The sequence below is a fragment of the Streptomyces sp. NPDC048603 genome (genome assembly GCF_043199475.1).
In the GTDB taxonomy this organism is placed as follows: Bacteria; Actinomycetota; Actinomycetes; order Streptomycetales; family Streptomycetaceae; genus Streptomyces.
Window position 1 is genome coordinate 169445 of record NZ_JBICVY010000010.1, and the last position, 113756, is coordinate 283200.

General features: G+C 72.4%; 104 protein-coding genes, 1 pseudogene and 2 riboswitches (2 of these 107 running past the window's edge). Of the genes and pseudogenes, 62 read left to right on the forward strand and 43 right to left on the reverse strand.

What is annotated here, in order from left to right:
* From ACGFQ9_RS25370 to ACGFQ9_RS25395, 6 genes are all read right to left on the reverse strand, one after another.
* Positions 1–919, reverse strand: partial view of a sensor histidine kinase gene (locus ACGFQ9_RS25370; protein WP_393577092.1) — the 5' portion only. Its footprint begins 335 nt before the window's first position; only the first 919 of its 1254 coding nucleotides appear in the window; it begins with the start codon at positions 917–919; the stop codon falls past the left edge of the window.
* A 26-nt stretch (positions 920–945) separates the two neighbouring features.
* The gene (locus tag ACGFQ9_RS25375) at positions 946–1461 is read right to left on the reverse strand and encodes a MarR family winged helix-turn-helix transcriptional regulator (RefSeq protein WP_393576769.1); all 516 of its coding nucleotides are present in this window, start codon (positions 1459–1461) and stop codon (positions 946–948) included.
* 83 nt (positions 1462–1544) lie between these two features.
* Positions 1545–2240 carry a hypothetical protein gene (locus ACGFQ9_RS25380; protein WP_393576770.1) on the reverse strand — a complete coding sequence of 232 codons (696 nt, stop codon included), beginning with the start codon at positions 2238–2240 and terminating at the stop codon, positions 1545–1547.
* Positions 2237–4180, reverse strand: coding sequence for a phosphatidylglycerol lysyltransferase domain-containing protein (locus ACGFQ9_RS25385; RefSeq protein WP_393576771.1), 1944 nt, complete (start codon positions 4178–4180; stop codon positions 2237–2239). The genes ACGFQ9_RS25380 and ACGFQ9_RS25385 overlap by 4 nt, the downstream gene beginning before the upstream one ends.
* A gap of 80 nt (positions 4181–4260) precedes the next feature.
* On the reverse strand, positions 4261–5367 hold the full coding sequence (gene cobT / locus ACGFQ9_RS25390; RefSeq protein WP_393576773.1) for a nicotinate-nucleotide--dimethylbenzimidazole phosphoribosyltransferase: 1107 nt from the start codon (positions 5365–5367) through the stop codon (positions 4261–4263).
* A 95-nt stretch (positions 5368–5462) separates the two neighbouring features.
* On the reverse strand, positions 5463–6665 hold the full coding sequence (locus ACGFQ9_RS25395; RefSeq protein ID WP_393576774.1) for a bifunctional adenosylcobinamide kinase/adenosylcobinamide-phosphate guanylyltransferase: 1203 nt from the start codon (positions 6663–6665) through the stop codon (positions 5463–5465).
* Positions 6666–6768: 103 nt separating this feature from the next.
* Here ACGFQ9_RS25395 and ACGFQ9_RS25400 point away from each other — a divergent pair, with 103 nt between their 5' ends.
* Positions 6769–6981, forward strand: coding sequence for a hypothetical protein (locus ACGFQ9_RS25400; protein ID WP_393576776.1), 213 nt, complete (start codon positions 6769–6771; stop codon positions 6979–6981).
* Between the two features lie 66 nt (positions 6982–7047).
* On the opposite strand, the gene ACGFQ9_RS25405 is transcribed toward ACGFQ9_RS25400, so the two are convergent.
* Entirely contained in the window at positions 7048–7791 is a 744-nt protein-coding gene (locus ACGFQ9_RS25405; protein WP_393577093.1) for a class I SAM-dependent methyltransferase, read from the reverse strand.
* Positions 7792–7865: 74 nt separating this feature from the next.
* Positions 7866–8468, reverse strand: coding sequence for a DUF3043 domain-containing protein (locus ACGFQ9_RS25410; protein WP_393576777.1), 603 nt, complete (start codon positions 8466–8468; stop codon positions 7866–7868).
* A 291-nt stretch (positions 8469–8759) separates the two neighbouring features.
* Between ACGFQ9_RS25410 and ACGFQ9_RS25415 the strand changes: the two genes are divergently transcribed.
* Together ACGFQ9_RS25415 and ACGFQ9_RS25420 are read left to right on the forward strand one after the other, a co-directional pair.
* Positions 8760–9554, forward strand: coding sequence for a PspA/IM30 family protein (locus tag ACGFQ9_RS25415; RefSeq protein WP_393576779.1), 795 nt, complete (start codon positions 8760–8762; stop codon positions 9552–9554).
* Between the two features lie 13 nt (positions 9555–9567).
* Complete coding sequence (locus tag ACGFQ9_RS25420) at positions 9568–9846, forward strand: hypothetical protein (protein ID WP_393576781.1); 279 nt, start codon at positions 9568–9570, stop codon at positions 9844–9846.
* On the opposite strand, the gene ACGFQ9_RS25425 is transcribed toward ACGFQ9_RS25420, so the two are convergent.
* Positions 9818–10600, reverse strand: a complete 783-nt coding sequence (locus ACGFQ9_RS25425; RefSeq protein WP_393576783.1) for a hypothetical protein — start codon at positions 10598–10600, stop codon at positions 9818–9820. The genes ACGFQ9_RS25420 and ACGFQ9_RS25425 overlap by 29 nt on opposite strands.
* 70 nt (positions 10601–10670) lie before the next feature.
* Between ACGFQ9_RS25425 and ACGFQ9_RS25430 the strand changes: the two genes are divergently transcribed.
* Both ACGFQ9_RS25430 and ACGFQ9_RS25435 read left to right on the forward strand, forming a co-directional pair.
* Positions 10671–11486: an adenosylcobinamide-GDP ribazoletransferase gene (locus ACGFQ9_RS25430; protein ID WP_393576784.1), complete on the forward strand. Its 816-nt coding sequence runs from the start codon at positions 10671–10673 to the stop codon at positions 11484–11486.
* A gap of 122 nt (positions 11487–11608) precedes the next feature.
* The gene (locus ACGFQ9_RS25435) at positions 11609–12289 is read left to right on the forward strand and encodes a response regulator (protein WP_393577094.1); all 681 of its coding nucleotides are present in this window, start codon (positions 11609–11611) and stop codon (positions 12287–12289) included.
* A gap of 96 nt (positions 12290–12385) precedes the next feature.
* Here ACGFQ9_RS25435 and nadA read toward each other — a convergent pair whose 3' ends face one another.
* Positions 12386–13573, reverse strand: a complete 1188-nt coding sequence (gene nadA / locus ACGFQ9_RS25440) for a quinolinate synthase NadA (RefSeq protein ID WP_393576786.1) — start codon at positions 13571–13573, stop codon at positions 12386–12388.
* 224 nt (positions 13574–13797) lie between these two features.
* Between nadA and ACGFQ9_RS25445 the strand changes: the two genes are divergently transcribed.
* Positions 13798–14154, forward strand: a complete 357-nt coding sequence (locus ACGFQ9_RS25445; protein ID WP_393576787.1) for a HesB/IscA family protein — start codon at positions 13798–13800, stop codon at positions 14152–14154.
* A 72-nt stretch (positions 14155–14226) separates the two neighbouring features.
* On the opposite strand, the gene ACGFQ9_RS25450 is transcribed toward ACGFQ9_RS25445, so the two are convergent.
* The 3 genes from ACGFQ9_RS25450 to ACGFQ9_RS25460 form a co-directional block, all read right to left on the reverse strand.
* Positions 14227–15786, reverse strand: a complete 1560-nt coding sequence (locus ACGFQ9_RS25450; RefSeq protein ID WP_393576788.1) for a hypothetical protein — start codon at positions 15784–15786, stop codon at positions 14227–14229.
* Between the two features lie 137 nt (positions 15787–15923).
* Positions 15924–17381, reverse strand: coding sequence for an IS607 family element RNA-guided endonuclease TnpB (gene tnpB / locus ACGFQ9_RS25455; protein WP_393576790.1), 1458 nt, complete (start codon positions 17379–17381; stop codon positions 15924–15926).
* Between the two features lie 157 nt (positions 17382–17538).
* A complete protein-coding gene (locus ACGFQ9_RS25460) occupies positions 17539–17760 on the reverse strand; it encodes a hypothetical protein (protein WP_393576792.1) in 222 nt (73 codons plus the stop codon).
* 133 nt (positions 17761–17893) lie between these two features.
* On the opposite strand from ACGFQ9_RS25460, the gene ACGFQ9_RS25465 reads away from it, so the two are divergent.
* The gene (locus tag ACGFQ9_RS25465; protein WP_393576794.1) at positions 17894–18871 is read left to right on the forward strand and encodes a carbohydrate kinase family protein; all 978 of its coding nucleotides are present in this window, start codon (positions 17894–17896) and stop codon (positions 18869–18871) included.
* 380 nt (positions 18872–19251) lie between these two features.
* On the opposite strand, the gene ACGFQ9_RS25470 is transcribed toward ACGFQ9_RS25465, so the two are convergent.
* Positions 19252–20646 (reverse strand): cysteine desulfurase/sulfurtransferase TusA family protein, encoded by a 1395-nt coding sequence (locus ACGFQ9_RS25470; protein ID WP_393576796.1) that lies wholly within the window; start codon positions 20644–20646, stop codon positions 19252–19254.
* 284 nt (positions 20647–20930) lie between these two features.
* On the opposite strand from ACGFQ9_RS25470, the gene coxB reads away from it, so the two are divergent.
* From coxB to ACGFQ9_RS25490, 4 genes are all read left to right on the forward strand, one after another.
* On the forward strand, positions 20931–21905 hold the full coding sequence (gene coxB, locus ACGFQ9_RS25475; protein ID WP_393576798.1) for a cytochrome c oxidase subunit II: 975 nt from the start codon (positions 20931–20933) through the stop codon (positions 21903–21905).
* A complete protein-coding gene (gene ctaD / locus ACGFQ9_RS25480) occupies positions 21902–23635 on the forward strand; it encodes a cytochrome c oxidase subunit I (RefSeq protein ID WP_393576799.1) in 1734 nt (577 codons plus the stop codon). Before coxB ends, ctaD begins: the two co-directional genes overlap by 4 nt.
* Positions 23632–24030 carry a cytochrome c oxidase subunit 4 gene (locus ACGFQ9_RS25485; protein ID WP_393576800.1) on the forward strand — a complete coding sequence of 133 codons (399 nt, stop codon included), beginning with the start codon at positions 23632–23634 and terminating at the stop codon, positions 24028–24030. The genes ctaD and ACGFQ9_RS25485 overlap by 4 nt, the downstream gene beginning before the upstream one ends.
* A gap of 113 nt (positions 24031–24143) precedes the next feature.
* Complete coding sequence (locus ACGFQ9_RS25490; protein WP_393576801.1) at positions 24144–25391, forward strand: Ig-like domain-containing protein; 1248 nt, start codon at positions 24144–24146, stop codon at positions 25389–25391.
* Between the two features lie 104 nt (positions 25392–25495).
* Here the strand turns inward: ACGFQ9_RS25490 and ACGFQ9_RS25495 are convergent, their stop codons facing one another.
* Entirely contained in the window at positions 25496–25897 is a 402-nt protein-coding gene (locus tag ACGFQ9_RS25495; protein WP_393576803.1) for a hypothetical protein, read from the reverse strand.
* A gap of 188 nt (positions 25898–26085) precedes the next feature.
* On the opposite strand from ACGFQ9_RS25495, the gene ACGFQ9_RS25500 reads away from it, so the two are divergent.
* The 6 genes from ACGFQ9_RS25500 (at position 26086) to ACGFQ9_RS25525 (ending at position 33358) form a co-directional block, all read left to right on the forward strand.
* Positions 26086–26706 (forward strand): heme-copper oxidase subunit III, encoded by a 621-nt coding sequence (locus tag ACGFQ9_RS25500; protein ID WP_008738823.1) that lies wholly within the window; start codon positions 26086–26088, stop codon positions 26704–26706.
* Positions 26707–26783: 77 nt separating this feature from the next.
* Positions 26784–27593 (forward strand): c-type cytochrome, encoded by an 810-nt coding sequence (locus ACGFQ9_RS25505; protein ID WP_393576804.1) that lies wholly within the window; start codon positions 26784–26786, stop codon positions 27591–27593.
* The gene (locus ACGFQ9_RS25510; protein ID WP_393576805.1) at positions 27590–28648 is read left to right on the forward strand and encodes a Rieske 2Fe-2S domain-containing protein; all 1059 of its coding nucleotides are present in this window, start codon (positions 27590–27592) and stop codon (positions 28646–28648) included. Before ACGFQ9_RS25505 ends, ACGFQ9_RS25510 begins: the two co-directional genes overlap by 4 nt.
* Complete coding sequence (locus ACGFQ9_RS25515) at positions 28645–30270, forward strand: cytochrome bc complex cytochrome b subunit (protein ID WP_393576806.1); 1626 nt, start codon at positions 28645–28647, stop codon at positions 30268–30270. Before ACGFQ9_RS25510 ends, ACGFQ9_RS25515 begins: the two co-directional genes overlap by 4 nt.
* Before the next feature lie 182 nt (positions 30271–30452).
* The gene (gene trpD, locus ACGFQ9_RS25520; RefSeq protein WP_393576808.1) at positions 30453–31517 is read left to right on the forward strand and encodes an anthranilate phosphoribosyltransferase; all 1065 of its coding nucleotides are present in this window, start codon (positions 30453–30455) and stop codon (positions 31515–31517) included.
* Between the two features lie 96 nt (positions 31518–31613).
* A riboswitch (SAM riboswitch) is annotated at positions 31614–31730 on the forward strand.
* A 227-nt stretch (positions 31731–31957) separates the two neighbouring features.
* Positions 31958–33358, forward strand: a complete 1401-nt coding sequence (locus ACGFQ9_RS25525) for an aminotransferase class V-fold PLP-dependent enzyme (RefSeq protein WP_393576809.1) — start codon at positions 31958–31960, stop codon at positions 33356–33358.
* A 111-nt stretch (positions 33359–33469) separates the two neighbouring features.
* On the opposite strand, the gene ACGFQ9_RS25530 is transcribed toward ACGFQ9_RS25525, so the two are convergent.
* Entirely contained in the window at positions 33470–33751 is a 282-nt protein-coding gene (locus ACGFQ9_RS25530; RefSeq protein WP_365110544.1) for an Lrp/AsnC ligand binding domain-containing protein, read from the reverse strand.
* Positions 33714–34469, reverse strand: a complete 756-nt coding sequence (locus ACGFQ9_RS25535) for a rhomboid family intramembrane serine protease (protein WP_393576811.1) — start codon at positions 34467–34469, stop codon at positions 33714–33716. Before ACGFQ9_RS25535 ends, ACGFQ9_RS25530 begins: the two co-directional genes overlap by 38 nt.
* Before the next feature lie 129 nt (positions 34470–34598).
* On the opposite strand from ACGFQ9_RS25535, the gene ACGFQ9_RS25540 reads away from it, so the two are divergent.
* From ACGFQ9_RS25540 to ACGFQ9_RS25560, 5 genes are all read left to right on the forward strand, one after another.
* On the forward strand, positions 34599–34838 hold the full coding sequence (locus ACGFQ9_RS25540) for a hypothetical protein (protein WP_356409713.1): 240 nt from the start codon (positions 34599–34601) through the stop codon (positions 34836–34838).
* A gap of 44 nt (positions 34839–34882) precedes the next feature.
* Positions 34883–36247, forward strand: coding sequence for an NYN domain-containing protein (locus ACGFQ9_RS25545; RefSeq protein WP_393577096.1), 1365 nt, complete (start codon positions 34883–34885; stop codon positions 36245–36247).
* Positions 36248–36514: 267 nt separating this feature from the next.
* A complete protein-coding gene (locus tag ACGFQ9_RS25550) occupies positions 36515–37540 on the forward strand; it encodes an NlpC/P60 family protein (protein ID WP_393576813.1) in 1026 nt (341 codons plus the stop codon).
* 299 nt (positions 37541–37839) lie between these two features.
* Positions 37840–38883 carry an NlpC/P60 family protein gene (locus ACGFQ9_RS25555; protein WP_393576814.1) on the forward strand — a complete coding sequence of 348 codons (1044 nt, stop codon included), beginning with the start codon at positions 37840–37842 and terminating at the stop codon, positions 38881–38883.
* Positions 38884–38933: 50 nt separating this feature from the next.
* A complete protein-coding gene (locus ACGFQ9_RS25560; protein WP_393576816.1) occupies positions 38934–40148 on the forward strand; it encodes a hypothetical protein in 1215 nt (404 codons plus the stop codon).
* A gap of 204 nt (positions 40149–40352) precedes the next feature.
* On the opposite strand, the gene ACGFQ9_RS25565 is transcribed toward ACGFQ9_RS25560, so the two are convergent.
* The gene (locus ACGFQ9_RS25565; protein WP_393576817.1) at positions 40353–41546 is read right to left on the reverse strand and encodes a glycosyltransferase 87 family protein; all 1194 of its coding nucleotides are present in this window, start codon (positions 41544–41546) and stop codon (positions 40353–40355) included.
* A 79-nt stretch (positions 41547–41625) separates the two neighbouring features.
* Here ACGFQ9_RS25565 and ACGFQ9_RS25570 point away from each other — a divergent pair, with 79 nt between their 5' ends.
* The 3 genes from ACGFQ9_RS25570 to ACGFQ9_RS25580 all read left to right on the forward strand — a co-directional run bounded on the left by ACGFQ9_RS25570 (position 41626) and on the right by ACGFQ9_RS25580 (position 45436).
* Positions 41626–42768 carry a glycosyltransferase family 4 protein gene (locus tag ACGFQ9_RS25570; protein ID WP_393576819.1) on the forward strand — a complete coding sequence of 381 codons (1143 nt, stop codon included), beginning with the start codon at positions 41626–41628 and terminating at the stop codon, positions 42766–42768.
* Between the two features lie 173 nt (positions 42769–42941).
* Positions 42942–43706 carry an SDR family NAD(P)-dependent oxidoreductase gene (locus ACGFQ9_RS25575; RefSeq protein ID WP_393576820.1) on the forward strand — a complete coding sequence of 255 codons (765 nt, stop codon included), beginning with the start codon at positions 42942–42944 and terminating at the stop codon, positions 43704–43706.
* Positions 43707–43816: 110 nt separating this feature from the next.
* Entirely contained in the window at positions 43817–45436 is a 1620-nt protein-coding gene (locus ACGFQ9_RS25580) for a GMC oxidoreductase (RefSeq protein WP_393576822.1), read from the forward strand.
* A gap of 75 nt (positions 45437–45511) precedes the next feature.
* Here ACGFQ9_RS25580 and ACGFQ9_RS25585 read toward each other — a convergent pair whose 3' ends face one another.
* Positions 45512–47314, reverse strand: coding sequence for an AMP-dependent synthetase/ligase (locus ACGFQ9_RS25585; RefSeq protein ID WP_393576824.1), 1803 nt, complete (start codon positions 47312–47314; stop codon positions 45512–45514).
* Positions 47315–47543: 229 nt separating this feature from the next.
* Between ACGFQ9_RS25585 and ACGFQ9_RS25590 the strand changes: the two genes are divergently transcribed.
* The 6 genes from ACGFQ9_RS25590 (at position 47544) to ACGFQ9_RS25615 (ending at position 53535) form a co-directional block, all read left to right on the forward strand.
* Positions 47544–48338, forward strand: coding sequence for a metallophosphoesterase (locus tag ACGFQ9_RS25590; RefSeq protein WP_393576825.1), 795 nt, complete (start codon positions 47544–47546; stop codon positions 48336–48338).
* A 287-nt stretch (positions 48339–48625) separates the two neighbouring features.
* Positions 48626–49069: an SRPBCC family protein gene (locus tag ACGFQ9_RS25595; protein WP_393576826.1), complete on the forward strand. Its 444-nt coding sequence runs from the start codon at positions 48626–48628 to the stop codon at positions 49067–49069.
* Between the two features lie 649 nt (positions 49070–49718).
* Positions 49719–50951, forward strand: coding sequence for an ArsA-related P-loop ATPase (locus ACGFQ9_RS25600; protein WP_393576827.1), 1233 nt, complete (start codon positions 49719–49721; stop codon positions 50949–50951).
* A gap of 120 nt (positions 50952–51071) precedes the next feature.
* On the forward strand, positions 51072–51629 hold the full coding sequence (locus ACGFQ9_RS25605) for a DUF5304 domain-containing protein (protein ID WP_393576829.1): 558 nt from the start codon (positions 51072–51074) through the stop codon (positions 51627–51629).
* A 61-nt stretch (positions 51630–51690) separates the two neighbouring features.
* Positions 51691–52632 (forward strand): ROK family glucokinase, encoded by a 942-nt coding sequence (locus tag ACGFQ9_RS25610; protein WP_393576831.1) that lies wholly within the window; start codon positions 51691–51693, stop codon positions 52630–52632.
* Positions 52633–52779: 147 nt separating this feature from the next.
* Positions 52780–53535 (forward strand): endonuclease/exonuclease/phosphatase family protein, encoded by a 756-nt coding sequence (locus ACGFQ9_RS25615; RefSeq protein ID WP_393576833.1) that lies wholly within the window; start codon positions 52780–52782, stop codon positions 53533–53535.
* A 1323-nt stretch (positions 53536–54858) separates the two neighbouring features.
* Here the strand turns inward: ACGFQ9_RS25615 and ACGFQ9_RS25620 are convergent.
* Together ACGFQ9_RS25620 and ACGFQ9_RS25625 are read right to left on the reverse strand one after the other, a co-directional pair.
* Positions 54859–55506 carry a hypothetical protein gene (locus ACGFQ9_RS25620; protein ID WP_393576834.1) on the reverse strand — a complete coding sequence of 216 codons (648 nt, stop codon included), beginning with the start codon at positions 55504–55506 and terminating at the stop codon, positions 54859–54861.
* Complete coding sequence (locus tag ACGFQ9_RS25625) at positions 55499–56278, reverse strand: alpha/beta hydrolase (protein ID WP_393576836.1); 780 nt, start codon at positions 56276–56278, stop codon at positions 55499–55501. Before ACGFQ9_RS25625 ends, ACGFQ9_RS25620 begins: the two co-directional genes overlap by 8 nt.
* 251 nt (positions 56279–56529) lie before the next feature.
* Between ACGFQ9_RS25625 and ACGFQ9_RS25630 the strand changes: the two genes are divergently transcribed.
* Genes ACGFQ9_RS25630 through ACGFQ9_RS25640 form a run of 3 tightly spaced genes read left to right on the forward strand, consistent with a single transcriptional unit; the run spans position 56530 to position 59245 of the window.
* On the forward strand, positions 56530–57288 hold the full coding sequence (locus tag ACGFQ9_RS25630; protein ID WP_393577097.1) for a lysophospholipid acyltransferase family protein: 759 nt from the start codon (positions 56530–56532) through the stop codon (positions 57286–57288).
* Positions 57289–57332: 44 nt separating this feature from the next.
* Entirely contained in the window at positions 57333–58556 is a 1224-nt protein-coding gene (macS, locus tag ACGFQ9_RS25635; protein WP_393577098.1) for a MacS family sensor histidine kinase, read from the forward strand.
* Positions 58553–59245: a response regulator gene (locus ACGFQ9_RS25640; RefSeq protein ID WP_393576837.1), complete on the forward strand. Its 693-nt coding sequence runs from the start codon at positions 58553–58555 to the stop codon at positions 59243–59245. Before macS ends, ACGFQ9_RS25640 begins: the two co-directional genes overlap by 4 nt.
* Here the strand turns inward: ACGFQ9_RS25640 and ACGFQ9_RS25645 are convergent.
* Positions 59212–60744, reverse strand: a complete 1533-nt coding sequence (locus ACGFQ9_RS25645) for an MFS transporter (RefSeq protein WP_393576839.1) — start codon at positions 60742–60744, stop codon at positions 59212–59214. The genes ACGFQ9_RS25640 and ACGFQ9_RS25645 overlap by 34 nt on opposite strands.
* Positions 60745–60979: 235 nt before the next feature.
* Here ACGFQ9_RS25645 and ACGFQ9_RS25650 point away from each other — a divergent pair, with 235 nt between their 5' ends.
* Positions 60980–62008: a 6-phosphofructokinase gene (locus ACGFQ9_RS25650; protein ID WP_393576841.1), complete on the forward strand. Its 1029-nt coding sequence runs from the start codon at positions 60980–60982 to the stop codon at positions 62006–62008.
* A gap of 274 nt (positions 62009–62282) precedes the next feature.
* Here the strand turns inward: ACGFQ9_RS25650 and ACGFQ9_RS25655 are convergent, their stop codons facing one another.
* The 3 genes from ACGFQ9_RS25655 to ACGFQ9_RS25665 all read right to left on the reverse strand — a co-directional run bounded on the left by ACGFQ9_RS25655 (position 62283) and on the right by ACGFQ9_RS25665 (position 65503).
* Positions 62283–63224: a sigma-70 family RNA polymerase sigma factor gene (locus ACGFQ9_RS25655; RefSeq protein ID WP_393576842.1), complete on the reverse strand. Its 942-nt coding sequence runs from the start codon at positions 63222–63224 to the stop codon at positions 62283–62285.
* Between the two features lie 93 nt (positions 63225–63317).
* The gene (locus ACGFQ9_RS25660; RefSeq protein WP_393576844.1) at positions 63318–65339 is read right to left on the reverse strand and encodes an anthranilate synthase family protein; all 2022 of its coding nucleotides are present in this window, start codon (positions 65337–65339) and stop codon (positions 63318–63320) included.
* 107 nt (positions 65340–65446) lie between these two features.
* The gene (locus tag ACGFQ9_RS25665; RefSeq protein ID WP_101392327.1) at positions 65447–65503 is read right to left on the reverse strand and encodes a trp operon leader peptide; all 57 of its coding nucleotides are present in this window, start codon (positions 65501–65503) and stop codon (positions 65447–65449) included.
* Between the two features lie 101 nt (positions 65504–65604).
* On the opposite strand from ACGFQ9_RS25665, the gene ACGFQ9_RS25670 reads away from it, so the two are divergent.
* Positions 65605–66960, forward strand: coding sequence for a class II 3-deoxy-7-phosphoheptulonate synthase (locus ACGFQ9_RS25670; protein WP_393576845.1), 1356 nt, complete (start codon positions 65605–65607; stop codon positions 66958–66960).
* Positions 66961–67129: 169 nt separating this feature from the next.
* The gene (locus tag ACGFQ9_RS25675; protein ID WP_393576846.1) at positions 67130–67372 is read left to right on the forward strand and encodes a bacterioferritin-associated ferredoxin; all 243 of its coding nucleotides are present in this window, start codon (positions 67130–67132) and stop codon (positions 67370–67372) included.
* A gap of 13 nt (positions 67373–67385) precedes the next feature.
* On the opposite strand, the gene bfr is transcribed toward ACGFQ9_RS25675, so the two are convergent.
* The gene (gene bfr, locus ACGFQ9_RS25680; protein WP_393576847.1) at positions 67386–67865 is read right to left on the reverse strand and encodes a bacterioferritin; all 480 of its coding nucleotides are present in this window, start codon (positions 67863–67865) and stop codon (positions 67386–67388) included.
* A 154-nt stretch (positions 67866–68019) separates the two neighbouring features.
* Between bfr and ACGFQ9_RS25685 the strand changes: the two genes are divergently transcribed.
* Positions 68020–68652, forward strand: a complete 633-nt coding sequence (locus ACGFQ9_RS25685) for a sulfite oxidase-like oxidoreductase (RefSeq protein WP_393576848.1) — start codon at positions 68020–68022, stop codon at positions 68650–68652.
* Positions 68653–68706: 54 nt separating this feature from the next.
* Here the strand turns inward: ACGFQ9_RS25685 and ACGFQ9_RS25690 are convergent, their stop codons facing one another.
* The 6 genes from ACGFQ9_RS25690 to thiO all read right to left on the reverse strand — a co-directional run bounded on the left by ACGFQ9_RS25690 (position 68707) and on the right by thiO (position 74744).
* Positions 68707–69288, reverse strand: a complete 582-nt coding sequence (locus ACGFQ9_RS25690) for a DUF4396 domain-containing protein (protein WP_393576850.1) — start codon at positions 69286–69288, stop codon at positions 68707–68709.
* Between the two features lie 106 nt (positions 69289–69394).
* Positions 69395–70243: a deoxyribonuclease IV gene (locus ACGFQ9_RS25695; protein ID WP_393577099.1), complete on the reverse strand. Its 849-nt coding sequence runs from the start codon at positions 70241–70243 to the stop codon at positions 69395–69397.
* An 18-nt stretch (positions 70244–70261) separates the two neighbouring features.
* A complete protein-coding gene (gene pknB, locus ACGFQ9_RS25700; protein WP_393576851.1) occupies positions 70262–72187 on the reverse strand; it encodes a Stk1 family PASTA domain-containing Ser/Thr kinase in 1926 nt (641 codons plus the stop codon).
* A 343-nt stretch (positions 72188–72530) separates the two neighbouring features.
* Positions 72531–73325: a thiazole synthase gene (locus ACGFQ9_RS25705; protein WP_393576853.1), complete on the reverse strand. Its 795-nt coding sequence runs from the start codon at positions 73323–73325 to the stop codon at positions 72531–72533.
* A gap of 7 nt (positions 73326–73332) precedes the next feature.
* Positions 73333–73533, reverse strand: a complete 201-nt coding sequence (gene thiS, locus ACGFQ9_RS25710) for a sulfur carrier protein ThiS (RefSeq protein WP_393576855.1) — start codon at positions 73531–73533, stop codon at positions 73333–73335.
* Entirely contained in the window at positions 73530–74744 is a 1215-nt protein-coding gene (thiO, locus tag ACGFQ9_RS25715) for a glycine oxidase ThiO (RefSeq protein ID WP_393576857.1), read from the reverse strand. Before thiO ends, thiS begins: the two co-directional genes overlap by 4 nt.
* A riboswitch (TPP riboswitch) is annotated at positions 74742–74854 on the reverse strand. It overlaps the preceding gene by 3 nt.
* Before the next feature lie 176 nt (positions 74855–75030).
* On the opposite strand from thiO, the gene ACGFQ9_RS25720 reads away from it, so the two are divergent.
* From ACGFQ9_RS25720 to ACGFQ9_RS25740, 5 genes are all read left to right on the forward strand, one after another.
* A complete protein-coding gene (locus ACGFQ9_RS25720; RefSeq protein WP_393577100.1) occupies positions 75031–76191 on the forward strand; it encodes an NAD(P)/FAD-dependent oxidoreductase in 1161 nt (386 codons plus the stop codon).
* Between the two features lie 123 nt (positions 76192–76314).
* Complete coding sequence (locus tag ACGFQ9_RS25725; protein WP_393576858.1) at positions 76315–76680, forward strand: Rv2175c family DNA-binding protein; 366 nt, start codon at positions 76315–76317, stop codon at positions 76678–76680.
* An 82-nt stretch (positions 76681–76762) separates the two neighbouring features.
* Positions 76763–77398: a thiamine phosphate synthase gene (gene thiE, locus ACGFQ9_RS25730; RefSeq protein WP_393576860.1), complete on the forward strand. Its 636-nt coding sequence runs from the start codon at positions 76763–76765 to the stop codon at positions 77396–77398.
* Positions 77399–77547: 149 nt separating this feature from the next.
* Positions 77548–78465, forward strand: coding sequence for a methylenetetrahydrofolate reductase [NAD(P)H] (gene metF, locus ACGFQ9_RS25735; protein ID WP_393576862.1), 918 nt, complete (start codon positions 77548–77550; stop codon positions 78463–78465).
* Between the two features lie 43 nt (positions 78466–78508).
* The gene (locus ACGFQ9_RS25740) at positions 78509–79561 is read left to right on the forward strand and encodes a hypothetical protein (protein WP_393576864.1); all 1053 of its coding nucleotides are present in this window, start codon (positions 78509–78511) and stop codon (positions 79559–79561) included.
* 65 nt (positions 79562–79626) lie between these two features.
* Here the strand turns inward: ACGFQ9_RS25740 and ACGFQ9_RS25745 are convergent, their stop codons facing one another.
* The 6 genes from ACGFQ9_RS25745 to ACGFQ9_RS25770 all read right to left on the reverse strand — a co-directional run bounded on the left by ACGFQ9_RS25745 (position 79627) and on the right by ACGFQ9_RS25770 (position 84053).
* Positions 79627–81144, reverse strand: coding sequence for a phytoene desaturase family protein (locus ACGFQ9_RS25745; RefSeq protein WP_393576866.1), 1518 nt, complete (start codon positions 81142–81144; stop codon positions 79627–79629).
* Between the two features lie 49 nt (positions 81145–81193).
* Positions 81194–81889 carry a DUF4126 domain-containing protein gene (locus ACGFQ9_RS25750; RefSeq protein ID WP_393576868.1) on the reverse strand — a complete coding sequence of 232 codons (696 nt, stop codon included), beginning with the start codon at positions 81887–81889 and terminating at the stop codon, positions 81194–81196.
* Entirely contained in the window at positions 81889–82011 is a 123-nt protein-coding gene (locus ACGFQ9_RS25755) for a hypothetical protein (protein WP_393576869.1), read from the reverse strand. The genes ACGFQ9_RS25750 and ACGFQ9_RS25755 overlap by 1 nt, the downstream gene beginning before the upstream one ends.
* Positions 81992–82399: a DUF3040 domain-containing protein gene (locus ACGFQ9_RS25760; protein WP_393576870.1), complete on the reverse strand. Its 408-nt coding sequence runs from the start codon at positions 82397–82399 to the stop codon at positions 81992–81994. The genes ACGFQ9_RS25755 and ACGFQ9_RS25760 overlap by 20 nt, the downstream gene beginning before the upstream one ends.
* 354 nt (positions 82400–82753) lie before the next feature.
* A complete protein-coding gene (locus ACGFQ9_RS25765; protein WP_393576871.1) occupies positions 82754–83512 on the reverse strand; it encodes a methyltransferase domain-containing protein in 759 nt (252 codons plus the stop codon).
* A gap of 76 nt (positions 83513–83588) precedes the next feature.
* Positions 83589–84053 (reverse strand): SAV_6107 family HEPN domain-containing protein, encoded by a 465-nt coding sequence (locus tag ACGFQ9_RS25770; protein WP_393576873.1) that lies wholly within the window; start codon positions 84051–84053, stop codon positions 83589–83591.
* 191 nt (positions 84054–84244) lie between these two features.
* Between ACGFQ9_RS25770 and ACGFQ9_RS25775 the strand changes: the two are divergent.
* The 3 genes and pseudogenes from ACGFQ9_RS25775 to ACGFQ9_RS25785 form a co-directional block, all read left to right on the forward strand.
* A pseudogene (locus ACGFQ9_RS25775) lies at positions 84245–84959 on the forward strand (ATP-binding cassette domain-containing protein); the annotation flags it as partial.
* 477 nt (positions 84960–85436) lie between these two features.
* A complete protein-coding gene (locus tag ACGFQ9_RS25780; protein WP_393576875.1) occupies positions 85437–87521 on the forward strand; it encodes a YhgE/Pip family protein in 2085 nt (694 codons plus the stop codon).
* Between the two features lie 30 nt (positions 87522–87551).
* Complete coding sequence (locus tag ACGFQ9_RS25785) at positions 87552–88166, forward strand: TetR/AcrR family transcriptional regulator (RefSeq protein ID WP_393576876.1); 615 nt, start codon at positions 87552–87554, stop codon at positions 88164–88166.
* 356 nt (positions 88167–88522) lie between these two features.
* On the opposite strand, the gene ACGFQ9_RS25790 is transcribed toward ACGFQ9_RS25785, so the two are convergent.
* The 4 genes from ACGFQ9_RS25790 to ACGFQ9_RS25805 all read right to left on the reverse strand — a co-directional run bounded on the left by ACGFQ9_RS25790 (position 88523) and on the right by ACGFQ9_RS25805 (position 94040).
* Positions 88523–90937 (reverse strand): transglutaminaseTgpA domain-containing protein, encoded by a 2415-nt coding sequence (locus ACGFQ9_RS25790; protein ID WP_393576878.1) that lies wholly within the window; start codon positions 90935–90937, stop codon positions 88523–88525.
* Positions 90934–92304 carry a DUF58 domain-containing protein gene (locus ACGFQ9_RS25795; RefSeq protein ID WP_393576879.1) on the reverse strand — a complete coding sequence of 457 codons (1371 nt, stop codon included), beginning with the start codon at positions 92302–92304 and terminating at the stop codon, positions 90934–90936. The genes ACGFQ9_RS25790 and ACGFQ9_RS25795 overlap by 4 nt, the downstream gene beginning before the upstream one ends.
* Complete coding sequence (locus tag ACGFQ9_RS25800; protein ID WP_393576880.1) at positions 92304–93335, reverse strand: AAA family ATPase; 1032 nt, start codon at positions 93333–93335, stop codon at positions 92304–92306. The genes ACGFQ9_RS25795 and ACGFQ9_RS25800 overlap by 1 nt, the downstream gene beginning before the upstream one ends.
* A 144-nt stretch (positions 93336–93479) precedes the next feature.
* Positions 93480–94040: a beta-class carbonic anhydrase gene (locus ACGFQ9_RS25805; protein WP_393576882.1), complete on the reverse strand. Its 561-nt coding sequence runs from the start codon at positions 94038–94040 to the stop codon at positions 93480–93482.
* A gap of 358 nt (positions 94041–94398) precedes the next feature.
* On the opposite strand from ACGFQ9_RS25805, the gene rsmH reads away from it, so the two are divergent.
* The 16 genes from rsmH to ACGFQ9_RS25885 all read left to right on the forward strand — a co-directional run bounded on the left by rsmH (position 94399) and on the right by ACGFQ9_RS25885 (position 112571).
* Positions 94399–95328 carry a 16S rRNA (cytosine(1402)-N(4))-methyltransferase RsmH gene (gene rsmH / locus ACGFQ9_RS25810; RefSeq protein WP_393577101.1) on the forward strand — a complete coding sequence of 310 codons (930 nt, stop codon included), beginning with the start codon at positions 94399–94401 and terminating at the stop codon, positions 95326–95328.
* On the forward strand, positions 95325–95951 hold the full coding sequence (locus ACGFQ9_RS25815) for a hypothetical protein (RefSeq protein WP_393576884.1): 627 nt from the start codon (positions 95325–95327) through the stop codon (positions 95949–95951). The genes rsmH and ACGFQ9_RS25815 overlap by 4 nt, the downstream gene beginning before the upstream one ends.
* A 132-nt stretch (positions 95952–96083) precedes the next feature.
* The gene (locus ACGFQ9_RS25820; protein ID WP_393576886.1) at positions 96084–98051 is read left to right on the forward strand and encodes a penicillin-binding transpeptidase domain-containing protein; all 1968 of its coding nucleotides are present in this window, start codon (positions 96084–96086) and stop codon (positions 98049–98051) included.
* A gap of 45 nt (positions 98052–98096) precedes the next feature.
* Positions 98097–99821 carry a UDP-N-acetylmuramoyl-L-alanyl-D-glutamate--2,6-diaminopimelate ligase gene (locus ACGFQ9_RS25825; protein WP_393576887.1) on the forward strand — a complete coding sequence of 575 codons (1725 nt, stop codon included), beginning with the start codon at positions 98097–98099 and terminating at the stop codon, positions 99819–99821.
* Positions 99822–101240: a UDP-N-acetylmuramoyl-tripeptide--D-alanyl-D-alanine ligase gene (gene murF, locus ACGFQ9_RS25830; protein WP_393576889.1), complete on the forward strand. Its 1419-nt coding sequence runs from the start codon at positions 99822–99824 to the stop codon at positions 101238–101240.
* On the forward strand, positions 101237–102307 hold the full coding sequence (mraY, locus tag ACGFQ9_RS25835) for a phospho-N-acetylmuramoyl-pentapeptide-transferase (protein WP_365109932.1): 1071 nt from the start codon (positions 101237–101239) through the stop codon (positions 102305–102307). Before murF ends, mraY begins: the two co-directional genes overlap by 4 nt.
* Positions 102289–103833 (forward strand): UDP-N-acetylmuramoyl-L-alanine--D-glutamate ligase, encoded by a 1545-nt coding sequence (gene murD / locus ACGFQ9_RS25840; protein WP_393576890.1) that lies wholly within the window; start codon positions 102289–102291, stop codon positions 103831–103833. Before mraY ends, murD begins: the two co-directional genes overlap by 19 nt.
* Before the next feature lie 53 nt (positions 103834–103886).
* On the forward strand, positions 103887–105248 hold the full coding sequence (ftsW, locus tag ACGFQ9_RS25845) for a putative lipid II flippase FtsW (RefSeq protein ID WP_393576891.1): 1362 nt from the start codon (positions 103887–103889) through the stop codon (positions 105246–105248).
* Positions 105249–105254: 6 nt separating this feature from the next.
* On the forward strand, positions 105255–106349 hold the full coding sequence (murG, locus tag ACGFQ9_RS25850; RefSeq protein ID WP_393576893.1) for an undecaprenyldiphospho-muramoylpentapeptide beta-N-acetylglucosaminyltransferase: 1095 nt from the start codon (positions 105255–105257) through the stop codon (positions 106347–106349).
* A 33-nt stretch (positions 106350–106382) separates the two neighbouring features.
* Positions 106383–107192, forward strand: coding sequence for a cell division protein FtsQ/DivIB (locus ACGFQ9_RS25855; protein ID WP_393576895.1), 810 nt, complete (start codon positions 106383–106385; stop codon positions 107190–107192).
* A gap of 281 nt (positions 107193–107473) precedes the next feature.
* On the forward strand, positions 107474–108682 hold the full coding sequence (ftsZ, locus tag ACGFQ9_RS25860; protein ID WP_393576896.1) for a cell division protein FtsZ: 1209 nt from the start codon (positions 107474–107476) through the stop codon (positions 108680–108682).
* Positions 108679–109410, forward strand: coding sequence for a peptidoglycan editing factor PgeF (gene pgeF, locus ACGFQ9_RS25865; protein WP_393576898.1), 732 nt, complete (start codon positions 108679–108681; stop codon positions 109408–109410). The genes ftsZ and pgeF overlap by 4 nt, the downstream gene beginning before the upstream one ends.
* Before the next feature lie 3 nt (positions 109411–109413).
* Complete coding sequence (locus tag ACGFQ9_RS25870; protein ID WP_393576899.1) at positions 109414–110133, forward strand: YggS family pyridoxal phosphate-dependent enzyme; 720 nt, start codon at positions 109414–109416, stop codon at positions 110131–110133.
* Between the two features lie 149 nt (positions 110134–110282).
* Positions 110283–110897, forward strand: coding sequence for a cell division protein SepF (locus ACGFQ9_RS25875; protein ID WP_393576901.1), 615 nt, complete (start codon positions 110283–110285; stop codon positions 110895–110897).
* Between the two features lie 38 nt (positions 110898–110935).
* Positions 110936–111226 carry a YggT family protein gene (locus ACGFQ9_RS25880; protein WP_393576902.1) on the forward strand — a complete coding sequence of 97 codons (291 nt, stop codon included), beginning with the start codon at positions 110936–110938 and terminating at the stop codon, positions 111224–111226.
* Positions 111227–111287: 61 nt separating this feature from the next.
* Positions 111288–112571 carry a DivIVA domain-containing protein gene (locus ACGFQ9_RS25885; RefSeq protein ID WP_393576904.1) on the forward strand — a complete coding sequence of 428 codons (1284 nt, stop codon included), beginning with the start codon at positions 111288–111290 and terminating at the stop codon, positions 112569–112571.
* A gap of 562 nt (positions 112572–113133) precedes the next feature.
* On the opposite strand, the gene ileS is transcribed toward ACGFQ9_RS25885, so the two are convergent.
* Positions 113134–113756, reverse strand: partial view of an isoleucine--tRNA ligase gene (ileS, locus tag ACGFQ9_RS25890; RefSeq protein WP_393576906.1) — the 3' portion only. It continues 2536 nt past the right edge of the window; 623 of the gene's 3159 nt are visible here — the last part of the coding sequence; the start codon falls outside the window, past its right edge; its stop codon occupies positions 113134–113136.

A 113756-nucleotide genomic window follows, 5' to 3' on the forward strand; every position in this document is an offset into this window, starting at 1 on the left:
GCTGGACGGCCAGCTGCACCGGCAGCCCGGCGTTCCGGAAGGTGTCCACGAGGTCGTCGAGCACGCCCAGCCCCGGCGCCGGCTCGGTCGGCGCCTCCGGGTCGCCGGACTGCCGCAGCAGACCGACCGTGGCGCGCAGTTCGTTCAGCGCCGACCGGCTGGCCTCGCGTACGTGCGCGAGGGCCTCCTTCGCCTGGTCCGGCCGCTTGTCCATGACGTGGGCGGCGACGCCCGCCTGCACGTTGACCAGCGCGATGTGGTGGGCGACCACGTCGTGCAGGTCCCGGGCGATCCGCAGCCGCTCCTCGGCGACCCGCCGCCGGGCCTCCTCCTCACGGGACCGCTCGGCCCGGTCGGCCCGCTCCTGGATGGCGTCGACGAAGGCCCGGCGACTGCGCACCGCGTCCCCGGCCGCCGCGGCCATTCCGGTCCAGGCGAAGATGGCCACGTTCTCCTGCGCGTACCAGGGCAGCGGTCCGGCGAGCATGGCCACCCCGGTGAGCCCGGTCATGGTGAGCAGCCCGAGCCTCCAGGTGGTGGGCCGGTCGGTCTGCGAGGCCACCGTGTAGAGGGCGACCACCGCGCAGAACGCGACCGGGGCCCGGGGCTCCCCGGTGACGAGCTCCAGCAGGGTCAGCTTGACCGTCGCGGCGAGCACACTCCGCGGCCGGCTCCGCCGCAGGACCAGCGCGGCCGCCCCGAGCACCATCAGCACCAGGGAGAAGGGGTGCGGCGTCCGGGTCCCGAAGGTGGCTCCGTGCGGCCCGTGCGGGTCGGCGAAGGATCCGGCGAACATGGCGACGAGCACCCCGAGCGCGAGCAGCGCGTCGGTCGCGAGCGGATGTGCCGTCATCCACTCGCGGGTGGAACAGACCGCACCGCCGCCGGGCCGGGAAAACGGCGCGAGGTGTTTCGTCATCATCCCGATACGGTACGGCCTCCCACTCAGAGGGGGTAACGCTCCAGCGCGGTCGGCCCGCCCACGTTCCGCATCATGCGGCGCAGCACCCTCACGGCGCTTGCGTAGTCGGCGTCGTCGATGCCGTCGTGGATGTGGGCCCGGAGCCCGGGGAGGATCTCCTTGACCCGCGCGTGGGCCTGCCGGCCCGGTTCCGCCAGCCACAGCCGTCCCGCGGCGTCGCGGGTGAGGAGCCCGCGTCCGACCAGGTCCTCGGCGTCCTCCGCCGGCCGGTCCTGGGGGAGCAGGTACGGCGCGAGCAGCTCGGCCAGCTCGGCGGGGGTCCGGCCCGAGCCGTCCGCCGACAGGTCCTCCGGGTGGAGGAAGCGGATGACCCAGTACTGCGGCTGCGTGAGACCGAGTTCACCGAGCCTGCCCCGGATGTACGCGATGACCTCCCGGTGGGCGGCGTCGGTGACGCTGCCCACCGGCTGGCGCGCCAGGACGGCGGGATCGTTCTCCTTGTCGGTCACATCGGTCACATCGGTCGCGTCGGTGGTCATGGGTTCCTCCCCCGTGGCGGTGCGTCAGGTCCCAGGCTGCACCCTCAAGTCCGCTTGAGGTCAACTCGGGTACGCGTGTGACGTCAACTCGGGTGCGCGCGGAGCGGCCGGCCCCGGCGGTGCCGGTTCCCGGCCGCGGACAGCACCACGCACAGCAGCACGACCGCGGCGATCGCCGCGAGATGCTCCTTGCCCGCCAGGTTGTCCTTGACCAGCAGCTCGACGGCCATCAGCAGCACCACCGCGGCCGCGGTGACGTACGCCGCGTAGCGCCAGCACACGTACACCGAGAGGCCGACCACGGCCGCGGAGGGCCCGGTGTCGACGATCAGGCGGTCGGAGGCCGGGAGGCCCAGCGGGTGGTCCGGGCCGAGCGCGAGCCCGACCCGGGCGTACGTGGTCCCGGCGAGCGTGGCGACGTAGCCGACCAGCAGGGTGCGCCACCAGCCGACGCAGATCTCCGCGATCCCGAAGACCAGCAGCATCTGCGCCAGCGCGCCCCAGACCGGCAGGTCCAGGGCGGGCACGAACAGGGACAGCGGGGTCCGCAGCAGTGCCAGCCACACCGGGTCGCAGGCCTTCACCGACCCGAGGCCCTGTACGAACCCGTACCCCCAGCTCTGGTTCTGCACGATCTGGAACACCAGCGTCAGGCACACCGCCCCGAGGGTCATCGGGGCCGCCCACAGGCGGTGCCGCACCAGCGCCGCGCGCACCGTCCGGTACAGGGGACCCCACTCGCGGCCGGCGAACCGCCGCACGTACCCGTGGAGTGTCAACGCCCGGTCCCCAGATGCTTGCGGTGTACCCGCCCCCACGCTGCGCGCGGGGGGACCCCCAGCAGCCGGGGTGCCTCGAGGAAGCCTTCGGCGCGCCCCGCCGCGAGCCCGATGCGCAGCAGGTCGGAACTCTTCTCGAAGAGCATGAACCGGGGCTCCCAGATCGGCCGGTACTTGGCGTTCGCCCGGTACAGGGACTCGATCTGCCACCAGCGCGAGAAGAACGAGAGCAGCGAGCGCCACAGGCGCAGCACCGGCCCCGCGCCGAGGCGGGAGCCGCGCTCGAAGACGGACCGGAACATGGCGAAGTTCAGCGAGACCTGGGTGACGCCGATCTCCCGGGAGCGTTCCAGGAGTTCGATGACCATGAACTCCATCAGGCCGTTCTCGGAGTCCCGGTCACGGCGCATCAGGTCCAGCGACAGGCCCGCCGGGCCCCACGGCACGAAGGACAGCAGCGCCCGCAGCTCCCCGCTGCCGTCGGTGCACTCCAGCATCACGCACTGCCCGTCGGCGGGGTCGCCGAGCCGGCCCAGCGCCATCGAGAAGCCGCGCTCGGTGGCGCCGTCGCGCCAGTCGTCGGCGCGGCGCAGCAGCGCGTCCATCTGCTCGGCCGGGATGTCCGCGTGCCGCCGGATCCGCACCTGGTACCCGGCCCGCTTCACCCGGTTGTAGGCCTGCCGTACGGTCCGCATGGCGCGACCCTCCAGGGTGAACTCGGCGGTCTCCACGATCGCCTCGTCGCCCAGTTCGAGCGCGTCCAGGCCGTGCCGGGCATAGACGGTGCCGGCCTCCTCGCTCGCGCCCATCACCGCCGGCACCCAGCCGTGCTCGCGGGCCTCGGCCAGCCACGGCTCGATGGCGCCCGGCCAGGCCTCGGGGTCGCCGATCGGGTCGCCGGAGGCCAGGGAGACCCCGCCCACCACCCGGTAGGTGACTGCGGCCTTGCCGGTGGGGGACCAGATCACCGACTTCTCGCGGCGCAGCGCGAAGTAGCCGAGCGAGTCCCGGTCGCCCTGCCGCGCGAGCAGCGCGCGCAGCCGCTCCTCGTCCTCCGCGGTGATCGGGTCGACCGCCCGGCGGGACCGGAACGCGGCCAGCAGCACGGCGAGCAGCAGCAGGAAGGACATGAGGTTGATGAACACGTCGACCCAGCCCGGGGTGACGATGCCCGCGTAGCCGTGGTCGCTGTCGGCGAGGGTGACCAGACGCATCACCCCGTACCGCCAGCGGGCCATGAAGGAGGCCTCGGCGCCGCTTCCCGCGGTGTTGGTGGCGCCGACCAGCAGCGCCGCCACCAGCGAGGTGACCAGCAGCCCCACGGCCGCCACGACAGCGGCCAGCTTCGGGTTGGACCGGTCGCCCCTGGCGTAGAACTCGTGGCGGCCCAGCAGCAGTGCGCCGACGAAGGCGGCGGTCAGGCCGAGGGAGACCCAGTTCTGGGCGTGGGAGCGGATCTCCGGGTCGGTGGTGCAGTAGTACGCAAGGAACACCGCCAGCAGGCCGCTGATCACCAGGTTCAGGATCCAGGCGGCCCGCTTGCGGCGGCCCGTGGTCACCGCGAGGAAGAGCGAGAACAGGCCGGACCCGAACCCGGCGGTCAGCAGGTACGGGGTGAAGTAACTGGCGGTGTTGTGGGCGCGCAGGTCCTGCCCGAGCGAAACCCATACCGCGCTGAGGAAGTTGACGAAGGTGACGGCCCGCAGGTACCAGACGGCGAACGCCGCCGCGCGCACCGACCGTTTGCTCCCCCGGCCGGCCCCCTCGCCGCCCGCCGCGCGACTCCCCCCGGTGCCCGCGACGGTGGTCCCCGCGGCACCCGTGGTCCCCGTGGTTCCTCTGGTCCCCGTGTTCTCCCTGGTGCCGGCGGTCGGTGCGCGGCCGGGGGTGCGGTCGTGCTGCCGGACGGGGTCTGCGCTGGTCAAACGGACCTCTCCCATGAAAAGCGATCATATGGGGCATCGCGCGTCATGGCAGAGCCGAGGAGCGGCGGCTGGTCGGGGCCGCCGCCCCCGGACACTCAGTCCGTCTTCTCCGCCTCGCCGACCTGGTCGGCCTGGTCAGCCTGCTCGGCCTGGTCGGCGTCCCGCTCCGGCAGCTCCGCCGCGAGGGCCGCGGCGGCCTGGACGAGCGGGAGCGCCAGCAACGCCCCGGTTCCTTCGCCCACAGTGACGCCGTGGTCGAGCAGAGGGTTGAGCGCCATCCGGTCCAGTGCCTTCGCCTGGGCCGGCTCACCGCTCGCCTGGCCCGCCAGCCACCAGTCCGGAGCGCGGAACGCGGCCCGCTGTGCCACCAGGGCACAGGCCGCCGACACCACCCCGTCGAGGATCACCGGCGTACGGCGGACCGCGCACTGCAGCAGGAAGCCGGTCATCGCGGCCAGGTCGGCGCCGCCGACCGCCGCCAGCAGCTCCAGCTGGTCGCCCAGCACCGGACGGGCCCGCCGCAGCGCGTCCCGGACGGCCGCGCACTTGCGCATCCAGGCCAGGTCGTCGATCGGGACGCCGCCGCGCCCGGTCACCACCGAGGCGTCGGTGCCGCACAGCGCGGCCACCAGGGTCGCCGCCGCCGTGGTCCCGCCGACGCTCAGATCGCCGAGCACCACCAGGTCCGTACCGGAGTCGGCCTCCTCGTCGGCGATCCGCATGCCCAGCCGGACCGCGGCCTCGGCCTCGGCCGCGCTCAGCGCGTCCTCGACGTCGATCCGGCCGCTGCCGCGCCGCACCCGGTGCCGTACGACCTCCTCCGGCAGCAGACCGGGGTCGCAGTCCAGGCCCGCGTCGACGACCCGGATCCCGGCGCCCAGCCGGCCCGCCAGCACCGACACCGGGCTCCGCCCGTCGAGGACGGCCCGGACCAGCTCGTGCGTCCCGCCGGCGGGACGGGCCGAGACGCCCAGCCCGGCCACCCCGTGGTCGGCGGCGAACAGCACCACCTTCGGGTGCTCGACCGGCCTGACCGGTACGGACCCCTGCGCGGCGGCGAGCCACTCGGCGAGCTCGTCCAGCCGGCCCAGGGCGCCGGGCGGCACGGCCAGCCGCTCGCGGCGGTCCTCGGCGTCCCGCCGCACGCCCCCGTCGGGACGCTCGATCAGATCGGAGAAGTCGTCGAGATTCAGCGTGGTCATTTCCCGAACAGTACAGGCGGCGGAACCCTGCCCGACCCCGCCCGTGGCGGTACCCGGGACCCGCGGCGGGCGGGCCGGAGGGGCGGTGCCGCGGGCTACTCCTTCAGTACGACGGCCTGTCCCGCGACCACCAGCAGGACGTGCTCGCACTCGCCGGCCACGGCGGCGTTCAGGCGGCCCAGTTCGTCCCGGAACCGGCGTCCGGCGGGGGTCGCCGGGACCACTCCCGAACCGACCTCGTTGCTCACCGCCACCACCGTCCGGCCGGTGGCCCGCAGGGCGGCCACCAGCTCCGCCGTACGCTCCCGCAGCTTCTGCCGGCCGCCGGCCGCCCAGGTGGCGTCGTCCCAGGCGCCGACCCGGTCCATCGCGTCGGTCAGCCACAGCGCCAGGCAGTCGATCAGCAGCGGCGGCCCGTCCCCGGCGAGCAGCGGCGCGACCTCACAGGTCTCCAGGGTCCGCCAGGACCCCGGGCGGCGGTCGCGGTGCAGGGAGATCCGGGCCGCCCAGTCCGAGTCGTCCTCGCGGGTGCCGCCGGTGGCGACGTAGTGCACCTCGGGGAAGGCGGCCAGCCGCTGCTCGGCCTCGACCGACTTCCCCGACCGGGCGCCGCCGAGCACGAGGGTGCGCCGCGGCAGGTCGGGCACCGCGTGGTACTCGCCGACGATCAGGGTGCTGCCGTCCGGGACGGCGCGTGCGCCGGCCGCGGCGCACCGGCGGTCCAGCTCCCGCCCCGGCGGGACGTCGTGGTCGAGGTGTACGGCGATCACGTCGGTGGCCGGCCCGATCGCGCCCACGGCGCGCAGCCGGGCGATGGCGTCGGGCCGGCCGAGGACGTCGGCGACCACCATGTCGTAGACCCGGGCGTGGTTCTCCCCGGCACCGGCGGGCGCGCCGCCGGGCGGCAGGTACAGCAGCCGGTCCCCGTCCGGGCCGGTGACCTCGTACCCGGTGCCCGGCGCGTCCATCGGCACGGCCCGCACCCGGTGGCCGCTGATCACCGCCAGCTCCCGCCCGTCCGGCACCCGCCCGGCGGAGGGCAGCCCCGGCGGCAGCTCCACCGCGGGCCCGTCGTGCGGATGGGTCAGCAGCACCTGGCGCACCCCGGCCAGGGAATGCCCGGCCCGGGCGGCGGCGAGTACGGCTCCGGGGGTCAGGTCGAGGAGCACCGCGCCGTCGACGAGCAGGGCGGTGGCGGCCCGCGCGCGGGTGCCCACGGATACGGCGCAGGCGGCGCAGGGACAGCCGGGGCGGGGCAGTCCTTCGGGTGTGCCGGTGCCGAGCAGAGTCAGTTCCACAAGGAAGATCCTCCCGCGTCCACGCGGGTGGTGCTCGCCCGGCTAGTCTGCGGGCAGACTCACGGCAGCGAACGAACGACCAGAGCGACCAACGGAGGCGGACATGGCGTGGACGTGGCGGTTCGAGACGGCGGACGGCGCGGAGACCGCGCCGTCGGTCGAGCCGGAGGAGTTCACCACCCAGGGCGACGCGGAGTCCTGGATCGGCGAGTACTGGAAGGACCTCCTGGAGGGCGGCACCGAGCGGGTCCGCCTCTCCGACGACAACGGCGAGGAGCTCTACACGATGAGCCTCCGCGAGGCCCTGGACGCCTGACCCGCCTGCGCCGCGGCTCCGGTGGTGCACTCAGCCATGCCGGAGCCGCCGCGCGGCACGGCGGCGTCAGCCGCGGACGCCGACCAGGTGGAGGAGGGCCGCGACGCCGCGGTAGGGGTCGGTGCGTCCGGCGCGTTCCTCCGCGGCGAGCAGCCGCTCCAGCTCGTCCTCCGGCGGCAGCTGCCCCGCCGTCTCGGTGCCGTCCGTGAAGACCCGCACGCCGTACCAGCTGTGCAGCGGCGCACCGATCCCGGACAGCGTGGACGTCAGGCCGGCCAGCCGGTCGGCCCGTACGTCCAGGCCCAGCCGGTTGGTGTAGTCGACGGAGTCGAACGCGGCCAGCGCCCCCGCCCAGTCACCGGCCAGCCCCGGCCGCATGGCCAGCGCGTCCCCGTTGCGCACGAGCAGCGACAGCAGCCCGCCGGGCGCCAGCATGCGGGCCAGCCCGGCGAGCATGGCGTCCGACTCGGCCACGTACATCAGCACTCCGTGGCACAGCACCACGTCGAAGCTGCCCGGCAGGAAGTGCGCGCCGGTCTCCCGGCCGTCGCCCTCCAGCAGCGTGACCCGGTCGCGGATCCCGGCCGGCTCGCCGGCCAGCGCGGCGCGCGCCACGTCCAGCATCCCGGGGTCCTGCTCCAGCCCGGTCACCATGTGTCCGGCCCGGGCCAGCCGCAGCGCCTGCGTGCCCTGGCCCATGCCGACGTCGAGGACGCGCAGCCGCTGACCGACCGGGAAGCGCTGCGCGATCTGCTCGTCGACCTGGCGGCCGACCAGTTCCTGCCGGACGGCGTTGCGCAGTCCGCCCAGGCCCTCCAGCCACAGCCTGGCGCCGCCCGCGAAGCCCGCCGGTTCCTCGACCGGTGCGCCGGGCCCGCTTGCGCTCAGGGCCGTTCCCCGCGCTTGACCTGCGGCTTCGGCAGCCGCAGCCGGCGCATCTGGAGGGTGCGCATCAGGCCGTACGCGACCGCGCCGCGCTTCGGCTCGTCCGGGAAGCGCTCGTTCACGGCCTTCCGCAGGCGGATGAACAGGCCGATGGAGTCGACGATGATCAGCGCGATCACACCGAGCCACAGCAGCAGCGCGATGTTCTGGATCGACGGGACCCGGATCATGCTCAGGACCAGGATGGCCACCGCGAGCGGCAGGAACATCTCGGCGACGGAGAACCGGGAGTCCACGAAGTCGCGGACGAACCGGCGGACCGGCCCCTTGTCGCGGGCCGGCAGGTAGCGCTCGTCGCCACTGGCCAGCGCCTCCCGCTGCTTGGCCAGCTCGGCCCGGCGCCGCTCGCGGGCGCGCTTGGCGTCCTCCTTGCGGTTACCGGTCGAGGCCACCACGGATTTGCGCTGCGACTGGGCGACGGCGCGCTTCGGCGTGGGGCGGCCCTTGGGGGCCTGCGGGTCACGGGGCTGCTTGGAGAGGTCGGCGCTCACCTTGTCGGTGGGGGCCGCCTTCTCTTCCTTGGAGGAACGGCTACCAAACACAACACCCAAGGGTACGTGGTCCTGCGCGACAGCCCCACCTCGCCGGGGAACGATCCGGCAACGGCGGGCGTCTAGCCCTGCAGGGGATCACCTGGGGCGTGGCAGGGTCGCGGCCGAGGGGATCACCTACTCCTCACGCCTGAGGGCACGGGGGCAGGCTCGTCCCGGAGGAGGAGCGCATCCGTGCTCGAACAGTGCGGTAATGGAGGCAGGGCCCGTACTGTGGTCCTGAGGATCACAACCGTTGGTGACCTGCAGTCGTAGTCCGTCAGAAGGGGGCGCGCGAAGCCCATGAGCGGTGTCATGAAGCGTATGGGGATGATCTTCCGCGCGAAGGCGAACAAGGCCCTTGACCGGGCCGAGGACCCGCGCGAGACCCTCGACTACTCGTACCAGAAGCAGCTGGAGCTGCTGCAGAAGGTGCGGCGCGGCGTCGCTGACGTCGCAACTTCCCGCAAGCGCCTGGAGCTGCAGCTCAACCAGCTGCAGGGGCAGTCCGCCAAGCTGGAGGACCAGGGCCGCAAGGCCCTCGCGCTCGGCCGCGAGGACCTCGCCCGCGAGGCGCTCACCCGCCGCGCCTCCCTCCAGCAGCAGGTCAGCGACCTGGAGGTGCAGCACCAGACGCTCCAGGGCGAGGAGGAGAAGCTCACCCTCGCCGCCCAGCGGCTGCAGGCCAAGGTGGACGCCTTCCGTACGAAGAAGGAGACCATCAAGGCGACGTACACCGCGGCCCAGGCGCAGACCCGGATCGCGGAGTCCTTCTCCGGCATCTCCGAGGAGATGAGCGACGTCGGCCTGGCCATCCAGCGGGCCGAGGACAAGACCGCCCAGCTGCAGGCCCGCGCCGGCGCCATCGACGAGCTGCTCGCCTCCGGCGCCCTGGACGACCAGTCCGGTCTGGCGAAGGACGACATCCAGGCCGAGCTGGACCGGCTCTCCGGCGGCACGGACGTGGAGCTGGAGATCGCGCGGATGAAGGCGGAGCTGGCCGGCGGTCCGTCCGCGCAGCAGCAGGCCATCGAGGGCGGCACCCCGGGCGCCTCCCAGCAGCAGGCGCAGGGCCAGCACCGGTTCGACAAGCAGTAGGACGGGGCCCGTCATGATTGTCCGCATCATGGGGGAAGGCCAGGTCAGGCTCGGCGACGAGCACCTCGCCGAGCTGAACGGGCTCGACGACGAGCTGCTGCGCGAGATGGAGAACGGCGACGGTCCGGCCTTCCGGGCCACGCTGCACGCCCTGCTGGACAAGGTCCGGGAGCTGGGCACCCCCCTGGCGGACGACGAGCTGGAGCCCTCCGAGCTGATCCTCCCGCCACCCGACGCGACCCTCGCCGAGGTGCGCGAGCTGCTCAGTGACGACGGTCTGATCCCCGGTTGAGGCGTCCGGGCTTCCGTTCGGGGTCCGGCGCCCCGGCGATGAAGTCCTGGAACCTGCGCCGCGGCCCGGCCCAGCGCCGGTCGTGGTGGAACGCCCGCAGGCCCGCCTTCGCGCGGGCCCGCGGGCGGTTCGCGTAGAACCTCTTCGCGTACGGGGACGTCGGCCGGGCCAGCCGGACCGCCCCGATCATTGCCACGAAGGGCACCAGGGTGCCGATCAGCGCCGTGCGCGGCTTGCCCTTCCACAGGGCGATCAGGGCCAGGAAGAAGTTGAACGCGGTGTTGATCGCGACCAGCCCCCGGTTCTGCAGCTCGTCGGCGGTCAGGTCGTTGACCCCGAACGGCAGGAAGCCGCCCAGCACCAGCGCGACCAGCGCCGCCGTCAGCACCACGATCTCCACGCTCTTGCGGCCCTGCTCGCTCCAGTAGACGTCGTCGAGGTGCAGGATCAGCGCGAACTCGTCCAGCACCAGCCCGGCGCCGAGCCCGAACAGGACGGCCGAGACCATCGCGCCGAAGCCGTACCGGCCGCTGCCGACCGCGCCGAAACCGCCGACGATCACCAGGATCACACCCGGCACCACGTGGTGGACGTGCATCCCGCCGGGGGTGATGTTCTTGAAGGGACCCCGGCCGGCCCGGATCATGCGGGTGACCATGCGGGTGACCAGAAAGGACATCACGAAGGACAGCAGGGCGAGGAGCAGCGGGAGCTTCCCCGGTTCGGCAATGTTGCGATACCACCAGTGACCCATACCACCAGCTCCCGATCTGTCCCGTTCCGGGTAATTTACCGGTCGCCGTGACCGGGTACCGTTCCGGCCGGTGACCGCTTCGCACTCGCCCGACTCCCCGCCCGCCGACCGCGCCCCGCTCGGCGACGGCCTCCGGTTCGCCTTCGGCACCCTCACCGTGCTGCCGGCCCGGATCACCCGCTGGGACCGCCCGGCCGCCCGTACCGGCATGCTCTGCGCCCCGCTGGCCGGCCTCGTCGTCGGGCTGCTCGCCACCGTCCCCGGGCTGCTCCTGCTGCTGCTCGGCGGCGGACCGCTGCTCGCCGCCGCGGCCACCCTCGCCGTCCCGGCCGTCCTCACCCGCGGCCTCCACCTGGACGGACTGGCGGACACCGCCGACGGCCTGGGCAGCGCCAAGCCGGCCGACACCGCCCTGCGGATCATGAAGCAGTCCGACATCGGCCCGTTCGGGGTCATCACCCTGCTGTTCGTGCTGCTGATCCAGGCAGCGGCCCTCGCCGACCTCTACGCCGAGCACTGGACGCACGGCGCCCTGGCCACCGTGGTGTCCGCCGTCACCGCCCGGCTCGCCCTCACCCAGGCTTCCCGGGCCGGGATCCCGGCCGCCCGCCCCGAAGGGCTCGGCGCCGCCGTCGCCGGTGTGGTCCCGGCCGGCTCCGCCCGCGTCCTCGCCGCCGCGGCCGTCCTCGCGGCGGCGGCCACCGCCCTGCCGCTCGGCGTGCCCGCCGCCCTCCAGTGCGCCGCGGCCGTGGCGGCCGCCCTCGGCGCGGCGGAACTCCTGCTCCGCCGGTGCGTCCGCCGGTTCGGCGGGGTCACCGGAGACGTCTTCGGCGCGGTCGCGGAGACCGCCGGCACCGCCGCCCTGGTGGCCCTCGCCCTGGGCTGACCGCCGGCGGACGGGCCCGCGTAGGCTCTGGTCCCGTGGAAGACACGCCGGAAAGCACGCCGGAACACACACCGCCGGACCCCCCGTACGTCCCGGACCTCCCGTCCGACGCTCCGATCAGGGTGCTCCTCGCCGACGACCAGGCACTGCTGCGCAGCGCGTTCAAGGTCCTCGTCGACTCCGAACCCGACATGGAGGTGGTGGGGGAGGCCTCCGACGGGGCGCAGGCGTACTCCCTGGCCCGGGAGTGCGGCGCCGACGTGGTCCTGATGGACATCCGGATGCCCGGCACCGACGGACTCGCCGCCACCCGCATGATCAGCGCGGACCCCGCACTGGCCGGCGTCCGCGTGGTGATGCTGACCACCTTCGAGGTGGACGAGTACGTGGTCCAGGCCCTGCGCGCCGGAGCCTCCGGCTTCCTCGGCAAGGGCGCCGAGCCGGAGGAACTCCTCAGCGCCATCCGGATCGCCGCGGCCGGCGAGGCCCTGCTCTCCCCGGCCGCCACCAAGGGCCTGATCGCCAGCTTCCTCGCCCAGGGCGGCGGTGCCCACACCGCCGAGGGGGTCCCCGGCGGCCCGCACGCGGAACGCCTGTCCGCCCTCACCGGACGCGAACGCGAGGTCCTCGTCCAGGTCGCCGGCGGCCTGTCCAACGACGCCATCGCCGCCCGGCTGGAGGTCAGCCCCCTGACGGTGAAGACCCACGTCAACCGGGCCATGGCCAAACTCGGCGCCCGCGACCGCGCCCAACTGGTCGTCGTGGCCTACGAATCGGGCCTGGTCCGCCCCCGCACGGAGTAGCCGTGGCGGGACCCGGAACGCGGAAAGGGGCACCCCGGAGGGTGCCCCTTTCCTTGTGCCGCTCGCCGCTCGCCGCTCGCCGCTCGCCGCTCGCCGCTACGGCAGCGCCAGCATGCGCTCCAGGGCCAGCTTGGCGAAGCTCTCGGTCTCCTTGTCGACCCGGATCTGGTTCACCAGGTTGCCCTCGGCCAGGGACTCCAGGGTCCACACCAGGTGCGGGAGGTCGATGCGGTTCATGGTCGAGCAGAAGCAGACCGTGCGGTCGAGGAAGACGACTTCCTTGCCCTCGGGGGCGAAACGGTTCGCCAGGCGCTTGACCAGGTTCAGCTCGGTGCCGATGGCCCACTTCGAGCCGGCCGGGGCCGCCTCCAGGGCCTTGATGATGTACTCGGTCGAGCCGACGTAGTCCGCGGCCGCCACGACCTCGTGCTTGCACTCGGGGTGGACCAGCACGTTCACGCCCGGGATGCGCTCGCGCACGTCGTTGACCGAGTCCAGGCTGAACCGGCCGTGCACCGAGCAGTGGCCGCGCCACAGGATCATCTTGGCGTCGCGCAGCTGATCGGCGGTCAGGCCGCCGTTCGGCTTGTGCGGGTTGTAGATCACGCAGTCGTCCAGGGACATGCCCATGTCGCGGACGGCGGTGTTGCGGCCCAGGTGCTGGTCGGGAAGGAACAGCACCTTCTCCCCGTGCTCGAAGGCCCAGTCCAGGGCCTTCTTCGCGTTGGACGACGTACAGATCGTGCCGCCGTGCTTGCCGGTGAACGCCTTGATGTCGGCCGAGGAGTTCATGTACGAGACGGGGACCGTGACGTCGGCGATGCCCGCCTCGGTCAGCACGTCCCAGCACTCCGCGACCTGCTCGGCGGTGGCCATGTCGGCCATCGAACAGCCGGCCGCCAGGTCGGGCAGGACGACCTTCTGGTCGTCGGAGGTCAGGATGTCCGCCGACTCGGCCATGAAGTGCACGCCGCAGAAGACGATGTACTCCGCCTCCGGCTTGGCCGCCGCGTCGCGCGCCAGCTTGAAGGAGTCGCCGGTGACGTCCGCGAACTCGATGACCTCGTCACGCTGGTAGTGGTGGCCGAGGATGAAGACCTTGTCCCCGAGCTTCTCCTTGGCCGCGCGGGCGCGCGCCACCAGGTCCGGGTCCGACGGCGACGGCAGGTCGCCGGGGCACTCCACACCCCGCTCGCTCTTGGGGTCGGCCTCACGGCCGAGCAGCAGCAGGGCAAGGGGCGTCGGCTGGACGTCCAAAGGCTGGGCGGTGGTCACGACACGCACCCTTTCTGTTCCGCGACGACGAGACTTCTCGTCTATATGACGCTATTTATCATAACCCGTTCACGTCAGTTTGACGATGGCCATTGTGTCGATGTGACGAATTCGCCGGTGCATCGTGGCGCCCCATCCCTCCGCCCCGGTGTGCGAGCATGGGAATGAATACGTGGCTGCGTCGGTTGCACCGACGGCAAGAGTCCTCCGCCCCACTCCGGGAGTGAATGCAGATGTCCGTTCAGGACGAGAAGACCAGTGTGAGCGACGGCATCCTCCTGTCCGACGCCGCCGCCTCCAAGGTCAAGGCCCTGCTCGAGCAGGAAGGCCGGGACGACCTGGCGCTGCGTGTCGCCGTACAGCCCGGTGGCTGCTCCGGCCTGCGCTACCAGCTCTTCTTCGACGAGCGCTCGCTCGACGGCGATGTCGTCAAGGACTTCGACGGAGTCAAGGTCGTCACCGACCGCATGAGCGCCCCGTACCTGGGCGGTGCCTCCATCGACTTCGTCGACACCATCGAGAAGCAGGGCTTCACGATCGACAACCCGAACGCCACCGGCTCCTGCGCCTGCGGCGACTCCTTCAGCTAAGCCCTGAACGGCGCGAGGGGCCCGCACCGGAACACTCCGGTGCGGGCCCCTTCCGCATGCCCCCTGGAACATTCAGGAGGTGCGGGGCAGCTCCTTCGCCGTGGTGGCGTCGATCACCGGCCGCCCGCCCAGAGGCTCCTTCAGCGTCGCCGACAGGGACATCTCCTGGGCGATCAGGATGCACGCCCTGCCCGGCTCCTTCGGGGTGTCGGTGATCCGCACCGAGACCGCCTCCGCGCTCTCCCGCACCTCCAGGGCGTACGTGCTGCACACCCCGCCCCAGAAGTGAACCGTCAGCTTCCGGTCCGCCTCGCTGTACGAGTACCCGGGCACTGCCATCCGCCCCACCCCGTCCTGCTGGGGATCCGCCACCGCGGCCTGCGCCACGGTGTGCCCCGGGGCGCCGTTCCGCCCCGCCACCTCGAAGAGCCAGGCCGGCTCCAGCCCGCGGACCCCGTCCACGGTGGCCGAGACCAGCCCCAGCACCGCCTTGTCCACCGTCTCGGTCCGCGGCGGCTTGATCGGACGCGGCTCCGGGTTGCACGGCAGCGTGTCGGTCCCCGTCGCCGCGGGTGAGGAGGGGTCCTCCAGCGGCACCGGGGTCGCGCAGCCGCTCGGGCCGGTGACGGGCGGCCGCGAGGCGGCGTTCAGCTTGTCCAGGGCGGCCGTGGCGGTGATCACCGAGCGCTCACCGGCCCGGTCCGGCACCTTCAGCTCCCCGCTGCCGGCCACCACCGTGCCGCCGGGGCCCACGCTGATCCTCGTCGACCAGCCCTGGGTGGGCAGTCCGCCGACCACCGGGTCCGCGACGACCACCCGTACGGCGCCCTGGGTCAGCCGGGCGTCCAGCTTCGCGTCCCGCTGGCCGATCGCCTCCAGCACCGGCGCCGCCGCGGCCTTCGCGGCGTCCTCCGTCACGGCCGGGCCGGGGCCGCCGGAGGTGCCGGTGTCCCCGTCGGCGGAGGCCCCGGTGTCCCCGCCGCCGGGGAGGGTGGCCGGACCGCAGGTGTCCTTGCCGCGCACGCAGTCGTCACTCCCGCCCTGCCGGGCGGCGGTGAAGCTCCAGCTTCCGGGAGCCTGCCGGGTCACCCGCAGGAAGGGGCCGCCCGCGTCCTTGGCCTGCCCGGCGATCCACTCCGCGCCGGACAGCCGGGGGGTGCCCTCGACGCCCAGCTTCGCCGCGAGCCGGGCCACCTCCGCCTCGGTGATCTCGCCGGCCGCCTTGAAGGCGGGCGCACTGCCCGGGCCCTGCGGGAGCGGGCTCTTCGCCTCGTAGACGACCGTGCCGCCGGAGGGGTCCGGCTCACCGGGGGCGATCCCCGGCTTCCCGGGGGAGGGTGTCGCCCCCGGGCCGGCGCCGGTGTCCGCGGCGGCCATCGCGGCCGCCGTACCGGGCTTGCCGCCGTCCCCGTGGGCCGAGGCCGCCCAGTACGCCGTACCGCCGCCGACGAACAGCACCGCCGCCGCCACCGCACCGGCGACCAGGGCGGGGCGCCGCCGCGCCGCCCGGGCCGCTGCCGCCGGCTCCGGCGCGACGGCGTCCGCCACGCCGGGTTCCGCCGCGCCCTCGGGTTCCGCCGTCTTCGCCGGGTCCGGGGTCTGTGCCGGTTCCGGGGTCTCCGAGCTGGTCACCGCATCGCTCCTTCGCCTGCCTCGCCGTCCTTGGTGCCTCTGGGACGGAACAGACGCGCAACCGGTTCCGTTGCCGAGACCGTGACCGTAGTCGGGTCTCGGCCTTCCGGGCATTTCTGCCCGGAAGGTCCGTCGCATCACCAAAGCGTGAGGGCTTCGGCTTGAGTACGGTCTCTCGTTTCCGTCTGCCGCCGGTGCGGCAGGGTTGCGCCACCTGCCCGCCCCGCCTCCGCCTTGCGGCGGGGGCGGGTGGCGCGGGTCTTACGGTCGGCTCCACGAAGCTTCGACACCTGCTTGGGGGTGTCCCGGTCTCCGGCCACTCCGGTACCGGTCTTACAGGCTGCCGCGAGGGTGGCGAGGTTGAGCGCGGCGTTGTCGTCCCGGTCGATGACCAGGCCGCAGACGTCGCATTGGTAGGTCCGGACGTGCAGCGGCAGCTTGGCTTTCACCGCGCCGCACCCGGAACAGGTCTTCGAGGACGGGTACCAGCGGTCCGCGATCACCATGCGGGTGGCGTGCCGCCGGCTGGTCTTGTAGGTGAGCTGGCGGCGGATCTCGCCGAATCCGGCGTCGGCGATCCGGCGGGCCAGTCGCGGGTTGCGGAGCATGCCGGCGACGTTGAGGTCTTCGACCACGATTGTGCCGTACTCGGCGGCCACGCTCGTGGTGAGCTTGTGCAGGACATCGGTGCGGAGGTTCGCGACGCGGTGGTGGATCTTGTTGCGGGCGGCGTTGGCCTTCTCCCACCGCTTCGACGGCTTCTGACCGGTGCGCCGGTCGGGGCCCTGGCGTCGGGAGACGACACGGGAGGCGCGGCGCAGCTGCCCCAGTGCCCGGTCGAAGTGCTTGGGGTTGGGCACGGTGCGGATCTCGCCTGTGCTGTCGGCCATGACCGCGAGGGTCTTCACGCCGAGGTCCATCCCGACCGCCACATCCGGGCGCGCCACGCGCACGAGGTCCCGGTTGATCTCGACCTGGAACGAGGCGAACCAGCGTCCGCGTTCGTGCCGCACGGTTGCGGACAGGATCCGTGCCGTCCCGGCCTGGACGCGGGCGAGGAGCCTGGCGGTGGGCTCGTGGGCGCGGATCGTGCCCAGCCTCGGCAGAGTCACATGCCGGCCATCGGCATCGACACGGATGGTGCCGGTGGTGAACCGGCAAGCCAGACGAGCCTTCCGCTTCGACTTGAACCGCGGCGCCCCCACTCGCTTGCCGCGCCGCCTGCTGTTCTTCGACTTCGCGTAGTTGTCGAACGCGGCCGACGCGTTCGCCAGACCCGTGGAGTACGCCTCCTTGGAGTTCTCCTCCCACCAGTCGGCAAACCGGGGGTCGGTGTGCTTGGCCTCGTTGAACGCCTTCCGCAGCGACGGCAGCGACCACGGCCGCCACGGTGTGAGGCCGTCTTCACCGATCCCGTACGTCTCCTCCGCCCGCCGCTGGCACCAGGATGCGGTCACCCAGCCGACAGCCCAGTTGTACGCGGCACGCGCCGCACCACAATGCGAACGTAACGCGGCCTCCTGACCGGCATTCGGGTCCAGAGCAAACCGGTACGCCTGTACCACGAAACCCAGCCGTACCTGGAACTTTTTCACCCTGGACACCTCCCTTCCGCCAGAGACCAACAACCTAACGGCCGCCACTGACAGCCAGCCGAAATGCCCGAATCGCTGAGAGGTGATGGAGAGATCGGCAAGAGCTGACCACCCCTCGAGCCCCTTCCCCTCTCTTCTCTTTCCGGTTCCTGTTCCCTCAGTCCCCGTCCAGCGCCGTGGCGGCGATCATCCGTGCCGAGGCCGGCGGCACCGTGATCCCGTGGATCTGCGCGGCGCTCACCGGATCCCGGGCGGGTTCCGCGGGGACGCCCCAGTGCGGGGCCATCCTGGCGCAGTCGCCCAGCATCCGGGCGAAACCGGGCCGGGAAAGGGCTTCAGCGCCGCGTACCGCGGCGGTGTACTCGGAGAAGTCCGTCATGGGGGCACCGTAGGCGGCGTCCGGCACGGGGGAAAAGGCCTACTATCGGGTAGTTTCGGTGACTCGGAATGCCCTTCCGGAGCGGGTAGCGTGGACTGTCACCCTTGCCGCCCCTCGCAGGAGCATCCACGCCGTGCGTATCGCAGTCACCGGCTCCATCGCCACCGACCACCTCATGACCTTCCCCGGCCGCTTCGCCGACCAGCTGGTCGCGGACCAGCTGCACACGGTCTCCCTCTCCTTCCTCGTCGACAACCTCGACGTGCGCCGGGGAGGCGTCGGCCCGAACATCTGCTTCGGCATGGGCCAGCTGGGCAGCCGCCCGATCCTGGTCGGCGCCGCCGGCTACGACTTCGACGAGTACCGTGCCTGGCTGGACCGGCACGGCGTCGACACCGACTCCGTCCGCATCTCCGAGGTGCTGCACACCGCGCGCTTCGTCTGCACCACGGACAAGGACCACAACCAGATCGGCTCCTTCTACACCGGCGCCATGAGCGAGGCCCGGCTCATCGAGCTGAAGGCGGTCGCGGACCGGGTGGGCGGCCTGGACCTGGTGCTGATCGGCGCCGACGACCCCGAGGCGATGCTGCGCCACACCGAGGAGTGCCGGACCCGGGGCATCCCGTTCGCGGCGGACTTCTCCCAGCAGATCGCCCGCATGGACGGCGACAACATCCGCACCCTGATGGAGGGCGCGACCTACCTCTTCTCCAACGAGTACGAGAAGGGCCTCATCGAGACCAAGTCCGGCTGGACCGACGAGGAGATCCTCGGCAAGGTCGGCACCCGCGTCACCACGCTGGGCTCGCGCGGCGTGAAGATCGAGCGGGCCGGCGAGGAGACGATCACGGTCGGCTGCCCGGAGGAGACCGCGAAGGTCGACCCGACCGGTGTCGGCGACGCCTTCCGGGCCGGCTTCCTGACCGGCCTCGGCTGGGGCGTCGGCATGGAGCGCGCGGCGCAGGTCGGCTGCATGCTCGCCACCCTCGTCATCGAGACCCTGGGCACCCAGGAGTACACCCTGGCCCGTGCCCACTTCATGGAGCGCTTCACCAAGGCCTACGGCGACGAAGCCGCCGCCGAGGTCCAGGCGCACCTGGCCGCGTAGCGGCCTGGGCCGCCTGCGCGGCGCGACGCCGAAACCGGAGCCGCGGCCCCGGAACCCCGCTCACCCGGACGGGCGGGGTTCCGGCCGCCCCGTCAGGGGCGCGGCCGCAGCCGCCCCCCCGGTGTGGGCAGGCGTTCCGCAGGGCGATGGGGGTCCCCCCTGCTCGAGCGGAGTCGAGAGCTTGGGGGTGGGGGTCCCCCCGGACGGAGTCTGGGGGAGGTGGGCACACCGGGACCCCGGCCCGTGGAACAGGGTCCGGGGCGCAGCCCCAGCGGGCACCTCCCGGCGGTGGCCGGGGGAGAAACGGTGAAAGGGCGAGGCGGGGAGCAATCGCCGCGCGGCGACCGGCGCCGGCGCGGGCCCCGCACCCGGGGACGGGGTCAGTGCGTGCGGCGCACCCGGTAGGCGACCGCGTCGCCGGCCGCGGGGGACTCGCCCAGGTACTCCTGGTCCCGCATCGAGCACCACGCCGGGATGTCCAGCCGGGCCACCTCGTCGTCCGACAGGACGGTCACCACCCCGCCCACCGCCACCCGCCCGATCGCCTTCGCCAGCTCGATCACCGGCTGCGGGCACCGCAGCCCCAGCGCGTCCAGCGTCAGGGACCCCGCCTCCCCGCCCACCGGGGCGGGAGGCGCCTCGGAGACGCCCAGCTGCTCCCGGACCCCGGCCACCGCGCGCGGCAGCACCTCCAGGAAGGCGTTCACCTCCTCGGCCGTGGTGCCGTGCGGAAGCGACACCCGCACGTTTCCCTCCGACAGCACCCCCATGGCGCCGAGCACATGGCTCGGCGTCAGCGTCGAGCTGGTGCAGGAGGATCCCGAGTTCACCGAGAACCCGGCCCGGTCCAGCTCGTGCAGCAGCGTCTCCCCGTCCACGTACAGGCAGGAGAACGTGACCAGATGGGGGAGCCGGCGGTCGGCGTCGCCGACCACCTCCACGTCCGGCACCAGCCGCGCCACCCGCCGCCGGATCCGGTCCACCAGCACACGCAGCCGGGCCGCCTCCGCGTCCGCCTCGGCACGGACCGCCCGCAGCGAGGCTGCCGCGGCCACGATGGCCGGCAGGTTCGGGAAGCCGGGGGAGCGGCCCGACTCCCTTTCGTCCGCCGGGCCTTGGGGCGCGTACCGGACGCCCTTGCGGACCGCCAGCAGACCGACTCCGGCCGGTCCGCCCCATTTGTGGGCACTGGCGGCGAGCACCGACCAGCCGCCCTCCACCGGACCCCACGGCAGCGACTGCGCCGCGTCCACCAGCAGCGGCACCCCCGCCGCCGCGCAGACCTCGGCCGTCTCCGCGACCGGCTGCACCGTGCCCACCTCGTGGTTGGCGGACTGCAGACAGGCCAGTGCGGTGTCCGGGCGGTCCGCCAGCTCCCGCGCGTACGAGGCGGCCGACACGGCGCCGGTCCTGCCGACGGGCACCCGTACGACCGATCCGCCGGCCGCCTCGTGCACTTCCGCCGCATGCAGCACAGAACTGTGTTCGACCGCTGATACGACCAGGTGACCGCCGGACCGCCGGCGGCCCGCCAGGACTCCGGCGATCCCCGCGTGGACCGCGTGCGTCCCCGAAGGAGTGAAGACGAGTTCGTCGGGACGGCACCCCACCGCGTCGGCGGCGGCCTCCCGCGCCGCGTCCAGGAGCATCCGGGCGCGCCGGCCCTCCCGGTAGAGCCGGGCCGGATCGGCCCAGCCCTCGTCCAGCGAGGCCTGCAGGGCCTGCCGGGCGACCGGGTGCAGCGGAGCGGAGGAGGCGACATCGAAGTACGGCATCCGGTCACGCTAACCGGCCGGGCCCGGCGCGGGGTTCAGGGGGCGTCAACCGCCGTGCGGAGGCCGCCGTTGCGGCGCGCGGAGGCCGTCCCCCGTACGGCCGAGCCACCCCTTCGGGGGCAGTAGCGGCGCGTTGGGCACCCTCCCCGCGCGACCCCAAATAGCGTCCAGTAGGGTTTGGTCCGCATAAACATCCAAACCCCTGCCTGCGCGTCAGGGCCGGCGACCGACCCGACAGACGGCCGCGGCCGGAGCGCGGGCCGAGACTCTCGGGAAGGCGCTACGTGAGTCCCTACGGCTCCGACCGCTCGCCGCGGCGCCCGATGCGGCGGAAGCTGCTGCAGGCGCTGACTGCGGGCGCGGTCCTGGCAACCGCCACCGGTTGCTCGTACACATATAAAGACTTTCCCAACCTCGGAATGCCGGACCCGGTCACCGAGGAGGCGCCGCGCATCCTCTCGCTGTGGCAGGGGTCGTGGGCGGCCGCGCTGGTCACGGGCATCCTCGTCTGGGGCCTGATCATCTGGAGCGTGATCTTCCACCGGCGCAGCCGCACCAAGGTGGAGGTCCCCCCGCAGACCCGGTACAACATGCCGATCGAGGCGCTGTACACCGTGGTCCCGCTCATCATCGTCTCGGTGCTGTTCTACTTCACCGCGCGCGACGAGTCGAAGCTGCTCGCCCTCACCGCGAAGCCCCCGCACACCATCAACGTGGTCGGCTTCCAGTGGAGCTGGGGCTTCAACTACATCGAGGACGTCGACGGTGACGCGGCGACCCCGAAGGCGGGTGCGGTTCCGAAGGAGCTCGCCTCCATCCCGGACCGCTTCACCAAGCAGTTCCCCGCGGGCGCCGAGGGCGTCTACGAGAAGGGAACTCCGGCCGATGTGAACGCCGAGAAGGGCTGGCCGGGCCCGACCCTCTACCTCCCCAAGGGTGAGAAGGTCCGCTTCATCCTGTCGTCGAACGACGTCATCCACTCCTTCTGGGTGGTCCCCTTCCTGTTCAAGCAGGACGTCATCCCGGGCCACACCAACGTCTTCGAGGTCACCCCGAACGAAGAAGGCGTGTTCATGGGCAAGTGCGCCGAGCTCTGCGGCGTCGACCACTCCCGGATGCTGTTCAACGTCAAGGTCGTCTCCCCCGAGGAGTACCGGGCCCACCTCAAGGAACTGGCCGAGAAGGGGCAGACCGGCTTCCTGCCGGCCGGCATCAAGCAGACTGACCCGGCCCGGAACGCGGAGACGAACAAACTGTGAGCATCCTCAACGAACCTCAGGGTGCCGCCGCAGCCGACTCGTACGAGAACGAGCTGCCGGTACGGCGCAAGCAGCCCGGGAACGTGGTCGTGAAGTGGCTCACCACCACTGACCACAAGACCATCGGTACGCTCTACCTGGTCACCTCGTTCGTGTTCTTCATCATCGGCGGCCTGCTGGCGCTGTTCATGCGCGCCGAGCTCGCCCGTCCGGGCACGCAGATCATGTCGAACGAGCAGTTCAACCAGGCGTTCACGATGCACGGCACGATCATGCTGCTGATGTTCGCGACGCCGCTGTTCGCCGGATTCGCGAACTGGATCATGCCGCTGCAGATCGGCGCGCCCGACGTGGCGTTCCCGCGGCTGAACATGTTCGCGTACTGGCTGTACGTCTTCGGCTCCACCCTCGCGGTGGCCGGCTTCATCACGCCGAACGGCGCCGCCGACTTCGGCTGGTTCGCCTACTCCCCGCTGTCGGACGCGGTCCGGTCGCCGGGCATCGGCGCCGACATGTGGATCATGGGTCTGGCCTTCTCCGGCTTCGGCACGATCCTCGGTTCGGTCAACTTCATCACCACGATCATCTGCATGCGCGCTCCGGGCATGACGATGTTCCGCATGCCGATCTTCACCTGGAACGTGCTGCTGACCGGTGTCCTGGTCCTGCTCGCCTTCCCGGTGCTGGCCGCCGCGCTCTTCGCGCTGGAGTCCGACCGCAAGTTCGGTTCGCACATTTTCGACGCGGCCAACGGTGGCGCACTGCTCTGGCAGCACCTCTTCTGGTTCTTCGGGCACCCAGAGGTGTACATCATCGCCCTGCCGTTCTTCGGAATCATTTCCGAGATCATCCCGGTCTTCTCCCGCAAGCCGATGTTCGGTTACATCGGCCTGATCGGTGCGACGATCGCGATCGCCGGTCTCTCCGTGACCGTGTGGGCGCACCACATGTACGTCACCGGCGGTGTGCTGCTGCCGTTCTTCTCCTTCATGACCTTCCTGATCGCGGTACCGACCGGTGTGAAGTTCTTCAACTGGATCGGCACCATGTGGAAGGGCTCGCTGTCCTTCGAGACCCCGATGCTCTGGACGATCGGCTTCCTGATCACCTTCACCTTCGGTGGTCTGACCGGTGTCATCCTGGCCTCGCCCCCGATGGACTTCCACGTCTCCGACTCGTACTTCGTCGTCGCGCACTTCCACTACGTCGTCTTCGGCACCGTGGTCTTCGCGATGTTCGCCGGCTTCCACTTCTGGTGGCCGAAGTTCACGGGCAAGATGCTGGACGAGCGCCTCGGCAAGATGACCTTCTGGACGCTGTTCTTCGGCTTCCACGGCACCTTCCTGGTCCAGCACTGGCTGGGCGCCGAGGGCATGCCGCGCCGTTACGCGGACTACCTGGCCGCCGACGGGTTCACCACCCTGAACACGATCTCGACGATCAGCTCGTTCCTGCTCGGCATGTCGATGCTGCCGTTCTTCTACAACGTGTGGAAGACCGCCAAGTACGGCAAGAAGATCGAGGTCGACGACCCGTGGGGCTACGGCCGTTCGCTCGAGTGGGCGACGTCCTGCCCGCCGCCGCGGCACAACTTCCTCACGCTGCCCCGTATCCGCAGTGAATCGCCGGCGTTCGACCTGCACCACCCGGAGATCGCGGCCCTCGAGCACCTCGAGGACCACGCGGGCGTCAAGGCGGCCGTCACCAGCGGCAAGGAGGCCGGAAAGTGAAGATCCAGGGCAAGATGTTCCTCTGGCTCTCGGCCTTCATCCTGATCATGGCCGTCGTGTACGGCGTGTGGTCGAAGGAGCCGGTCGGAACCACCGCGCTGTTCCTGGCCTTCGGCCTGAGCGTCATGATCGGCTACTACCTGGCCTTCACGGCCAAGCGTGTGGACGAGATGGCCCAGGACAACAAGGAGGCCGACGTCGCGGACGAGGCCGGCGAGCTCGGCTTCTTCGCGCCGCACAGCTGGATGCCGCTCGCGCTCGGCATCGGCGGTGCGCTCGCCTTCAGCGGCGTCGTCTTCGGCTGGTGGCTGCTGTACTTCTCCACCCCGATCATCCTGGTCGGCCTGTGGGGCTGGGTGTACGAGTACTACCGCGGCGAGAACCAGAACCAGTAACCGGTTCCGGTTGACCCACTTGGGGCCCGGTCACCTCATCCGTTGAGGTGGCCGGGCCCCTCTTTTGCCCCACTGCGCGCGCCGGATAAGTCGGATATTCATAACGTGGCCCCATGAGTCACACACCGCGTCTTTGGACGGTTGTCAGCTGCTCCCTGCTGGTCGCGTCCCTGGGGGCCGGCGCCACCGCCTGCGGTAGCGACGACCACCCGTTGTCCACCACCCCGTACGACGCGGCCGGTCAGGTCGCCTTCAACCAGGCCGCAGGCACCCGCCCCGTCGACCCCGACCGGCCGCTGGAGGTGACGGCGAAGGGCGCGGGCGGCAGCCGCATCACCGACGTCCTGGCCGTGGACACGCACGGCCGGCGGCTGGCCGGCGAACTCTCCGCCAAGGGGGACCGGTGGCACAGCACCGTGCCGCTCGCCGCCGGTGTCCGATACAACGTCACCGTCAGCACGGAGAACGACAAGGGCGCTCCCGGGCAGCGCACGCTGGCGTTCGACACCACCCCGGCAAAGAAGCTCCTCAAGGTCGAGTTCACGCCGCAGGAGGGCACGTACGGGGTCGGACAGCCCATCGTGGCCGAACTCAACGAACCCGTGACGGACAAAGCGGCCCGCGCCCTGATCGAACGGGCCCTGGTGGTGGACGTCAAACCCCACCAGGTGGAGGGCTCCTGGTACTGGATCGCCGACGACGCCCTGCATTTCCGCCCGAAGGAGTACTGGCCCGCGCACTCCACCGTCACCGTACGGAGCAACCTGGAGGGCATCAAGGTCGGCGCACTGCACGGCGCCGCCTCGGCACCGGTGAAGCTGGAGATCGGCGACCGGGTCGAGGTCATCACCGACGCGGCCAACCACTACCTGACCTTCAAGCGCAACGGAGAGGTCGTCACCACCCTCCCGGTCACCACCGGCAAGCCCGGCTTCGCCACCCGCAACGGCACCAAGGTGGTCCTCGGCAAGCAGTACTACGTCCGGATGCGCGGCGACACCGTCGGCATCGGCGGCAGCGAGTACTACAACCTGGACGTCTACTGGGCGACGCGGGTCACCTGGAGTGGTGAATACGTGCACGCCGCGCCCTGGTCCATCGGCTCGCACGGCAACAGAAACGTCAGCCACGGCTGCACCGGCATGAGCACCGGCAACGCCGCCTGGTTCTTCGAGAACATCCGCGAGGGCGACCTCGTCACCGTCGTCAACAGCATCGGCGACTGGATGACCCCGTTCGACAACGGCTACGGCGACTGGAACCTGGACTGGGAGGAGTGGCGCGAGGGCAGCACCCTGCTCAAGGGCGTCCGGGACGGCTACAACCCCGTCGACCACGCCCGGCTGCGCCCGCAGGTCTGACACCGGTGTGCGGGTACCCCCGGCGGAGGTACCCGCACACCGCCGTGACGCCCGTCAGGAGTTGACCCCCGTCAGGAGTTGACCCCGTCAGGGGGTGACGTCCGTCAGGAGTTCACGGACAGCCGGGCCCGCAGCAGGCCCGCCAGGGCGTCCGGGAACTCCACCGGGTCCACCGGCAGGGTCACCGCGGCGTCCGCGCGGCTCCAGGTGGCCAGCCAGGCGTCCTGCGGGCGCCCCATCAGCAGCAGTACCGGCGGGCACCGGAAGATCTCGTCCTTGATCTGCCGGCACACACCCATGCCGCCCGCCGGCACGGCCTCCCCGTCCAGCACGCAGACGTCGATTCCGCCCCGTTCCAGCTCCTTCAGCACGGCCGGCAGCGTCGCGCATTCGAGGTACTCCACCTCGGGCAGGTCCGCGGCGGGCCTGCGCCCGGCTGCGAGCCGTACCTGCTCCCGGGTGTTGGCGTCGTCGCTGTAGACCAGAACCCTCGCAGTCGCCCGCATTGTTTCCTCCACGCGTCAGGAAATCCTGCGCGGATGCTACTCCGTCCGACGTGCTGTCAGCAGCGCTTCGGACAGGTATGCGGACCGACGGACGAGGGCCGCTCCGATGGGCCGTTCGGGCAGTGCACACCTCCCGGACACTCCGAACGGCACCCCCCGGCGTGAGGGCCGGATAAGCGCCCGACATAATGTCGGTCGTGGCGACAGCAACGACAGTAGATACCGGGCACGCGCACCCGACGGTCAATCGACCGAACCTCGTCAGCGTCGGAACGATCATCTGGTTGAGTTCCGAGCTGATGTTCTTCGCGGCCCTCTTCGCGATGTACTTCACCCTGCGATCGGTGACCGGCGCCGAGTACTGGACGGAACAGGCTTCGGCTCTGAATCTGCCCTTCTCGGCGACGAACACCACGATCCTGGTGCTTTCCTCCCTCACCTGCCAGCTCGGCGTTTTCGCCGCGGAGCGCGGTGATGTCAAGAAGCTCCGGACGTGGTTCATCATCACGTTCGTCATGGGTGCGATCTTCATTGGCGGCCAGGTGTTCGAGTACACCGAGCTGGTCAAGCACGAGGGCATGAGCCTCTCGTCCGGTCCGTACGGCTCGGTCTTCTACCTGACCACCGGCTTCCACGGACTGCACGTGACGGGCGGACTCATCGCCTTCCTGCTGGTCCTCGGCCGGACGTACGCGGCCAAGAGGTTCACCCACGAACAGGCCACCTCGGCCATCGTCGTGTCCTATTACTGGCACTTCGTCGATGTCGTCTGGATCGGCCTCTTCGCCACGATCTACCTGATCAAGTAGCGAAACACGTGGCCGGGCCCCGCCCGGCAGCACATCCAGAATCACCGACGCAGAAGATCCTGACACCGGGGTAATCCGTGAAAAAGCTCTCCGCACGACGACGCCATCCGCTGGCGGCGGTCGTCGTTCTACTCCTCGCGCTGGCGGCCACTGGGGGGCTGTACGCCGCCTTCGCCCCCGCGGGCAAGGCGCAGGCCGATGAAACCGCCCAGTCCCTCGCCATCGAGGAGGGCAAGAAGCTCTACGCCGTGGGTTGCGCAAGCTGCCACGGAACCGGCGGTCAGGGTTCCTCTGACGGCCCGAGCCTGGTGGGCGTCGGCGCTGCCGCCGTCGACTTCCAGGTGAGCACGGGCCGCATGCCCGCCCAGCAGCCCGGCGCCCAGGTGCCGAAGAAGCCCGTCATCTACACCCAGGCCCAGACCGACCAGCTGGCCGCGTACATCGCGTCCCTCGGCGCCGGCCCGGCCACGCCGACGGAGAAGCAGTACGACCCGGCCGGTGCCGACATCGCCAAGGGTGGCGAGCTGTTCCGCAACAACTGCGCGCAGTGCCACAACTTCACCGGCGAGGGCGGTGCGCTGACGCACGGCAAGTACGCGCCCAACCTTGAGGACGTCTCGCCGAAGCACATCTACGAGGCCATGGTCACCGGCCCGCAGAACATGCCTTCCTTCCCCGACACCACCATGCCGGAGAAGGAGAAGAAGGACATCATCGCGTACCTCCAGCACGTGAACGGCGAGTACTCGACCAACCCGGGTGGTCTCAAGCTCGGCGGCCTCGGCCCCGTCTCCGAGGGTCTGTTCGGCTGGGTCTTCGGTCTGGGTGCGCTGATCGCTGTCGCCGTCTGGGTCGCGGCCCACACCGCTAAGGCCAAGAAGTCATGAGTAGCCAAGACATTCCCGAAGAGAAGCACCTGCCGAGCGAGCAGGGCGACGCGCACCACGCCGGTGTAGCGGTCGCGGACGACCCGTTCGCCGACCCCGGCCTGCCGGCCCACAAGCCGCGTATCCAGGACATCGACGACCGGGCCGCGAAGCGTTCCGAGCGCACCGTGGCCATGCTGTTCACGGTGTCGATGCTGGCCACGATCGCCTTCATCGTCGCCTACGTGGCCATCCCGGTCGACAAGATCGTGTTCATCTGGCCGTTCGGCCACGTGAGCGCGCTCAACTTCAGCCTCGGCCTGACCCTGGGCACGGCCCTGTTCTGCATCGGCGCGGGCGCGGTCCACTGGGCCCGCACCCTGATGTCCGACGTCGAGGTCGCCGACGACCGGCACCCGATCGCCGCCTCCCCCGAGGTCAAGGCGAAGGTCATGCAGGACTTCGCCGACGGCGCCGAGGAGTCCGTCATCGGCCGCCGGCCGCTGATCCGCAACACCATGCTCGGTGCGCTGGCCCTGGTGCCGCTCTCCGGCGTGATGCTGCTGCGCGACCTGGGCCCGCTGCCCGAGGACAAGCTCCGCAAGACCATCTGGGCGAAGGGCAAGCTGCTCATCAACCAGAACACCATGGAGCCGCTGCGTCCCGAGGACGTCATCGTCGGTTCGCTGACCTTCGCCAAGCCCGAGGGCCTGGAGGAGGACAGCCACGACTACATGCAGCAGATCGCCAAGGCCGCCCTGATGATCGTCCGGATCAAGCCGGAGGACATCAAGGACAAGCAGGAACTCGAGTGGTCCCACGACGGCATCGTCGCCTACTCGAAGATCTGCACCCACGTCGGCTGCCCGATCAGCCTGTACGAGCAGCAGACGCACCACGTGCTCTGCCCGTGCCACCAGTCCACCTTCGACCTCTCCGACGGCGGCCGCGTCATCTTCGGTCCGGCCGGTCACGCGCTTCCGCAGCTGCGGATCGGTGTGAATGACGAAGGCTTCCTCGAAGCGCTCGGCGACTTCGAAGAGCCCGTCGGTCCTGCATTCTGGGAGCGCGGATGAGCACTGCCACGACCACGGAGCGCAAAGCGCCGCGCGGCGAGCGCGTAGCCGACTGGGCGGACGGCCGCCTGGGCATCTACAGCCTCGCCAAGGCGAACATGCGCAAGATCTTCCCGGACCACTGGTCCTTCATGCTGGGTGAGATCTGCCTCTACACCTTCATCATCATCATCCTCACGGGTGTGTACCTGACGCTGTTCTTCCACCCGAGCATGAACGAGGTGGAGTACCACGGCTCGTACGTGCCGATGCAGGGCGTCCGGATGTCCGAGGCCTTCGCCTCGACCCTGGACATCAGCTTCGACGTCCGCGGCGGTCTGCTCATCCGGCAGATCCACCACTGGGCGGCCCTGATCTTCGTCGCCGCGATGCTCGTGCACATGATGCGCGTGTTCTTCACCGGCGCGTTCCGCAAGCCGCGTGAGATCAACTGGGTCTTCGGCTTCCTGCTGCTGGTCCTCGGCATGTTCACCGGCTTCACCGGTTACTCCCTGCCGGACGACCTGCTCTCGGGCACCGGTGTCCGCTTCATGGAGGGCGCGATCCTGTCCGTGCCGATCGTCGGCACGTACCTCTCGTTCTTCCTCTTCGGCGGCGAGTTCCCCGGCCACGACTTCGTGGCCCGGTTCTACTCGATCCACATCCTGCTGCTGCCCGGCATCATGATGGGTCTGCTGGTGGCCCACCTGATCCTGGTCTTCTACCACAAGCACACCCAGTTCGCGGGCCCCGGCCGGACCAACGAGAACGTCGTCGGCATGCCGCTGCTCCCGGTCTACATGGCGAAGGCGGGTGGCTTCTTCTTCCTGGTCTTCGGCATCATCGCGGCCATCGCCGGCATCGCCTCGATCAACCCGATCTGGGCCCTCGGCCCGTACGTCCCGGACCACGTGTCCACGGGCGCGCAGCCGGACTGGTACATGGGCTTCTCCGAAGGCCTCATCCGTGCCATGCCGGGCTGGGAGATCAACCTGTGGGGCCACACCCTGGTCCTGGGCGTGTTCATCCCGCTGGTGATCTTCCCGCTGGTCCTGGCGGCCATCGCCGTGTACCCGTTCATCGAGTCCTGGGTCACCGGGGACAAGCGCGAGCACCACATCCTGGACCGCCCGCGCAACGCCCCGACCCGTACCGGTTTCGGTGTCGCCTGGATCGTCTGGTACGTGATCCTGCTGATCGCCGGTGGAAACGACATGTTCGCGCAGTACTTCCACCTGTCGATCAACTCGATCACCTGGTTCGCCCGGATCGGCTTCTTCGTGGGCCCGGTCGTCGCCTTCGTGATCACCAAGCGGATCTGCCTCGGCCTGCAGCGCCGGGACAAGGACAAGGTGCTGCACGGCCGCGAGACCGGCATCATCAAGCGCCTGCCGCACGGTGAGTTCGTCGAGGTGCACGAGCCGCTCTCGCAGGGCGAGCTGCACAAGCTCACCACGCACCACCAGTACGAGCCGCTCGAGATCGGCCCGACGGTCGACGAGAACGGTGTGGAGCGCAAGGTGACGCGCACCGAGAAGCTCCGCTCCAAGATGAGCCGCGGCTGGTACGGCGAGGGCACGCAGATCGAGAAGCCCTCCGTCGAGGAGTACAAGGAGATCCAGAGCGGCCACGGCCACCACTGATCCGGGCGGATCCCCAGCGGATCCACCGGCCGGTCTCCCCGGCCCCGTATCTGGCTGAAAACAGATCGCCACGGCGAGAGCCCCGTCCAGTCGCTGGACGGGGCTCTCTGCCGTTCCCCTCCGCTGGATACGCTTGAGTTCTCGTTGATTTCCACAAGTGACCGATGACCCAGGAGCGGACCATGAACGTGGTGACCCAGACAGGCCGCGACGACGTGGCGGCCAGGTCCTGGCCGGCCGTCCTCGATGCCCTTCTGACCGGCAAGGATCTCACTGCCGACGACACCGAGTGGGCCATGGACCAGATCATGCGGGGACAGGCCACCGACGCCCAGATCGCGGGCTTCGCGGTCGCCCTGCGGGCCAAGGGCGAGACGGTCGCGGAGATCAACGGCCTCGTCCGAGCCATGTACGAGCACGCCAACCTGATTGATATTCCGGGTCGCACCGTGGACATCGTCGGGACCGGCGGAGATGGTGCGAAAACGGTCAACATCTCCACGATGTCCTCCATCGTGGTGGCCGGCACCGGCGCCAAGGTGGTCAAGCACGGCAACCGGGCCGCGTCCTCCGCGAGCGGCGCCTCCGACGTGCTGGAGAAGCTCGGCGTCAACCTGGACCTCACCCCCGCGCGGGTGGCGGCGGTCGCCGAGGAGGCCGGGGTGACCTTCTGCTTCGCGGTCAAGTTCCACCCCGCACTGCGGCACGTCGCCGCGGCCCGCCGCGAGCTGGGCATCCGCACCACCTTCAACTTCCTCGGCCCGCTGACCAATCCGGCCCGGGTGCGCGCGCAGGCGACCGGCGTCGCCGACGCCCGGATGGCCCCCATCGTGGCCGGTGTGCTCGCCGACCGGGGCTCCTCCGCGCTGGTCTTCCGCGGCGACGACGGCATGGACGAGCTCACCACCACGGCCACCTCGCGGGTCTGGTGGGTGCGCGACGGCCGGGTCGACGAGCAGCCCTTCGACCCGCGGGACGTCGGCATCCCGCTGGTCGACGTCTCCGCACTCCGCGGAGCCGACGCCTCCTACAACGCGGACGTGGCACGGCGGCTGCTGACCGGGGAGACCGGCCCGGTCCGGGAGGCGGTCCTCCTGAACTCTGCGGCGGCCCTGGTCGCCCTCGACCCCGGCACCGGTTCCCTGGAGGAGCAGCTGCGGGCCGGCATCGCCCGCGCCGCCGAGTCCATCGACTCGGGCGCGGCCCGCGCCGCGCTGGAACGCTGGGTTCGCGCCAGCAACCTCTAGCGTCAGGGGGCTCCGGCCCCGCCCGCACGAGCCCCCGGTCCACATGGTGGAACGGGGGCTTGCGCTTTCTGGATCATGTGGCAGGATTCTGGACCAGGTCACGAGTGACAGCGTTTTGGCCCCGGCTTGCTGTCCGGCAACCCTCCTTCCGTGGCGGGGTGCCCCGGGTGATGACCAGGCCGTGGACAGAAAGGTCCACGGCAAGCGCGGATCCCTCGACACCAGGGGTCCTGGTCTCTCGAGGAGCGTTTTTCCGTGAGCAAGCGAATGCGATAGGCGCCCAGCGCCCTTTCTTCCCCCCTCGGATCAGGGTCCCCGCACACCCGCGGCCGCGTCCCCTGCCGTCTCCGAGGCATTTCCGTACCCCCGGTCGGCCGCCGCGCCGCACCCGCGTACGGCCAGCGAAGCCATTCAACCCTGCCATCCCGGGAGACACCGCCATGTCCGCGTACACCGACACCGCCGCCACCGCCTGCTGCACCGAGGCCACCGCCGCCACCTCCGTCACCGCCGCCGAGCCGCTGCCCGTCCTCGGCCGGGACGTCACCGTCCCGCTCGTCACCGGCGGCGAAGTCGCCTACGCCGCCCTCGACTACGCGGCCAGCGCCCCGGCCCTGCAGCGGGTCTGGGACGACGTCGCGGCGTACGCCCCGTACTACGGCAGCGTGCACCGCGGGGCCGGCTACCTCTCCCAGCTGTCCACCGACCTGTTCGAGCAGAGCCGTGCCACGGTCGCCGGGTTCCTCGACTGCCGGTCATCCGATCAGGTGATCTTCACCCGGTCCACCACCGACTCGCTGAACCTGCTCGCCCGCGCCCTGCCCGCCGACTGCCGGGTCTTCGTCTTCGAGACCGAACACCACGCCTCGCTGCTGCCCTGGGGGGACGCGCAGGTCACCTACCTCGACGCGCCGCGCACCCCGGCCGAGGCGGTCGCGACCCTGGAGCGGGCGCTCGCCGACCGGGAGCCGGGGGAAGGCCCGGCGCTCGTCTGCGTCACCGGCGCCTCCAACGTCACCGGAGAGATCTGGCCGGTGAAGGAACTCGCCGCGGCCGCCCACGCCCACGGCGCGCGGATCGTCCTGGACGCCGCCCAGCTGGCCCCGCACCACGCCGTCTCCGTGCAGGACCTCGACGTGGACTGGGTCGCGTTCTCCGGCCACAAGCTCTACGCGCCCTTCGGCTCGGGCGTGCTGGCCGGCCGCGCGGACTGGCTGCAGCAGGCCGACCCGTACCTCGCCGGCGGCGGCGCCTCCCGCAAGGTGGCCCGGCGCGAAGACGGCGGTGTCGACGTCGAATGGCACACCACCGCCGCCCGCCACGAGGCCGGCTCCCCGAACGTGATCGGCGTCTACGCGATCGCCTCGGCATGCCGGACCCTGACCGAAGCCGGCTTCGACACCCTGGTCGCCCGCGAGCAGCAGCTGATCGACACGGTCCGGGCCGGTCTGGCCGACGTACCCGAGGTGCGGATCCTGTCGCTGTTCGGGGACGACGCTCCCCGCGTCGGAGTGATCTCCTTCGTGGTGGACGGCTGGAACAGCTCCCACTTCGCCGCGGCGCTCTCCGCCGAGTACGGCATCGGCGTCCGCGACGGCCTGTTCTGCGCGCACCCGCTCGTCCGCACCCTGCTGGGCGGCGAGTCCCAGGAGCCGGGCGAGTGCGGCGCCCCCGAGGCGGCCCCCGGCGAGAGGTCCCTCAACGCCATCCGGGTCAGCTTCGGCGCCGGGACTCCCGACGAGCACGTCGACCGGTTCGTCCGCGCGGTGCGCGAGCTGGTCGCCGACGGCGCGAAGTGGCAGTACCGCACCGAGGACGGCCGCTGCGTTCCCGCGGTCTGAGCACCCCCACGAACTCCCGGCCCTGACTACCCGGGAAACCGCAGGCCCGGCGGGAGGAGCCCCCGCCGGGCCTGTCGGCTGTCCGCAGCCGGTGTCACGCGTCAGCCGGTGTTACGCGTCGAGGCCGATCGCGAAGGCCGCCTCCAGGTCGTGCTGCGAGTACGTGCGGAACGCGACGTGCGTGTCCGTGGCCTCCACGCCCTGGATCTTGCTGATCTTGCCCGGGATGATGTCCGCCAGGTTCTCGTGGCGGGCCACACGGACGATCGCGATCAGGTCGTAGGTACCGGTCACCGAGTAGACCTCGCTGACGTTCTCCAGGGCCGCGATCGATTCCGCGATCTCCGGAATACGGTCAACGCTGGTCTTGATGAGCACGATCGCGGTGATCACTTGTGGTGTCTCCCTCGGTGTCCGTCGCTGGTCGCCTCACTCTAGTCGTACGCCGGTAACGCACCCAGGCGTAGGCGAACCCCAGCGAGAAGCCCACCAGATGGGCCAGGTACGCCACCCCGGGCCCGCTGCCCGCCCGGTGCGCCGCCAGCCACTGCAGGGCGAACCAGAACAGCAGCACCATCCACGCCGGGAAGCGCAGCGGCAGGAAGAGCAGGAAGGGGAAGAGGCTGGTCACCCGGGCACGCGGGAACAGGCACAGGAAGGCCCCCAGGACCGCCGAGATCGCCCCCGACGCGCCGACGAGGGTCTGCTCCTGGGAGGCGTGCGCCGCCGCGTACGCCACAAGTGACAGATAGCCCGTACAGAGGGAGAAGAGAAGGAACTCCGCCCGGCCCATCCGCTCCTCCGTCATCGCCCCGAAGACGAAGAGGAACAGCATGTTGCCCAGCAGGTGCAGCCAGCTGCCGTGGACGAACAGCGCGGTCAGCGGGGTGAGCAGCTCGCGTATGCCGCCGTCGAACAGTTCGGCCGGCACCACCCCCCAGCGCCGGAAGTACTCCGTCCCGGACTCCACCAGCGCCGCGCCCGTCCCGTAACCGGGATTCAGGCCCGAGGCCGGGCCGATGAGGAACACCGCGCAGCAGCCCGCGATCAGGGCGTGCGTGACCACCGGACCCCGGGCGGCCTCCCGCACGGTCCGCCACCTTACGATCATGCGAAGAGCATGGCGTAACCGGACGGATACCGATCGCATGCCCCGCCGATGCCGGGTGGGCCGTAGGGTTACGTGCTGCCGCCGGTGAGGCGGTTTACTTGAATGAGCGACGAAGGAGAGAACGGCACCATGACGGTCCCCTTGCCGACCGAGACCACCCGGTGGCGCTGCACGCTCTGCGGCAACCTCACCCGGTTCGACGTCACCCGCTCGTCCAAGGTCGTGGAGTACGTCCACCTGGACCTCGCCGGGGAGCCCAAGGTCGAGGAACGCGAGGTGGTCAATGAGACCATCGAGTCGGTCCGCTGCCGCTGGTGCAACGCGGTGGACCAGATCGAACTCGTGGACAGGCCGGGCGCGGACTCCTGAGGGGAGCGGCGGGCCGAGGGAAGAAACAACGGTAGGGGTGACGGATTGTGGAACCGGCAAGCGGTGCTGAACCGGCCGACGGGGCCGGTGACGCCGCGGAGGTCCTCGACCGCCCGCTGCCGGAAGGCGTGCGGCGCAAGGTCGTCGCGCTCGTCTCGGACGCCTTCGGCGGGCTGACCCTCGCCGATCTGCCGGCGCAGCTGCGGCAGTACGCCCGCTTCACCCCCTCCCGCCGCGCCAAGTTCGCGGGCAACGCGATGGCGGCCGCCGTGGAGACGGACGCCGTCTTCCGCGGCCGGGTCGCGGAGAAGGTGCGCGAGGCGCAGCCCGAGCTTGCCGCCGCCCTGGAGTCCGGCGCGCCGCCGGCCGCCGCCGACCCCCTCGACGTAGCGGCCGCCGCGTACGTGCTGCGCCCCGTCGGCTGGGTCAAGCTGGTCGCCGCGGCCGGCGAGGAGGCGCAGCGCGCCGACGCCGAACGGATCGGCGAGGAGAGTCGGCGCGAGCTGGAGCGGCTCCGCGAGGAGCTGGCCGTGGCCCGCGACGCACAGCGCAACGGCGGCGAGCAGCTGCGCGCCGAGCTGGAGGCGGCCCGCAGGGAAGCCGAATCGCTTCAGCGCAAGCTCCGCAGCGCGCTCAACGACGTCAAGCGCGGGGAGGCCGCGCTGCGCAAGACGGCGGCCGAGATCGAGGGCGTCAAGGGCGAGGCGGCCGCCCAGGTGGCGGCCGCGGAGACGGAGAACCGGCGGCTCAAGGCGCGGCTCGGCGAGGCCGAGTCGGCCCTGGAAGCGTCCCGCCGGGCCACCCGCGAGGGCCGCAGCGTCGAGGACATGCGGTTGCGGCTGCTGCTGGACACCGTGCTGGACGCGGCCCAGGGGCTGCGCCGCGAGCTGGCGCTGCCGCCGGTCTCGGCCCGCCCGGCCGACTCCGTCGACGCGGTGGAGCCGGGGCGGATGACCCCGAAGGACATCGCGGCGCGCGCCCTGTCGGAGACCGACCCGGCACTGCTGGACCAGCTGCTGGCACTGCCTCAGGCGCATCTGGTGGTCGACGGGTACAACGTCACCAAGACCGGCTATCCGACGATGCCGCTGGAGCAGCAGCGGCTGCGGCTGCTGGGCGGGCTGTCCATGCTGGCGGCCCAGACCGGGGCCGAGATGACCTGCGTGTTCGACGGTGCGGAGCTGGCCGCCCCGGTGCTGCTGGCGCCGCCGCGCGGGGTGCGGGTGCTGTTCTCCAAGCCGGGCGTGACGGCGGACGAGCTCATCCGGCAGCTGGTGCGGGCCGAGCCGTCGGGCCGTCCGGTCGTGGTGGTCTCCACGGACCGGGAAGTGGCGGACGGGGTGGCCAAGGCGGGTGCCCGGCCGGTCGCGTCCCTGTTGTTGCTGAAGCGGCTTTCGCGCGTCTCGTAACACCTGTAACTCCTGTAACCAATGCCCGAATTGACCCGGTGATCGCGGAACGCAGGGTCAACTCACCGGCACTCAGAGTGCGGTGAAGGTAAAGAAGCCGGTCAGCGGGCGGATTTTTTCCCTCCAGGATTTGAAGTGATCACGGCGGGGTCACTAGGGTCTGGCCCAAACCTTCGTGCGGTAGATCACTCGACCGGGTGGCGGCGGAGGTGCTGCCGGGCGCGTGCGTACGCCGCCGGCGGCCAGAGGAAGAAGGAGCTCGTCTCCGTGGCGTCCCACCGTCGACCCAAGCAGCCGAACCGCGCGCGCGTGACCGTCCTCACCGCCACCGCCGCGGCAGCCGTCGCCCTCTCCTCGCACGCGGCCGTGGCCGCCCCGGCCAAGCCGGGGAAGGACGAGGTCAAGGCGAAGGTCGACGCCCTCTACGAGGAGGCCGAGCAGGCCACCGAGAAGGCGAACGGCGCCAAGGAGCAGCAGGACAAGCTGGAGAAGTCGATCGGGCAGCTCCAGGACCAGGTGGCCCGCGGCCAGGGCGAGCTCAACGAGCTCCGCAACAGGCTGGGTTCGATGGCCACGGCGCAGTACCGCAACGGCGGCATCGACCCCTCCCTCGCCCTCTTCCTCTCCTCGGACCCCGAGGACTACCTCGACGAGGCGGCCACCCTCGACCAGTTGACGGGGCAGCAGCTCGAGGCCGTCCAGCAGATCCAGGCCAAGCAGCGCACCCTCGCCCAGCAGCGGCAGGAGGCCCAGGGCAAGCTCAAGGACCTCGACGCCACCCGCAAGGAGCTGGCCGACAAGAAGTCCGCCGCCCAGGCCAAGCTCGCCGAGGCCCAGAAGCTGCTCAACACCCTCACCGCGCAGGAGCGCAGCCAGCTCAAGGACGACGAGCAGCGGGCCAGCCGCGACGACGGCCAGCGGGCGAACCTCGGCAACGTCAAGGCCTCGGGCCGCGCGGGCGCCGCCCTCGCCGCCGCCAAGACGAAGCTGGGCAGCGCGTACATATCGGGCGCGGAGGGTCCCACCGCCTTCGACTGCTCCGGACTGACCCAGTGGGCCTACAAGCAGGCCGGCGTGGGCATCACCCGCACCACCTGGACCCAGGCCAAGGAGGGCACCCGCATCCCCCTCAGCCAGCTGCAGCCCGGCGACCTGGTGTTCTTCTACTCCGACCTGCACCACGTCGGCCTCTACGCGGGCAACGGCATGACCCTGCACGCCTCGAACCCGCGCGGCGGGGTCAAGTACGAGAAGATCAGCTACATGGAGCCCCAGTTCGGCGTCCGCATCTGACCCGTCAGGGGCTGAATCGTCCCCGTTCCTCCCGCTGTTCCGGGCATCGCTCTCACTCTTCCTGACGGAACGCCAGGGCACGCCGGACGTCGACCGTCCGGGCGAATTCCAAGTGGGCCGCTCTGCCACACGCCCCGCCGATGACCTGCGTCTGTCGGCGGGGCGTCGGCGTACCGGCCGGGACACGGTCGTTGGCCGGGGTGTGTCCGCGCGGTTACTGTCAGCCGGCGCGGAACCCGGAACCGGCCGTCCACGGGGGGCGGACACGGGTCGCGCAGCGGAAGGGAGTACGGCTTCCCGTGGCGACCCATCGCCGGACCGGGCCCCTCGGCCTCGACCGGAACTCCAGAGCGCACGTCCTGTCGGCCGCCGCGGCAGCCACCGCCACCGCCCTGACGGCCCTGCCCGCGGCAGCCGCCCCCGCGGACCCGGCGGGCGACGCCAGAGCCGCGGTCGACCGCCTCTTCGAGGAGGCCGAGCAGGCCACCGAACGCTTCAACGAGGCGGGGGAGCGGTCCGCGAAGCTGCGCGCCGAGGTGCGCCGGGCCCAGGAGGCGGCGGCCCGCGCCCAGGACCGCATCAACACCATGCGGGGCCTGCTCGGCGCGTTCGCCGGGGCCCAGTACCGGTCCGGCGGCCTCGACCCCACGATGGAGCTGCTGCTCACCGAGGACCCCGACGAGTACCTGGAGAAGGCCGGCACCCTGGACCGGCTGACCGCACGGCAGGCCCGGCAGCTCGGCGAACTCCGCGAGGAGCAGCGCCGGCTGGACCAGCAGCGCAAGGAGGCCTCCCGCAAGCTCGCCGAACTCGACTCGCTGCGCGCGGACGTGGCGCGGCACAAGCGCTCCGTCACCGCCAAGCTGGCGGCGGCACGGCGGCTGCTGAACGAGATGCCCGCGCAGGAGCGGGCGGAGTACGAGCGCTCCTCGCGGTCGGGCGACCGGGCCGGCGCGCTGCCCGACCCGGCCGGCCCGTCCGGCGCCGCCCCGGCCTCCGGGCGTGCCGCCGCCGCGGTGATGGCGGCCCGCGCCGCCGTCGGCCGTCCGTACGTCTGGGGCGCGACCGGACCCTCCGGGTTCGACTGCTCGGGACTGATGGTGTGGTCCTACCGGCAGGCGGGCGTCGCCCTGCCGCGCACCTCGCAGGCCCAGCGGTTCGCCGGACGCCGGGTCCCGCTCTCCGAGGCCCGGCCCGGCGACCTGATCACCTACCGGTCCGATGCCAGCCACGTCGGCATGTACGTCGGCAACGGGCAGGTCATCCACGCCCCCTACCCGGGCGCCCCGGTCCGCTACGACCCGGTCGGCATGATGCCGGTGTCCGGGGTCACGCGACCGTAGGGGACAGGCGCCAGGGGGACCGCGGGCGGGCGGCTGCGTACGATCGCGGGGTGCACCGCCTCCCCTCCCCGCTCCGGTCCGGGCCCGGCTCCCCGCCGGGTCCCGCGTTCCGTTTCGGGTTCCGCTTGCCGGCCGGGCTGCTGCTCCTGCCGCTGCTGCTCGGCCTCACGGCCGGCTGCGCCGCGACATCTGCCGACGGCCCGCGGGCGCAGGCGGAGGTCCGGCGGGCGGTCGCCGACTGGGCGGCCGGCGGGGGCGGACGGCCCGCCGGGGTGCCGCTGGAGTCCTGGGCGTACGAGGTCCGCTCGGTCCGCGTCACGCAGGGCGGGACCCGGGCCGAGGCCGGGGCGGAGCTCCGCTACCGGCTGGCCGGACACGACGCCGCCCCCGCCGGCGGTGCCCGCGAGCTCACCCTGGCCGAACGGGACGGGCGGTGGCGGGTCGAGCGTGACCGGCCCGCGCCGGGCGCCCTGCCGGAACTGTGGGACCAGGGCCCGGTGGAGGCGGTACGGGGCCGGTACGCGCTGGTGCTGGGCACGGGCCCGCGGGAGCGGCTGAACGGGATCGCGGAGGCCGCGGACGCGGCCGTCCCCGCCGTGGCCTCGGCCTGGCCCGGAGCTCCCGCCACGGCGTCCGGAGGGCGTTCGTGGAACGGCCGGGCGGTGCTGCTGGTGCCCGGCTCGGCGGACCGGATGGCCACCCTGCTCGGGTCGGCGCCCGGCGCATACCGGGGGATGGCCGCGGTCACCACCGGAAGGGTGGGCGTCTCCCCGGCCCCCGCGGACCGCGTCGTGATCAACCCGCAGGCCTACGCCGAACTCGGCGAGGAGGGCCGCCGCATCGTGCTGACCCACGAGATCACCCATGTCGCGACCCGGTCGGCGACCTCCGCCTCGACCCCGCTGTGGCTCTCGGAGGGCCTCGCGGACTGGGTGGCGTACCGGGGGAGCGGCCGTACGCCGGCGGACATCGCCCCCGCGGCGGCCCGCGCGGTCCGTGCGGGCCGGCTCCCGGCGGCCCTGCCCGCGAACGGGGCCTTCGCCTTCGGCGGGGACCAGGAGGCGCTGTCCCGGGCGTACGAGGAGTCCTGGCTGGCCTGCCGCACGATCGCGGCCCGCTGGGGCGAGGAGTCCCTGCTCCGCCTCTACGCGGCCACCGCCCGCGAACCCCTCCCCGAAGCCCTCTCCCACACCCTCGGCACCGACCTCCCGACACTGACCGCCGCCTGGCAGACCACCCTGCGCACCGAACTGGGACACCCGTAGGCCCCGGCCGCCTGACGGCTGCCGCCGCCGTGCGGCCCGGCGGCCGTTCACGCGGCCGTGTGGGCAGTCGTGCCGCTGGGGCGGCACGGGTGGGCACACGGCACACCGGCCCGCGCCGGACGCGCAGCGTGTCCCTGCGCCCCGACCCCGCGGACAGGTCGGACCCCGCGAGGGCAGAGCTCCGCTCCCCGCGGCGCCCAGCGCTCAGCGGCCGGCCGGCACACCGCCCTCGGCACGGGCGCCGGGCACCGGCTCCGCTCCGGCCGCCTCCGGCGCCGCCTTCGACGCCTCCCACAGCACCCTGCACGCGGAGACCGCCGCCCAGACCAGCAGACCGTTGCGGATCACGATCAGCACGATGCCGAGCCACTCGCTGCCCATGATCTCCGAGAAGTAGGTCGGGAACTCCAGCTGCGTGAATCCCGTGGCCACCAGCAGGATCCGGGTGGCCCGGACCATCTTCGAGTCCGCCAGGGTCAGGCACACCGCCGCCAGGGCGACCAGCCACACCAGGTACTGCGGGCTGATCACCCGGCTGGTGACGGTGAACAGCAGCACCGCGGCGAACGCCGCGTCGAAGACCACGCGCTCGTCGCCGGCCCGGATCCGGGTCCGCAGCCGCCACAGCAGCAGCCAGCCGAACGCCACCACCGTCAGACCCAGCGAGAGGGTGCTGATGGTCTCCACCCAGGGGCCGAGGAACTCGATCGAGCCGTAGTTCAGCTTCACCTCACCCTCCCACCAGCCGAACCGGCGGGCGAAGTGCAGCGGCAGCGCGCCCAGCGACTCCACCTCGGTGCCCCGGTCCCGCTGGAACGTCAGGAAGGCCAGCGACCCCGGAGTGGTGACCGCGAACACCGTCAGCAGCAGCACGCCCGTCGCGGCCGTGGACAGCCAGACCGCCTTGCTGCGGACGCCCGCCAGCAGCAGCGCCGGCCAGACCTTCAGCACCGCGCCGAACGCGATGAGCGGGCCGCGCAGCCGCGGCAGCAGCAGGGCCGCCACCGCCACCGCCGAGACGAAGATGTCGTACCGCGCGTACGCCGTCGGGCCGACCAGCGGCACCGCCCACACCCAGTACCAGGCGGCCCGCGGGTTCCGGCGGGCCAGCAGCCCGGTCACCAGAGCGTCGGCCGCGAGGCAGAGCACGATGAAGGCGGCGGTGTACGACAGGAACGGCAGCAGTCCCGGCGCCAGGATCGCCAGCGCCGCACCCGGCGGGTACTGCCAGGTCACGTCGTCCATGGGGAACGTGCCGGTCTGCAGGACCCCGTACCAGCCCTGGTAGATCACTGTGACGTCGACCGTCACGTCCGCACCCGGCAGCGGAATCACCCGGAAGGTGCACAAAAGGAGCAGGATCCGTGTGGCCGACCAGGCCGATGAAAGCTTCAACACCGCGCCATGATGCCCAGGTCGGAGCCCTCAGGGCCACGGGACGCGATAAACGAAACCAGTCCGGTACTGTCGGCAGGCGATGCACAAGACCCTGATCGTGACCAACGACTTCCCGCCGAGGCCCGGTGGCATCCAGGCGTTCCTGCACAACATGGCGCTCCGCCTGGACCCCGACCGGATCGTCGTCTACGCCTCCACGTGGAAGCACAGCGCGGAGGGCCGGGCCGCCACCGCGGCCTTCGACGCCGAGCAGCCGTTCCGGGTGGTCCGCGACCGTACGACCATGCTGCTGCCCACCCCGAGGGTGACGAAGCGGGCGGTCGGACTGCTGCGCGAGCACGGCTGTGAGTCGGTGTGGTTCGGGGCGGCGGCACCGCTGGGCCTGATGGGACCGGCGCTGCGGCGGGCCGGCGCGCGCCGGCTGGTGGCGACCACGCACGGCCACGAGGCGGGCTGGGCGCAGCTGCCTGCGGCCCGGCAGCTGCTGCGCCGGATCGGCGAGGGCACGGACACGCTCACCTACCTCGGCGAGTACACCCGCTCCCGGATCGCCTCGGCGCTCACCGACCGGGCGGCGGACCGGATGGTCCAACTGCCGCCCGGCGTGGACGAGAAGACCTTCCACCCCGACTCCGGCGGCGACGAGGTCCGGGCCCGGCTCGGCCTCTCCGACCGCCCGGTCGTGGTGTGCGTCTCGCGCCTGGTCCCGCGGAAGGGCCAGGACACCCTGATCCGGGCGATGCCGCGGATCCTGGCGGCGGTGCCGGACGCGGTGCTGCTGATCGTCGGCGGCGGGCCCTACGAGGCCGACCTGCGCCGGCTGGCCGCCGCCACGGGGGTCGCGGACTCGGTGGTCTTCACCGGCGCCGTCCCCTGGTCCGAACTCCCCGCGCACTACGGCGCGGGCGACGTCTTCGCCATGCCCTGCCGGACCCGGCGCGGCGGCCTGGACGTGGAGGGACTGGGCATCGTCTACCTGGAGGCCTCGGCCACCGGCCTGCCGGTGGTCGCGGGCGACTCGGGCGGCGCACCGGACGCGGTGCTGGACGGCGAGACCGGCTGGGTGGTCCGCGGCGGCGTCCCGGAGGACTCGGCGGACCGCATCGTGACCCTCCTGCGGGACCCGGAACTCCGCGCCCGCATGGGCGCCAGGGGCCGCGCCTGGGTCGAGGAACGCTGGCGCTGGGACCTCCTGGCCGACCGCCTCCGCGACCTCCTGTAGCGCCGACCGGGCCACGCCCCCACGCCGCCCTCCTCCGGACGAGGTCTGGGGGAGGGCGGCGTGGGGGAACTTCCGGGCGGAGCCCGTTAGACCCCCGCACCCGCGCGGAAGGGATCGCCCCGACGCGCGCCGCACCATCGCAGCGCGCCCTGCGCCAGGGAGTGCCGAGAACCATGGACGACCAATCGCTGCGCGGAACCGTGGCCCTGGTGACCGGCGCGTCGAGCGGCATCGGCCGCGCGACGGCCCTCGCCCTGGCCGCCCGCGGCGCGGCGGTCGCGCTCACGGCCCGCCGCGCCGAGCTGCTGCGGGAGCTCGCAGCGGAGATCCACGCGGCCGGCGGCACCGCCCTCCCGCTCGCCGCGGACATCGCCGACCACGAGGAGGCCGCCGAGGCGGTGCGCTTCACCGTGGCCGAACTCGGCCGCCTCGACACCCTGGTGAACAACGCCGGGCTGATGCTCCTCGGACACGTCACGCAGTCCGCGACCGCCGACTGGCAGCGCATGGTGGACATCAACCTGACCGGACTGATGCACACCACGCACGCGGCCCTGCCGCACCTGCTCGAAGCCGCCGCCCAGGGACCGCGCCGGGTGGCCGACCTGGTGAACATCTCCTCGGTGGCGGGCCGCCACGCCTTCGCCGGGAGCGCCGCCTACTGCGCCACCAAGTTCGGCGTGAACGCGTTCAGCGAATCCGTGCGCCAGGAGCTCGCCCGGCAGCACGTACGGGTCTGCGTGGTGGAGCCCGGCAGTGTGGACACCGAGCTGCGCACCCACAACGTCCCCGAGGTGCAGCAGGCGATCGACCAGGTGCTCGGCGCGATCGAGCGCCTGCGGCCGGAGGACGTCGCGGACGCGGTGGCGTACGCCGTCACCCGCCCCCGTCACGTCGCCCTCGCCGAGATCCAGGTCCGCCCCACCGAGCAGGTGTGACGCCGCGGGCGAGCCGCCGCCCCACCCCGCGCAGCCAGAGCTGACTGTCACGCTCAACCGTGGCTGCGCCACGTATGGGCGGAAGGCCGGATTCCGCCCATGATGCGGCCATGACACCAAACCTGACGCGGCGTCACATACTGGGCCTCGGTGCCCTCCAGACCGCCGCCGCCCTCGGCTTCACCAGAATCGGCCTGTCCCCGGCGTCCGCCGACGAACCACCCCCGGCCGCCCACTACGCCCCGGCCGTCGTCGTCGGCTCCGGTTACGGTTCCGCCGTGGCCGCGCTCCGGCTCGGCCAGGCCGGCGTACGGACCGTCGTCCTCGAAATGGGCCGGCTGTGGAACACCCCCGGTCCCGACGGCAGGATCTTCCCGTCCACCACCGCCCCCGACCGCCGCTCCATGTGGTTCCGCACCCGCACCGAGGCCCCCCTCGCCCAGTTCCTCTGGCTGGACGTGGTCAACCGCAACATCAGCCCCTACCCCGGCGTGCTGGACCGCGTCCACTACGGCGACATGTCCGTGTACGTCGGCCGCGGCGTCGGCGGCGGCTCACTCGTCAACGGCGGCATGGCGCCCACGCCCCGCCGCTCGTACTTCACCGAGGTCCTCCCCGGCGTCGACGCCGACGAGATGTACGGGACGTACTTCCCCCTCGCCCGCCGGATGCTCGGGGTCAACGACATCGACCCGGCCTGGTTCGAGTCCACCGAGTGGTATCGCTTCGCCCGGATCTCCCGCAAGCACGCCGCGAACACCGGCCTGCGCACCGTCTTCGTGCCCAACGTCTACGACTTCGAGCACATGAAGCGCGAAGCGGCGGGCCAGGCCCCGAAGTCCGCGCTCGCCGGAGAGGTCATCTACGGCAACAACCACGGCAAGAAGAGCGTCGACAAGACCTACCTCGCCGCCGCCCTCGGCACCGGCAACGTCACCATCGAGACCCTGCAGCGGGTCACCGCGGTCCGCCCCGACCCGGCGGGCGGCTACGTCCTCACCGTGCAGGGCATCGACGAGTCCGGCCGGGTCACCGGCACCCGCGAACTCGGCTGCCGCCGGCTGTTCCTGGGCGCCGGCAGCCTCGGTACCACCGAGATCCTGCTCCGGGCCCGGGAGACCGGCACCCTGCCCGCCCTCAGCGAGCAGGTCGGCCTCGGCTGGGGCACCAACGGCAACGTGATGACCGCCCGCGCCAACCACCTCTGGGACACCGTCGGCGCCCGCCAGTCCACCATGCCCGCCCTGGGCATCGACGACTGGGACAACACCGGCAACCCGGTGTTCGCCGAGATCGCGCCCCTCCCCATGGGGCTGGAGCACTGGATCTCGCTCTACCTGGCGATCACCAGGAACCCCGAGCGCGGGCACTTCACGTACGACGCCGCCACCGACTCGGCCCGCCTCAACTGGCGGCGGGACCAGAACGCCCCGTCCGTCAACGCCGCCAAGCGCCTCTTCGACCGGGTCAACCGGGCCAACGTCACGGTCTACCGGCACGACCTGTTCGGCGAGAACAAGGCCTTCGCCGACACCTTCACCTACCACCCGCTGGGCGGCTGCGTGCTCGGCCGGGCCACCGACGGATACGGGCGGGCCCGCGGCTACCAGGGCCTGTACGTGGTCGACGGTTCGCTGATCCCGGGCTCCCTCGGCGTGAACCCGTTCGTCACCATCACGGCACTGGCCGAACGGAACATGGCCCGGATCCTCGCCGAGGACCCGAGCTAGTCCGGAACAGCCGCGCGAGCGGCGCCGGCCACGCCGGCCACGCCGTCGGCATCAGCCGCCCGGCGGCCCAGCCGCTCAGCCGTGGTAAAGCGCCTCGATCTCGTCCGCGAAGTCCTTCGCCACCACGTTCCGCTTCAGCTTCAGCGAGGGCGTGATGTGGCCCGACTCCTCCGTGAACTGGGAGCCGAGAATGCGGAACTTCCGCACCGATTCCGCCTTGGAAACCGCAGCGTTGCCGTCATCGATCGCCTTCTGGACGGCGGCGATCAGCTCCGCGTCCTCGCGCAGCTCCGCCGCCGTCACACCCGCCGGCTTCCCGTTCTCCTGCGCCCAGCGGCCGAGGAACTCCTCGTCGAGGGTCACCAGCGCGGCCACGAACGGCCGGCCGTCGCCCACCACCATGCACTCCGCGACCAGCGCGTGCGCCCGGATCCGGTCCTCGATCACCGCGGGGGCCACGTTCTTGCCGCCCGCCGTGACGATGAGCTCCTTCTTCCGCCCGGTGATGGCGAGGTAACCGTCCTCGTCCAGGGTGCCGACGTCACCGGTGTGGAACCAGCCGTCGGTCAGTGCCTCCGCGGTGGCCGACTCGTTCTTCCAGTACTCCTTGAAGATGTGCTCGCCGTGCAGCAGCACCTCGCCGTCGTCCGCGATGCGCACCACGGAGCCCGGCAGCGGCTGGCCGACCGTACCGATCTTCGGGCGGTCCCAGGGGTTGAAGGCCGTGGCCGCGCAGGACTCGGTCAGGCCGTAGCCCTCCAGCACGGTGAAGCCGATGCCCCGGTAGAAGTGTCCGAGCCGCTCGCCCAGCGGGGCACCGCCGGAGATCGCGTACTCGCCGCGGCCGCCGAGGACGGTGTGCAGCTTGCTGTAGACCAGCTTGGAGAAGATCTTGTGCTTCAGCCGCAGCCCGAAGCCCGGCCCGCCCGGGGTGTCCAGCGCCCGGCTGTACGCGATCGCCGTCTCGGCCGCCGCGTCGAAGATCCGGCCCTTGCCGTCGGCCTGGGCCTTCGCCCGGGCCGAGTTGTAGACCTTCTCGAACACCCGCGGCACGCCCAGGATCAGGGTCGGCCGGAAGGACGCCAGCTCGTCGGTCAGGTTCTTGATGTCCGGCACGCAGCCCAGGCGGATCGGCGCCAGCACCGACGCGACCTCCACCAGCCGCCCGAACACGTGGGCCGCCGGCAGGAAGAGCAGCACCGAGCAGTCGCCGGTACGGAACAGCGGGCTCAGCCGCTCCACCACGTTGCCGCACTCGGCGAAGAAGTTGCGGTGGGTCAGCACGCAGCCCTTGGGACGGCCGGTGGTGCCCGAGGTGTACACGATCGTGGCCGGGTCGTCGGCGTTCGCCAGGGAGCTGCGCTCGTCCAGCTCGGCGTCGGTGACGCCGGCGCCGGCCGCCGTCAGGGTCTCCAGCGCGCCCTGCTCGATCTCCCAGACCTCGCGCAGCTCCGGCAGCGCGTCGCGCAGCGAGGCCACGGCCGAGCTGTGCCCGGCACCCTCGACCACCGCGGCCACCGCGCCGGAGTCACCGAGGATCCACTGGATCTGCTCGGGGGAGGAGGTCTCGTAGACCGGGACGGTGACGGCGCCCGCGCTCCAGATCGCGAAGTCGATCAGCACCCACTCGTAGCGGGTGCGCGAGATCAGCGCGACCCGGTCGCCCGGCTGCACGCCCGCCGCGATCAGGCCCTTGGCCACGGCCCGCACCTCGTCGAGGAAACGGCTCGCGGACACGTCCTCCCAGCCGGAACCGGAAGCGGTCTTGCGGGCCATGACGGCAGTGTCGGGATGCTGCGCGGCATTGCGGCGGATGAGATCCGTGAGGTTCCCGTCGGAGGGGACCTCGTACAGGGCCGGAAGGCTGAACTCGCGCAAGACTGCTGCTCCTCTGGGGCGCCATCGCCACGATGTGGACCGACCGGACGTTACCCACCGGTAGTGGGTTCCCGGTAGGGGGAACCGGCCAGATGTTCCGTGCGTCACATGACGCGGCATTGATGCGTCGACAGTAGTCCACCCCTTTCCGGACTTGGAAGTAACCGCAGGTCCGGCGGGCTGCGACGGCCTCTGGTCCGGGCGGGCGGCTCCCCCTAGGCTGGCCGTCATGAGGGGATCAAAACGCGGCACGCGGGTCCACGTCGTCAGCGACGTCCACGGCAACACCGAGGCCCTGGCCAGAGCGGGCGAGGGTGCCGACGCCCTGGTCTGCCTCGGTGACCTGGTCCTCTTCCTCGATTACGCCGACCACTCGCGCGGGATCTTCCCCGACCTCTTCGGCGCCGAGAACGCCCACCGGATCGTCGCCCTGCGCACCGAGCGGCGGTTCGCCGAGGCCCGGGAGTTCGGCCGAGACCTGTGGGCCGCCCTCCCCGGCGACAAGGCCCGCGAACAGGTCATCGAGGAGGCCGTACGCCGTCAGTACGCCGAAATGTTCGCCGCCTTCCCCACCCCGACCTACGCCACCTACGGCAATGTCGACATACCGACCCTGTGGCCGGAGTACGCCGGAACCGGAACCACTGTCCTGGACGGCGAGCGGGTCGAGATCGGCGGCCGGGTCTTCGGCTTCGTCGGCGGCGGCCTGCCCACGCCGATGCGCACCCCCTACGAGGTCGACGTCGAGGAGTACGCGGCCAAGGTCGAGGCCCTCGGCGAGGTGGACGTGCTCTGCTCGCACATCCCGCCGGAGGTCCCGGAGCTCTGCTACGACACCGTCGCGCGCCGCTTCGAGCGGGGCAGCGCCGCCCTGCTCCAGGCGATCCTGCGCACCCGCCCCAAATACGCCCTTTTCGGCCACGTCCACCAGCCGCTGGCCCAGCGCATGCGGGTCGGCGGCACCGAGTGCGTGAACGTCGGCCACTTCGCGGCGACCGGGAGGCCGTGGGCCCTGGAGTGGTGACCGCCGGGCATCGGGGAGCGGCCACGCGGGCCGGGGCAGAGGGCCCGCAGGACTGGGGAGAGGCGACCCGCGGGACCGGGGAGAGGCGACCGAAGGGGCGGGGGAGAGGTGACCCGAGGGGGCGGGGAGAGGCGGCCCGCAGGCCGGGGCGAGGCGACCTCCTGGGCCCTGGAGTGGCGACTCCACGACGCGCGGTAGCCTTCACGCGGGGCGGCCGGAGGCCGCGCAGTCCTCGAATTCCCCCAGCTCCCGCTGGGAGGTACCACCAGCCCGGAGGAGCCACCGCGATGGCGGAACACACCAGCTCGAGCATCACGATCGATGCGGCGCCGGCCGACGTCATGGCGGTGATCGCCGACTTCGCCCGCTACCCGGAGTGGACCGGCGAGGTGAAGCAGGCCGAGGTCCTCGCCACCGACGCCGAAGGCCGCGCCGAGAAGGTGCGCCTGGTCCTGGACGCCGGCGCCATCAAGGACGACCACACCCTCCTCTACACCTGGAAGGGCGCCGACGAGGTCAGCTGGACCCTGGACAAGTCCCAGATGCTCCGCCAGCTCGACGGCTCCTACCGGCTGGCCCCGCTGGGCGCGGGCGACCGGACCGAGGTCACGTACCAGCTGACCGTGGACGTCAAGATCCCGATGCTCGGCATGATCAAGCGCAAGGCCGAGAAGGTCATCATCGACCGCGCACTGGCCGGCCTGAAGAAGCGCGTGGAGTCCGCGACCTGACGCACGGCCCGGACGCCCGGCCCTGACCGGCCACTCCCACACAGGGCCGGGGCCCCGTCCCGTATCGCCCAACAGCTCCGGCTCTCAGGCTGCGCCGCCTCAGGTCCGCAGGAAACCACGCGACCGGCCACGGCCGGTCCGCCGCGAACCGGCGGGTGGGCGGGCGGGCCATGGGCGAAGCCCCACGACATCCGGCCCGGCCACACCGGAGCGAGGGCATCCACGGACTGCCCGGCGCGGCCCGGACACGGCTCGGCCTGGCACGGCCCGGCCCGGTGCGGGACGGTGCACGCCCCGGTGTCGCGCCCTGGTCCCGCCGGACTCCGGGTCGGAGCCGCACGACCGCATTCCTGACCCCGCGCCGACGCGAGGCCGGGAGCGGAGTCCCCGCCGTCTCCGCACCCGAGTCATGCCGGGGTCGGGGCGGCGCCCCCGCGGGGTCGGGACCCGCGAGGGGTTCACGGGCGGAGCCCCCAAGAGGGTGGGGCCCGGGACCCGCGAGAGGCGGGGGCGAAGTCCCGGTACGGCGTGGGGGCGGAGCCCCCACGACGGGGGGCTGGGCTGAGCCCCGGTTCGGGAAGGGGCGGGGCGGGGAGGAAGCCCCGCGCAGCGGACCACGACGACAACGACCGACGGAGTACGCCACACCATGCACACCCTGCTCGTCACCGGCCCAGGCGGAGCCGGCCGCACCACCGTGGCCGCCGCCACCGCCCTCGCGGCCGCACAACGCGGGCAGCGCGTGCTCGTCATGTCCGGAGACACCGCCGACCCCCTCGGCACACTGCTCGGCCCGCCCCGCGGCCCGGCCGCCGACTTCGCGCCCGGCCTGCGCGCCGAACCCGTCGCCGCCGACGGCCTCTGGCGGGCCCGGATCGACTCCGGCGACGACTTCCGGGAGGGCCTGGCCGAGCTCCAGGAACGCGGCACCGCCGTACTCGGCATGCTCGGCGCCCGGCCCCTGTCCGCCGAGGAACTCACCGAACTGCCCGGCGCGGAACAGTTCGCCCTGCTCCGCGCCCTGCGCAGGGCCGCAGGCACGGACACCGGCACGGACACCGGCGCCGGCAGGGACACCGGCACCTCCCGCACCACCCCCTTCGACCTCGTCGTCGTGGACATGCCGCCGCTCGACCAGGCGCTGGCCGCCCTCGCCCTCCCCGCCCAGCTCCGCCGCTACCTCACCCGCCTCGTCCCCGCCGAGCGGCAGGCCGCCCGCGCCCTGCGCCCCGTACTGGCACAGCTGGCCGGAGTGCCCATGCCCGCGCAGTGGCTCTACGAGACCGCCACCCGCTGGGACGCGGAACTCGCCGCCGTCCAGGCGGTCATCGAGGCCGACACCACCTCCGTACGGCTGGTCGCCGAGCCCGGCCCGGCCGCCGCCGAGGCCCTGCGGCTGGGCCGGCTCGGCCTGGCCCTGCACGGGCTGCCCGCCGGCCCGGTGATCGCCAACCGCATGGTCCCCAACGGCTCCGGCGACCCCTGGCTGGCCGGTCTCGCCGCCGAACAGGACAAGTACGCCACCGGGTGGGGCGCGTACCGGCCGCTGCCCCACCTCGGCCGGGCACCCCGCGGCCCCGAGGACCTGGCCCTGCTCGACCCCGGCCCGGTCCCGGCCCCCGACCGCGCCGCCTGGCCGGTCGAGGACCGTCGTGCCGAGGACGGGCTGCTGGTCTGGGCGGTGCCGCTGCCCGGCGCCGAGAAGCGGGAGCTCGACCTGGTCCGGCGCGGCGACGAACTGCTGCTCGGCGTGGGCCCGTACCGCAGGATCGTTCCCCTCCCCTCGGCACTGCGCCGCTGCACCGTCTCGGGCGCCTCCCTCGCCGACGGCGCCCTCCGGATCCGCTTCACCCCGGACCCGGCCCTCTGGCCGAAGCGCTGACTCCGAGCCGGTACGGGGAGGACCGGGAGCAACACCGCCGGACCCAGCCCCATACCCCCGTTCGGGTAACGTCGGAGGTATCCGCCAGTGTCCGCCCCAGCTGCCGCAGGAGAGTCCGCCATGAGCGAGGCCACCGACCGTCCCGCCGACGACGACGCCTGGGCGAAGGCCTGCGCGGAGGACCTCGCCGCCGAGCGGGCCCGCCGTACGGAACGGAACGCGGCCGGTGGCAGTGGCAGCGGCACCGGGACCGCCGCCGAGGAGCTGTTCAAGCTCTTCGAAGCCGTCGCGGACAAGGTGTCCGGGCTGAACAACCCGCTGTTCGGCACCGCCGCCCAGGGCGCCGTCCGCCAGTTCGTCAACCAGGCGAAGAGCGCCGCCAAGCCCGTCATCGAACGCAATCCGGAGGTCTTCGACCACCTCGCCGCCGCCGGTTCCGAGCTGCTCGCGGCCTACCGCACGGCGGTGGAGGGCCACGAACGCCGCTGGACCCGCGGCGACACCACGGGTGACCACACGGAACAGCCCCGCCACCCGGACCAGGGCCCCGCCCGCGACAGCGCGGGCGACCGCGGCCGTGACCCGCGCGACGACGGATTCGGCGACGGATTCGGCGACGGGAACGGCGACGGGAACGGCGACGGACTCGGCCCTTCGGGTCGAATCGACCTCGACTGAGTCACGGCCGCCCTCCGGTACCTTTGGCCGTGGCGGGGTTTGACCGGAAACCGAGGGACTAATGGGACTCACCATCGGCGTCGACATCGGCGGCACGAAGATCGCGGCCGGCGTGGTCGACGAAGAGGGCACCATCCTTGAGACGTACAAGGTGCCCACCCCGCCGACCGCGGACGGCGTGACGGAGGCGATCTGCGCCGCCGTCGCGGAGGTCAGCAGCAACCACGCCGTCGAGGCGGTCGGCATCGGCGCCGCCGGATACGTCGACGACAAGCGCGCGACCGTACTCTTCGCGCCCAACATCAACTGGCGGCACGAGCCGCTCAAGGACAAGGTCGAGCAGCGCATCGGCCTCCCCGTGGTCGTCGAGAACGACGCCAACGCCGCCGCCTGGGGCGAGTACCGCTTCGGCGCGGGCCAGGGCCACGAGGACGTCATCTGCATCACCCTGGGCACCGGCCTCGGCGGCGGCATCATCATCGGCAACAAGCTGCGCCGCGGCCGCTTCGGCGTGGCCGCCGAATTCGGGCACATCCGGGTGGTCCCGGACGGCCTGCTGTGCGGCTGCGGCAGCCAGGGCTGCTGGGAGCAGTACGCCTCCGGCCGTGCTCTGGTGCGTTACGCCAAGCAGCGCGCCAACGCCACCCCGGAGCGGGCCGAGATCCTCCTCGGCCTCGGCGACGGCACCATCGAGGGCATCGAGGGCAAGCACATCAGCCAGGCCGCCAGGGCCGGCGACCCGGTGGCCGTGGACTCCTTCCGCGAGCTGGCCCGCTGGGCCGGCGCCGGTCTCGCCGACCTCGCGTCCCTCTTCGACCCGTCCGCGTTCATCGTCGGCGGCGGGGTCTCCGACGAGGGCGAGCTGGTCCTCGAACCGATCCGCAAGTCCTTCCGGCGCTGGCTGATCGGTGCCCAGTACCGGCCGCACGCGCAGGTGCTGGCCGCGCAGCTCGGCGGCAAGGCCGGCCTGGTCGGCGCCGCGGACCTGGCCCGCCAGGGCTGACGAGGACCGTTCGGGACCGGGTCGGGACCGATCGGGACCGTTCGGGACCGACCAGGGCCGAACCGGCCGCCGGCCGGGGCTGTGACTCCGGTGTCTGCCCGCCGCGCCCCCTGTGGGCACGGCGGGCAGCGGCATATGTTGCCCCACATGGATGATCTGCCTCAGTCCCACACGGAATCGGACGGCTCCGCGGTGATCCGGGTGCTCTCCTACAACCTCCGCTCCATGCGCGACGACGAGGACGCCCTCGCCCGGGTGATCCGCGCCTGCTCCCCGGACCTGGTCTTCGCCCAGGAGGCACCCCGTTTCTTCCGCTGGCGCAAACACGCCGCCCGGCTGGCGGCGAAGGCCGAACTGGTGGTGCTCGGCGGCGGAGCGACCGCCGCCGGACCCCTGCTGATGTGCTCGCTGCGCGCCCACGTGGAGCGCACCGAGGACGTGCTCCTGCCGCTCACCCCGGGCCTGCACCGCCGGGGCTTCGCGACCGCGGTCGTAAGGATCGCCGACGCCAGGGTCGGGCTGCTGAGCACGCACCTCTCCCTCCAGCGGGCGGAACGCGCGACCCAGGTGGAGCTACTGCTGGAGAAACTCCGCGAGCTGGACACCCCGCACGCCATCGCCGCGGGCGACCTCAACGAAACCCCGGACGGCCCGGCCTTCGCCCGGCTGACGGCCGACCTGCAGGACTGCCGGACCGTCGCCCCCTGGGGCGACGAGAACACCTTCCCGACCACCGCCCCGAACCGCCGCATCGACGCCATCCTGACCACCCCCGGCGTGGAGGTCCTGGGCTGCGGCGTCCCCACCCCCACCACCCTGGAGGGCATCACGGAGACCGACCTGAAGTCCGCCTCGGACCACCTCCCGGTCCTGGCGGCGCTGAGGCTGCGGGCTACGGGCTGAGGGGCGGGGCTACGGCTCCACTGCTGCGCCCCGCTCCACCCCCCGAGCCCCACGGGGCCGGGGCGGGGGTTGCCCACCCGCCCCCCGGCACCGCACACCGCGCTGGGTGACGTAGTGGGGCCGGGGCAGCGGCCGGACTGGGCCCGAGGCGGACCGTTCCGCGGGGCGGAGCCGGAGACCGCCGGGACTCAGCCGGGACCTGATCGGTCTGCGGGGCTTGGGGCGCGGGTGCGCGGGGGCTCCGCTGGGTCGGCGTCTGGGGGGTGCCCGGGGGCTGCCCGTCAGTCCCAGTGTCTTTCCGTGCCGGCCGCCGGCGTCAAGGGCGCTCCCTGCGGTCGCGTCGCCTCCGGCGATGGCCCTTCGGGCCACCCTTGACCCCGACGTCCGTCCCGGAACGACAAGGACTGTCGGGCGGCCCCCGGGGGATGGCATGGAGGGACCCGAGGCCAGTCGTCATCGGCTTCGGCGGGCACGGGCGGCGGCTGCCGCTCGGCCAGCCGCCCTTCCGGGCGGACGCAGGGTCGAAGTCGATCAGATCTACGTAATCCAGCTTGGCCCACGCGCACCAGATCGCTACGCGCTCCTGTTTTCTCAGCGGATACGGGCCGCCGGGGGCCGGACATGGGCCGCCCACGATCGCTACGTGCTTCTGCTCGTCGGTGGGTGCGGTTCGCCGGGGGGCGGACATCGGCCGCCCACGATCGCTACGTGCTTCTGCTTGTCGGTGGATGCGGGCCCGCCCGATGGCGAATGCCCGCAGTCCTGGGCTCGGAGGATGGCGCCAACGATCGCTACCCGCACTCGCCGTCCGGCGGGAGCGCGTAGCGATCGTTGGCGGCCTATGTCCGGCCCCCGGCAGCCCGCACCCGCCATCCGACAGGAGCGCTTAGCGATCCAAGGCGCCTGGGCCGAGCTGGATTACGTGGATCTGATCGACTGCACTGCTGCGTCCGCCCGAATGGGCGGCTGGCCGGGCGGAGCTGCTGCTTGTGCCCGCCAACGCCACCGCTTCAGGACCCGTAGGTCCCCCTATGCCGTTCCCCCGGGGGCCGCCCGACAGTCCTTGTCGTTCCGGGACGGACGTCGGGGTCATGGGTGGCCCGAAGGGCCATCGCCGGAGGCGACGCGACCGAAGGGAGCGCCCTTGACGCCGACGTCCGGCACGGAAGGACGATGAGGACTGACGGGCAGCCCCCGGGCACCTCCTGATTCCGTCCAGGAGTGCCCGGCGCCTCTCACCCCGCCCCACAGGTTGGTCGAGTGTGGCCGGAGCCTGGCGGTTGCCCGCGACCTCGCGGGTGGGGGGGCGTACCCCCCCGTCCCTCAGACCACCGCGCCCCGGCCCGGGTCGTCGTCGTCCTCGTCGTCGCCGTGGGACATGCGGGCGATCAGGGTGGCGAAGCCGCCCAGGAAGCCGCCCACACCCAGGGTGGTCAGCCACCACGTCATGTCCCACTGGAGCACCACCGCGAGCAGCAGCAGCACCGGGCCGCCGATGACGGCGAGCCAGGCGAACTTGGCCGTGGTGTCCGCCTCGGGGAGCGGGGGCGGCTCCGGCGGGACGAAGTGGCCCTCGTCGGACATGTCGAGGTCGTCGTCGGACGGCTCGGCCAGGGAGTGGTCGCGGGGGCCGGCCCCGCCCACACCCGGTGCGAAGACGACCGAGCTGCCCAGCGGGCCGCCGGTGTCCTTCCCCGCACCCCCGGTGTCCTTCTCCGTGCTCGTCCCCGTGCTCGTCCCCGTGCTCGTCCCCGTGCTTGTCCCCGTGTCCTTCTCCGGCGGCTTCGGGGACGCGGCCGGGGGCTCCGGCTGGACGTCCTCCTCGGGCAGCAACAGGTTCTCGATCGGTTTGAACGGCCGGGCGCCCGGCGGGTCCGGTGGTTCCTCGCCGTACCCGGCGACGATCGCCGCCCAGGCCGCTTCCTCGTCCAGCGGCGGGACGCCGCCCGACGGCTCCTCCTGCTCAGCCACCTGTAGCCGCCCCCTCCCTGTCGCTCGTTCCCGCGAGCCTTCCGATGAACGCGTAGCTGTCCGCGAAGATCTGCTCCGCGTCATGGTCCAACGTCGCGACGTGGTAACTCTGTTCCAGGAGGGTCTCCGTCAGGTCGGTGGAGGACACCCGGGCCAGTACGCGCGCCGAGTCGACGGGCGGGACAACGTGGTCCTGCGGGCTGTGCAGCACCAGCAGCGGCTGCGTCACCTGCGGCAGCTCCCCGTCCACCAGCTGCAGGAACTTCCGCAGTGAGTCCGCCGCCCGGGTCGGCACCCGGTCGTAGCCGACCTCCGCGGAGCCCGGCTTGGCGATGTCGCTCGCGATGCCCGGGGTGGACCGTACGAAGTGCTTGACCACCGGAAGGGTCACGGCCAGAGGGTCGTGCACCTTGTTCGCCGGGTTGACGACGACCACGCCGGTGATCGCGTCCCCGTGCCTGGCCGCCAGCCGCAGGGACAGCGCCCCGCCCATGGACAGGCCGAACACGAACACCTTGGTGCACCGGCCCAGCAGCTCGCGCAGGGCACGGTCGACCTCGGCGTACCAGTCCTCCCAGCCGGTCAGCTGCATGTCCTGCCAGCGCGTGCCGTGACCGGGCAGCAGCGGGAGGGAGACCGTCAGACCGCGCTCGGCCAGATACTCGGCCCACGGCCGCAGGGACTGCGGGGAGCCGGTGAAGCCGTGGCAGAGGAGGACGCCTACATCTCCGCCGTCGTGGCGGAACGGCTCGGCACCGGGGAGGACGGGCACCTGGATCTCCTTGAGAGGGATGTGGACGAGAACGAAGAGGACAGCGGGAGCACTGGCGAAGGCGACGGCAGTGACCAAAAACGGCGGAAACGACGACGAGGGGGCGGCGCTCGGCGCACGGGTGCGCCGTGTGACTTCACGGTACGCGACGGCGCAGGCACCGACCAGGGTCGTAGGGCTCTCCGGGCACAGCCAGGGGTTAAGGTCTGTTCGACAGACACAGGAAGGCTCATCAGTTGATCTACGGCGCCATGAAGTTCTCCATCGGGGGTTCCCTGAAGCTCGCCTTCAGGCCGTGGGTGGAGGGCCTCGAGAACATTCCCGCCGAGGGGCCTGCGATCCTCGCGAGCAACCACCTGTCGTTCTCCGATTCCTTCTTCCTTCCCGCGGTACTGGACCGCAAGGTCACCTTCATCGCCAAGGCCGAGTACTTCACCTCGCCCGGCGTGAAGGGCAAGCTCACCGCCGCGTTCTTCAAGGGCGTGGGCCAGCTCCCGGTGGACCGCTCCGGCGCCCGCGGTGCCGGCGAGGCGGCCATCAAGAGCGGCATCGAGGTCATCGAGCGCGGTGAGCTGTTCGGTATCTACCCGGAGGGGACGCGTTCCCCCGACGGCCGGCTCTACCGTGGCAAGCCCGGCGGCCTCGCCCGGGTCGCCCTGGCCACCGGCGCGCCCGTGATCCCCGTCGCGATGATCGACACGGAGAAGATCCAGCCGCCCGGCAAGGTCGTCCCGAAGCTGATGCGTCCGGGCATCCGGATCGGCAAGCCGCTGGACTTCAGCCGCTACATGGGCATGGACGGCGACCGCTTCATCCTCCGCTCGGTGACCGACGAGGTCATGTACGAGATCATGAAGCTCTCCGGCCAGGAGTACGTCGACATCTACGCGACGGCCGCCAAGCGGCAGATCGCGGATGCCGAGAAGGCTGCCAAGGAAGCGGAGAAGGCCTCCAGGGAGGCCGAGAAGGCCGAGAAGGCCGCCAGAGAGAAGGACAAGGGCGGGGAGTGACCCGTCGGGGCCGTCCGCGAGGAGGCCCGCGAAGGGTGGGGGAGATGGTCAAGCGCGAGCGCGTGGTGCGTATGTCGGTCGAGCAGCCGCTGTGGCGGGCTCTGACCGTCTACCGTCTGCTCACCGTGGTCTACGCGGTGCTGCTGTTCGTGTCCGCCCACCGGGACTTCGTCCGGCCCTGGGTCGCCATCGGCTACCTCGCCGTGCTCGCCGTGTGGACCGTGGCCACCACCCCGAAGGTGGCCAACGCCGCCAGCTGCACCAGGCGGTTCCTCGGCGCCGACCTCGCGCTCGCCCTGACCGGCATCCTCCTCACCCCGCTCGCCGACGACCCCGCGCGGATAGCGGACGGCGGCCCCACCATCCCCAGCATCTGGACGGCGGGCTCGGTCCTCGCCTTCGCGATCAAGGGAGGCTGGCGCTGGGCGGGCTTCGCGTCCACCTTCGTGGCCGTGGCCAACATCGCCCAGCGCGGCGAACCCACCCGGGACACCCTGCACAACGTCCTGCTGGTGTGGGTCGCCTCGATCGCCATCGGGTACGTCGTCGAGGTCGCCCGGGCCAGCGAGGCCACCCTGGCCCGCGCCCTGGAGATCGAGGCCGCGACCCGTGAGCGGGAGCGACTGGCCCGGGATATCCACGACGGGGTCCTGCAGGTCCTCGCCATGGTCCAGCGGCGCGGCAGCGAGATCGGCGGCGAGGCGGCGGAGCTGGGCCGGATGGCGGGGGAGCAGGAGGTGGCGCTGCGCACCCTGGTGGCGGGCGGGCTGGTGCCGCCCTCCCGGGTCTCCCGAGACGCCGCGCACGGCGCCCTGGTCGACACGGTCGACGTGTCCGACCCCAGGGCGGACGAGGACGGGCTCGCCGAGATCGACCTGCGCACCCTGCTGGCCCCGCACGCCGGGTCCCGGGTGAGCTTCGCGGAGCCGGGCGCACCGGTGCCGCTGCCGGGCCCGGCGGCCCGGGAGCTGGCCGCCGCCGTCGGGGCCGCGCTCGACAACGTGCGCAAGCACGCCGGCGACGGGGCCCGTGCCTGGATCCTGCTGGAGGACTGGGGCGACGAGGTGATCGTCACGGTCCGCGACGACGGGCCCGGGATCCCGCCGGGCAGGCTCGACCAGGCGGCCGGCGAGGGCCGGATGGGAGTGGCCCTGTCCATCCAGGGCCGGCTGCGTGACCTCGGCGGCACCGCCGAGCTGGTGTCCGTACCGGGACAGGGCACCGAAGTGGAACTGAAGGTACCCAGGGGGAGGACGGACAAGCGATGACCGCCGATGTGAGGGACAGCGCCGACGTGAGCGGCATCAAGGTGATGGTCGTGGACGACCATCCGATGTGGCGGGATGCGGTCGCCCGCGACCTCGGCGCGGCCGGGTTCGAGGTGGTCGCCACCGCCGGGGACGGCCCGCAGGCGGTCCGCCGTGCCCTGGCGGCCGGCCCCGACGTGCTCGTCCTCGACCTCAACCTGCCCGGTATGCCCGGGGTCCAGGTCTGCAAGGAGCTGGTCGGGGTCAACCCGGCGCTGCGCGTGCTGGTGCTGTCGGCGAGCGGTGAGCACGCCGACGTACTGGAGGCCGTGAAGTCGGGGGCCACCGGCTACCTGCTGAAGTCCGCGGGTGCCGGGGAGCTGATCGACGCGGTGCGCCGTACGGCGGTCGGGGACCCGGTGTTCACGCCGGGCCTGGCCGGGCTGGTGCTCGGCGAGTACCGGAGGCTGGCCACCGAGCCGGCGCCGGTGGCCGCCGACGAGCCGAAGGCTCCGCAGCTGACCGACCGGGAGACCGAGGTGCTGCGGCTGGTGGCCAAGGGGTTGTCGTACAAGCAGATCGCGGAGCGGCTGGTGATCTCGCACCGCACGGTGCAGAACCACGTCCAGAACACCCTCGGCAAGCTGCAGCTGCACAACCGGGTGGAGCTCGTCCGCTACGCCATCGAGCGGGGCCTCGACGACGCCTGAGGCGACCGGCTCCCCGGGCCGGCCGTGCGGGTCGTACGGGCCGTACGGGCGACCGCGAACAGGACCGCTCCGCAGCCGGCCACCAGGATCCAGCCGGGCCGCGAGGCCTGCGCGAGACCGGCCGGTCCGGCACCCGCGACCAGGCCGCCCGCGACGGCGATGCCGATCGCGGAGCCGAGCTGACGGGCGGCGGACGTGATCGCCCCGGCCACCCCGGCCCGGGCGGGCGGGAGCCCGCCGACCGCGGTGTTGGTGATCGGGGCGTTGGCGAAGCCGAACCCGATGCCGATGAGCAGGTACGCGAACAGCAGCAGGGCCACGCCGGTGCCGTCGCCGAGCCGGGCCAGGCACAGCCCGCCCGCGGTGAGGAAACCGCCGGCCAGGAGGAGCGGCAGCCGCGGTCCGGTCCGGCCGGTCAGCCGCCCGGACCAGGGCGCGCAGACGGTCGCCCCGAGGGCCATGGGCAGGGTCGCCAGCCCGGAGGCCGGCGGCGTCCAGCCCCGGACCTGCTGCAGATAGAAGGTGTTGAGCAGCAGGGCCGTGCTGAGGGCGACGAACACGGCCACCGCCCCGAGGAACGCTCCGCGGAAGGCCGGCTCCCGGAACAGCCCCAGGTCCACGAGCGGCTCCCGCCGCCGGGACTCCACCCGCACGAACGCGGCGGCGGCCGCGGCGGTCGCCGCGTACCCCGCCAGTGCCGCGGGCGAGGTCCAGCCGATGTGCGGGCCCTCGATGAGCACGCCGACCGAGACGGCGACGAGTACGGTCAGCAGGGCCTGGCCGGGCAGGTCGAGCCGCCGGGCCCGCTCCGCCCGGGACTCCGGTACGAAGACCGCGGTGAGCACCAGCGCGGCCACCACGACCGGCAGGTTGACCCAGAACAGCGACCGCCAGCCGAAGGCGGCGACGAGCGCGCCGCCCGTGACGGGCCCGGCGGCCATGCTCAGTCCGAAGACCGCCGCCCAGACACCGATCGCCTGGGCCCGCTCCCTGGGGTCCGGCATCGCGTTGACCACGATCGCGAGGGCCACGGGACTGAGCATGGAGGCGCCGATGCCCTGTGCGGCCCGGGCGGCGACGAGCACCCCGAGCGACGGGGCGAGCGCGCAGACCAGCGAGGCCGCACCGAACACGGCGAGGCCGCAGCGGAACACCCGGCGGCGGCCGTACCGGTCCGCCAGTGCGCCGGAGGAGATCAGCAGGGCGGCCAGGACGAGGGTGTACGCGTCCACGGTCCACTGCAGGCCGCGGGTGCCGACCCCCAGGCCCTGCCCGATCGCGGGCAGGCCCACGTTGACGATCGTGGTGTCCAGGCCCACCAGGAACATGCTCAGCGCGCAGACGGCCAGCACCGTCCACCGCCCGCGGGCACTCAGGGCCGCCGGAGCACCCGGAGTCCCGGCAGCGCCCGGAGCACCGGCCTTCCCCTTCCCCTTCCCCTGCCCCTTCCCCGTTCCGGTCACCGGCCCGGTTCCCGTCGAAATCCTCGTCTCGGCCATGCTCTGCCCCTCGCGTCCGGAATCACCTTCCCGGCCAGCCTGCGTCCGGAGGGCTCCGACGGCCCAGGAAGTTTGCGGAGACGGCAAAACCGTCGCTCCCCGCCCCTTCGGCTTCCCTCCTGCGGGTGAACCTGGAGCGCGCAACGCCCTGTGGTTCCGCCGGAGTTGCCGCTGCGCGCCGGAAAGACACGGACCGCGTCTCACTAGCGTGACCGCCATGGCGAAAGGAGATTCCATGAAGGTCGGAGTGCTCACCGGCGGCGGCGACTGCCCCGGGCTCAACGCGGTCATCCGCGGCATCGTCCGCAAGGGCGTCCAGGAATACCAGTACGAGTTCGTCGGCTTCCGGGACGGCTGGCGGGGACCGCTGGAGGGGGCCACCGTCCCGCTCGACATCCCGTCCGTCCGCGGCATCCTGCCGCGCGGCGGAACCATCCTCGGCTCCTCCCGGACGAACCCCTTCAAGACCGAGAACGGCGTCCGGGACATCAAGGAGAACCTCGCCAAGAACGAGGTCGACGCGCTGATCGCGATCGGCGGAGAGGACACCCTGGGCGTGGCCGCCCGGCTCCACGCGGAGTTCGGCGTCCCGTGCGTGGGTGTGCCGAAGACCATCGACAACGACCTGTCCGCCACCGACTACACCTTCGGTTTCGACACCGCCGTGGGCATCGCCACCGAGGCCATCGACCGGCTGCACACCACGGCCGAGTCCCACATGCGGGTCCTGGTGGTGGAGGTGATGGGCCGGCACGCCGGCTGGATCGCCCTGCACTCCGGGCTGGCGGGCGGCGCCAACGTCATCCTCATCCCCGAGCAGCGCTTCGACCTGGACCAGGTGTGCGCCTGGGTCACCTCCCGCTTCAAGGCCAGTTACGCGCCGATCGTGGTCGTCGCCGAGGGCGCCATGCCCAAGGACGGCGACATGGTGCTCAAGGACGCGACCAAGGACTCGTTCGGGCACGTACGGCTGTCCGGCGTCGGCGAGTGGCTGGCCAAGGAGATCGAGGCGCGCACCGGCAAGGAGGCCCGGACCACCGTTCTCGGGCACGTCCAGCGCGGCGGCACCCCGAGCGCGTACGACCGCTGGCTGGCCACCCGCTTCGGCCTGCACGCCATCGAGGCCGTGCGGGACGGGGACTTCGGGAAGATGGTGGCGCTGAAGGGCACCGACGTGGTGCGGGTGCCCATCGCCGAGGCCACGACGAAGCTGAAGACGGTGGACCCGGAGCTGTACAGGGAAGTCAGCGTCTTCTTCGGCTGAGTCCGCACTCGGTCCCACGCACCCGCAGGGCCGCCGTGCCCGCAGGGCCGCCGGGGCGCGTCGGCGCCCCGGCGGCACCGGGACCTAGGGGGTGTCTTGTCGATCAGGCCGGATCAGCTCGCGGCGTCTGGCGCCGTGCATCGCAAGGCGGACGATGGAGTCGATGCGGTGGGGGCACCTCCCAGCGGCAGCTGGGGGACATCGGCGACTGAGGACAACGCGGCGAGGCGCGGTGCCAGACGCCGCGAGCCCGGCGTGATCGGCGAGACACCCCCTAGACCTCCGGCACGCCGAGCTCCACCTCGGCCAGCCGGTCCTGGTCCGCGATGATGTCGATCGCGGTGATGGTGCCGGCGTTCTCGCCCTCCCCGAAGGTGAACGACAGGACGAGGAACAGTCGGCCGTGCACGGCCATGGCCAGCCCGACCGAGCCGTCGACCAGTGCGGGACCGGCGAGCCGGGCCCGGGACACGGCCGCCATCGCGCCCTGGGCGACCGCGACCGCGCCGCCCACCCGGATCGGCTCCGGGGTCGGGACCACGAACCGGTCGGCCCGCAGCACCACGTCCGGGTCGAGCAGGGCGAGCAGTGCCTCGAAGTCCCCGCCGCGGGTGGCGGACAGGAACGCGTCCACGACCCGGCGGCGCCGGGTCAGGTCGGCCTCGGGCAGCGGGCTGCCGCCCCTGACCCGGCGGCGGGCCCGGCTGGCCAGCTGCCGGGTCGCCGCCGGGGTCTTCTCGATCAGCCGGGCGATGTCCTCGAAGGGCACGGCGAACATGTCGTGCAGGACGAACGCGACCCGCTCGGCCGGTGCCAGCGTGTCCAGCACCACCAGCAGCGCCACCCCGACCGAGTCGGCCATCACGGCCTCCTGCTCCGGGTCCGTGCCCTCGCCGGACCCGGGCACGTCCGGGCCGGACGCCGGGGCGTCCAGCGACTCCTCGCCGCGGGTCCGCCGCGTCCGCAGGTGGTTCAGGCACACCCGGCCCACCACCGTGGTCAGCCACCCGGTGAGGTTCGAGACCTCGCTGATGTCGGCGCCGCTCGCCCGCAGCCAGGCGTCCTGCACCGCGTCCTCGGCCTCGCTGAGCGAGCCCAGCATCCGGTAGGCCACCGCCCTCAGGTGCGCCCGGTCCGCCTCGAACCGTTCCGCCAGGACCACCTGTCCGGCCGGCCCGCCCGGCACCCCCGACTCCGGCACCCTCGACTCCGACATCCCCGCTCCCCCGCTCGGCCCGCTCAGGACAAGACGACAAGATCCAACGTGAGCATGCCAGGCCCGGCCCGCCCCGCCCGCACGGGCCAGGGCCTACGCCGGTGCCGGGGCCGTGATCCGGGCCAGCAGCTCCCGCACCAGCTCCGCCCCGCGCAGGGTCAGGACCGACTCCGGGTGGAACTGGACCCCGGCGAAGCCGGGGCCGCGCAGCGCGTGCACCTCGTCCGTGGCCGGGTCCCGGGAGACCTCCACGCCCCGCTCCGCCAGCCGGGCCGCGAGTGCTGCGTCGCAGGCCGCCGTGTACGTGTTGTAGAAGCCGACCACCTCCGGCGACCCGAACAGGTCGATCCGGGTCTGCGCCCCCTGCGCCGGCTCCGCCTTGCGGACCAGCGGCAGCCCGAGCTCCGCGGCGAGCAGCTCGTGGCCCAGGCACACCCCGAGGATCACGCGGCCCGAAGGCCCTCGATGAGGGGTGGTGGTCGGGCGGCGGGCGGGCCCGTGCCCGTGCCGGCGACCGGCCAGCAGGTCCGCCGTCAGCGCGCGCAGGCCGCGCATCTTCGGGTCGGCGGAGTCCTCCGGATCGCCGGGACCGGGGCCGAGGAGCACCGGCCCCTCCCACGCCAGGGCGGCAGCCCGCAGCCCGGGATCGTCGTAGCGGCGTACGGACACCTCCAGGCCGGACACCCGCAACAGGTGCGCCAGCATGGCGGTGAAGGTGTCCTCGCCGTCCACCACCAGGGCGCGGCCGGCCGGCCCGGCGGGCCGGTCCTGCATCCGCAGCCAGAACGGGGCCAGGCCGGCCCGCCGGGAGGCCAGTGCCGCCCGCACCCGCGGGTCCTCCGCCAGCGGGGCCGCGGTGCCCTCCGCGTCCCGCGGGGGCGGCCCGGCCGGAGGCCGTACGCCCAGCGCCGCCAGCACCCCGGCCGCCTTCGCGTGGGTCTCGGCGACCTCCCCTGCCGGGTCGGAGTGCCGGACCAGGGTGGCGCCGACCGGCACCCGCACGGTGCCGTCGGGGGCGATGTCGGCGGTGCGGATCAGGATGGGGGAGTCCAGGGTCTGCGTCCCGTTCGCGTCCAGGCCCAGCAGGGCCAGCGCCCCCGCGTAGTAGCCCCGGCCGCCGGTCTCGTACCGCTCGATCACCCGGCAGGCGTTCTGTACCGGTGAGCCGGTCACGGTGGCGGCGAACATGGTCTCCCGCAGCACCTCGCGCACGTCCAGCGAGGAGCGGCCGCGCAGCTCGTACTCGGTGTGGGCGAGGTGGGCCATCTCCTTCAGGCGCGGCCCCACCACCACCCCGCCGCGATCGCCGACGGTGCACATCATCTTGAGTTCCTCGTCGACCACCATGGAGAGCTCCTCGCGCTCCTTGCGGTCGCCGAGGAAGGCCAGCAGCGACTCCGCGGTGGGCCCGCCCGCCGGGTAGCGGTAGGTGCCGCTGATCGGGTTCATCACGACGGTGCCCCCGGTCATCCGGACGTGCACCTCGGGGCTGGCCCCGACCAGCGTGCGCCCGCCCGCCGCCCGCCGCCGCCCCTGCAAGGAAGGCCCTCCGGGCCCGTCCTCGTTTCCGGTGTGCACGACGTACGTCCAGTACGCGCCGCGCTCGCCCGCCAGCAGCCGCCGGAACAGCGCGAGGGCGTCGGCCCGCCCGAACCCGTCGATCCGGCCCCGGTAGGTGCGGCGGATGACGAAGTTCGCCCCCTCGCCCCGGCCGATCTCGTCCTCGATCACCCGGCGTACGGTCCGCGCGTACTCCTCATCGGTGACATCGAAGCCGCCTCCGGTGACGGCGACCGGGTGGTCCGGCAGGGTGGCCAGAGCCTCGGCGAGCGGGAACTCGTACGCCTCCGCCGCGGTCAGGACGCACAGCGGGGTCCCGTCGTCCCGTACGTCGAAGCCGCGCTCCCGGATCTGCCGGAACGGGACCAGGGCGAGCGAGGGCAGCTCGCCCACCGGCAGGTCGGCCAGGGACCCGACCTCCCGGACCGGGCCGGTGAGCACCTCGACGGTGTCGTGGTCGCGGCCCGGGGTACGGCGGCGCAGCAGAGCGAAGGGAGGGCCGTCGGGGTCGAGCAGCCGGTCGAGGAGCGGGCCGAGGGGACTGACCTGACTCATGGGGCGGTTCCTTCCGGGGAATACTGGGAGGACGCGGGGGAACGGCCCGGGAAAGCAAGAAGGCCGCCCCTCGGGCGGCCTTCGCGTCAGTTAACGGGTACGCGCAGTCAGTGGGCCGCCGGATGAGCGGTCCACCACCAGTTCTGGTTGCTGTGCGCGAACATGCCGGTGACCCTACACCCGCGACGGTGTGAATCCGGAGATTCCCGTCTCACGTTGTGGGCACCGGGTCGGACAACGGCCTTCACGACGTAATGTTTACGAGGTGACCGTGAACGCTGAAACCCACGCCCCCGCCGCCAAGGCGACCTGGCGAGACCTGCCCGCGGCGCAGCAGCCTTCGTACCCCGATGCCGAGGCTCTGCGCGCTGTCGTCGCGGACCTCGAGTCGTATCCTCCGCTCGTTTTCGCGGGCGAGTGCGACCAGCTGCGCGCCCGCCTGGGAGCCGTCGCCCGGGGCGAGGCGTTCCTCCTCCAGGGTGGCGACTGCGCCGAGGCCTTCGACGCCGTGTCCGCCGACCACATCCGTGCCAAGCTCAAGACGCTGCTCCAGATGTCGGCCGTCCTGACCTACGCGGCCTCCGTGCCCGTGGTCAAGGTCGGACGCATCGCCGGACAGTACTCCAAGCCGCGCTCCAAGGACACCGAGACCCGCGACGGGGTCACGCTGCCCACCTACCGCGGTGACTCCGTCAACGGCTTCGCCTTCACCGAAGAGGCCCGCGTTCCGGACCCGGAGCGCCTGAAGCGGATGTACCACGCGTCCGCCTCGACGCTGAACCTGGTGCGCGCCTTCACCACCGGTGGCTACGCCGACCTGCGCCAGGTGCACGCCTGGAACCAGGACTTCGTGAAGTCCTCCCCGTCCGGGCAGCGCTACGAGGCGCTCGCGCGGGAGATCGACAACGCCCTGAACTTCATGAAGGCCTGTGGCACCGACCCGGCCGAGTTCAAGGCGGTGGAGTTCTACGCCTCGCACGAGGCGCTGCTGCTCGACTACGAGGGTGCGCTGACCCGCACCGACTCGCGGACCGGCAAGCTGTACGACACCTCGGGCCACATGGTGTGGATCGGTGAGCGCACCCGCCAGCTGGACCACGCGCACATCGAGTTCTGCTCCCGGATCGCCAACCCGGTCGGCATCAAGCTCGGCCCGACCACCACGGTGGACGAGGCTCTGACCTACATCGACCGCCTCGACCCGGACCGCGAGCCCGGCCGGCTGACCTTCGTCGTCCGCATGGGCGCCGACAAGGTCCGCGACAAGCTGCCCGAGCTGGTCGAGAAGGTCACCGCGTCCGGTGCGGTCGTCGCCTGGGTCACCGACCCGATGCACGGCAACACCTTCGAGGCGGCCTCCGGCCACAAGACGCGTCGCTTCGACGACGTGCTCGACGAGGTCAAGGGCTTCTTCGAGGTCCACAAGGCGCTGGGCACCCACCCGGGCGGCATCCACGTGGAGCTCACCGGCGACGACGTCACCGAGTGCGTGGGCGGCGGCGACGAGATCTTCGTCGACGACCTGCACCAGCGTTACGAGACGGCCTGCGACCCGCGGCTCAACCGCAGCCAGTCGCTGGACCTGGCGTTCCTGGTGGCTGAGATGTACCGCGACCAGTGAGTCGTGATCAGTAAGTAGCTTTGTACGAGCTGTGGGGCGTGGATCTGTGATCCGCGCCCCACAGTCGTCTTCAGGCCTTTTAGGGAACCCTAAGTTTGGGTACGGTTAGGTAAGCCTCACCGAATAGGGGATGGCTGGTCCGAGCATTCCTCTCAGGGAGGTGAACCGCGTGTACGTCTGCTCTTGCTTCGGCATCACCGACAAGCAGGTGAAGGAACACGCGGCTGCCGGGGCCTGCACCCCCCGCCAGATCGCCTCGGCCACCAAGGCCGGCACCGACTGCGGATCCTGCGTCCGTACCATCCAGGGCCTGCTGGGCCGGGGTGCGTGCCCCCGCCGCGAGCTGCTGGAGAAGGGCCGTACGGGGGCCGCGGTCCTGGCGCCGGAGTCCGAGCTGGTGGAAGCGGCCTAGCACTCCGGCCGGCCTAGCTCTCCGGCTGCTCGACGAGCTGGGCGATGTAGAGCGGCTCGCCCAGGGTCTCGATGAGTTCCAGCTGGGTGTCGAGGTAGTCGATGTGGTGCTCCTCGTCCTCCAGGATCTCCTCGAAGAGCCGGGCCGAGGTGATGTCACCCTTGCCGCGCATGACCTCGATACCGCGCTTGAGCCGGTCGATCGCCTCCACCTCGACCTGCCGGTCCGCCTGGAACATCTCGGTGAGGGTCTGGCCCACCCGGACGTGGAACAGCCGCTGGTAGTTCGGCAGGCCGTCCAGCATGAGGATGCGCTCGGTGAGCTTGTCCGCGTGCTTCATCTCGTCGATGGATTCTTCACGCGTGTACTTGGCGAGCTTGGTCCAGCCCTTGTTGTCCTGAATGCGGTAGTGCAGCCAGTACTGGTTGATCGCCGTCAGCTCGCCGGTGAGCTGTTCGTTCAGAAACTCGAGGACCTCGGGGTCGCCCTGCATGGCTTCATGCTCCTTCCAGAGCAGGAGAACGTGGCAATGCGCGCATCCTTGCACCGCCACCGATGACCGTCCAGTAAGTGCCTCCTTAGTAGGAGTTGCCCCAATCGCCGTCACCTGGTCATGACCACCCTTGCCGGTCTGTCACCATGGAGTCATGGGTCAGCCGGACAGCCGGGAATCTCCGGGAGCAGAGCAGCTGGAGCTTCCCCCGGGGCAGCGGCTGCAGCGGGGCTGGCCGGTGACGCACTACGGACCCGTCCCCAAGTTCAAGCCGGACCGGTGGGAGTTCAGGGTCTTCGGGGCCACCGCCGACGGCGAGAAACACTGCTGGAACCACGAGGAGTTCTCGGCGCTGCCGTTCGCCTCGGTCGTCGCGGACCTGCACTGCGTGACGAAGTTCAGCATGCAGGGGGCCGAATGGGGCGGGGTGCTCGCCCGTTCCGTGCTCGAGTTGGCGCCGCCGTCGCCGCAGGTCACGCATGTGATGGTGTGGGCCGAGTACGGCTTCAGCTCCAACATGCGGCTGTCGGACTTCGCTTCCGACCGCACCGTCTTCGCCACGCATCAGGGCGGTGAACTGCTCACCGCCGAGCACGGGTTCCCGCTCCGGCTGGTCGTCCCGCACCTCTACGCCTGGAAGGGCCCCAAGTGGGTCCGCGGGGTGGAGTACATGACCGCCGACCGCCGCGGCTTCTGGGAGGAGCGCGGCTACCACAACATCGGCGACCCCTGGCGCGAACAGCGCTACTCGTACCAGGAGGAGCCCGGGGACGGCCCGGAGGTCTAGGGCCTGTCCGGCGGATCACGGCCGGGCCTGATCCGCCGGACAGACCCTAGTCGCTCAGTGGTGGTACTGGTGGACCACCGCGTGGCCCTTGCCGCGGCCGATCATCCACTTGTTGACCGGGGTGGTGATCACGAAGGCGGCCGCCAGGGCGATCGCCAGCACGATCCAGAACAGCGGGTCCGACAGGTGGGCGTCCATGGCCCCCGGCCACAGTGCGATCACCCCGTTGTCGATCAGCTCCATGACGGCGATGGACAGGGTGTCGGCGGCCAGCGCCACCCGGATGGCGGTACGGAAGTCAACGCCGGCGCTCAGGATCCCGCGCAGGGTGAGCGCGTAGCCGAAGAAGAACGCCAGGATGATCGCCAGGATCATGGTCGGCATGTTGCCCCAGCCCAGTGCGGTGCCGATGACCATGCCCAGCACCTCGCCGATGGCGCATCCGGTCAGGCAGTGCAGGGTGGCCTTCGCCGCCATGGCCCAGCTGACCGGGCCGCCGCCGCGGTGGCCGTGGTGGCCGTGATGGTCGTGCCCGCCGTCGTGCCCGCGCTGCTCGTGCGTCTCGTGCTGTCCGTGCTGCTGCTCGTGGTGCCCGTGCTGCTCGTGGTGAGCGTGTGCGTGCTGCGCGTGGTCCATGGGAACCCCCTGGGAACGTCAGAGTAACGGTCCTGCCGACAGACAGAACCGTATACCCCCTAGGGGTATTCCTCAACGGGGTGCGCCAAGGAAAACGATCAACGGATCAACGGAGCGATTTCAGCAGCGCCACGTCCGCCGCGTGCCCCTCCTTGCCGCCCGGCGTCTCGATGATCAGCGGCACCCCGGCCGTCTCCCCGTGAGTCATCAGCTCGGCGAAGGCGTCCCGGCCGATGTGCCCGGCCCCGATGTTGGCGTGCCGGTCCTTGTGGGCGCCCACGCCCTCCTTGGAGTCGTTGGCGTGGATCAGCTTCAGCCGCCCCGGCCCCACCGTCTCCACCAGCAGGTCCAGCGTCTCCTTGGCCCCGCCCGGACCGGCCAGGTCATGGCCCGCCGCGAAGATGTGGCAGGTGTCCAGGCAGATCCCGAGCTTCGGATGGGCGTCCAGTGCCTCGAAGTAGGGCCCGAAGTCCCAGGTCCGCGAGCAGAGCGAGGAGCCCTGCCCGGCGGTGGACTCCAGCAGCAGGAAGGGGTCGTCGTCGTGCGTCAGCTCGTCCAGCAGCGGCAGCATGTGCTCCCTGACCTGCGCGAGCGCCACCTCGCGCGGCCGGCCGCCGGTCGCCGAACCGGTGTGCACCACCACGCCGAGCGCGCCGATCTCCCGCCCCCGGCGCAGCGAGTGCCGCAGTGACTCCACCGACTTCTCCACAGTGGCCTCCGTGTGCGAGCCGAAGTTGATCAGATACGGCGCGTGCACGTACGCGGGGATGCCCAGCTCCGCGCACTGCTCGCGGAACAGCTCGTCCTGCGCCGGATTCCCGGTCGGGGTGGCCCAGCCGCGCGGATTGGCCACGAAGACCTGCACCGCCTCGGCGCCCATCTCCCGCGCGTACGTGAGCCCGACGGAGGCGAGACCGCCCGCGACGGGCACGTGCCCGCCCACCGGATTGCGCATGGCGTCGTTCACGTGCTGCTACAGCCCCTTGGTCCGGATGGTGATGGTGCTGCCCTCGGGGGCGGCCGAGCCGCCCGGCACCGACTGGGCGTCCACGGTGTCGGAGAACGACAGGAACGGCCGGTCCACCTTCACCTGGAACCCGGCTGCCTCCAGCGTCTTCCGGGCATCGTCCACGTTCCGGCCCCGGACGTCCGGGACCGGGACCTGCCGCGGGCCCTTGGACACGGTCAGCGTCACCGTGTCCCCGGCCGCGGCCTGGGTGCCCGCGGCCACCGACTGGTTCGCCACCCGGCCGGCCGGCTGGAGCGAGTGGACCTGCTCGGCGGCCGTCTCGACCTTCAGGCCGAGGCCCTCCAGGACGGACCGGGCCTGGTCCGTCGGCATACCGACGGTGGAGGGCACCGGGACCGGGCGGCCCTTGCTGACCACCAGCGCCACCGCGGTGTCCGGGGCGCGCTTCTGGCCTGCCGCCGGGTCGGTGCTGATGACAGAGCCCTGCGGGACGTCCGCGCTGAAGGCCTGGGTGACCATGCCGGGTGCCAGGCCGGCCTTGGTGAGCTCGGCCCTGGCCGCCTCCAGCGGCTTGCCCTTGACGCCGGGCACGGACACGATCTCCGGTCCCCGCGAGACCACGAGGGTGACCGAGCCGTTCCCGCGGACCTGCTGCCCGGGTGCCGGGTCGCTGTCCATGACGGTCCCGCGCTCGAAGGTGCTGCTGAACCTCCGGTCCACGCCCTTCACCCCGAGCCCGGCTTCCTTCAGCCGGTCCCGGGCCTGCTGCTCGGTCTTCCCGAGCACGGGCGGGACCTGCGTGAACTGCCCGGAGCTGATGTACCAGACGCCGGCGCCGAGGCCGAGCGCGAGCAGCACCCCCGCCAGCGCGAGCAGCACCCCGCGCCGGGGCGCCCGCAGCCGGGACGCGGCAGGCGCGGGCGCGGCGGGCGCGGCGGGCGGCACCGGCGGCATCTCCAGCCGCGAGGTGTGGTGCGGATTGTGCGCGGGGACGCCCATCGGGCGGGGGATCACCCCGGTACGGTCCTCCGCGGAGGACCGCTCGCCGGCCCGCGCCTGCGGCGGTACGGCGTCCAGCTCGGCGTCGGTCAGCCCGGCGCGGGCGCCGCGGGCCAGGCCCAGCAGGGCCACCGCGTCCTCCGGACGCCCCTCGGGTGAGCGCGCGGTGGCCGTGGCGACCAGCCCGTCCAGGGCGGCCGGCAGTCCCGGCACGGCCGCGGAGGGTGCGGGCACGTCCTCGTTGAGGTGCCGGTAGAGCACCTGGGCGGGGGTGCCGCCGGAGTGCGGCTTGCCGCCGGTGAGCATCTCGTAGAGCACCACGCCGCAGGCGTACACGTCGGCACGGGTGTCGGCGGTGCCGTTCTCGATCTGCTCGGGCGCGAGGTAGGAGACCGTGCCGAGGACGGCACCGGTGGTGCTGGTCACCGTGTCCACACTGCGGACCAGGCCAAAGTCGGCGACCTTCACCCGGCCGTCGTCGCCGATCAGGACGTTCTCGGGCTTCATGTCCCGGTGCACGAAACCGGCGCGGTGCGCGGCCCCGAGCGCGGCGAGCACCGGCTCCAGGATGTCCAGCGCGGCCCGCGGCTGGAGTGCGCCACGCTCGCGCAGGACGTCGCGCAGGGTGCAGCCGGAGACGTACTCCATGGCGAGGTAGACGTACGGTCCCTCGGCGCCCTGGTCGAAGACGGCCACCACATTGGGGTGGGCGAGCCGGGCCACCGACTTGGCCTCCCGGATGAACCGCTCGACGAAGCCGGGCTCGGCCGCGAGGGCGGGGTGCATGATCTTCAGTGCGAGGACGCGGTCGAGGCGGGTGTCGAGGGCGCGGTAGACCGTGGCCATGCCGCCGGCCGCGATCCGGGCGTCGATGCGGTAGCGGCCGTCGAGCACGCGCCCGACGAGGGGGTCATCCAGGGTCGTATCCACCCGGCGATTCTACGAGCGCGTCGGCTGTGCCCGGCCGGGGGCGGGGTGCCTTGCGGCAGAGCTGTGACGTGGCCGCGGCATGGGCGGGCCCGCCCTGCGTGCTGCCGCCCTGCGTGCTGCCGGGCTGCCGCTGCGCGGGGCTTCTCCCCGCCCCGCCCTTTCCCGAAACCGGGGCGCCTGCCCCGGACCCCCGCCCCTCGGGTTGGCTGTGGCTGGTCGCGCAGTTCCCCGCGCCCCTGACGGGCGCGGCCGGAGCCCCGGTTTCGGGAATGGGGGTCCCCCCCCGGACGGAGTCTGGGGGAGGGCGGGGCGGGGACATGGCACCGCGCAGCGGGACCACGGGTCAGAACGCGGGGCGTTCCGGGTCGAGGGCGGCGACGCCCTCGGTCGGGGAGGAGGCGTGGGCGAAGCGGCGGACCGGGATCCGGCCCGCACGGTACGCCAGGCGCCCCGCCGAAACCGCGTCCCGCATCGCCGCGGCCATGAGCACCGGCTCCTGCGCCCGCGTGACCGCCGAGGCCAGCATGACCGCGGCACACCCCAGCTCCATCGCGAGCGCGACGTCCGACGCGGTGCCCGCCCCCGCGTCGAGGATCACCGGCACCCCGGCCCGCTCCACGATCAGCTCGAAGTTGTGCGGGTTCCGGATGCCCAGCCCCGAGCCGATCGGCGAGCCCAGCGGCATGATCGCCGCGCAGCCCGCGTCCTCCAGCTTCCGTGCCAGCACCGGGTCGTCGTTGGTGTACGGCAGCACCGTGAAGCCGTCGTCCACCAGCGTCTCCGCCGCGGCGAGGAGTTCCTCCCCGTCCGGAAGCAGGGTCCGCTCGTCCGCGACGACCTCCAGCTTGATCCAGTCCGTGCCCAGCGCCTCCCGCGCGAGCCGCGCGGTCAGCACCGCCTCGCCCGCGGTGAAGCAGCCCGCCGTGTTCGGCAGTACGCCGATGCCGAGCTTCGACAGGACCGACAGCACCGAGCCCTGGACTGTGGGGTCCAGCCGGCGCATGGCGACGGTGGTCAGCTCCGTCCCGGAGGCGACCAGCGCCCGTTCGAGGATCTCCAGGCTCGGCGCGCCGCCGGTGCCCATGATCAGGCGGGAGGAGAAGGTCCGCCCGCCGAGGGAGAACAGGTCATCAGCCATGATCGCGTCAGCCTCCCTGGACCGCGGTGAGGATCTCGACCCGGTCGCCCTCGCCCACCGCCGTGGCAGGCCACTGCCCGCGCGGTACGACGGTCTCGTTGAGCGCCGCCGCGACCCCGGACGGGGAGGTGGTGAGGGTCGCCACCACCAGGTCCAGCGTGGTGCCCGCGGCGACCTCGCGGGGCTCGCCGTTGACGGAGATGGTCATGCGTAGGACTCCTCTCGGGCGGCCGCCGCCCCGGCGCGGGCGGGGGAGAACCGGCGGGGGGTGAACGGGCGGGCCACGTCGGGGACTTCGCCGGTGGCCAGGACCTCGGCCATGACGTCCCCGGTGACCGGGGTCAGCAGCACCCCGTTGCGGTAGTGGCCGGTGGCCAGGTGCAGTCCGGGCAGTTCGGTCGGGCCGAGCAGCGGCGCGTTGTCAGGGGAGCCCGGCCGCAGCCCCGCCAGGGTCTCGGTGAGCGGGAGTTCGGTGATGCCGGGCACCAGCTCGTGGGCGTCCCGCAGGAGTTCGTACACCCCGCCCGCGGTGACCGTGGTGTCCCAGCCGAGTTCCTCGCTGGTCGCTCCGACGACGAGTTCGCCGTTCTCCCGCGGCACCAGGTAGACGTGGCTGCCGCGCACCACCGCGCGGACCGTCCGGGACAGGAACGGCGCGTACGCCGGCGGCACGGTGAGCCGGAGCACCTGGCCCTTCACCGGGCGCACCGGCGGGACGACCTCCGCCGGGACTCCGTCCAGCCGCCCGCTGAGGCTGCCCGCGGCCAGGACGACCTGGTCGGCGGACCGCTCGGTGCCGTCGTCGAGCAGGGCGCCGGAGGCCCGGCCGGCGGTGACCGCCAGCCGCTCGGCGGCGGCCCGGTGGAAGACCACGCCGGCCCGCTCGCAGGCGGCGACCAGGGCGGCGGCCAGCCGGCGCGGGTCGACCTGGTGGTCGCCGTCCACGCGCAGCCCGCCGCGTACGCCGGGCGCCAGCATCGGCTCCAGGCGGCGGCACTCGCGGCCGGTCAGCCATTCCGATTCCAGGCCGCAGCGCCGCTGCAGGGCGTGCAGTTCGCGCAGGTGCAGGCGGTCGTCGGAGTCCAGAGCCACGGCGAGGGTGCCGCAGGCGCGGTAGCCGATGTCCAGTCCGCCGCTCGCGTCGGAGAGTTCCGCGGCGAACTCCTCGTAGCGGGCCGCGGAGGCGAGGTTGAGGCCCAGCAGGGTCTCCTCGCCGTAGTGCAGCTCGGTGACGGCGGCCAGCATGCCGGCCGCGACCCGGGCGGCCCCGCCGCCGGGCGAGGGGTCGGCGAGCGCGACGGACATGCCGCGCCGGGCCGCCCGCCAGGCGGTGACCAGGCCGATGATGCCGCCCCCGATGACGAGGACGTCCGAGCCCGCGGCCGGGCCGCCCGGCCCGTTGTGGGTGAATGAACGCATGGGCGTCGAGCCCCTCCCTTCGCCGGCATGACCCGGATCAGGTTCGTACGGTCGGAGGCCGGCCAGCCTCCCTCTCAGTCCGGTGCGCCCGGACTCCCGCGGTTGGATACGGTGGCCACCCTACCTCCGCCGCAAGGCCCGGGTAAGGCCGCCCGGCCGCCGCCACTTCCTGACGGAGCGTCAGATAGTTAGGGTGTCGGGCGTGAGCAATCAGATCGAACTGACGGATCAGAAGGACCCCGCGGACGCGCCGGCCGCGGGCGGCGTGGTGATCGTCGGGGCCGGAATGGCCGGGGTGCAGACGGCCGTGGCCCTGCGCGAGGCGGGCTTCACCGGCCCGGTCACCCTGATCGGTGCCGAGCCGCACCAGCCCTACGACCGGCCCCCGCTTTCCAAGGCGGTGCTGCTCGGCGAGGCCGAGGGCTCCGCCTTCGACGTCGACTTCGACGACCTCGGCATCGAGCTCCGGCTCGGCCTGGAGGTCACCGGGCTGCGCCCGCAGGACCAGGAGCTGGACACCGCCGCGGGCCCGGTCCCGTACGGCAGCCTGGTCCTCGCCACCGGTGCCGAACCGCTGACCCTGCCGGGCGCCGAAGGCGTGCCCGGCGTGCACCTGCTGCGCACCCTGGACGACGCGGAACGGCTGCGGCCGGTGCTCGCGCAGGCCCATGACCTGGTGGTCGTGGGCGCGGGCTGGATCGGCGCGGAGTTCGCCACGGCCGCCCGCGCGGCCGGCTGCGCGGTCACCGTGGTCGAGGCCGCCGACCGGGTCCTGGCGGGCGCGCTGCCCGACGAGATCACCGGCCCCATGGCCGACTGGTACGCGGAGGCCGGCGTCCGCCTGCTCACCGGCGTCAAGGTCGCCTCGGTCGAGCCCGGCCTGGTCCGGCTGGCGGACGGCCGCGAGCTGCCCGCCGGCGCGGTGGTGGTCGGCATCGGCGCCCGCCCCGCAACGGGCTGGCTGGCCGGCACGGGCGTGGAACTCGGCCCGGACGGCTCGGTCGCGACCGACGACCGGCTGCGCACCTCGCTGCCGGGCGTGTACGCGGTCGGCGACTGCGCCTCCTTCCCGTCCGCGCGCTACGGCAAGCGGCTGCTGGTGCACCACTGGGACAACGCGCTGCAGGGGCCGCGGACGGTCGCCCTGAACATCCTGGGCGGGGAGCGGGCGTACGACCCGGTGCCGTACTTCTGGTCGGAGCAGTTCGGGCGCTTCGTCCAGTACGCGGGCCACCACGCCGGCGCCGACACGCAGCTGCTGCGGGGGAACCCCGCGGACGCGGCCTGGTCGGTCTGCTGGCTCCGGGACGGCGCCCTGGTGGCCCTCCTGTCGGTCGGCCGCCCGCGCGACATCGCGCAGGGCCGCCGCCTGATCGAATCGGCCACCCCGGTCGACCCGTCCAAGCTCACCGACCCCGCGATCCCGCTCAAGTCCGCCATCCCCTAGCGGCCCACCGCCGCACGGGCACCCGTGCCGCACCCCGCCGCACCCCGCCGCACCGGGGGGGCGGGGCCCCCGGACGGGCGGCTCGGCTACCGGGTGTCGGCCGGGGATGGCAGGCTTGGCCGCGTGACCGAGATTGACGCAAAAACCGACGCTCTCGTCCCCGAGTGGCTCTACCTTCCCGACATCGCCGAGATGCTCGACGTCGAGGTGACCCGGGTCCGCCAGCTGGTCAAGGAGGGCCAGCTCATCGCCGTACGCCGGGGTGAGAACCGGGCGCTGCAGGTGCCCGCCGCCTTCATCGACGGCGACAAGGTGGTCAAGGGCCTCGCGGGGACCCTGACCCTGCTCCGGGACGACGGCTTCACCGACGAAGAGATGCTCGAGTGGCTCTTCACCGCCGACCCGACCCTGCCAGGGACCCCCGCGCAGGCCCTGAGCGAGAATCGCGGCACGGAGGTGAAGCGCCGAGCGCAGGCGCTCGCCGTCTGATCCGTACCGTCCACAACCGATCCATCCACGGCGTACGGGCCCCCCGCGGGGCCCGTACCCCGCCCACCCGGGGGGTTTTCCCATGTCCCTGGCCGATGCCCGGCTCTACCTCTGCACCGATGCCCGCAAGCGCCAGGGCGACCTGCCCGAGTTCCTGGACGCGGTCCTCGGCGGCGGCGTGGACATCGTCCAGCTCCGCGACAAGGGCATGGAGGCCGGAGAGGAGCTGGAGCACCTCCAGGTCTTCGCGGAGGCGGCCCGCCGCCACGGCAAGCTCCTCGCGGTGAACGACCGCGCCGACGTCGCCCACGCCATCGGCTCCGACGTCCTGCACCTCGGCCAGGGCGACATCCCCGTCCCCGCCGCCCGGGCCATCCTGCCCGCCTCCGTGATCATCGGCCGCTCCTGCCACGCCGAGGCGGAGGTCGACGCGGCCGTCGCCGAGCCCGGCGTCGACTACTTCTGCACCGGCCCCTGCTGGCCCACCCCGACCAAGCCCGGCCGGCACGCGCCCGGTCTGGACCTCGTCCGGTACGCCGCCTCCCTCGACCAGCAGCGCCCCTGGTTCGCCATCGGCGGCATCGACGCCGGGAACCTGGACGAGGTGCTGGACGCGGGCGCCACCCGGATCGTGGTCGTCCGTGCCCTCACCGAGGCCTCCGACCCCGGCGCCGCCGCCGCTGACCTGGCCAAGCGGGTCCGCGAACGCCTCGCCTGAACCACCCTCCTCCCGAGGGATACGTCCTGTCCGGATCAGTTTGTCCGAATCACCGGGGCCCTGAGGGCCCCGCGGGCAAGGTGTCCAAAAACCTGTCCAATGCGTGGACATGGCTTCGGCGCGCCGTGACGCCCGTCTAACCTGCCCGTATGGCCCTTGGAACCGCTTCGACCTGGACGGACCGTGCACGCACGGTCCATGAGCTGCTCTCGTCCGGTGCCCCCTCGTACTCCTTCGAGTTCTGGGCTCCCAAGACCGAGAAGGGCGAGCGGAACCTCTGGAACGCGCTCCGCCGGGTCGAGGCGGTATCCCCGAGCTTCGTGTCCGTGACCTACGGGGCCGGCGGCTCCACCCGCGGCGGCACCGTCAAGGCCACCCAGGAGATCGCCGCCGACACCACCCTCACCCCGGTCGCGCACCTCACCGCCGTCGACCACTCCATCGCCGAGCTGCGCCACGTCATCGGGCAGTTCGCGGACGCCGGCATCCGCAACATGCTCGCCCTGCGCGGCGACCCGCCGGGCGACCCGATGGGCGAGTGGGTGCCGCACCCGGAGGGCGTCCACTACGCCGCCGACCTGGTCCGGTTGCTCAAGGAGTCCGGAGACTTCTGCGTCGGCGTCGCCGCCTTCCCCGAGATGCACCCGCGGTCCCGCGACTGGGACACGGACATCCGGCACTTCGTGGACAAGTGCCGCGCCGGTGCGGATTACGCGATCACCCAGATGTTCTTCGATCCGGAGAATTATCTGCGGCTCCGCGACAGCGTGCACAAGGCGGGCTGCGAAACCCCGATCATCCCTGAGGTCATGCCTGTTGTCGGCATCAAGCAGCTCGACCGGCTGCCCCAGCTCAGCACCGCGGTCTTCCCCGCGGACGTGAAAGAGCGCATGCTCGCCGTCAAGGACGACGCAGCCGCTGTACGCTCCATTGGCATCGAGTTCGCCACGGAGTTCTGCGCGAGGCTGCTGTCCGAGGGTGTCCCGGGGCTGCACTTCATCACGCTCAACAACTCCACGGCGACTCTCGAGATCTACGAGAACCTCGGTCTGCACCAGCGGGCCTAGACCGGCCGCACCCCGTCGGCGGCCGTAGCGAGAGGGGCCAGGCATGGGGATGTACGTGCTCTACGGCGCGTTCGGCTTGGTCGCGCTGTGGCTGCTCGCCGAGGTGCTGCTGCAGTACAAGGCCCGGCTGCGCTGGCGCCTGCTGGCCTTCTCGGGCTTCCTCGGTGTGGTCGCGGGCGTGATACTCCCCTCCGTCCTGGTCATCGGGGCCGGCGCCGCGGCCTTCGCCGTCGGCCAGACCCTGGTGACGCTGTCCTTCCGCAAGGGGTTCGTGGCCGGCTGGGCGCTGCGCAGGAACGCGCCCGAGGAAGAGCCGCCGGCCGCCGCCAAACGCCGGCGCGGTACCGCCGACACCCCGGCGGCCGCGCTCCGCGTCTCCGACCTCGCGTACGGCGCCCAGGGCGCGGCGGGCCGCCCCGGCAGCCAGGGTGACGAGGCCGGCGAGCGCCCCGAGCCGGCGTTCTTCCGCCCGGAGCCGCTGCCCGAGGACACCGGCTCGTACGGCATCCAGAGCCTGCGGGACCGCGACCAGGGCCCGGGCCAGGGGCAGAGCCCCGGCCAGGGCGCCGGCCAGGGCTTCGGGCCCGGTGCCGGCTTCGCCCCCGACTCCGGGGGCTTCGCGCCCGGCTCCGGGGGTTTCGCCCCCGGCTCCGGAGGGTTCGCGCCCGGCTCCGGGGGCTTCGCCCCCGCCGCCGACCCCGCGCAGACCGCCCCCTTCGCCTCGCCCTTCACCACCGCCGAGCAGGACGCCCACCAGTACGCGGCCTACTACGACCCGCAGACCCAGGGCGGCTACGACTACGCGGGCGGTTACCAGACCGGCGGCGAGCAGCAGGTGTACGCGGCGTACTCCGACCCGTACATCGGCACCGCCGGCGTCGACGGGTCGCAGTCGTACGGCTACGGCGACCCCTACCAGCAGTACGGGCAGTACTCGACGGACACCCCGCCCGGCGGGGTGTGGGTGCCGCAGCAGCGGTCCACGGACGCCGCCCAGCCCGATGCCTACCCCCAGCAGTGGCCCGGCCAGGAGCAGTACGACCCGCAGCAGTACCCCTACCGGGGCACCGACGAGTACGAGCAGTACCGCTACTGACTGACTGACTGACTGACTGACGCCGCCGGCCGCCCGCCGGCTGTCCGGCGGGAGGCCGGCGCGGCTCACTGGGAGCCGCGGAAGTCCGCGCCCTCCACGATCAGCCCGGCCACCAGTGCGCCGGTCATCCCGGCGTGCGCCAGCCCGCCGCCGGGGTGCGCCCACCCGCCGGCCAGGTAGAGCCCGGGCAGGGCGGTGGCGTTGGACGGGTACAGCATCCGGCCCCCGGAGCCCGCGAGGGCCGGGGCGGGCACGGATCCGCCGTGGGCCCCGGTCGCGGCCTCCACGTCGAGCGGGGTACGGGCCTCGTGCCACAGCATGCGCTCGCGGAGGTCCGGGACGGCCCGCTCGGCGGCCCCCAGCAGCTCCTCCGTGTAGCGGGCGACCAGGGAGGCGTCCGCCCAGTCCAGCACGCCCTGCGGGGCGCACACGGCGGTCAGGGTGACGGCCTCGTGGCCGGCGTCGGGCACCTGCGCGGGGTCGCCGGGGCGCAGCACGGTGACGGTGGGCCGCTCGGCGTGGGCCCCGGCGGAGAGCGCCCGCCCCTCGGCCCCGGCGGAGGGGGAGTGGACCACGGTCCGGTGGGGGGTGCCCTCCGGGCGTCCCCCGCGCAGGGCCAGGAACAGGGTGAACCGGCTGGGCAGCCCGGACCGCGGCCCGACGGTGTCCTCCTCGGCGGCACCACCGGACCAGGGAACGCCACCGGGCAGGGTGGGCACCAGGAACCGGTGCGGGTCGACGGCGCTGACCACGGTGTCGCACTCGGTCCGGGTGCCGTCGGCGAGCAGCAGCCCGCAGGCCCGGCCGTCCCGGGCCAGGACCTCCCGGACCTCGGCCCCGAAGACGAACTCCACCCTCCGCTCCAGGCAGCGTTCGTACACGGCGGTGGCCAGGGCCCGCATGCCGCCGCGCACGTACCAGCTGCCGAAGGTCTGCTCCATGTACGGGATCACCGCCGCGGACGCGGGGGCGGTGTGCGGGAGGAGGCCGTGCGCGAGCACCGCGCTCTCCGGCAGGGCGGCCAAGTGGCCGCCGAGCTCCCGTTCGGCGGCCTCGGCCAGGGTGGGCGGGCGGCGCCGGAGCAGGCCGGACTTTCGGAGCGCGGGGTAGGGGTCCTGGCCGAGGCCCTGCCGGCCGGCCCGCAGCGGTTCTTCCAGCAGGGGCCGGCGGGTGCGGTCCCAGGCGTCCCGGGCCCGGCCCAGGACGGCGTTCCAGCGTTCTCCGGCGCCCGCACCGAACGCCGCGTCGAGGGCGGCGGCCACGCCGCCCCGGGAGGCGCCGGGCAGGGCGACCCGGGTGCCGTCCGGCAGGACGTGGCAGACCTGCGGGTCGATCTGGACGGTGTCCACGCACTGTTCCAGGCTCCGCTTGCCGGTCTTCACGAACAGGTCGCGGTAGACGGCGGGCAGGTGCAGCAGACCGGGGCCGGTGTCGAAGGAGAACCCGTCCCGTACGTACTGCCCGACCGCTCCGCCGTAGGTCGCCGAGCGCTCGTACACCGTCACCCGGTGGCCCGCCACGGCCAGCCGGGCCGCCGTCGCCATCGCGCCCATCCCGGCGCCGATCACCGCAATTCGTGCCATGCGGCCGACCCTATCGGCCCTGCTCAGCGGCCCTGCTCAGCGGCCCTGCTCAGCGGCCCTGCTCAGCGGGGCGGCGCGGTGGGCCGTCCGGAAGGCCGTTCGGAAGGCAGGCCGGGAGCCGTCCGGTCCCCGGGAACCTCGGGGGCCGCTCCAGGCGGGCCAGCCGCCGTTCCTCGCGGCGCTGGGCGCGGCGGCGCAGGAAGCGGCGGATCCGGGTCCACAGGTAGACCAGCACGATCAGCCCGGCCAGCAGCAGCACGCCGGCGATCACCGCGGCCGCCTCGGGGTTGAACATGGCGAAGGTGATGATCCCGCCGACCGTGGCGTCCTCGGCAGTGCTCATGGCGATGTTGCTGAAGGGCTCCGGCGAGGTGTTGATCGCCATTCTGGTGCCGGCCTTGACCGCGTGGCTGGCCAGTGCGGTGGTCCCGCCGAGCGCTCCGGCCGCGAGCTCGGGGAGCGAGCCGCTCTGCCCGGCGAGCAGGGCGCCGATCACGGCGCCGACGGCCGGCCGGATCACGGTGTGGACGGTGTCCCAGAGGGAGTCGACGTAGGGGATCTTGTCGGCGACGGCCTCGCAGAGGAAGAGCACACCGGCGGCGATCAGGACATCGGTGCGCTGCAGGGACGCGGGCACCTCGTCGGTGAGCCCGGCCCGGCCGAACAGGCCGAGCAGGAGGACCACGGCATAGGCGTTGATCCCGCTGGCCCAGCCGCTGGTGAACACCAGGGGGAGCACACTCATCAGCCCAGCATGCCCCAGCACAGGTCATCCGGCCGGGTGACGGGCCCGTTGTGCGAGAGGGGGTGGCCGCCGCCGGCGGTCACCCCCTCGTCACCAAGAGCGTCAGTGTCCTTGCTGCTCATCGCGGCGACGCTGCCACCGCTGTTCGATGCGGTTCATCATCGACCGGCGCGGCCGGTTGTGGCCGCGGCCCGAGCCGCCGGCACCGCCGGAGACGGGCTGCTCGCCGGGTTTGGGTGCCTTGCGCCATCCGGTGACCGCGAGGACCGCGCAGCCCAGCATGACGAGGAAACCCACCACGCTGATCCAGATCAGATTTCCCTGCGCGACCATTCCGGTCATGAGGAGCGCGATACCCACCAGGAAGCCTGCGACCGCCTGGTAGACCCGTCGCCGGGTGTACGTACGCAGCCCGCTTCCCTCAAGCGCTGTCGCGAACTTGGGATCTTCGGCGTACAGCGCTCGCTCCATCTGCTCGAGCATTCGCTGCTCGTGCTCCGAGAGCGGCACGGGAGTCCTCCTCATCCGTCGGTCGCGGGGGGAGCGACCGGGGGTCCCCTCCAGGATAGGCAGGGAATCGCCCCCGTGAAACCCGCCCCTCTACGCCACACGCTTTCAAGACAAGTACAGCTTCAAGACAAGTACAGCTTCACGACAAGCATTGCCGAGATCGGCACTCCGGCCAACCGTGCCGTCAGGCGGGTGGGCCGGTGAGGCCATTGTTCCCCAACGGCAACCCCACCACACCGTACGGCGTTGCCCCGATCATACGGGTCCGGTGGCTGAATCGGAGGGCTTGCGCAGGACTGCATCACGTCCGCATCGCGTTCGCGTCAGATGCGGCGTGACCTGCCGTGCCGCAGCTCAGCCCCGCTTCTCGCCCAGGACGTGCAGCTGCGTGGCGACCGCGTGGAAGGCGGGCAGCTCGGCGGCGGCCTCCTCCAGCTTGAGCAGGGCCTCCACGGCGCCCGGCTCGGTGTCGACGAGGACCCCGGGCACCAGGTCCGCGAAGACGCGGACACCGTGCACCGCGCCGACCTCCAGCCCGGCCCCGCCGACCAGCTCGGTGAGCTGCTCCGCGGTGAACCGGCGCGGCACCGGGTCACCGGCGCCCCAGCGGCCGGCCGGGTCGGTGAGCGCGGTCCGGGCCTCGGTGAAGTGCCCGGCCAGGGCGCGGGCCAGCACCGCGCCGCCGAGTCCGGCGGCGAGCAGGCTCAGGGTGCCGCCGGGACGCAGCGCGGCGACGGCGTTGGCCACGCCCTCGGCCGGGTCGTCCACGTACTCCAGCACTCCGTGGCAGAGCACCACGTCGTACGAGCCCTGCTCGACGACGTCCAGCAGGCCCTGGGCGTCGCCCTGGACCCCGCGCACCAGGTCGGCGACGCCGGCCTCGGCGACCCGGCGCTCCAGCCCGAACAGGGCGTTCGGGCTGGGGTCGACCACGGTGACCCGGTGGCCGAGGTGCGCCACCGGGACGGCGAACTTGCCGGTCCCGCCGCCGGTGTCCAGCACGTCCAGCGCGTCCCGCCCGGTCGCCTTGACCCGGCGGTCGAGGGCGTCCTTGAGGACCTCCCACACCACGGCGGTACGGAGGGAGGCGCGGGGACGGGAATTGTCGGACACGACGTGTTGCTCCTCGGCGCGGAAGGGGTGGGTGCGCGGTTTCACCACACCCTATTGCCTTCCGTCGCCGGGCCGGTCATCCCGCGTCGGGGCGTGGCTGCGGCAGTGCCGGCTGGAGCGCCAGCATCCGTTCGACCAGGCGCAGGAACATCCCGGCCGCCCGCACCAGGTCGTCCGCGTCCCGGCTGCTGGCCGCGTCCCGTATGCCCGCCTCGGCCCGGGCCCGGCGGGCGGCGCCGGAGGCGAAGAGGGCGCTCCACTCGGTCAGTTCCGGAGCTATTTCCGGCAGCACCTCCCAGGCGCTGCGGATCCGGGGCCGGCGGCGGGGGCTGACCGGCTCCGGCCGGCCGCGGGCGGCCAGGACGGCGGCGGCGGTGCGCAGCGCGGCGAGGTGGGCTGTGGCGTAGCGCTCGTTGGGCCGGGGGAGCAGGGCGGCCTCGTCCAGGCCGCGGCGGGCCTTGGCGAGCAGGTCGAGGGCGGCCGGCGGGGCGGCCGACCTCCGCGGGACGGGGTGGACAGGGGACGGGGACGGTGTGGCCATGACGAACCTCCTGTCATTGCGTGCTGCTCAACGGGTACTGCCGGCTTCTTTCTCTGCCCCCATCGTGACGGCCCCCACTGACAATCGCCCTGACCTGCGCTTTTGCCGAATTCCACCCCGCGGTTCCGGCCTTGCTACGAAGGATGCTAGTTTTTGAACTGACCAGTCAGTTCAAAATGGAGGGGGAGGGTGTGGACAGCCCGCGGGGCGCGGCCGTCACGGCCGAGGACTTTGGACTCAAGGGGCCACGGGGCTGGGTGTTCCGCGGCGTCGGCATCGACGCCGCGCCCGGCTCGCTCATCGCCGTGGAGGGACCCTCCGGCAGCGGTCGCACCTGTCTGCTGCTCGCGCTCACCGGCCGGATGAAGGCCACGGAGGGCCGTGCCCGCGTCGGCGGCCACGACCTGCCCAAGCGGATGGCCGCGGTCCGCCGCACCACCGCCCTCGGCCCGGTGGCCGGCGTCAACGAGCTCGACCCCTCCCTCACCGTCGCCGAGCAGCTGCGCGAGGGCGCCCTGCTGCGGCGCCGCTACGGCGGCCCGGTCCGGGCGCTGCTCCGCTCCCCGCGGGCACGCGCCGCCGCCACCGCCGCCCGTATCGACGCGGCGGTCGCCGCCGCAGGGCTGGACGTCGACGCCCTGCCGAAGGGCATGCGCACCTCGGTGCGGGACCTGGAGCGGCTGGAAGGGCTCCGCCTCTCCCTGGCCATCGCGCTGCTGGGCGCCCCCGGCCTGATCGCCGTGGACGACGCCGACCTCAAGCTCTCCGACGCCGAACGCGTCGAGGCCTGGGCCCTGCTGCGCGGCCTGACCGAGGCCGGCACCACCGTGCTGGCGGTCTGCAGCCAGGCCCCGGCCGACGCGATCGTCCTCCGGACGGGCACCGCGGCCCCGGCACCCGCCGAGGGCGGTCCCGCCTCGGCGGCCTTCGCCCCGTCCGGGTCCGCTCCCGCCCGCTCCCGCAGGCGCTCCCGCTCCCTGGCGGCGGCCACCGGCAAGCCGACGGCACCGGCGGACGCCCCGCAGTCCGCCCCGGCCCCAGAACCCGCGGTCGCGTCGGTGGAGCCGGGGGGCTCCACCGGCCCGGCCGCGCAGCCGCATCCGCCTGGGGCCGAAGGGGCCTCCGCACCCTCCGCACCCTCCGCACCCGAAGGCGACCACAAGCCCGCCGCCGGGTCCGGCCCCGAGGCCACGGCCGAGGCAGACGCGAAGACGGCCGACAAGACGGCCGCCCAGGCAGCCGACAGCGCGGCCGACGAGACAGCCGGCGCGTCCGGCGGCGAAGCCGCGACCGCTTCCGGCGCGTCCCCCTCCGGGGCGACCGCGACCGACGTCGCGCCCCCCGACGCCACCACCCCCACCGACGACAAGAAGGAGGCGGCCGATGCGCTCGCCGAAGCTCGCCGCGCTTGAGCTCAAGCGCTTCGGCCGGGGCAAGCTGCCGATCGCCGCCCTGGTCTCGCTGCTGCTGCTCCCGCTCCTCTACGGCGCCCTGTACCTCTGCTCCTTCTGGGACCCGTACAGCCGGCTCGACAAGGTGCCGGTGGCCCTCGTCAACGCCGACCGCGGCGCCACCGTGGACGGCAAGCGCATCGACGCGGGCGACGAGATCGCCAGGAAGCTCAAGGACAGCAAGACCTTCGGCTGGAAGGAGGTCGGCGAACGCGAGGCGGCCAAGGGGCTGGAGGACGGGACGTACTACCTGACCCTCACCATGCCCGCCGACTTCAGCGAGCGGCTCGCCTCCAGCTCCGGCGAGGACCCGACCACGGGCGCCCTCCAGGTGCGGACCAACGACTCCAACAACTACGTCGTCGGCTCGATCTCGAAGACCGTGTTCTCCGAGGTCCGCGCGGCCGCGTCCAGCAACACCTCCCGCGGCTTCCTCGACAAGATCTTCGTCTCCTTCTCCGACCTGCACGACAAGACCGCCGAGGCCGCCGACGGCGCCACCAAGCTCAAGGACGGCACCGTCCAGGCCAAGAAGGGCGCCAAGGACCTGGCCGACGGCCTGGACACCGCCAAGGAGAAGACCGGCGAGCTGTCGAGCGGCCTGAAGTCCCTCGACTCGGCCGCCGGCCGGCTGGAGACCGGCACCAAGGACATCGCCTCCGGCACCCAGGCCCTCGCGGACAAGGTGAACGGGGCCGCCGCCAAGGCTCGCCCCTTCCTCAAGGACCCGCAGAACCTGGCGGCCCAGGCCGAGCTGGTCGCCGACTCCGCCCGCACCGTCCGCGGCCACCTCGACAAGTTCGCGGAGCACGCCCCGGCCGCCGCCGCCCTCACCAAGAAGGTGTCCACGGGCGCCGACTCCGTCTACACCAAGACGTGCGTCAAGGGCCCCAAGCCGGTGCCCGCCACCTGCCCCGAGATGAAGCACCTCAAGAACGACGCCGCCGACGCCGCCGAGCTCGCCGGAGACGTCAACGACGTCGTCAAGACCTCCAAGGGCGACCTCGCCACGCTCAAGAAGCAGCTGACCGACCTGGAGGACAAGGCCCGCGAGGTGGTGAGGAAGGCCCCGGGCCTCTCCTCCGACCTCGACGCCGCCGTCGCCAAGGTCAACGCCCTCAACACCGGCGCCCACAAGGTCGCCACCGGCATGGACAAGCTGCACACCGGCATCACCTCCGCCAGCAAGGGCTCCGCGAAGATCAACACCGGCGTGGGCAAGCTCGGCGACGGCGCGCACAGCCTGGACGGCGGCATCTTCAAGCTGGTCGACGGCTCCGGCGAACTGGCTTCCGGCCTGCACGCCGGTGTGGACCAGATCCCCGACTACGACGAGAAGCAGCGCGACGCCCGCACCGAGGTCATGGCCGACCCGGTCCGGCTCGCCGCCGAGTCCCTGCACAAGGCGCCCAACTACGGCACCGGTTTCGCCCCGTACTTCATCCCGCTGTCCCTCTGGGTCGGCGCGATGGTCGCCTACATGCTGATCACCCCGCTCAACCGCCGGGCGCTCGCCGCCGGTGCCCCCGCCTGGCGGATCGCGCTGGCCGGCTGGCTGCCCGTGGCCTCGCTGGGCGTGCTCCAGGTCGCCCTGCTGATGTCCGTGCTCCACTTCGGCCTCGGCCTGGAGATGGCCCACCCGGCCGCGACCATCGGCTTCCTCGCGCTGGTCACCGCCTGCTTCGCGGCGATGGTGCAGTGGCTCAACGCCAAGTTCGGCGCGGCCGGCCGGATCCTGGTCCTGGTGGTGCTGATGCTCCAGCTGACCTCGGCGGGCGGCACCTACCCGGTGCAGACCAGCCCCGGCTTCTTCAACGCCATCCACCCGTACCTGCCGATGTCCTACGTGGTGGAGAGCCTGCGCCGGCTCATCACCGGGGGCGATCTCACCCCGGTCTGGCAGGGCTCCGCGGTGCTGCTGGCCTTCACCCTCGGTGCCCTGGCCCTCACCGCGCTCGCCGCCCGCGGCAAGCAGGTCTGGACCATGGACCGTCTGCACCCTGAACTCAGCCTGTAGGGACCGGTGACACCTGTGACAATCAGCGCCATGGAAAGCAGCACCAGCACGCGCCGGCAGGCGACCCGCCAGAAGCTCTACGAAGCGGCCGTCACGCTCATCGCCGAGCAGGGCTTCTCGGCCACCACGGTCGACGAGATCGCGGAACGCGCGGGCGTCGCGAAAGGCACCGTCTACTACAACTTCGCGAGCAAGACGGATCTCTTCGAGGAACTGCTGAGGCACGGAGTCGGCCTGCTCGCCGCCTCGCTGCGGACCGCCGCCGAGGAGACCGAGGCGCGCGGCGGCACCCGCGTCGAGGCCCTCGACGCGATGATCCGCGCCGGCCTGGTCTTCATCGAACGCTACCCGTCCTTCACCCAGATGTACGTCGCCGAGCTCTGGCGCACCAACCGGGCCTGGCAGTCCACCCTCATGGTGGTCCGCCAGGAGGCGGTCGCGGTGGTCGAGGGAGTGCTGCGCGAGGGCGTGGAACGCGGCGAGCTCAGCGCCGAGATCGACGTCCCGCTCACCGCGGCCGCCCTGGTCGGCATGGTGCTGGTGGCCGCGCTGGACTGGCAGTCCTTCCAGCGGGAGCGGTCCCTGGACGACGTCCACTCCGCGCTCTCGCTGCTGCTGCGCGGACGGGTGAGCGGCGGCAGCTGAAGCGGAACCGGCCCTCGGGCCCGGGAATTCCGGCAGACCCCCGGTCGGCGGTGCCGCTCGGGGGCCCGCACCGCGTACAACTAGGTGTCCGTCACCTAGGTATCCGTACCTAGACGCAGAGATGAGTATGCGTACGGATGGGCCACCACCTGCGGAAACAGCAGACTGGAGGTCACGGACAGGGGCACCGGTCCCGCACCGCCGACACGGGGCTGCGGAGCGGACCGGTGCCCTCGCCCGTGCCGGGAGAGGTGCAGGGGGAAAGCGAGGAGCACGGGGGGCCCGGAAAAGCGGAACGCCGGTGCGGCGGGATCCCGGGGGAACGGGTCCCGCCGCACCGGCGTTTCTGCAGAGCGTCAGCCCCGCTTCAGGCGCTTCGGCCGGGGGAGCGAGGCACCGAACCGGGCCAGGCCCGCCGACACCCGCCCGGACAGGGCCGACCAGCGGGCGGACACCGCCCAGCCGATCCGCGCCGCCGACCGCGGCAGCAGCAGCCCGCGCAGCCGGGCGCCCCGGCCCACCCCGGCCAGCAGCCCGCCCCGCACCAGCAGCACGTCCGAGGCCAGCTCCGGATACCCGGCGGCCGCGCCCGGCTTCGCGTACAGTGCCCGCTCCACCGAGGAGGCGATGCGGTGCACCGAGGCCGCGGCCACCGGATCCAGCCTGCCCAGCTCGACGACCCGGACGGCCGCCCGGCGCGGGGACAGCGCACCGTCCGGGGCGATGCCCACGTCCCACGCGGCGTCACCCAGCTCCCGCCACGCGATCAGCGGGTCCCCGGACGCGAGCCGGCGCGCCCGCAGCCGCCCGCGCCACAGCAGAGGCAGCAGCGGCAGGGCGAGCACGGCGAGGCCCAGCGCGGTGAAGCCGAGCACCGGACCCCACGGGAAGTCCCCGCCGTCCTCGCCGACGACCGGCGCGGCCGCGGTGTCGCAGTCGCCGAGCCGCTTGAGCTCCGGCGGGCACCGGTCGGCGCTCTTCGACGGCGCCGGCGCCGGGGTGCTCGCGCTGGACGAGGGCAGCGGAGCCGGTGCCGAAGGCTGCGCGGCCGGCACCTCGGTCCGGGTGTAGTCCGGAGCGGTGCCCCGGGTCGGGGTCGGCTCGAAGCGCGTCCAGCCCACGCCCTCGAAGTACAGCTCGGGCCAGGCGTGCGCGTCCTTCATGGTCACCTGCATGCTGCCGTCCGGCAGCGAGGTGCCCGGGGTGAAGCCGACCGCGACCCGGGCCGGAATGCCCAGGGACCGCGCCATCGCCGCCATCGAGAAGGAGAAGTGGACGCAGAAGCCCTCCTTGTCCTTCAGGAACCGGGCGATGGCGTTCGCGCCCGAGCCCGAGGAGGTCTTCGTGTTGTACGTGAACCCGCCCTGCTCCTTCACCGCGAACCAGTTCTGCAGCTTCAGCGCCCTGGCGTAGTCGTCCCGGGCCGCGCGCGTGACCTGCCGGGCCGTGTCCGCGACCACCGGCGGCAGGTTGTCCGGCAGCCGGGTGAACTCCTGCAGGAACTCCGCGGACGGCTTCGGCGCCGCCGACAGCTGCTGCGCGGTGGGGCGCAGCACCAGACTCGTCACCGTGTACTGGGCGCCCTGCACGGTCTGCTTCTTGCTCTTGCCCAGCTCGTCGCCGATCACGGTGCGTCCGACCTGCTCGAACCGCCAGCGCCCCTCGATCTCCACCCCGGTCGCCGGGTACGGCATCGGCACGTACCGCTGCACGTAGTCCTGGGCCGCCGAGACGCTGGTCCGCACCTCGGTGCCGTTCAGCCGCACCTGGCTGCTCAGCCCCGGCGCCTGCGGGAACCGCTGCGGCACCTCCGTCAGGCTGCGCCCGGAGGACTTCCACTCGGTGCCGTCGAACTCGTCCAGGGAGACGATCCGCAGGTACTGGTCGGCCGGCCGGCTGTCGGTGCGGTAGCGCAGCACCACCCGGTCGTCCCGGTTGTTCAGGCTGTCCTGCAGGGCCACCAGCGGGTTCACCGCCGAGATGGTGCCGCCGCCGGGGCCGGAGCCGCCGGAGGCGCCGCCCGGGCCGTTCTCGCCCAGCAGCCCGCCGGTCGGTGTGGGCAGCACGTACGCCGCGCCCAGCGCGACCAGCACCGCCACCGCGCCGATGCGCCGGCCGGTGCGGAGCGGCGCGACCGCCTGGGCGCCCGCCCTGGTGGCGCCCCCGCCGGGGGTGCCGCCGAAGACCCGGCCCCACTGGGCCAGCCGGTCCCGGCTCTCCGCCAGCAGCAGCGTCAGGTAGCCGCAGCCCGCGAGCACGAACAGCAGCCAGCCCTCGCCGCCGGACAGGCCGGCGGCCACCGAGTACAGCGCGAGCAGCGGGAGCCCGGAGGCCGCGGCCGTCCGGAAAGTCACCGCGAGCAGGTCGACCAGCAGCCCGATCAGCAGCACCCCGGAGACCAGCATCAGCCGGATGCCGTCGGTCTGCGGAGCCGGTATGGCGTACTCGCCGACGTCGGCGACGCCCTCCTGGAAGAGCGTGCCCAGTCCGGTCAGCAGCTGGGTGCCGATCCCGTCGGAGGCCGCCACCGAGCGGCCCTGACCGGCGAACATCAGGACCAGCAGCACCAGGGAGACCAGCACCTGCGCGGCAACCGTCAGCGAACGCGCCAGCGGCACCCGCCGGCCCAGCGCGCCGACCCCGCTCTGCACCGCCAGCAGCCCGCCCGCCTGCAGCAGCCAGCCCTGCGCGTCCACCAGGGGCGACAGCGACACCGCCGTCAGCAGCGTCGCCAGCCAGGCGAACAGCGTCAGTCTCGCCATGCCGCTCATGACCGGCCCCCCGCCGAAGTCCCCGTGGCGGCCGCCGGGCCCCAGGGCGCGTCCGGGGCGCCCGCCGCGGCCTGCCGCCACATGTCACCGAAGCCGGCGCCCGGAGGCACCGGCACGACCGTCCAGCCCGCTTCGCGGAGCCGGCGCAGCCGCTGCTCCGCCGGGCCCCCGGCGGAGTCCTGCGGCGCCCGCCCGGTCCAGGCGGCCGGGTCCAGCACGAAGGCCACCGCTCCGCCGCCGCGCTGCCGCATCTTCGCGGCCAGCCCGGCCTGTTCCTCGTCCAGGCCGCCGAAGAAGGCGACCAGCAGCCCCTCCTGCCCGCCCCGGACCGCCTCGTAGGCCCGGGCCAGGCCGCTGCCGTCGGAGTGCCCGACGACCGCCAGGGTGTCCAGCATCAGCCCGGCGGCCTCGGCGGACTCCCCGGCGCCCGCCGAGAACCCGCCGCCGCCCTCCCCGGGCACCACGTCCCCGGTGTCGGTCAGCAGCCGTACGGAGAAGCCCCGTTCGAGCAGGTGCAGCAGGCTGGAGGCGGCCGCGGAGACCGCCCACTCGAAGGCCGAGTCGGGTCCGGCGCCCTCGAATGCCTCCTGCCGGGTGTCCAGCAGGACGGTGGCGCGGGCCCGTTGCGGCTGCTCCTCGCGGCGCACCATCAGCTCGCCGTAGCGGGCCGTGGAACGCCAGTGGACGCGGCGCAGGTCGTCGCCGTACCGGTAGCCGCGCGGGATCACGTCGTCGTCGCCGGCCAGGGCCAGCGAGCGCTGGTTGCCCTCGCCGAAGCCGCCCGACTCGCCGGCCAGCTTCACCGGGGGCAGCGCCTCGGTGCGCGGGATCACGGTGAGCGTGTCGTACGTGCTGAACGAGCGGGTCAGCTCGACCAGGCCGAACGGGTCGGCCAGGCGCAGCTGCAGCGGGCCCAGCGGGTAGCGGCCGCGCAGGTCCGAGCGGACCCGGTAGGACACCTCCCGGCGGCCGCCGGGCTCCACCCGGTCCAGCACGAAGCGGGGCCGGGGGCCCAGTACGTAGGGCACCCGGTCCTGCAGCATCAGCAGGCCGGTGGGCAGCCGGGACACGTTGTCCATGCGCAGCTGCACCCGGGCCTCGGCGCCGGCGGGCACCCGCACCGGGGTCAGCCGGCGGCTGCCGGAGACCCGGTAGCGGGTGCGGTGCAGGGCGTAGACGCAGATCAGCGGGAGGACGGTGATCAGCAGGCCGACCTGGAGCAGTGCGGTCTGGCCGAGGACGAAGGCGCACACGGCCGCGGCGAGGCCGGCGGCCAGGAAGGAGCGGCCGCGGGTGGTGAGCCCGGACAGCGCCGCGCGCAGTCCGGCGCTCTCCCCGCCGGCACCGCCACGGGTACCGGTGGTCATCAGAAGCCCCGGACGCCCGGCTGCTGCGGCCGGCCGTTCGGGTGGGCGTCCTGGTGGGCGTTCGGGTGCGCGGCGGGCACCGGGGTGCGCTGCAGGATGTCGGCGATGACGTGCTCGGCGGTGCGCCGGCTCAGCTGGGCCTGGGCGGTGGGCATCAGCCGGTGCGCGAGGACCGGCGCGGCCAGCGCCTGGACGTCGTCGGGCAGCACGTAGTCCCGGCCGGAGAGGGCGGCGGAGGCCTTCGCGGCGCGCAGCAGGTGCAGGGTGGCGCGCGGCGAGGCGCCCAGGCGCAGGTCCGGGTGGTTGCGGGTGGCGGAGACCAGCTCCACCACGTAGCGGCGGACGGGCTCGGCGACGTACACCTCGCGGACGGCCTCGATCAGCTTGAGGACGTCGTGGGCGTGGGCCACGGCCGTGAGGTCGTCGAGCGGGTTGACCGCGCCGTGCACGTCGAGCATCTGGAGCTCGGCGGCGGGGCTGGGGTAGCCGACGGAGACCTTGGCCATGAAGCGGTCGCGCTGGGCCTCGGGGAGCGGGTAGGTGCCCTCCATCTCCACCGGGTTCTGGGTGGCGACGACCATGAACGGGGAGGGCAGCTCGTAGGTCTGTCCGTCGATGGTGACCTGGCGCTCCTCCATCGACTCCAGCAGCGCGGACTGGGTCTTGGGCGAGGCCCGGTTGATCTCGTCGCCGATCACGATCTGCGCGAAGATCGCGCCCGGCTTGAACTCGAACTCGCGGCGCTGCTGGTCGTAGATGCTGACGCCGGTGATGTCGGAGGGCAGCAGGTCCGGCGTGAACTGGATGCGCTGCACCGAGCAGTCGATGGACTTCGCCAGGGACTTCGCCAGCATGGTCTTGCCGACGCCCGGGACGTCCTCGATCAGCAGGTGGCCCTCGGCGAGCAGGACGGTCAGCGCGATCCGTACGACCTCGGGCTTGCCCTCGATCACGCTCTCCACCGACCTGCGGACCCGCTCCGCGGTGCTCGTCAGATCAGCGAGGCTGGCACGGTCGTCGTAGGTCGTCACCTGGTTCTCCACCCCAAACACCCAAAAGCGATCAAAAGTGCGGACGCCCGCCCGGTACGGCAGCGCGTGCACGGACGGGTGCACGGACTGGTGTCCGGGCGGCGTTCAACCCGCATTCTTGACGCCGTCCCCGCCCCGTGTCACTCACGAAGCGGGGTCGATCTCCCGAAGCAGGCCGGTGTGCACGTCGAAGACGAAGCCTCGCACATCGTCCTTGTGCAGCAGGAAGGGGTTCGTGCGGACCCGCTGCATGGACTGGCGGACGTCCTTGTCGACGTCGCGGAACGCCTCCACGGCCCAGGACGGACGCTGGCCGACCTCGTCCTCCAGCTCGTGCCGGAAGTCCTCGGTCAGGCGCTCCAGGCCACAGCCGGTGTGGTGGATGAGTATGACGCTGCGGGTGCCCAGGGCGCGCTGGCTGATGGTGAGGGAGCGGATCACGTCGTCGGTGACCACGCCGCCCGCGTTGCGGATGGTGTGGCAGTCGCCGAGCTGCAGGCCGAGCGCGGCGTGCAGGTCGAGGCGGGCGTCCATGCAGGCCACCACGGCCACGTGGAGTACCGGGCTGGCGTCCATGCCGGGGTCGGTGAAGCGGCCGGCGTAGGTGCGGTTGTGGTCGACCAGGTTGTCGATGACGGTGCCCCCGGCGTGCTCGGCGAGGGGCTCGGCGGCGGAGTCTGCGGGCAGGTGTGCGGAAGTCGTCATGTGTACGACGTTAGTGGTCACCGCCCGGGTGGGCCTCGTGTGAGGTTGGACAAAGAACGTCAATGAACCTTGATGTGAGCTAACCCACAGGGGTGTGGAGGATCCGGCTGTTCGGGTGATTCGCGGCTTTTGGGGGTTCGCGCGGAGCGGGGCACACCGGGTACGGGCCGGTTCGTTGACCGCGCCGGGCGTTGGACTAAAGTGACGCGAAACCGGCCGGAGGACGGCCGTGCCGAGATGGCCGCAGGGCCGTACACGTAAATGAATCCGCGTGCGCGGTGCGTACGCCTACGCATACGCCTGCCGCGCCGTTGTCTGAGAGGGCGCATTGACCAGCGAATCCCGACACGTCCCGGTGATGCTCCAGCGGTGCCTGGACATGTTGGCCCCGGCGCTGGAGAAGCCCGGCGCGATCGTCGTCGACTGCACCCTCGGCCTCGGAGGCCACAGCGAGGCGATGCTCAGGCGGTTCCCCGAGGTACGGCTCATCGGGCTGGACCGCGACAAGGACGCCCTGCTGCTCTCCGGTGAACGGCTCGCCCCCTACGGCGACCGGGTCACCCTCGTCCACGCGATCTACGCGGACCTGGCCGAGGTCCTCGACGGTCTGGGCATCCCCGCCGTCCAGGGCATCCTCTTCGACCTCGGCGTCTCCTCCATGCAGCTCGACGAGGCCGACCGCGGGTTCGCGTACGCGCAGGACGCCCCGCTGGACATGCGCATGGACCAGACGACGGGCATCAGCGCCGCCGAGGTGCTCAACACCTACGCGCCCGGCGAGCTCGTACGGATCCTGCGCCAGTACGGCGAGGAGAAGCAGGCCAAGCGGATCGTGTCCGCGATCGTGCGCGAGCGCGACAAGGAGCCGTTCTCGAACAGCGCCCGGCTGGTGGAACTGATCCGCGACGCCCTGCCGCAGGCGGCGAAGCGGACCGGCGGCAACCCCGCCAAGCGGACCTTCCAGGCCCTGCGCATCGAGGTCAACAGCGAGCTGTCCGGGCTGGAGAAGGCCATCCCGGCGGCGGTGGACCGGATCGCGGTCGGCGGCCGGATCGCCGTCCTCTCCTACCACTCGCTGGAGGACCGCCTGGTCAAGACGGTCTTCGCGGCGGGCGCCGCGTCCACCGCGCCGCCCGGGCTGCCCGTCGTACCGGAGAAGTACCAGCCCAAGCTGAAACTCCTGACCCGTGGTGCGGAACTGCCCACGGAGGAAGAGGTCGCGGAGAACCGCCGCGCGGCCCCGGCCCGCCTGCGCGGGGTCCAGCGCATCCGCGAGGCGCACCTGTGAACAGGGTGGCCACCGCGACGCGGTTGCGGGTGGCGCGGCTCGGATCGCGCCGCCCGCGGCCCGGCGGCGGCCGGACCGGCGGGGGAGCGGCGCCCGGACAGGCCGCCCGCACCCCCTTCGTCCTGCTGGTCGTGGTCCTCCTCGCCGGTGGCCTGATCAGCCTGCTGCTGCTGAACTCGGCCCTCAACCAGGGCTCCTTCCAGCTGAGCCGGCTGAAGAAGGAGACCACCGCGCTCACCGACGAACAGCAGGCCCTGCAGCGCGACGTCGACGCCCACTCGGCGCCCGACGCGCTGGAACGGCGGGCCCGCGAGCTCGGCATGGTCCCCGGCGGCAGCCCGGTCTTCCTCGGCGCGGACGGCAAGACGGCGGGCACCCCGACCCCCGCCCAGAGCCCGCCGCCGCCCCCCGCGGCCCCGGCGGGCCCCGCCGCAGCCGCGCCCGGCGGCCCAGCCCCCGTCGGCTCCGGCCCCGGCACCGCCTCCGAACCCGCCCCGGGCTCCGCGCCCGGAACCCCCGCGGGCTCCGGCCCCGGAACCCAGCCGGAGCCGGCCGCGCCCGGCGGCTCCGCCCCCGCGACCCCCGACGCTTCCGCGCAGTCCACTCCGACACCCGGACGGTGACGACGTGACCCACCCCGCAGCTGTGGTGTGCCCTGCGGGGCATTGCCCCCACCCCGCCCTCCTCCCGGCGAAGCCAAGGGGAGGGCGGGGTGGGGAGAGAGCCCCGCGCAGCGGACGTCGGCAGGCCGCGGCATGAGCGGCAGGGAGCCGCCGCGCAGGCGGACCGTGCCCGGGCCCGCACGGCCGCGCCCGCAGGGCGGGAACAGGCCCGCGGGACGCCCGGCGACGAGGCCGGCCACACGGCGCCCCGCGCCGCCCCGCGCCCCGCACACCATCAAGCTGGGCAGCCCGCGCCCCCGGCTCCGCCTGGTCGGCATCGGCCTGACCCTGGTCATGCTCGCCTTCGTGGTCCGGCTGCTCCAGGTCCAGGCCGTCGACGCCTCCACCTTCTCCGCCGTCGCCTCCAAGAACCGCTACGCCAGCTACACCCTGGCCGCCGAACGCGGAGACATCACCGACCGCAAGGGCGTCGCCCTCGCCACCAGCGTGGACGCGTACGACATCACCGCCGACCCGTCCATGTTCACGCCCGAGGAGAGCAAGGCCCCGGACGCCCCGCAGCAGGCCGCCGCCCTCCTCGCGCCCATCCTGGGCAAGGACGCCGGCGAGATCGCCGACCGGCTGCGCACCAAGAACACCCGGTACGTCGTCCTCGCCCGCCGCCAGACCCCGCAGGTCTGGAACCAGATCCGCGACCTCAAGCGGGTCTTCGCCGACAAGGCGACGGCCGACAAGAGGAGCAACGGCCCGGGCGCCAACGTGCTCGCCGGGATCTTCAACGAGGAGAGCAGCAAGCGGATCTACCCCAACGGCACCCTCGCCGCCGGGATACTGGGCTATGTCAACGCCGAGGGCCACGGCGCCGGCGGCCTGGAGTCCTCCTTCGACAAGCGGCTGGCCGGCAAGGACGGCGAGGTCACCTACGCCCAGTCCGGCGGCCGCCGCGTGCCCACCGCCGGATCCAGCGAGAAGCCCGCCGAACCCGGCCAGGACATCGAGCTGACCATCGACCGGGACATCCAGTGGGCCGCCCAGAGCGCCATCACCAAGCAGGTCCAGGAGTCGGCCGCCGACCGCGGTTACGTGATCGTCCAGGACACCCGCACCGGCGAGGTGCTGGCCATGGCCAACGCCCCCGGCTTTGACCCCAACGACCTCTCCAAGGCCCGCTCCGCGGCCATGGGCAACGCCGCCCTCCAGGACGTCTACGAGCCCGGCTCCACCGCCAAGGTGATGTCCATGGCCGCCGTACTGGAGGAGAAGAAGGCCACCCCCACCACCCACGTCACCGTCCCCAACCGGCTGCACCGCGGTGACCGGCTGTTCAAGGACGACATCGACCACCCGACCTGGTACCTGACCCTCAACGGGGTCCTCGCCAAGTCCAGCAACATCGGCACCATCCTCGCCACCGGCCAGCTCGGGAAGAACCAGGCCGAGTCCAACAAGGTGCTGCACTCCTACCTGACCCGGTTCGGCATCGGCCGGCCCACCGGCCTGGACTACCCGGGGGAGTCCCGCGGCATCCTCGCCGACCCCGGGGACTGGTCCACCTCGCAGCAGTACACGATCCCCTTCGGGCAGGGCCTGTCCCTCAACGCCATGCAGGCGGCCTCCGTGTACTCCACCATCGCCAACGGCGGGGTACGCACCGAACCCACCCTCGTCCGCGGCTACAAGGGCGCCGACGGCCGGTTCACCCCCGCCCCCGCGCCCGAGAAGACCCGCGTGGTGAGCGAGGAGACCGCGAAGACGCTGGCCGCCATGCTCGAATCGGTGGTCGACGACCAGGAGGGCACCGGCACCAAGGCCCGCATCCCCGGCTACCGTGTCGGCGGCAAGACCGGCACCTCCAACCGGGTGGATCCGGCCACCGGCCGCTACAAGGGCTACACCGCCTCCTTCGCCGGCTTCGCGCCCGCCGACAACCCCCGCATCACCGTCTACTGCGCCATCCAGAACCCGACCAAGGGCAGCTACTTCGGTGGCCAGATCTGCGGCCCCATCTACAAGACCGTGATGGAGTTCGCCCTCAAGACCCTTTCGGTCGCCCCCACCGGAACCGCCCCCGCCGGGCTGCCGGTCACCTTCCAGCCCTGACCGTGACCGCCGCCCGGCGACCGAGAAAAGCGTGAGGCACCCCCAGTGACAACGATCACCCCGAAACCCGGGAACGAGAGCTCCCCGGGCCCCTCAATTCCTGCCGGGCCCGCCGCGCCCGGTACGCTCACCGCCGTGCCCCACGCTGATCAGCCCAGAACCGCCCAGAATCCCCCGGCAGCGCCGCCGGGAGCGCCCCGCCCCGCGGTGGCCCGTCCGATCCCCCTCGGCGAGCTGGCCGCCCTGCTGGGCAGCACCGTCCAGGCCCCCTCCGGGCAGGGAACCGCGGCGCAGATCACCGGCATCACGCACGACTCGCGCGCGGTCCGCCCCGGCGACGTCTACGCCGCCCTGGCCGGTGCCCGCCTGCACGGCGCCGACTTCGCCGCCCAGGCCGCCTCCCTGGGAGCGGCCGCGGTCCTGACCGACCCGGCCGGCGCCGAGCGGGCCGCCGCCACCGGCCTCCCGGTGCTGGTCGTGGACGACCCGCGCGGCCGGATGGGCGAGCTCGCCGCCGAGATCTACGGACGGCCCGGCGAGGCCCTCCTCCAGATCGGCATCACCGGCACCTCCGGCAAGACCACCACCGCCTACCTCGTGGAGGGCGGCCTGCGCGGCGCCGGGCGCCGTACCGGCCTGGTCGGCACGGTCGAGATGCGGATCGCCGACGAGCGGATCAAGTCCGAGCGCACCACCCCCGAGGCCCCCGACCTGCAGGCCCTCTTCGCCGTCATGCGGGAGCGCGGCGTCGACGCGGTCGCCATGGAGGTGTCCAGCCACGCCCTGATGCTCGGCCGGGTCGACGGCTGCGTCTTCGACGTCGCCGTCTTCAACAACCTCAGCCCGGAGCACATGGAGTTCCACTCCGACATGGAGGACTACTTCCAGGCCAAGGCCCGGCTGTTCACGCCCGCCCGGGCCCGCGTCGGCGTGGTCAACGTCGACGACGAGTACGGCCGCCGGCTGGCCAAGGAGTCCACGATCCCCGTGGTCACCTTCTCCGCCGCCGGCGACCCGGCCGCCGACTGGCGCGCGCAGGACGTGGTTTCCGGCCACATGGACTCCACCCTGACCCTGCTCGGCCCCGACGGGCAGCGGATCAGCGCCACCGCCCCGCTGCCCGGCCCCTTCAACGTCGCCAACACCGTCGCCGCGATCGTCACGCTCGCCACCGCCGGGGTGGACCCGCAGACCGCCGCCGACGGTGTCGCCGCCGTCCCCGGTGTCCCCGGCCGGCTGGAGCGGGTCGACGCCGGCCAGGGCTACCTCGCCGTCGTCGACTACGCCCACAAGACCGACGCCGTCGTCTCGGTGCTCCGCGCCCTGCGCGAAGTCACCACCGGCAGGCTGCACATCGTGCTCGGCTGCGGCGGGGACCGCGACACCACCAAGCGCGCCCCGATGGGCGCCGCCGCCGCCCGGTACGCCGACACCGCCGTGCTGACCTCCGACAACCCGCGCTCCGAGGACCCGCTGAAGATCCTCGCCGCCATGTTCGAGGGCGCCGTCTCCGTCCCCGCGGAGGAGCGCGGCACCGTCCTCGTCGACGCCGACCGGGCCGCGGCCATCGCCGCCGCGGTCGCCCGGGCCGAGCCCGGTGACACCGTCCTGGTCGCGGGCAAGGGCCACGAGCAGGGCCAGGAAACGGCCGGCGTGGTACGGCCCTTCGACGACCGCGAGGTGCTCCGCGCCGCCATCGCGGCCGCACCCGGAAACGCCGTGTCCGAAGAAGACGCGCTCCAGCAGGCCCGACAGGCCGAGGTGAACTAAGTGATCCCCCTCTCCCTCGCCGAGATCGCCGACATCACCGGCGGGCAACTCCACGACATACCGGATCCGTCCGCCGAGGTCACCGGATCCGTGGTCTACGACTCCCGGGAGGTCGAACAGGGCAGCCTGTTCGCCGCCTTCAACGGAGAGCGCGTGGACGGCCACGACTACGCCGAGCGCGCGGTCGCCGCCGGTGCCGCCGCGGTCCTCGCGACCCGGCCCGTCGGGGTCCCCGCGGTCGTCGTCCCCGACGTCCAGGAGGCGCTGGGTGCCCTCGCCCGCGCCGTCGTCTCCCGGCTCGGCACCGACGTGGTGGCCCTGACCGGATCGGCCGGAAAGACCTCCACCAAGGACCTCATCGCGCAGGTGCTGCAGAGCCACGCGCCCACGGTGTGGACGCCCGGCTCGCTCAACAACGAGATCGGCCTGCCCGTCACCGCCCTCCGCGCCACCCCGGAAACCCGGCACCTGGTGCTGGAGATGGGCGCCCGCGGCATCGGCCACATCGCCTACCTCACCGGCCTGACCCCGCCGCGGATCGGCGTGGTGCTCAACGTCGGCACCGCCCACATCGGCGAGTTCGGCGGCCGCGAGGCCATCGCCCAGGCCAAGGGAGAGCTGGTCGAAGCCCTGCCGGCCGAAGCCGAGGGCGGCGTCGCCGTACTCAACGCCGACGACCCGCTGGTCCGCGCCATGGCCGCCCGTACGAAGGCCCGTACGGTCCTCTTCGGAGAGGCGGAGGACGCCGAAGTCCGGGCCGCGAACGTCCGGATGACGGACCACGGACAGCCTTCCTTCACACTGCACACACCCTCCGGGTGCAGCGATGTGACCTTGCGGCTGTACGGTGAGCACCACGTGTCGAACGCGCTCGCCGCGGCCGCCGTCGCCCACGTGCTGGGCATGTCCACCGACGAGATCGCCACCGCGCTCTCCGGCGCGGGCACGCTCTCCCGCTGGCGGATGGAGGTCACCGAGCGCGCGGACGGAGTGACGATCGTCAACGACGCCTACAACGCGAACCCCGAGTCCATGCGGGCCGCACTGCGCGCGCTGGCCGCGATGGGCAGCGCCGCCCAGGAGCGAGGGGGACGCACGTGGGCGGTGCTCGGCCCGATGGCCGAGCTCGGTGACGCATCGCTCGCCGAGCACGACGCGGTCGGACGGCTTGTCGTCCGGCTCAACGTGAGCAAGCTCGTCGCAGTCGGGGGCAGGGAAGCGTCCTGGCTGCAACTGGGCGCATATAACGAGGGTTCGTGGGGTGAGGAGTCGGTGCTCGTGTCCGACGCGCAGGCGGCGGTCGACCTGTTGCGCAGAGAACTGCGCCCGGGGGACGTCGTGCTGGTGAAGGCATCCAGGTCGATCGGCCTGGAGCGGATCGCGCAGGCGCTGCTTGAGGGCGAGGGTGCCGACCGATGAGGCAGATCCTGTTCGCCGGTGTCATCGGTATGTTCCTCACGATCGTCGGCACCCCGCTGCTGATCAAGCTGCTGGCCCGCAAGGGCTACGGCCAGTTCATCCGGGACGACGGCCCGCGCGGCCACGCCGGCAAGAAGGGCACGCCCACCATGGGCGGCATCTCCTTCATCCTGGCGACGCTCGCCGCGTACGCCCTGACGAAGGTGATCACCTCCAGCGAGCCGACCTTCTCCGGCCTGCTGGTGCTCTTCCTGATGGCCGGCATGGGCCTCGTCGGCTTCCTCGACGACTACATCAAGATCGTCAAGCAGCGTTCGCTCGGTCTGCGGGCCAAGGCGAAGATGGCCGGCCAGCTGATCGTCGGCATCGCCTTCGCGGTGCTCGCGCTGCAGTTCTCGGACTCGCGCGGGCTCGCCCCGGCCTCCACCAAGATCTCCTTCGTCACCGACTTCGGCTGGTCCATCGGACCGGTGCTGTTCGTCGTCTGGGCGCTGTTCATGATCCTGGCGATGTCCAACGGCGTGAACCTCACCGACGGCCTCGACGGTCTGGCCACCGGCGCCTCGGTGATGGTCTTCGGCGCCTACACGTTCATCGGCGTCTGGCAGTACCAGGAGTCCTGCGCCAACGCGGAGACCCTGATGAACCCGGCCGCCTGCTTCGAGGTCCGCGACCCGCTGGACCTCGCGGTGGTCGCCTCCGCCCTGATGGGCGCCTGTTTCGGCTTCCTGTGGTGGAACACCTCGCCCGCCAAGATCTTCATGGGTGACACCGGCTCGCTGGCCCTCGGCGGCGCGCTCGCCGGCCTGGCCATCTGCTCCCGCACCGAGCTGCTGCTCGCGCTGCTGGGTGGCCTCTTCGTGCTCATCACCCTGTCCGTGGTCATCCAGGTCGGATCCTTCCGCCTCACCGGGAAGCGCGTCTTCCGGATGGCCCCGCTGCAGCACCACTTCGAGCTCAAGGGGTGGTCCGAGGTCCTTGTGGTGGTCCGGTTCTGGATCATCCAGGGCATGTGCGTCATCGTGGGTCTGGGCATCTTCTACGCCGGATGGGCAGCGGACAAGTGAGCAACCCGGAGTACCTGGCCCTGCTGGGCCCCGACGCACTGGCCCGGTACGGGCTGCCGCGGCGGATCACCGTCGCGGGCCTGGGCGTGAGCGGCATCAGTGCCGCCCGCGCGCTGGCCCGGTTCGGCGCGGCCGTGACCGTCGTCGACAACGGTGACGGGGACACCCACCGGGCCCGTGCCGCCGAACTGGCGGAGCTCGGCATCGAGACCCGCCTCGGCCGGCTGGCCGACGGTGCCAAGGCGGGGGAGACCCTCCCCGAGGGCACCGAGCTGGTGGTGACCTCGCCCGGCTGGAAGCCGGACAGCCCGCTCTTCCTGGAGGCCGCCAAGGCCGGTGTGGACGTCGTGGGCGACGTCGAGATCGCCTGGCGCCTCCGCGACGCCGGCACGGCCCTCCGCGCCGCCCGCACGGCCGCGGAGGCCGGACCGGCCCCGGCCGCGGAATGGCTCGCCATCACCGGCACCAACGGCAAGACCACCACCACCCAGATGCTCGCCTCCATCCTGCGGGCCGCCGGACTGCGCACCGCCGCCGTCGGCAACATCGGCACGCCGATCATCGACGTGGTGCTCGGCGAGGAGACGTACGACGTCCTCGCCGTGGAACTGTCCAGCTACCAGCTGCACTGGGCGCCCAGCCTGCGCGCCCACTCCGGGGCCGTGCTCAACCTGGCACCCGACCACCTCGACTGGCACGGCTCCATGGAGGCGTACGCCGCCGACAAGGGCCGGATCTACGAGGGCAACACCGTGGCCTGCGTCTACAACGTGGCCGACGCGGCCACCGAGAAGCTGGTCGAGGACGCGGACGTGGTCGAGGGCTGCCGGGCCATCGGCTTCACCCTCGGCGCCCCCGGCCCCTCCATGCTCGGCGTCGTCGACGGAATCCTGGTCGACCGGGCCTTCGTCCAGAACCGGCAGAAGAACGCCCAGGAGCTCGCCGAGGTCGCGGACGTCAGCCCGCCGGCCCCGCACAACATCGCCAACGCCCTCGCCGCGGCCGCCCTGGCCCGTGCCTTCGGCGTGGAGCCCAAGGCGGTCCGCGACGGCCTGCGGGCCTTCCGCCCGGACGCCCACCGGATCGCCCACGTCGCCGAGGTCGGCGGGGTCACCTACATCGACGACTCCAAGGCGACCAACACCCACGCGGCCGAGGCCTCGCTGGCCGCCTACGAGCCGGTGGTCTGGATCGCGGGCGGTCTGGCGAAGGGCGCCACCTTCGACGAGCTGGTGCGCAAGTCGGCCAAGCAGCTCCGCGGAGCCGTGCTGATCGGCGCCGACCGGGCGCTGATCCGGGACGCTCTGGCGCGACACGCCCCCGATGTCCCGGTCGTCGACCTCGACCGGACCGACACTGAGGCGATGCTCGCAGCGGTCCGGGAAGCGGCCCGGCTCGCCGAGCCCGGTGACACGGTCCTGCTGGCACCGGCCTGCGCCTCGATGGACATGTTCGTGAACTACAGCAAGCGCGGGGAAGCGTTCGCCGACGCCGTGCGCGAACTGGCCGCGGAGCAGAGCGCCTAGGTCCTGGGGACCGTCCGACCGGCTGCTCGTACGAGTGGAGGGGAAGACGACAGATGCCGGCCAAGCAGATGCTGCCCGGACGACGGCCCGCCGCCGTCCGGGCGCAGGGGCGCAAGCGTCCTTCGGTGACCGCCAAGGGGCCCGCGGGGCAGGGGCCGCTGGACGGGATCCGGCGCACCTACCGTCGCCTGCGCCGGACTTGGGACCGGCCACTCACCGCTTATTACCTGATTTTCGGCAGTTCGCTGCTGATTACGGTGCTGGGCCTGGTGATGGTCTACAGCGCCTCCATGATCAAGGCGCTCCAGCTGGGCCTGTCCCCCTCGTACTTCTTCCAGAAGCAGTTCCTGGCCGCCGCCATCGGCGCCGGCCTGCTGCTCGCCGCCTCCCGGATGCCGGTCAAGCTGCACCGCGCGCTGGCCTACCCGGTGCTGGCCGCGACCGTCTTCCTGATGGTGCTCGTCCAGATCCCCGGGATAGGGGTCTCCATCCAGGGCAACCAGAACTGGATCTCCCTGGGCGGCCCCTTCATGCTGCAGCCCAGCGAGTTCGGCAAGCTGGCCCTGATCCTGTGGGGCGCGGACCTGATGGCCCGCAAGGGCGACAAGGGCCTGCTGGTCCAGTGGAAGCACCTGCTGGTCCCGCTGGTGCCGGTGGCCTTCCTGCTGCTCGGACTGATCATGCTGGGCGGCGACATGGGCACCGCGATGATCCTCTGCGCCATCCTCTTCGGACTGCTGTGGCTGGCGGGAGCCCCGACCCGGCTGTTCGTCGGGGTGCTGGCCGTCGCCGTCGTGATCGGAGCGGTTCTGATCAGGACCGCCCCGCACCGGATGCAGCGACTCTCCTGCATCGGCGCGACCGATCTCGGGCCGCAAGGTGAATGCTGGCAGGCCGTTCATGGAATCTTCGCCCTCGCGTCCGGCGGATGGTTCGGTTCCGGTCTGGGTGCCAGTGTGGAAAAATGGGGGGAACTACCCGAAGCACACAACGACTTCATCTTTGCCATCACCGGGGAGGAACTGGGGCTGGCGGGGACGCTGTCGGTCCTGGGTCTCTTCGCGGCTCTAGGCTATGCGGGTATCCGCGTGGCCGGACGCACGGAGGACCCCTTCGTGAGGTATGCCGCGGGAGGCGTGACCACCTGGATCACGGCCCAGGCCGTGATCAACATCGGCGCGGTGCTCGGTCTGCTGCCGATCGCCGGGGTCCCGCTCCCGCTGTTCTCCTACGGAGGGTCCGCCCTGCTGCCGACCATGTTCGCCGTCGGACTGCTCATCGCCTTCGCGCGGGAGGAGCCCGCGGCGCGCGCGGCGCTCGCGATGCGACAGCCGAGGTTCGGCTGGAAGCGGACCGGGCCGATCTGGAAGTCGATGAGGCGGCGCGTCAAGAGGCGTCCGTCCGGAGAGCGGTGAATTTCGGTGCATGTCGTACTCGCCGGTGGGGGGACCGCCGGCCACATCGAGCCGGCGCTCGCCCTCGCGGATGCCCTGCGCAGGCAGGACCCCGCCGTGGGGATCACCGCCCTCGGCACGGAGCGCGGCCTGGAGACCCGGCTGGTGCCGGAGCGCGGCTACGATCTCGGCCTGATCCCGGCCGTGCCGCTGCCCCGGAAGCCCACCCCCGAGCTGATCACCGTCCCCGGCCGGCTGCGCGGCACCATCAAGGCCGCCGAGGAGATCCTGGCGCGCACAAAGGCCGACATCGTCGTCGGCTTCGGCGGCTACGTGGCCCTGCCCGGCTACCTGGCCGCCAAGCGGCTCGGCGTGCCGATCATCGTCCACGAGGCCAACGCCCGGCCCGGCCTGGCCAACAAGATCGGCTCCCGGTACGCGGCCGCGGTCGCGGTCTCCACGCCCGACAGCAAGCTCCGCAACGCCCGCTACGTCGGCATCCCGCTGCGCCGCACCATCGCCACCCTCGACCGGGCGGCCGCCCGGCCCGAGGGGCGCGCGCTCTTCGGGCTCGACCCGAACCTGCCCACCCTGCTGGTCTCCGGCGGCTCCCAGGGCGCGCGCCGGCTCAACGAGGTCGTGCAGCAGGTGGCACCGGCGCTCCAGCGCGCCGGGATCCAGATCCTCCACGCGGTCGGCCCGAAGAACGAACTGCCGCGTGTGGACAACATGCCCGGAATGCCGCCGTACGTCCCGGTACCGTACCTGGACCGGATGGATCTCGCGTACGCCGCCGCCGACATGATGCTGTGCCGCGCGGGCGCGATGACCGTCGCCGAACTCTCCGCCGTCGGACTGCCCGCCGCCTACGTCCCGCTGCCCATCGGCAACGGCGAGCAGCGGCTCAACGCCCAGCCGGTGGTCAAGGCGGGCGGCGGTCTGCTGGTGGACGACGCCGAACTGACCCCCGAGTGGGTCCAGGGCAACGTCCTCCCGGTGCTCGCCGATCCGCACCGGCTCTACGAGATGTCCCGCGCGGCCGCCGAGTTCGGCCGCCGGGACGCCGACGAACTGCTGGTCGCCATGGTGTACGAGGCCATCGCGGCGCACCGGACCCGCTGAGGCGGGAAAGCACAGACGCAGGAGGCACCGCACGTGGCCGGACCGACGAAGCAGCCGAAGGCGCCGCAGCCGGCGGGACCGCCGAAGCCGCCGAAGCCGAAACAGTCCGGCCACGTCCCCCAAGGCCCCGGCGTGAGACACCTCCGCCGGGGCCCCGTACTGGCCGCCCTCGCCGCCGCCGTGCTGCTCGCCGGCGGCAGCAGCTGGGCCTTGTACGGCTCGGACTGGCTGCGGGTGGAGAAGGTCACCACCACCGGCACCGGGGTGCTCACCCCGGAGCAGGTGCTCCGGGCGGCGGCGGTACCCGTCGGGGCCCCGCTCGCCACCGTCGACACCGACGAGATCGAGGCGCGGCTGCGCGGGCGGCTGCCCCGCATCGAATCGGTCGACGTGGTGCGTTCCTGGCCGCACGGGATCGGACTGAACGTCACGGAGCGCAAACCCGTCCTGCTCATCAGGAAGGATGCCAAGTTCGTCGAAGTGGACGCTTCGGGCGTCCGGTTCGACACGGTGGCGAAACCCCCTGCCGGTGTGCCCGTTCTGGAACTGAACGCGGGCAACTCGCCCAGTCTGCGCCGGTTCGACGAGGAACGGCTGCTGCACGAGGCGGTGGGCATCGCCGGGGACCTCCCCGCGGCGGTGGCCAAGGAGACCCTCCGGATCCGGATGACCTCGTACGACTCCGTGGAACTGGAGTTGAGCCGGGACCGTACCGTGGTCTGGGGAAGTTCCGGGCAGGGACCGGCGAAAGCCCGTGCGCTGACGGCTCTGCTGAAGGCCGCACCCAGGGCCGGGCACTTCGATGTGAGCGCTCCCACGGCACCCTCGGTGGCCGGGAGTTGACGCGAGGTCGAACAGCGGCGCACCCTGGTTGGCCAGCGATATGGGTGATCACATAGGGTGAAAAGAAAAACGGGAGGTTCGGCGTGTTCGTTGAACACGCGCTACTTGTCGACTTAGTGTCCTGTTCGGAAGAGTCCAAGGAACAGACACAGTCTTAACCCTAAACTTCAGGGTTAGGGTTCGGGTCGGCATGTATCGGACCGTCCCTGTTTTCGGCATCAGTCGTCGCACCGCAGGCCCGCGAGGCGGCGACACGTAACTCGAGGCGAGAGGCCTTCGACGTGGCAGCACCGCAGAACTACCTCGCAGTCATCAAGGTCATCGGTGTCGGCGGCGGTGGTGTCAATGCCATCAACCGAATGATCGAGGTCGGTCTCAAGGGCGTCGAGTTCATCGCCATCAACACGGACGCCCAGGCGCTGTTGATGAGCGACGCCGACGTCAAGCTCGACGTCGGCCGTGAACTCACCCGGGGCCTCGGCGCCGGTGCCAACCCGGCAGTCGGTCGCAAGGCGGCAGAGGACCACCGTGAGGAGATCGAGGAGGTCCTCAAGGGGGCCGACATGGTCTTCGTCACCGCCGGCGAGGGCGGCGGCACCGGCACCGGCGGCGCGCCCGTCGTCGCCAACATCGCGCGCTCCCTGGGCGCCCTGACGATCGGTGTGGTCACCCGGCCGTTCACCTTCGAGGGCCGCCGTCGCGCCAACCAGGCGGAGGACGGCATCGCCGAGCTCCGCGAAGAGGTCGACACCCTCATCGTCATCCCCAACGACCGCCTGCTGTCCATCTCGGACCGCCAGGTCTCGGTGCTCGACGCCTTCAAGTCGGCCGACCAGGTGCTGCTGAGCGGTGTGCAGGGCATCACCGACCTCATCACCACGCCCGGTCTGATCAACCTGGACTTCGCCGACGTCAAGTCCGTGATGTCCGAGGCCGGATCGGCGCTCATGGGCATCGGCTCCGCCCGCGGCGACGACCGCGCCGTGGCCGCCGCCGAGATGGCGATCTCCTCGCCGCTCCTGGAGGCGTCCATCGACGGCGCCCGCGGCGTCCTGCTCTCCATCTCCGGCGGTTCCGACCTCGGCCTCTTCGAGATCAACGAGGCCGCCCAGCTGGTCAGCGAGGCCGCCCACCCCGAGGCGAACATCATCTTCGGCGCCGTCATCGACGACGCGCTCGGCGACGAGGTGCGGGTCACCGTCATCGCGGCCGGGTTCGACGGGGGCCAGCCCCCGGCCCGCCGGGACAACGTGATCGGCGCCGCCTCGACCAAGCGCGAGGAGCCCCCGGCCCCGGTCAGCCGACCCGAGCCGGTCCGCCCGTCCTTCGGCGGCCTCGGTACGGTCACCCCGCGTGAGGAGCCCCCGGCTCCGGTCGAGCCGGCCCCGGTCGCCGAGATCCCGCAGACCCCGGTCGCGCCCCCGACGGTCCCGCGTCCCTACCAGGACAGCCCGGCCGAGGAACTGGACGTTCCGGACTTCTTGAAGTGACGATAGGGCAGCACATCGTGAGCGGCGCCCACTTCGCCTTCACCGACCGGTGGGGCGGGGTGAGCGCCGTTCCGTACGAGGAGCTCAACCTCGGCGGCGCCGTCGGGGACGACCCGGCTGCCGTACGGGAGAACCGCGCGCGGGCCGCGCGCACCCTGGGCATCGACCCCGGCCAGGTGGTCTGGATGAACCAGGTGCACGGCCGGGACGTGGCCGTGGTGGACGGACCCTGGGGAGATTCCGCAGAGATTCCCGCCGTGGACGCGGTGGTGACCGCCCGTCGGGGGCTCGCCCTCGCGGTCCTCACCGCCGACTGCGTCCCGGTCCTGCTGGCCGACCCCGTCGCCGGGGTCGTCGCCGCGGCGCACGCGGGCCGGCCCGGCCTGGTCGCCGGGGTGGTGCCGGCCGCGGTGGAGGCGATGACCGCGCTCGGCGCGGACCCCGCCCGGCTGGTCGCCCGTACCGGACCCGCCGTGTGCGGGCGCTGCTACGAGGTGCCGGCCGAGATGCGGGACGCGGTCGCCGACGTGGTGCCGGCCGCCCGTGCCGAGACCAGCTGGGGCACTCCGGCCGTCGACGTGGTGGCGGGGGTGCACGCCCAGCTCGCCGGACTGGGGGTGACGGACGCTCAGCGGTCCCCCGTCTGCACACTGGAATCGCGCGACCACTTCTCGTACCGCCGTGACCGGGTGACCGGCCGGCTTGCCGGATATGTCTGGTTGGACTGAGGAATGACAGATCGTAAGGCCGAGCTCGCCGCGAACCTGGCGCGGGTGGAGGAACGAATCTCCGCCGCCTGCGCCGCGGCCGGGCGCAAGCGGGAGGAGGTGACCCTCATCGTGGTCACCAAGACCTACCCCGCGAGCGACGTACGTCTCCTGGCGGAGCTGGGTGTCCGTCATGTGGCGGAGAACCGCGACCAGGAGGCCGGCCCGAAAGCCCTGGTCTGTGCGGATCTGCCGCTCACCTGGCACTTTGTCGGTCAGTTGCAGACGAACAAAGTCCGTTCCGTGGCGGGATACGCGCATCTGGTGCAGTCCGTCGACCGGCCCCGGCTGGTGTCCGCGCTCTCGGCGGCGGCGGTGAAGGCGGAACGGGAACTCGGCTGCCTGGTGCAGATCGCCCTCGACGCGGAGTCGGGGGAGCGCGGGGAGCGGGGCGGCGCGGCGCCGGAGCAGCTGGGCGAGTTGGCCGGGCTGATCGAGGAGGCCCCGGGACTGCGGCTGGCCGGGGTGATGACGGTGGCTCCGCTGGCCGGCCGCTACGCGGGACGCGAACAGGCCGCTTTCCAGCGGCTGGTGGAATTGTCAAGCGGCCTGCGCACGGCCCATCCGGCTGCGACCATGGTGTCGGCCGGGATGAGCGCCGATCTGGAGCAGGCCGTGGCCGCCGGAGCGACACACGTACGCGTCGGCACGGCGGTACTCGGCGGGAGACCCAGGCTCGGGTAACGTCGCGAAGAAAGTCGGACCACAGCAGAAAATATGGTCATTACCGCTGATGAGCGGGCAGGCCACGTGGATCGCGGGCAGTTGGTGACTTTTGTGACACTGCGAGATTTGTCGGTGGGCGATCCACCACAGAGCGGAGGACTCAGAGAATGGCCGGCGCAATGCGCAAGATGGCGGTCTACCTCGGCCTCGTGGAGGACGACCGGTACGACAACCCGGGATACGACCCCGATGACGAGTTCGAGCCCGAGCCGGAGCTGGCGCCCCGGGAGCGGGACCGCCGGGAGCAGCCGGTGCACCAACCGCCCGTAAGGGACGAACCGGTACGAGTGGCACAGCCTCCGGCTCCGCGTGAACCCATCTCATTGCCCGTTGAAAGCGGACGACCCGCCCGAATCGCCCCCGTGGCATCCATCACACCCGAACGCTCGAACCTGGAGAAGAACGCCCCCGTGATCATGCCCAAGGTCGTCTCCGAGCGGGAGCCGTACCGCATCACGACGCTGCACCCCCGGACCTACAACGAGGCCCGTACCATCGGGGAACACTTCCGTGAGGGCACCCCGGTGATCATGAATCTGACCGAGATGGACGACACTGACGCCAAGCGTCTGGTCGACTTCGCGGCCGGTCTCGTGTTCGGTCTGCACGGCAGCATTGAACGCGTGACACAGAAGGTGTTCCTGCTGTCGCCTGCTAACGTCGATGTCACGGCGGAGGACAAGGCCCGCATCGCGGAGGGCGGGTTCTTCAACCAGAGCTAGACCGGACAGGCGAGGGCAAGGGGAGAGGGAAGTACGGGATGGGTGTCGCACTGGATGTGATCTACATTGCGCTGACGTGCTTCCTCATCGTGCTGATCTTCCGGCTCGTCATGGATTACGTCTTCCAGTTCGCACGTTCCTGGGAACCCGGGAAGGCGATGGTGGTCGTTCTTGAGGCCACCTACACTGTCACCGACCCACCGCTCAAGCTTCTGCGGCGATTCATCCCGCCGCTGCGTCTCGGGGGCGTGGCACTCGACCTGTCCTTCTTCGTGCTGATGATCATCGTCTACGTCCTGATCAGCATCGTGAGCGGCTTCGCGAGATGAGGACGGACATGGACGACACGGGCCTGCCGACTGCCGACGACTACGTAGAGGTGAAGAAGACATGCCGCTGACCCCCGAGGACGTGCGGAACAAGCAGTTCACGACCGTCCGCCTCCGAGAAGGCTATGACGAGGACGAGGTCGATGCCTTTCTCGACGAGGTCGAGGCCGAACTGACGCGTCTGCTGCGGGAGAACGAGGACCTGCGCGCCAAGCTCGCCGCGGCGACGCGGGCCGCGGCCCAGAGCCAGCAGCAGGCCAACATGCGCAAGCCGGAGCCGCAGGACCAGCGTGGCCCGGGCGCCCCCGTGCCCGCCGCCATATCCGGCCCGCCGGCCCAGCAGGGCCCGCCGCAGCTGCCGGGCGGCGCCCCGCAGCTGCCGCCCGGTCCCGGTGGACAGGGTCCGCAGGGTCCCGGCCCGATGGGCGGCCCCATGGGCGGTCCGATGCAGCAGCACCCGATGGGCGGTCCGAACCCCGGCATGGGTCCGAACCCGGGCATGGGTCCGAACGGCATGGGTCCGAACCCGGGCATGGGTCCGAACCCGGGCATGGGTCCGAACGGCATGGGTCCGAACCCGGGCATGGGCCCGAACCCCGGCATGGGTCCGAACCCGTCCATGGGCGGCCAGAACCCGCTCGGCCAGCCGATGCAGCAGATGCAGCCGATGGGCCAGATGCAGCCGATGGGCCAGCCCATGGGCATGCCTCCGCAGCAGCAGCCGCAGCTGCCGGCTCCCGGCCAGGGCCCCGGTGGCGACAGCGCCGCGCGTGTCCTCTCGCTCGCCCAGCAGACCGCCGACCAGGCGATCGCGGAGGCCCGTTCCGAGGCCAACAAGATCGTCGGCGAGGCGCGCAGCCGCGCCGAGGGCCTGGAGCGGGACGCCCGCGCCAAGGCGGACGCGCTGGAGCGGGACGCCCAGGAGAAGCACCGCGTCGCGATGGGCTCGCTGGAGTCCGCCCGCGCCACGCTGGAGCGCAAGGTCGAGGACCTGCGGGGCTTCGAGCGTGAGTACCGCACGCGTCTGAAGTCCTACCTGGAGTCGCAGCTGCGCCAGCTGGAGACCCAGGCGGACGACTCGCTGGCCCCGCCGCGGACCCCGGCGACGGCTTCGCTGCCGCCGAGCCCGGCGCCGTCGATGGCTCCGGCCGGGGCGATGGGGCACTCCTCGCCGATGTCGGGCGGTCCCTCGCCGATGTCGGGCGGCCCGTCCTACGGCGGCCAGCAGCAGATGTCCCCGGCGATGACCCAGCCGATGGCTCCGGTGCGGCCGGCTGCGCCGCAGCCGATGCAGCAGGCGCCGTCGCCGATGCGGGGCTTCCTGATCGACGAGGACGACAACTAGTCGCACCGCGCTACGACGCCGCCGTCGGCAGCATTCACGGGCCGGGCCCGGACCCCTCAGGGGATCCGGGCCCGGCCCGTTTCGCGTACCCCCCGCTGCCCGCTGCCCGCTGCCCGCTGCCCGCTGCCCGCTGCCCGCTGCGCGGAGCTCTCTCCCCGCCCCGCCCCTTCCCGAAGCCGGGGCTCCGCCCCGGACCCCACTGTGGGGCTTACGCCCCACGCCCCTGCGGGGCTCCGTCCCTGCACCCCGCCGGGGGTGCCCCGTCAGGGGCGCGGGGAACTGCGCGACCAGCCACGGCCGGCCCGCAGGCCCGGTACTAGGGGGCCGCCCCGAACCGGGGCGGGGTCCGGGGGCGGAGCCCCGGTTTCGGGATGGGGGTCCCCCCGGACGAAGTCTGGGGGAGGGCGGGGAGGGGGCATGCCCCGCAGGGCGACGGGCACGGGCCCGGAAACGGATATGGCCCGGCGCCCGCCGGGGTGGGCGGGACACCGGGCCACAGAGGCCGGGGCCGGGGTTGGCCCGGGCTGGGGCCAGGCCGGGACCGGCCTGGCCCCAGCCCGGGTTATGCCTTGCGGAGGCGGAAGGTCAGGCCGAGGGACTCGTCCGTGAAGGGGTCACCGTACGTGTCGTCGGCGTCGCCGGACGCGTAGTCCGTGGCCAGGACCTCGTCCGCGATCAGCGCCGCGTGGTCGGTCAGGGCCGTCACGACCTCCGGATCCGCCGAGGACCACCGCAGCGCGATGCGGTCCGCGACGTCCAGGCCGGAGTTCTTCCGCGCCTCCTGGATCAGCCGGATCGCGTCACGGGCCAGGCCCGCCAGCTTCAGCTCCGGGGTGATCTCCAGGTCCAGGGCGACCGTCGCGCCCGAGTCCGAGGCCACGGACCAGCCCTCACGCGGGGTCTCCGTGATGATCACTTCCTCGGGGGTGAGAGTGACCGTCTCGCCGTTGACCTCGACCGTGGCCTCGCCGGACCGGAGCGCCAGCGAGAGCGCGGCCGCGTCCGCCGCGGCCACGGCCTTGGCGACGTCCTGCACGCCCTTGCCGAAGCGCTTGCCCAGCGCCCGGAAGTTCGCCTTCGCCGTGGTGTCCACCAGCGAGCCGCCGACCTCCGAGAGGGAGGCCAGGGAGGAGACGTTCAGCTCCTCCGTGATCTGCGCCTGCAGACCGGCCGACAGGTCGGAGA

Excerpts from the sequence above, each read along its gene's own strand:
- ACGFQ9_RS25785 (WP_393576876.1), top strand. The coding sequence starts at position 87,552 with ATGGAAAGCAGCACCAGCACGCGCCGGCAGGCGACCCGCCAGAAGCTC.
- ACGFQ9_RS25595 (WP_393576826.1), top strand. The coding sequence starts at position 48,626 with ATGGCGGAACACACCAGCTCGAGCATCACGATCGATGCGGCGCCGGCC.
- ACGFQ9_RS25685 (WP_393576848.1), top strand. The coding sequence starts at position 68,020 with ATGGGTCAGCCGGACAGCCGGGAATCTCCGGGAGCAGAGCAGCTGGAG.
- ACGFQ9_RS25640 (WP_393576837.1), top strand. The coding sequence starts at position 58,553 with ATGACCGCCGATGTGAGGGACAGCGCCGACGTGAGCGGCATCAAGGTG.
- ACGFQ9_RS25490 (WP_393576801.1), top strand. The coding sequence starts at position 24,144 with ATGAGTCACACACCGCGTCTTTGGACGGTTGTCAGCTGCTCCCTGCTG.
- ACGFQ9_RS25650 (WP_393576841.1), top strand. The coding sequence starts at position 60,980 with ATGAAGGTCGGAGTGCTCACCGGCGGCGGCGACTGCCCCGGGCTCAAC.
- ACGFQ9_RS25790 (WP_393576878.1), bottom strand. The coding sequence starts at position 90,937 with ATGAGCGGCATGGCGAGACTGACGCTGTTCGCCTGGCTGGCGACGCTG.
- ACGFQ9_RS25575 (WP_393576820.1), top strand. The coding sequence starts at position 42,942 with ATGGACGACCAATCGCTGCGCGGAACCGTGGCCCTGGTGACCGGCGCG.
- ACGFQ9_RS25580 (WP_393576822.1), top strand. The coding sequence starts at position 43,817 with ATGACACCAAACCTGACGCGGCGTCACATACTGGGCCTCGGTGCCCTC.
- ACGFQ9_RS25590 (WP_393576825.1), top strand. The coding sequence starts at position 47,544 with ATGAGGGGATCAAAACGCGGCACGCGGGTCCACGTCGTCAGCGACGTC.
- cobT (WP_393576773.1), bottom strand. The coding sequence starts at position 5,367 with ATGACCACGCTGAATCTCGACGACTTCTCCGATCTGATCGAGCGTCCC.
- thiS (WP_393576855.1), bottom strand. The coding sequence starts at position 73,533 with ATGACCATCTCCGTCAACGGCGAGCCCCGCGAGGTCGCCGCGGGCACC.
- ACGFQ9_RS25400 (WP_393576776.1), top strand. The coding sequence starts at position 6,769 with ATGGCGTGGACGTGGCGGTTCGAGACGGCGGACGGCGCGGAGACCGCG.
- ACGFQ9_RS25415 (WP_393576779.1), top strand. The coding sequence starts at position 8,760 with ATGAGCGGTGTCATGAAGCGTATGGGGATGATCTTCCGCGCGAAGGCG.
- ACGFQ9_RS25420 (WP_393576781.1), top strand. The coding sequence starts at position 9,568 with ATGATTGTCCGCATCATGGGGGAAGGCCAGGTCAGGCTCGGCGACGAG.
- thiO (WP_393576857.1), bottom strand. The coding sequence starts at position 74,744 with ATGCGTTCATTCACCCACAACGGGCCGGGCGGCCCGGCCGCGGGCTCG.
- ACGFQ9_RS25695 (WP_393577099.1), bottom strand. The coding sequence starts at position 70,243 with ATGCGCAATCCGGTGGGCGGGCACGTGCCCGTCGCGGGCGGTCTCGCC.
- ACGFQ9_RS25610 (WP_393576831.1), top strand. The coding sequence starts at position 51,691 with ATGGGACTCACCATCGGCGTCGACATCGGCGGCACGAAGATCGCGGCC.
- ACGFQ9_RS25795 (WP_393576879.1), bottom strand. The coding sequence starts at position 92,304 with ATGACCACCGGTACCCGTGGCGGTGCCGGCGGGGAGAGCGCCGGACTG.
- ACGFQ9_RS25690 (WP_393576850.1), bottom strand. The coding sequence starts at position 69,288 with ATGGACCACGCGCAGCACGCACACGCTCACCACGAGCAGCACGGGCAC.
- ACGFQ9_RS25780 (WP_393576875.1), top strand. The coding sequence starts at position 85,437 with ATGCGCTCGCCGAAGCTCGCCGCGCTTGAGCTCAAGCGCTTCGGCCGG.
- ACGFQ9_RS25470 (WP_393576796.1), bottom strand. The coding sequence starts at position 20,646 with ATGCCGTACTTCGATGTCGCCTCCTCCGCTCCGCTGCACCCGGTCGCC.
- ACGFQ9_RS25705 (WP_393576853.1), bottom strand. The coding sequence starts at position 73,325 with ATGGCTGATGACCTGTTCTCCCTCGGCGGGCGGACCTTCTCCTCCCGC.
- ACGFQ9_RS25820 (WP_393576886.1), top strand. The coding sequence starts at position 96,084 with ATGAGCGGCAGGGAGCCGCCGCGCAGGCGGACCGTGCCCGGGCCCGCA.
- ACGFQ9_RS25875 (WP_393576901.1), top strand. The coding sequence starts at position 110,283 with ATGGCCGGCGCAATGCGCAAGATGGCGGTCTACCTCGGCCTCGTGGAG.
- ACGFQ9_RS25740 (WP_393576864.1), top strand. The coding sequence starts at position 78,509 with ATGGGGATGTACGTGCTCTACGGCGCGTTCGGCTTGGTCGCGCTGTGG.
- ACGFQ9_RS25660 (WP_393576844.1), bottom strand. The coding sequence starts at position 65,339 with ATGAGTCAGGTCAGTCCCCTCGGCCCGCTCCTCGACCGGCTGCTCGAC.
- murD (WP_393576890.1), top strand. The coding sequence starts at position 102,289 with ATGGGCAGCGGACAAGTGAGCAACCCGGAGTACCTGGCCCTGCTGGGC.
- ACGFQ9_RS25515 (WP_393576806.1), top strand. The coding sequence starts at position 28,645 with ATGAGCACTGCCACGACCACGGAGCGCAAAGCGCCGCGCGGCGAGCGC.
- ACGFQ9_RS25745 (WP_393576866.1), bottom strand. The coding sequence starts at position 81,144 with ATGGCACGAATTGCGGTGATCGGCGCCGGGATGGGCGCGATGGCGACG.
- ACGFQ9_RS25880 (WP_393576902.1), top strand. The coding sequence starts at position 110,936 with ATGGGTGTCGCACTGGATGTGATCTACATTGCGCTGACGTGCTTCCTC.
- ACGFQ9_RS25375 (WP_393576769.1), bottom strand. The coding sequence starts at position 1,461 with ATGACCACCGACGCGACCGATGTGACCGATGTGACCGACAAGGAGAAC.
- ACGFQ9_RS25460 (WP_393576792.1), bottom strand. The coding sequence starts at position 17,760 with ATGACGGACTTCTCCGAGTACACCGCCGCGGTACGCGGCGCTGAAGCC.
- ACGFQ9_RS25755 (WP_393576869.1), bottom strand. The coding sequence starts at position 82,011 with ATGAGCAGCAAGGACACTGACGCTCTTGGTGACGAGGGGGTGACCGCC.
- ftsW (WP_393576891.1), top strand. The coding sequence starts at position 103,887 with ATGCCGGCCAAGCAGATGCTGCCCGGACGACGGCCCGCCGCCGTCCGG.
- ACGFQ9_RS25655 (WP_393576842.1), bottom strand. The coding sequence starts at position 63,224 with ATGTCGGAGTCGAGGGTGCCGGAGTCGGGGGTGCCGGGCGGGCCGGCC.
- ACGFQ9_RS25615 (WP_393576833.1), top strand. The coding sequence starts at position 52,780 with ATGGATGATCTGCCTCAGTCCCACACGGAATCGGACGGCTCCGCGGTG.
- ACGFQ9_RS25510 (WP_393576805.1), top strand. The coding sequence starts at position 27,590 with ATGAGTAGCCAAGACATTCCCGAAGAGAAGCACCTGCCGAGCGAGCAG.
- ACGFQ9_RS25535 (WP_393576811.1), bottom strand. The coding sequence starts at position 34,469 with ATGATCGTAAGGTGGCGGACCGTGCGGGAGGCCGCCCGGGGTCCGGTG.
- ACGFQ9_RS25805 (WP_393576882.1), bottom strand. The coding sequence starts at position 94,040 with ATGACGACTTCCGCACACCTGCCCGCAGACTCCGCCGCCGAGCCCCTC.
- ACGFQ9_RS25500 (WP_008738823.1), top strand. The coding sequence starts at position 26,086 with ATGTCGGTCGTGGCGACAGCAACGACAGTAGATACCGGGCACGCGCAC.
- ACGFQ9_RS25525 (WP_393576809.1), top strand. The coding sequence starts at position 31,958 with ATGTCCGCGTACACCGACACCGCCGCCACCGCCTGCTGCACCGAGGCC.
- ACGFQ9_RS25385 (WP_393576771.1), bottom strand. The coding sequence starts at position 4,180 with ATGGGAGAGGTCCGTTTGACCAGCGCAGACCCCGTCCGGCAGCACGAC.
- ACGFQ9_RS25645 (WP_393576839.1), bottom strand. The coding sequence starts at position 60,744 with ATGGCCGAGACGAGGATTTCGACGGGAACCGGGCCGGTGACCGGAACG.
- ACGFQ9_RS25425 (WP_393576783.1), bottom strand. The coding sequence starts at position 10,600 with ATGGGTCACTGGTGGTATCGCAACATTGCCGAACCGGGGAAGCTCCCG.
- ACGFQ9_RS25540 (WP_356409713.1), top strand. The coding sequence starts at position 34,599 with ATGACGGTCCCCTTGCCGACCGAGACCACCCGGTGGCGCTGCACGCTC.
- bfr (WP_393576847.1), bottom strand. The coding sequence starts at position 67,865 with ATGCAGGGCGACCCCGAGGTCCTCGAGTTTCTGAACGAACAGCTCACC.
- ACGFQ9_RS25870 (WP_393576899.1), top strand. The coding sequence starts at position 109,414 with ATGACAGATCGTAAGGCCGAGCTCGCCGCGAACCTGGCGCGGGTGGAG.
- mraY (WP_365109932.1), top strand. The coding sequence starts at position 101,237 with ATGAGGCAGATCCTGTTCGCCGGTGTCATCGGTATGTTCCTCACGATC.
- ACGFQ9_RS25720 (WP_393577100.1), top strand. The coding sequence starts at position 75,031 with ATGGCCGGGGTGCAGACGGCCGTGGCCCTGCGCGAGGCGGGCTTCACC.
- ACGFQ9_RS25570 (WP_393576819.1), top strand. The coding sequence starts at position 41,626 with ATGCACAAGACCCTGATCGTGACCAACGACTTCCCGCCGAGGCCCGGT.
- ACGFQ9_RS25445 (WP_393576787.1), top strand. The coding sequence starts at position 13,798 with ATGTCCGTTCAGGACGAGAAGACCAGTGTGAGCGACGGCATCCTCCTG.
- metF (WP_393576862.1), top strand. The coding sequence starts at position 77,548 with ATGGCCCTTGGAACCGCTTCGACCTGGACGGACCGTGCACGCACGGTC.
- ACGFQ9_RS25885 (WP_393576904.1), top strand. The coding sequence starts at position 111,288 with ATGCCGCTGACCCCCGAGGACGTGCGGAACAAGCAGTTCACGACCGTC.
- ACGFQ9_RS25630 (WP_393577097.1), top strand. The coding sequence starts at position 56,530 with ATGAAGTTCTCCATCGGGGGTTCCCTGAAGCTCGCCTTCAGGCCGTGG.
- macS (WP_393577098.1), top strand. The coding sequence starts at position 57,333 with ATGGTCAAGCGCGAGCGCGTGGTGCGTATGTCGGTCGAGCAGCCGCTG.
- ACGFQ9_RS25495 (WP_393576803.1), bottom strand. The coding sequence starts at position 25,897 with ATGCGGGCGACTGCGAGGGTTCTGGTCTACAGCGACGACGCCAACACC.
- ACGFQ9_RS25750 (WP_393576868.1), bottom strand. The coding sequence starts at position 81,889 with ATGAGTGTGCTCCCCCTGGTGTTCACCAGCGGCTGGGCCAGCGGGATC.
- trpD (WP_393576808.1), top strand. The coding sequence starts at position 30,453 with ATGAACGTGGTGACCCAGACAGGCCGCGACGACGTGGCGGCCAGGTCC.
- thiE (WP_393576860.1), top strand. The coding sequence starts at position 76,763 with ATGTCCCTGGCCGATGCCCGGCTCTACCTCTGCACCGATGCCCGCAAG.
- rsmH (WP_393577101.1), top strand. The coding sequence starts at position 94,399 with ATGCTCCAGCGGTGCCTGGACATGTTGGCCCCGGCGCTGGAGAAGCCC.
- ACGFQ9_RS25605 (WP_393576829.1), top strand. The coding sequence starts at position 51,072 with ATGAGCGAGGCCACCGACCGTCCCGCCGACGACGACGCCTGGGCGAAG.
- ACGFQ9_RS25770 (WP_393576873.1), bottom strand. The coding sequence starts at position 84,053 with ATGGCCACACCGTCCCCGTCCCCTGTCCACCCCGTCCCGCGGAGGTCG.
- ACGFQ9_RS25600 (WP_393576827.1), top strand. The coding sequence starts at position 49,719 with ATGCACACCCTGCTCGTCACCGGCCCAGGCGGAGCCGGCCGCACCACC.